Origin of the sequence: Streptomyces sp. ADI95-16, from assembly GCF_003721495.1 — a bacterium.
Classification (GTDB): Bacteria; Actinomycetota; Actinomycetes; order Streptomycetales; family Streptomycetaceae; genus Streptomyces; species Streptomyces goshikiensis.
In genome coordinates, this window is record NZ_CP033581.1 from 4571414 (window position 1) to 4684837 (window position 113424).

Below are 113424 nucleotides of genomic sequence, written 5' to 3' on the forward strand. Positions count from 1 at the left end.
ACGCCGGGTTCTTCATCGCCCTGGAGGGCGGTGACGGGGCCGGCAAGTCCACGCAGGTCCAGGCGCTCGCCGACTGGATCCGGGGCAAGGGCCACGAGGTCGTCGTGACGCGCGAGCCGGGGGCGACCCCGGTCGGCAAGCGGCTCCGCTCGATCCTGCTCGACGTGTCCTCTGCCGGGCTGTCCAACCGCGCCGAGGCGCTGCTGTACGCCGCCGACCGCGCGGAGCACGTGGACACGGTGGTCCGGCCCGCGCTGGAGCGCGGCGCCGTCGTCATCACCGACCGGTACATCGACTCCTCGGTCGCCTACCAGGGCGCCGGGCGCGACCTGTCCCCGACCGAGATCGCCCGTATTTCGCGCTGGGCCACCGGCGGGCTCGTCCCGAACCTGACGGTGCTGCTCGACGTGTCGCCCGAGGCGGCGCGGGAGCGGTTCACCGAGGCCCCGGACCGGCTGGAGTCGGAGCCGGCGGAGTTCCACCAGCGGGTGCGGGCCGGATTCCTGACGCTGGCCGCCGCCGACCCCGGGCGCTACCTGGTGGTCGACGCGGGCCAGGACCCCGAGTCGGTGTCCACGGTCGTGCGCCACCGCCTGGACCGGATGCTTCCGCTCTCGGAGGCCGAGGTGGCCGCGCAGATCGAGGCCCGCCGGCTCGCCGTGGAAGAGGCGAAGCGCAAGGCTGAGGAGGAGGCCGCCCGGAAGGCGGAGGAGGAGCGGCTGCGCGCCGAGGAGGAGGCCCGCAAGGCCCGCGAGGCGGAGGAAGCCCGGGTCAAGGCCGAGGAGGAGGCCGCCCGCAAGGCGGAGGAGGAGCGGCTGCGCGCCAAGGAGGAGGCCCGGGCCAGGGCCGAGGCCGAGCGGCTGCGCGCGGAGGCCGAGGAGAGGGCCCGCGCGGCGGAGGCCGAGCGGCTGCGCAGGCAGGCCGAGGAAGAGGCCCGGCTGCGCGCCGAGGCCGAGGAGCGCCGGCTGGAGAAGCAGCGCCGGGCCGAGGAGGCTCTGGTGCGGGCCGAGGAGGCGCGCAGGCTGGCGGAGGCCGCGGCGGCAGCGGCTGCCGCGAAGGCCGCCGCCGATGCTGCGGCCGCCGCCGCGGCCGCAGCTCCGGCGCCCGCTCCGGCGGCTCCGGCTCCCGCTCCGGCTCCGGCTCCCAAGGTGCCGATGCGGAAGGATCCGCTTCCGGACGACTCCGTGACCGTCGAGACCCGGATGGTCAAGCGGGTCGTACAGCCGGACGACGAGACCCAGACCGTCCCGGTGCCGAAGGTCGACCCGGCGTCCGTCGAGGAGACCGCGGTGCTGCCGCCCGTACGTCCGGCCGGCGCGGCGGACGAGACGGCGGTGCTGCCGCCCGTACGTCCGGAGCGCGGGGACGCCGCGGCGCCCGAGGCCGGCGCCGGGGCGGCGGGGCGGCGGGCCTCGGCCGAGCGGCCGACCGGCCGGCGCCCGGACGACGACCCCGCCGGCCGGGTGCCGCCGGGCATCTTCCGGGACTCCGGCAACGACGCCACCCGCGAGCTCCCGGTCGTCGCCGAGGACGGTCGTCCGAGGCGGGGCCGCCCGGCGTGGGCCGAGGAGACCCCGATGGACGACCTCCCGTCCCTGGCGGACGAGCTGCTCGGTCCGCAGCGGGGCGACGAGGACGGCGAAGGCCGGTCCCGCCGCCGCTGACGGGGATTGTCAGTGGCGCGCGCCACACTGTGAGCAGACGGTCGCCGTCGGTTCCGTCCGCGGACGGGACCGGCGGCGGCGCATCGGTACCGGACGGAACGGCGAAAGGCGGTGGGCGGGATGCCCGTATGGGACGACCTGGTGGGTCAGGAGCGGGTGCGGACGCAGCTGGCCGCCGCCGCCCGTGACGCCGACGCCCTCGTCACGGCCGTCACGGACGGGACCGCGCCGCCCGCCGCCTCCAAGATGACCCACGCCTGGCTGTTCACCGGGCCGCCCGGCTCCGGGCGGTCCACCGCCGCCCGTGCCTTCGCGGCCGCCCTCCAGTGCACCAGCCCGGACCGCGCGCTGGGCGGCGAGCCGGGGTGCGGGTTCTGCGACGGCTGCCACACCACCCTGATCGGTACGCATGCGGATGTGGAGATCGTCCGCACCGACCTGCTGTCCATCGGTGTGAAGGAGACCCGGAACCTGGTGCGCCGGGCCCAGCTGTCGCCGGCCGTGGGGCGCTGGCAGGTCATCGTCCTGGAGGACGCCGACCGGCTCACCGAGGGCGCCGGCAACGTCCTGCTCAAGGCCGTGGAGGAGCCCGCTCCGCGCACGGTGTGGCTGCTGTGCGCGCCCTCGCTGGAGGACGTGCTGCCCACGATCCGCTCCCGCTGCCGGCATCTGACCCTGCGCACCCCGCCCGTCTCCGCCGTCGCCGATGTGCTGGTCCGGCGCGATGGCATCGACCCCGCCGTCGCCGCGGCCGCCGCCCGCGCGACCCAGGGGCATATCGGCCGAGCCCGCCGGCTCGCCACCGACGAGGCGGCGCGGGCCCGGCGGGCCGCCGTGCTGAAGCTCCCGCTCCGCGTCGACGACGTGGGCGGCTGCCTCAAGGCCGCGCAGGAGCTGATCGACGCCGCCGCGGAGGACGCCAAGCAGGTCGCGGAGGAGGTCGACACCAAGGAGACCGAGGAGCTGCGGGCCGCGCTCGGCGCCGCCGCCGGGACCGGTGGCCGGATGCCCCGGGGTACGGCGGGCGTGATGAAGGAGCTGGAGGACCGGCAGAAGCGCCGCCGGACGAGGACCCAGCGCGACACCCTCGACCTGGCGCTGACCGACCTGACCGGGTTCTACCGGGACGTGCTGGCTCTCCAGCTCGGCTCGGCCGTGGCCATCGCCAATGAGGAGATACGCCACGACCTCGACCGGATCGCCCGCGCGTCGGGTCCCGAGCGCACGCTGCGGCGCATCGAGGCGATCATCGCGTGCCGCAACGCCCTCGACCGGAACGTGGCCCCGCTCCTCGCCGTCGAGGCCATGACGATGTCGCTCCGGGCGGGCTGAGCGGGCCGGGTCGGTGTGGCCCAAGGCGCCCGGTTGACGGGCCCACCCGTCCGAGTGATCAGGCGGCCCGCCCGTGAGGGCGCCGGTCCGCGCGCGGCGGCGGGCCCGTCCCGGTCGCCGGCCGGCCGGGCGGGTTCGACGTCACCCGGCGGGCGGCGCGGGCAGGCCGTAGGCTCCCGGGCATGGACACCAGTCGCCTGCTGCGTACCACCGGGACCGTGATCGCAGCCGCCGGGCTGCTGCTCTCCGGGTGTACCTCGGGCGGTTCGGGAGCACCCCGGGCCGCCGCGTCGTCCTCCGGCTCCGGTGCGGGCTCCGCCGCGCCCGGCGAGATCCCGGCGGCGCTGCGCCCGTACTACGACCAGAAGCTGAGCTGGCGCGACTGCGGTGTCCCCGGGTTCCAGTGCGCCACGATGAAGGCCCCGCTGGACTACGCGAAGCCCGGATCCGGGCAGGACATCGACATCGCGGTGGCCCGCCGCCAGGCCTCCGGCCCCGGCAAGCGGCTCGGCTCCCTCGTGGTCAACCCGGGCGGACCGGGCGGCTCCGGCATCGGGTACCTCCAGGCGTACGCGGGCATCGGTTACCCGGCGGCCGTCCGCGCCCAGTACGACATGGTCTCCTTCGACCCGCGCGGGGTGGACCGCAGCAGCCCCGTCGAATGCCTGACCGGCCCGGAGATGGACGAGTTCACGCAGGTGGACCAGACCCCGGACGACGCGGCGGAGCGAGCGAAGCTGGTGGAGGCGTTCAAGAAGTTCGCGGCGGGCTGCGAGGAGCACTCGCGGAGGATCCTGCCGCACGTCTCCACCGTGGACGCCGCCCGCGACATGGACATCCTGCGGTCGGCGCTGGGCGACAAGAAGCTGTCGTACGTCGGCGCCTCCTACGGCACCTTCCTCGGCGCTACGTACGCCGAGCTCTTCCCGGGCCGTGTCGGCAGGCTGGTCCTCGACGGGGCGATGGACCCCTCCCGTCCGGCGCTCGAACTCAACCGGGACCAGACGGCGGGCTTCGAGACCGCCTTCACCTCCTTCGCCAAGGACTGCGCCAAGCAGCCCGACTGCCCGCTCGGCAAGGGCAGCCCGCAGGAGGTGGCGCAGCGCCTGAAGGAGTTCTTCCGCAAGGTCGACGCCCAGCCCGTGCCCTCCGGTGACCCGGCCCGCCCGCTGGGCGAGTCCCTCGCGACCACCGGGGTGATCGCGGCGCTGTACGACGAGAGCGCCTGGCCGCAGCTGCGCGAGGCGCTGACCGGGGCGATGAACGGCGACGGATCCTCGCTGCTGGGCCTCGCCGACAGCTACTACGAGCGGGACGCGGACGGCAAGTACGCGAACCTGATGTTCGCGAACGCCGCGGTCAACTGCATTGACCAGCCCGCTGCCTTCAGCGGCCCGGAGGCGGTGGACAAGGCCCTGCCGTCGTTCGAGAAGGCCTCCCCGGTGTTCGGAGCGGGGCTCGCCTGGGCCTCGCTGAACTGCGGCTACTGGCCGGTGAAGGCCACGGGCGAGGCGCGTGCGCTGGCGGCGAAGGGCGCTCCGCCGATCGTGGTGGTGGGCACCCTGCGCGACCCGGCGACCCCGTACAAGTGGGCGCAGGCGCTGGCGGACCAGCTGGAGTCGGGCACCCTCCTCACGTACGACGGCGACGGCCACACGGCGTACGGACGCGGCAGCGACTGCGTCGACACCGCGATCAACCGCTACCTCCTGGAGGGCAAGCCCCCGGCCCCCGGCAAGAAGTGCTGAGCCCGGCCGCGCCCGGCGCGGTGACCCCAGCGGGGCGTTGACGCCGCCCCGCCTCCACCCGCTCCTCCGGAAATAGCAAAAGCCCCAGGTCACGGCGAGTGAGTCCTGGGGCTTCTACAGAGCCGCCTTCGGGATTCGAACCCGAGACCTACGCATTACGAGTGCGTTGCTCTGGCCAACTGAGCTAAGGCGGCGCCGCTGCGGAGACACGTCTTCCGGGTGAGGAAGGCGCTCATCAGCAGCGGCGCCAAGTCTACAGGGTGAATCGGGGTGCCCTGAACAGGGTTCTGGGGTGGGGGATGGAAGGGGCGCATCTGGACGTTTCGGGCCAGTTTCTGGGATGGGGTCCACCTCCGCGCGAGTGGGGGTGGGTTCGATGTCGGGACTGGATGGGGGAGGGAGGTGCGTACCTTGATCAGCACCGCCCCGTACGCGGGCCAGGCGCTTTCGAGCGGCGGTCTGATGGGCCGTTACCACCTGCCCGGCTTTCAGTTGCTGCTCGGCGTGGGCGAGCGGATGCTGAGGCTCGTCGAGCGTGAGGCGTACGCGAGCGGCCCGCCGTCGGGGCGGGCGTCCTGTCTGGTGCGCGGCGGCACCGCTCGACCGTGTCGGCCAAGGCCGTGTCTGGCCGGGTTCGGGGCCCGTCCGCGTCGGTGTGGGACGCGGCCCCGGAGGCTAGGGGGCGGTGGTCGCCGTCGGCTGCGAGATGGACTAGCCGTTGATCGGCCGGGTGGCGTAGCCGCCCAGGGCGGGCTCCAGTACGGCGAAGGCGTTCCGGGCCAGTTCGGCGAGCCGCTCCACGAGCGCGTCCTCGGGGGTGTCCTGTCGGATCAGGGCGCGGGCGGTGCGGTGCAGCACGCGGTGCACGGAGGCCAGTTGCGCCGCGCTCAAGTCGGGCGCGGGATCGTCCGCGGCGGCCCGCGTCGCCTCGGTGAGCGCCGCGGCGAGGGCGGCCTCGCGCTGTTCGTCGATCTCCCGCTCGCGGGCGCGCAGTCGAGGGCTGTCGTGGACGAGCCGGGCGAACCCGGTCGTGCAGCGGCCGTTCAGCGGGTGCTGTTCGCCCAGGGTGGCGAGGTAGGCGCGGCGCAGTGCGTGCAGGGCCGATTCGCCGGGGGCCCGTTCGCGGACCGTGCGGGCGAGGCTGTCCAGCACGCTCTGGCCGGCGTCGAAGACCAGGTCTTCCTTGAGGGGGAAGTAGTTGCTGACGGTCATCTTCGAGACGTGGGCGGCCTCGGCGATCTCCGCGATGGTGACCTGCTCGAACCCGCGCTCGATGAAGAGCAGGGTCGCGACATGGGCCAGCCGGTCACGCGTCTCGCGCTTCTTGCGGTCGCGCAGGCCCCGCTCGGCGGCCTCGGCGGGCTCGGGCCGGGACTCGGCGGATGCCGCGGGTGTCGTGGTCATGCGCACCATCCTAGTCAATCCTTGGGCCCGTCATAAATTTTTGTTTGACATAAATTAATGACCGACATAAATTTTGGTCGTCCCCATCGACCGCCGGAGGCCCCGTGAGCACGTCGACCGCGCAGGAGCGGGACCGCCTCGATCGCCATGGCCGGCGGCCTCGGCACCACCGTGACCACCGTGCAGTGGGTCAGCACCGGATACCTGCTCACCGTCGCCTTCGCCGCCCCGCTGTCCGGTCGGCTACGCAAGCGCTACGGCGGCAAGCGGGTCTGGCTCGGCTCCGTCGCCCTGTTCGTCGCGGCCTCCGCGCTGTGCGGCCCGGCCTGGTCGGGGCCCTCGCTGATCGCCTTCCGGCTGCTCCAGGGCATCGGCGGCGGGCTCATGCAGCCCGTCGGCCAGGCGCTGGCCGCGCGGATCGTACCGGCGGACCGGGCCGAACGGGACGCCGCCGTACGGGCGGTGGCGCTGGCTGCCGGGTTCGCCTTCCTGGCCGGCTACGTGGCGCACGCGCTGCGCACCACCCGGACACCCCTGCTCGACCTGCGGCGCTTCGCGGGGCGACCCTGGTGCCCGCCGCCCTCTGCCCGCGCCGCGCACCCGGCCGGTCCTGACTCCCCGTCCCCTGCCGCCGATCGGAGAACCCCGTGTCCAAGACCACCCCCGCAGGCGGGCCCGCCTCCGGACTCCGCCGCGGACTGCGCATGATGGCCGTGCACGCCCACCCGGACGACGAGTCCAGCAAGGGCGCGGCGACCATGGCCCGTTACGTGGCCGAGGGCGCCGAGGTGCTGGTGTGCACCATGACCGGGGGAGAGCGCGGCGACGTGCTCAACCCGGCCATGGACCGCCCCGAGGTGTGGGCCGACCTGCCCCGGCTGCGCCGGCTGGAGATGGACCGGGCCCGCGAGATCCTCGGCGTACGGCAGGAGTTCATGGGCTTCGTCGACTCCGGACTGCCCGCCGCCGGCGAGGAGCTGCCCGACGGCTGCTTCGCCCTGGAGTCGCTGGAGACGGCCGCCCGCCCGCTGGTCGGGGCGATCCGCGCGTTCCGGCCGCACGTGGTGGTCACGTACGACGAGAACGGCGGCTACCCGCACCCGGACCACATCAAGACCCACCAGGTCAGCGCCGAGGCCTTCGCCGCCGCGGGCGATCCGGAGCGCTACCCGGGCACCGGCGGGCCGTGGCAGCCGCTCAAGCTCTACTACACCCTCGCCTTCAGCAAGGCGTACTTCCGCGCGATCTACGAGGCCATGACGGCCGCCGGCCTGGACTCCCCGCACGGCGAGGTGCTCAAGGAGCTCGCGGACTTCGAGGAGCCCTGGGCGATCACCAGCCAGGTCGAGTGCGCCGCGTGGTTCCCGGCCAGGCTGCGGGCCCTGCTCGCGCACGAGACGCAGATCAACCCCGACGGGCCGGAGCGGTCCTGCCCCCTCGGCATCGAGCAGGCGGCCTGGCCCACCGAGGACTACCACCTGGCGCGCTCGCACGTGGCGACGACGCTGCCCGAGGACGACCTGTTCGCCGGGGTCGCGGCCACCGCGACCGCCGCCGGCTGACGGGTCCCACCCACCGGTCGCCGGGGGGTGGGGGCGGGGCTACGTTGGAGGGGCAGGGGGGCCTGGGCGTCGTGCGGCAGGAGGCCGGGCATGGTGACACGGTGGCGCTGTGCCGCGGTGGGAGCGGCCGTGGTGGGGCTGGTGGTGGTGCCCCTGGGAGCGGGAGCGGGAGCTGGAGCGGGAGCGGTCCACGCGGGGAACGCGGGGCAGGCCGTGACGCGCGCGACCTCGGCGTCGACCTCGACCTCGGTCTCCCCGGCCCCGCAGCCGCGGTCCGACGCGTTTCCCCGGCTGACGCCCGAGGTGGCCCGGCAACTGGACCAGGTCGTGCGTCAGGTGATGGCCGAGACCAAGGTGCCCGGGGTGATGGTCTCCCTGTCGGCCCCGGGCAAGGGCGAGTACGTCCGCACCTTCGGGATCTCCGACAAGGCGACGCGCGCGCCGATAACCACCGACATGTACATGCGTATCGGCAGTGAGACCAAGACCTTCACGGTGACGGCCCTGCTCCAGCTGGTCGACGAGGGCAAGGTCGGGCTGGACGACCCCATCGGGAAGTACGTCGCGGGCGTGCCGAACGGGAACCGGATCACCCTGCGCGAACTGGCCGGGATGCGCAGCGGCCTCTACAACTACTCCGAGGACCCGGACTTCTTCAAGGCCCTGACGAGCGATCCGCGGCGCCCCTTCACCCCGCAGGAGCTGCTCGGCTACTCCTTCAAGCACCCGGTGCTGTTCGCGCCCGGCGCGAAGTTCGACTACTGCAACACCAACCTGATCCTGCTGGGGTTGGTGGTGGAGAAGATGACCGGGCAGAAACTCGCCGACTACATCAACGAGAAGGTCGTCAAACCCGCCGGGCTGACCCACACGCTCTTCCCCAAGGGCGCGGAGTTCCCCCGGCCGCACTCCCAGGGCTACACGGACCAGACCGCCACCGGCAAGGTCGAGGACTCCGCCGACTGGAACCCCTCCTGGGGCTGGGCGGCCGGAGCGATGATCTCCCAGCTCGGCGACCTGAAGCAGTGGGCGAAGGTGCTGGCCACCGGCGAGCTGCTCACGCCCGCCACCCAGGCCCAGCGGCTGAAGGTCACCCGGGCCGGGGACCGGCCGGACGCCGGCTACGGCCTGGGCATCTTCAACGTGGGCGGCTGGATCGGGCACAACGGCTCGCTGCCCGGCTACCAGTCCCTGACCCTGTACCTCCCCGGGGCGAAGGCGACGCTGGTGGTGCTGCTCAACACGGACATCTCCTACCAGGGCCGCGAACCCAGCTCCCTGTTCGGCGAGGCCATCACCGAGACGGTGACCCCGGACCACGTCTACAGCCTCAGCGCCCAACCGGTCCCCGGAACGCACTGAACCCCCGCCCCCGCGCACAATGGCCCCGGCCCCGGCGTGCGCCGGGGGCGAGGGAGAAGACGTACATGAGCGGTCAGGCACAAGCGCCGCAGGGCGACCCCACGGTCGTGCTGCGCGCCGCGGGCGAGGAAGACATCGAGACGGCGGCCGGGCTGTTCCGCGGCTACCTGGACTTCTACGGCGTCGCCGTGGAGGACCCGGACCGCCCCCGCGCCTTCCTCGCCGAGCGGATCCGGGCCGGCGAGTCCCTGGTCCTGCTCGCCGACCTGCCCGGGGTCGGCACGGTCGGGTTCGCGCAGGTCTACCGGACGTTCTCGTCGCTCGCGATGCGGCCGGTGTGGATCCTGTACGACCTGTACGTGGCCCCCTCCGGGCGGCGCGGCGGCGCGGGCCGGGCGCTGCTGCGGGAGGTGCTGCGGCGCGCCGGAGAAGCCGGGGTGGCGGGCGTGCAGTTGGAGACGGCGTACGACAACGACGCCGCGCAGGCGCTGTACGAGTCGGAGGGCTTCGTACGCGAGGAGTTCCACGTCTACTTCCACGAGCTGGACTGAAACATTCCCGTGCCGTCACCGCGTCAGTGGGGTGAGACGGACGCGAGGGGGAGTTCATGCGGCAGGGGCGCCGGGACAGATCAGGGTTCCGCGAGTTCGCGGCTGGCCGGTCGGGGCACCTGTACCGGTCCGCCTGTCTGCTGACGAGCGGGGACACCCACCTCGCGGAGGACCTCGTACAGGAGACCCTGGGGCGCATGTACCTGCTCTGGGGGCGGGTCTCGCGGATCGACAACCCCGCGGCCTACGCGCAGACGGTGCTGGTGCGGGCGTTCCTGACGCACCGGCGGCGCCGCTCGGCGGGGGAGCGCCCGGTCGGGGAGTTCCCCGACGCGGAGGGAGCGGCCGGCGGCGCCGATCCGGCGCTGCGGCTGACGCTGCTGGACGCCCTGGGGCGGCTGGCGCCGAAGGACCGGGCGGTGCTGGTGCTGCGGTACTGGGAGGACCGCAGCGTCGAGGAGACCGCCGACGCGATGAACGCCAGCTCGGCGGCCGTACGCACCCGCAGCACGCGGGCGCTCGCCCGGCTGCGGGAGCAACTGGGCGGCAGTCTGGCCGAGTTCGCCCGAAACTGAACGAGCGGACCCCCGCCCGCCCCTGCCCCGTAACCCCATGAAGTGGAAAGGTCTGGTTCCGCATGCCCTTCGAAGATGAGCTCGGCAACGCCCTCCGGCGGGCCGGGGACGATTTCACCACCGACGGGCACGCCCTCGTCGAGGCCGGCGAGCGGCGCGGCCGACGCCTCGTGGCGCGCCGCCGGGCGGCCGTGTTCGGCGTGTCGGTGCTCGCCCTGGGCGCGATCGCCACCGGCGGCGCCTACACCGGCGGCCTGTTCGACGGCGCGGGCGGCAGCGGCGGCGGCCACAGCCAGGTCAACGTCGCCGCGCCGCCGGAGCTCCCGGCCAGGGCGGACGCGCGCGCCGTCCTGGAGTCGCTCGTCCCGAAGAACGGGATCACGGTCGCCTCCAAGGGCGGCGAGGGCGACTACGCGTACCTCGTGCTCGACGACGGCAGGGGCGCGTCGCTCGTGCAGGTCAACGTGCAGGAGAGCATGGGCGAGGCGCTCGGCGGCCGGATGGGCGGCGCTGCCACCCTGCCCGACGGCACCAAGGTGCTGGAGACCAAGCAGCCCGGCGAGAAGGGCGGCGCGGGCGTGCTCTGGTGGACGGTCGACACGCTGCGCCCCGACGGCCGCCGGGTGGTGGTCTCCGCCTTCAACACCGGCAACCAGGCCAAGCCGGCGACGCGGAAGGAGCCCGCCCTGACGATGGAGCAGCTCAGGACGATCGCGCTCGACCCGAAGTGGTTCGGCTGACACCTCACTTGGCGTCGGCGTAGCACTCCACGATCGCGGTGGTGAAGGGGAACCGGACCGGGGTGTCGCCGAACGCGATGCGGCCGGCCCGGTCCCCGGCCGCGCGGATGGCCTCGGCGACGGCCTCGGCCTCCTCGGCGGGGCAGTGCACGATCACCTCGTCGTGCTGGAAGAACACCAGCTCGGCGCGCATGCCGGCGGCGGCGATGGCCTGGCGGAGCGCCGCGAGCAGGAGCAGCGCCCAGTCGGCGGCGCTGCCCTGGACGACGAAGTTACGGGTGAACCTGCCGCGGGCGCGGCTGTGGGAGGAGGCGTAGGCCGGGGTCCGGCCGTCCTCGCGGTCCGGGGCGGAGGACTGCGGGGCGTCCTGGGGGATCCCGGCCTCGCCGTCGGTGTCGCCGTGCTCGGAGGCGGCCGGGGGCGGGCAGGTGCGGCCCAGCCAGGTCCGTACGAGGCGGCCCTCCTCGCCGGCCTTGGCGGCCTCGTCCACATAGGCCACGGCCCGCGGGAAGCGGCGGCGCAGCGCGGCCAGGTTCTTCAGGCCGTCGCCGGAGGTCTGACCGTAGACGGCGCCGAGGACGGCGAGCTTGGCCATGTCCCGGTCACCGGCGAAGCCTTGGCGGGAGATGGCGGTGTAGAGGTCCTCCGGCCGGCCGGCGACCTCCATGAAGGCGGGATCGCGGGAGATCGCGGCCAGCACGCGGGGCTCCATCTGGTCGGCGTCGGCGACGACGAGTCGCCAGCCCGGGTCGGCGACGACCGCCCGCCGGATCACCTTCGGGATCTGCAGGGCCCCGCCGCCGTTGGTGACCCAGCGGCCGGTGAAGGTGCCGCCGGGGATGAACTCGGGGCGGAACCGACCGTCGTGGACCCAGTCGGCCAGCCAGGACCAGCCGTGCGCGGTGTAGATCCGGTACAGCTTCTTGAACTCGACGAGGGGCTCCACGGCCGGGTGGTCGATCTCCTGGATCTCCCAGCGGCGGGTGGACTTGAGCTTGATGCCGGCCTCGGCGAAGGCCTTGATGACGTCGGCGGGCAGATCGGGGCGGACGCGGCGGCCGAACGCGTCGGAGATCCGGTCCGCGAGCTCGGCGAGGCGGCGGGGCTGGCCGCCGCCGGCGTAGCGCTCGCCGAGCAGCTCGGTGAGCAGGGCGCGGTGGGTGTCGGCCCGCCAGGGCAGACCGGCGCGGTGCATCTCGGCGGCGACGAGGAAGGCGGCCGACTCGGAGGCGGTCAGCAGGCGCATCCGGTCGGGATGGGCGGTACGGGCGTGCCGGGCGCTCTGGTCCGCGTGGACGGCGAGCAGGGCGTCGAGGGGGAGCGGGGCCGGCCGGGGGTCGAAGAGGGAGTCCTGGGTGCCGGGCTCGGCGGCGCGCTGCGGGGGGTCGGGCGGGACGGGGCCGCCGGTGAGGCGGGCCCAGGCGGCGGCGGCCGAGCGGGGTTCGCCGTAGCGGCCCTCGTGGCGGAGCAGGAGCAGCTCGGAGTTCTCGATGTCGTAGCAGCGGTCGACCGTCACGCCGGAGGCGAGGAGGCGGGGGTAGACGGCGGAGGTGGAGCGCCAGATCCACCGGGTGCCGGCCGGCGCCGCGGCGACCGCGGCGGCGGGGTCGGCATACCGGCCCGCCGGACCGGCGGCGCCGGGCGCGGGCGCCGGGCCGGGATACGGGCCCGCCGGACCGCCACCGCCGACCGGGGCGGCGTGCCACCACCCGTCGCCGTCCTCGGCGAGGGCCCAGTGGGGGGTGGGGTCGCTCATGGGTGCGAGTGTCCCACCCCGGTCTGACACCGCCCGCCCACCGCCCCGCACGCCGCCCCCTCCCGCCCCCTCCCGCCCCGGATCGGCGGCGTCCGGCCAGGGCGGGGGCGGTGGGGCGGGCGTGCCAAGCTGGGTGGTGTGAAAGACACCGTCGACCGCGCCTTCGCCGCCGCCCTCTACGCCCAGGACGACACCGGGCTCGACACCGGCGCCTCGCTGCTCGCCGCCGATCCCGGCCGGTGGGGCGAGGCCGGGCGGGAGCTGCTGGCGCGCGGCGAGGCGTATCTGCGGCAGGCCTGGGAGCGGGGCTGGCAGCCGGCCGACGTCCTGCGGCTGGTGCGGCGGGACCTCGAAGAGCGGCACATACGGATCACCGGCGACCTGATCGCCGGCGAGGCTCGGCGCTACGCCCGGCTGCCCGAGGGGTGGACCGACGCCGAGGTCTGGTGGACGGACGGCGCGGACGACACCGCGTACGGGGAGCGGCTCGCGCGGCGCGAGAAGGCGGACCGGTTCAGCCTGGCGACCGCGCTGCTGGAGGTGCTGCGGCTGCTGGTCCGGCTGCCCTCCATCGAACCGGTGGGCCCCGTCCCGGGCGACCCGGCGGCCGACGCTCTGGAACACGCGCACATCGAGCCGCGCATGCTGGGACGGATCCGCGCCCTGCTCGCGAAGGCCGAGGCGACCACCTTCCCGGAGGAGGCGGAGGCGCTCAGCGCCAAGGCGCAGGAGCTGATGGCCCGGCACACCGTGGACGAGGCGCTGCTCGCGGCGAGCGGCAAGGGCCCGGCCCAGGTGCCCGGCGCCCGCCGGATCGGGGTCGAGCCGCCGTACGAGGAGGCCAAGGCGGTGCTGCTGGACGCGGTGGCCACCGCCAACCGCTGCCGGGCGGTGTGGAACAGCGCATTCGAGTTCTCCACGGTGGTGGGGTTCGAGAGCGATCTGGAGGCCGTCGAGCTGCTCCACACCTCGCTGCTCGTGCAGGGGAACGCCGCCATGACCCGGGCCGAGGCGGCCCAGCGCTCCGGCGGCCGCAAGCGGACCAAGACCTTCCGGCAGTCCTTCCTGCTCGCCTACGCCAGCAGGCTCGGCCAGCGGCTCGCCGAGACCGCCGAGCACACCGCGAGCGAGGCCCCGGACAACCTGCCCGCCCTGGTCGCCCGCGATGTCGCGGTGACCTCCCGGGCCGACGAGATGTTCCCCCGGACCACCACGACCCGGCTGCGCGGAGCCACCGACCACGCGGGCTGGGAGGACGGCACGGCGGCCGCCGACCGGGCCCGGATGGGCGCCGGCCACACCCCCCTGCCGCGCTAGGCCCTGCCGTCAAAGCGGGGCCAGGCGCCACTTTGACGGCCTAGGCAGTCTCCTCCGCCCGGGCCGCCTCCTTCGGCGGAGGCTGTTCCTCCGTGCGCAGCGCCCGCGTCTCCGCCTTCAGGATGCGCAGCGACTTGCCGACCCCGCGGGCCATGTCGGGGAGCCTCTTCGAACCGAACACCAGCAGACAGACGATCAGCAGGATCGCCAGGTGCCAGGGCTCAAGGGCGTTCCGGAGCATGCGCGTACCCACCTTCCAAAGACCCGCCGGCCGGCGGCCCGCCCGACGGTAGCGGGAGACGGCTGAAGAAGTCCTGAAAGGTCACGAAGGCCCGCGAAGGCTCATGAAAGCCCGTGAAGGCCCACGAAGGCCCTGCGGACGGAGACGGAGGCGGGGGCGAAGGCGGTGCGCGAGCGCCGGGTGCGGGAGTGGGAGGGCGTCCGCACCCTCCTGACCAGCTGGAACGCCCCGGAGTCAGGGGTGCTGCGGGGAGCCGCCGAGCAGCTGCCGGAATCGCCGGAGGCGCTCTCCGGGGCGCTGCGCCCCTGAACTGTGATCAAGGGAGCACTGCGCGTGCACGTGCATCTGCCCATGCAGGCGCTTATGAACACAGCTATGATCCGGTGGAGTTGACATCTGCACTATCGGGGGCTTCCTGTGGACCACGCGTACAACGGGATGGCAGCTGCAGAACTCGGCGGCGTGACCTGGCAGAAGAGCCGACACAGCAACTCGCAGGGATCCTGCGTGGAGTTCGCCAAACTGCCGGGCGGCGGTGTCGCCATGCGCAATTCACGCTTTCCGGACGGCCCGGCACTCGTGTACACGCCGGCCGAGATAGAGGCGCTGCTGCTGGGCGTCAAGGACGGCGAGTTCGACCACCTGATCGCCTGACGGGCATTCGAGGGAACAGCGCCGTGATCGCGCCATGCACGTGCACTGGCCGGGACTGATCGAAATGATCAACCCCGGCCAGTTGTCGCTTGTCTGACGATTCGTCCCCCGGTCGGCACCCCGTCGCCCCCGGCCGGTCCTCAGCCGGTCTCCAGCCGGGCCCCCGGCCGGATCCCGTGCTCAGTCCTGGAGCATGAACAGCGCCCAGACCACCTTGCCGGTCAGCCGTCCCGCGAGCGGGTGCCAGCCCCAGGTGTCGCTGTACGAGTCCACCAGGAACAGCCCGCGCCCGGACTCCAGGTCGCAGTTCTCGTCCGTCCGCTCGGGTGTGAACGAGCCCCCCGGCCGGTCCTCGCTGGGGTCCCGTACCGCGCACACCAGGCGGGTGCTCCACCGCATCAGGTGCAGCCGTACCGGCGCCTCCGGCTCGCCCGTCGTACCGCGCGCGTCGTCCGGCAGGGCGTGGCGCAGCGCGTTGGTGACGAGTTCGGAGACGACGAGGGCCACGTCGTCGAAGCGCTCGTCCAGGCCCCACTGGGACAGCGTGGACCTGGTGAACGAACGGGCGCCCCGCACCGCCTCGTAGCGGGCGGGCAGAGCGCAGGAGGCGGACCCGGAGACAGCCGTGGGGTCGACCGGGGGAAGCCCCTGCCGTAACGGCTCGAGCATGGTCGATCCATTCGTCCCCATGCGAGGCACTCCCGGGATTCGCGGACTGAGCGGTGACTCTGTCCAAAAAGAACTGCGGGGTGGGTCCGGCGCCGGCGCGAAGAGCACGCAGGTGCGCGGGGACCATCGTTCCGAATGCGGAAGTCAGATGCAAGGGCAGATGCACGTGCACGCGCCGGACCTGTCCACTCCCGTGACGGTTCTTGCTCATTTCTTCCTACGCATCCTGACGGACTTCTTTTCCGGGACGCCGGATTCCGTTACAGAACGAGTACGGAGCGAAGCGTTTTGGTGGCAGACTGCGGCCCCTAGGGGTGCGGGGGCCCCGCGACGCACACGCAGCACGCACGCGTAGACCAACGCGCAACCATCGCGATGGGGAGGGCAGGACAAGTGACCGCAGAAGCCAGTGGTTCTGTGGTGCGCCGCATCCTCCTGGGCTCACAGCTCAGGCGACTCCGAGAATCCCGCGGCATCACACGTGAGGCGGCCGGCTACTCGATCCGCGCATCCGAATCGAAGATCAGCCGCTTGGAGTTGGGAAGGGTGAGCTTCAAGGCCAGGGACGTCGAGGACCTCCTCACGCTCTACGGGGTCACGGACGGCGCGGAGCGGGAGTCCCTCCTCGGGCTCGTCCGCGAGGCCAACGCCGCGGGCTGGTGGCACAGTTACGGCGACGTACTGCCGAACTGGTTCCAGACGTACATCGGGCTCGAAGGCGCCGCCTCCCTGATCCGCATCTACGAAGTCCAGTTCATCCACGGCCTGCTGCAGACCGAGGCCTACGCGCACGCCGTCGTCAAGCGCGGCATGCCCGGCGCCGCCGCGGCCGAGATCGACCGTCGCGTCGCGCTCCGCCTGGAGCGGCAGAAGGTCCTCGTCTCCGAGAACGCCCCGGTCTTCCACGCCGTCCTCGACGAGGCCGCACTGCGCCGCCCGTACGGCGACCGGGACGTCATGCGGGGTCAGCTGGAGCACCTCATCGAGGTCTCCCAGCGCCCCAACGTCCAGCTCCAGGTGATGCCCTTCTCCTTCGGCGGTCACGCGGGCGAGAGCGGAGCCTTCACCCTGCTCCGTTTCCCCGAGTCGGACCTCCAGGACATCGTCTATCTGGAACAGCTCACCAGCGCCCTCTACCTGGACAAAGAAGAGGAAGTGGCGCAGTACGCAAGGGCGATGGAGCGGCTCCAGGCCGATTGCCCGGATCCCGAGCGGACCCGGGATCTGCTACGCGGTCTGCTCCAACTGTCTTGATTCGCACGTAGTATGACGTCTGATCAGTGCATGATGACCGATCGGTCTCCGGTGCAGCGCACGGGTGCGCGCTCGCAGTAAGGGATGGCATGTCCATATTCACCGACGTGGCCCACCAGTACATAGACGGCGAATGGCTGGCCGGAACCGGTTCGTGGGACATCATCGACGTCAATCCGTACAACGGTGAGAAGCTCGCGGCCATCACCGTCGCCACCGTCGAGCAGGTGGACCAGGCCTACCGCGCCTCCGAGCGGGCCCAGAGAGAATGGGCCGCCACCAGCCCGTACACCAGACGCGAGATCCTCGAACGCGCCCTGCGGATCACCGAGGAGCGCGAGAAGGAAATCGTCGAGGCGATGATCGACGAGCTCGGCGGGACCCGTCCCAAGGCCGAGTACGAGGTCTACCTCGCCAAGGAGTTCATCCGCGAGTCGATCCAGCTGGCCGTCCGCCCCGAGGGCCGGATCCTCTCCTCGCCCGTCGCGGGCAAGGAGAACCGGGTGCAGCGCCTCCCGGTCGGCGTGATCACCGTGATCAGCCCCTTCAACTTCCCGTTCCTGGTCACCTTGAAGTCGGTCGCCCCGGCACTGGCGCTGGGCAACGCGGTCGTGATCAAGCCGAACCAGAACGCCCCGGTGGTCGGCGGCGGGCTCATCGCCAAGATCTTCGAGGACGCCGGGCTGCCGGCCGGCCTGCTCAACGTGCTGGTCACCGACATCGCCGAGATCGGCGACGCGCTCCTGACGCACCCCGTCCCGAAGGTCATCTCCTTCGCCGGCTCCGACCGGGTCGGCCGGCACGTCGGCGAGGTCGCCGCCCGGCACTTCAAGCGGACGGTCCTGGAGCTCAGCGGCAACAGCGCGCTGGTCGTCCTGGACGACGCCGACCTCGACTACGCGGTGGACGCGGCCGTCTTCAGCCGGTTCGTCTACCAGGGCCAGGTCTGCATGGCCGCCAACCGGATCCTCGTGGACGCCTCGATCGCGGAGGAGTTCACCGAGAAGTTCATCGCGCGGGTGCGCGGCCTGAAGACCGGCGACCCGCACGAGGCGGACACCCAGATCGGCCCGCTGATCAACTCGTTCCAGGCCGACGCCCTGACCGCGCTGGTGGACCGCGCCGTCGAGGAAGGCGCGCGGGCGCTCGTACGGGGGTCTACGCGCGGCAACCTGGTGGAGCCGACCGTCCTGGCCGGCCTCCCCGAGGACTCCCCGCTGCTGGGGCAGGAGATCTTCGGCCCGGTGGCGCTGCTGGTGGTCTTCGACGGCGAGGAGGAGGCCGTACGGCTGACCAACGCGACCCCGTACGGGCTGAGCGGCGCCGTGCACTCGCGGGACGTGGAGCGCGGGGTCCGGTTCGCGCAGCGCATCGAGACGGGGATGATCCACGTCAACGACTCCACCATCGGGGACGAGCCGCTCGCCGCGTTCGGCGGGGAGAAGGCTTCGGGGCTGGGCCGGCTGAACGGCGACGCGACGGTGGAGGCCTTCACCACCCAGAAGTGGATCTCGGTCCAGCACGGGCGCAGCCACTTCCCCTTCTAGTCCGGGACGCGCGGGTTCCCGGTGCCTATTGAGGACAGGAACTGACCGCAACCCTCCGTAGCGTGGTTCTCGTCAGCAGGAGAAACCCACGAAGGCGGTTGGTCAGCATGGTCACTCACGTTCCCTCCGAGTCCTACGGCGACGAGCGCGGCGCGCTCCTGTCCTTCGTGGAGGCCCAGCGCGGGGGGCTGCGCCGCTCGGTGCTCGGCCTGAGCGAGGCGCAGGCGGCGAGCCGGCCGAGCGCGAGCGAGCTGTCCCTGTCGGGGCTGCTGAAGCACGTCGCGGAGTGCGAGCTCAACTGGCTGCGGCTGGCGCAGCAGCGGCCGAACGAGCTCCAGCGCACGGAGGAGACCTGGGGCGACAGCTTCCGGCTCGTCGGCGAGGAGACGGTCCCGCAGATCCTCGCCTTCTGGGACGACGTGGCCGCGCAGACGGCGGAGTTCGTGGCCGCACTGCCCGGTCTGGACGAGACCTTCCCGCTGCCTCCGGCGCCGTGGTTCCCGAAGGACGGCAAGGTCTCGATGCGGTGGATGCTGCTGCACCTGGTGGAGGAGATCGCCCGGCACGCGGGGCACGCGGACATCGTGCGGGAGTCCCTGGACGGCAAGACGGCCTTCGAGCTGGTGGCGCAGGCCGCGGCGGCTGACGCGGCTGACGAGGCTGACACGGCGGCCGGGACGGCGTAGGGGCCCCGGGCCGAGCCGGACAGCCCGGTGTCGGCGTCGCGGCTGCTCGGCGGCTTCCCGGGCTCCCCGGACTTGCACCTCACGTCACGTGAGGGACCACAGTGAAGGGCGTACCCCAACAGAGGAGCGGGAAGCGATGGGCTATTCGGTGGGCCAGGTCGCCGGATTCGCCGGAGTGACGGTGCGCACGCTGCACCACTACGACGAGATCGGGCTGCTCTCCCCGAGCGGCCGCAGCCATGCGGGTCACCGGCGGTACGACGACGCCGACCTCGACCGGCTGCGGCGGATCCTGTTCTACCGGGAGCTCGGCTTCCCGCTCGACGAGGTCGCGGTCCTGCTGAACGACCCGGACGCGGACGCGAGGGAGCACCTGCGCCGGCAGCACTCCCTCCTGTCCGGCCGGATCGCCCGGCTCCAGCAGATGGCCGAGGCCGTTGAGCACGCCATGGAGGCGCACAGAATGGGCATCAACCTCACGCCCGAGGAGAAGTTCGAGGTCTTCGGGGACTTCGACCCGGACCGGTACGCCGGGGAGGCGGAGCGGCGCTGGGGCGGCACTGACGCGTACCGGGAGTCCGCCCGGCGGGCGGCCACGTACACGAAGGACGACTGGCAGCGGATCCAGAGCGAGATGGAGGACCTGAACCGGCGGCTCGGCGAGCTGATGGCTTCGGGCGCGGCGGCGGACTCCGCCGGGGCCATGGACCTCGCCGAGGAGCACCGCGGCTGGCTGGGCCGCAACCACTACGCGTGCCCGTACGAGATGCACACCTGCCTCGGGGAGATGTACGTCGCGGACGAGCGGTTCACGGCCTTCTACGACGCCGTGCGGCCCGGTCTGGCGGTCTTCCTGCGGGACGCGATCCTCGCCAACGCGGTCCGGGGCGTTTAGCCGGATCTCCGCGTCACCGCCCCGTCGAGGCCCCCACCGGGTACCTGGAACCCGGTGGGGGCCGTGGGCGTTGCTAAATTGAGGACCACCGTCGCGTCCGCCTGCCTGCCCGTGCCCGCCCGCCCGTGCTTGCCTGTGGACTTCCCCCAGACGCCCGCAGACCCCCCCGATCCCCCCGATCCAGGAGAGCCCGGAACTCGTGTACACGCTTGCGCTCGGCCCTGAGTGGCTGTCCCCGGACTATCTGATCTCGCACTTCGGCCTGATCGGCATCCTGGTCATCGTCTTCGCCGAATCGGGACTGTTCGCCTTCCTTCCCGGCGACTCCCTGCTGTTCACGGCGGGCCTGCTGGTCGCCAACGGGGAGTACATCAAGCAGCCCCTGTGGCTGGTCTGCACGCTGATCGTGGCCGCCGCGATCATCGGTGACCAGGTCGGCTACATGATCGGAAAGTTCTTCGGCCCGAAGCTCTTCAACCGCCCGAAGTCCAAGGTCTTCAAGCGGGAGAACCTGGACAAGGCGCACGAGTTCATGGACAAGCACGGCCCGAAGGCCATCGTGCTCGCCCGGTTCGTGCCGATCATCCGCACCTTCGCGCCGATGGTCGCGGGCGCCGGTTCGATGAAGTACCGCACCTTCCTGACGTACAACGTCATCGGTGGCATCGGCTGGGGCGCGGGCATCACGATCGCGGGCTACTGGCTCGGCCAGATCGAGCTGATCAAGAACAACATCGAGACGATCCTGGTCCTGATCGTCCTCATCTCCCTGATCCCCGTGATCTTCGAGGTGATGAAGGCCCGCAAGGAGTCCAAGGCGGCCGGCGGCGGCGCCCAGGGCGGCGGTCCGGCCGAGCAGCCGCAGGCCCCGCGCGGCCGTCACGCCAAGCGCTGACGCGGCGGGCGGCGCCCGTACCGCCCCCGCCGGGCCCCGCCGGCCCGTCCGTACGCCCCGGAGACCCGCTGTGGTCCCCGGGGCGTACGCGTACCCGTACCGCCCTCAGAAGCCGCGGGTCCGCTTCGCCGCGCGGCGTTTGGCGGCGCTCGCGGCGCCCGGGATGCGCATGAACAGGCGGGAGGTCTCGGACCCGAGGTTCACCCCGATCGCGATGGCCAGGGCGATGGCGGCGGCGTTGGTGAGCGAGCCGATGCCCTCGTTCAGCTTGTTCTCGGCGATCAGCAGCAGCCCGTAGTACGTGGCCGAGCCGGGCAGCAGCGGGCCGATCGCGGCCGTCACGTACGGCAGCGCGGAGGCGAACCGGTAGCGCGAGAACAACTGCCCGAAGAGGCCGACGAGCCCGGCGGCGATGGCCGTGGAGGCGACCGGGGCGATCCCGCCCGCGTAGTGCAGGGCCCCGTACGTCACCCAGGCGACCCCGCCGTTCAGGGTCACGATCAGCACGGTGGAACGTTCCTGCTGGAGCATGATCGCGAAGGTGAAGACCAGCACCATCGACGCCGCGATCTGGATCAGCGGCCGCTCCGTGATCAGGAGGGCCTCCTCCGGATTGAGCGCGGCGCCCAGCTGGAGCCCCAGGTACAGCACCACCAGCACGCCCATGATGATGCCGATGAAGAGGTACATGACCTCCAGCAGCCGGGCGGAAGCGGTGATGTAGAAGCCCGTCAGACCGTCCTGGACGGCCGCGACCAGGGCCCGCCCGGGCAGCAGCGCGAACAGCCCGCCGGTGATCACCGCGGAGGCCCTGACGTCGATCTCGGCCAGCTTCAGCGCCACGCCGATCGCGGCGGGCGGCATCGCGGCCGCGACGAACTGGTAGAACTCCGGCAGCCCGCGCCCGGCACACAGCCACGCGAGCCGGTCGCCCAGGACCGCCCCGAGCGCGGCGGCGAGGAAGACGACGACGCCACCGCCGACGAGGGTGGAGGCGGCCCCGGCCAGCAGCCCGGCCGACGCGGTCAGCATCCAGCCGGGGTACGGGTGCCGGTTGCGGCGGATCTCGGCGAGACGGCGGTAGGCCTCTTCGAGGGAGGTGTCGGTCTCGGCGTGGCTGATGTCGTCCACCAGCCGGAAGACGGCCGCGAGCCGGTTGTAGTCGGTACCGCGGCGGCGCACCGTCCGGTTCGCCGAGACGGGGTCGTCGACGAGGGACGGGTGGTAGGTGATCGACAGCATCGTGAACGTGACCGTCGGCTCACAGCGGTCGAGCCCGTAGCTGCGCGCCACCGCGAACATCGCGGCCTCGACGTCCTCGGCGCCCTCGCCGCCCGCGAGCAGCAGCTCGCCGATGCGCAGGGTCAGGTCGAGCACGCGGCCCACGGCCGGCCCGCTCTCGCTGAGCCGCTGCGCGGGCTCGGGCACCGGACGGACGTCGACCGGCATCCGGAGCATGGTGCGCATGCGGTCCTGCCAGAGCGAGTCCGTCATGCGGGACACCGGCATGCCCGGGCCGGGGGTGAAGGCGGGCGGCGAGTGGTGGGCGCTGTAGGTGGCGGGCGTCGCGAACGCCGACCCCTCCGGCTCGGGCAGCTGCGCCGCGAGACCGTCGGGCACGGAGAACTCCGAGGTCGGCTGGTCCTCCTCGATCGCCTCCGGCACCATTCCGGCCGGGGTCGTGAAAGCGCTGCGCGCCTCATCGGACTTCGGCTTCCGGTCCTCGGTACCTCCGGAGCCATCGGCCTCCGTCACGCGTCCTCCCGTCCTGGTCAGCCCGGGTATCAGTATGCGGAACGTGTCCGTTTCCGGCGAAACCAAACGACAGCGGGCGGCACCCCCCGCGTGAGGGGGTACCGCCCGGGGTGTCACGGGGCGGGCGGAACGTCCCGCCTACCCGGCGTCCAGCGGAGCGCGACGGCTCAGTGGTGGCCGCCCTGCGCCTCCAGGCGCTTGTACGAGGCCTCGATCTCGGCCTCGGCCTCGGTGCGGCCGACCCAGTTCGCGCCCTCGACCGACTTGCCCGGCTCCAGGTCCTTGTAGACCTCGAAGAAGTGCTGGATCTCCAGGCGGTCGAACTCCGACACGTGGTGGATGTCGCGCAGGTGCTCGACACGCGGGTCCGAGGCCGGCACGCACAGCAGCTTGTCGTCGCCGCCCGCCTCGTCCGTCATGCGGAACATGCCGATCGCGCGGCACTTGATCAGGCAGCCCGGGAAGGTCGGCTCGTCCAGGATGACCAGCGCGTCCAGCGGGTCGCCGTCCTCACCGAGGGTGTTCTCGACGAAGCCGTAGTCGGCCGGGTAGCTGGTGGAGGTGAAGAGGCGACGGTCCAGACGGATCCGGCCGGTCTCGTGGTCCACCTCGTACTTGTTCCGCGAACCCTTGGGGATCTCGATGGTGACGTCGAACTCCACGTCCTGCTCCTCCATGATCAGCTTCATTGCTTCGAGACTGCGTTGGTTCACCTGCGTGCACGTCCGGCCCGGCCCTGCCGGGTGGGGTGCCATGCTCGCGGCAAGTCGCAGTGGTTAAGTGTCCCTCACGCATATCCGTGATCGCGAAAGGGGCTGGTCCGAGGTGCCCTTGGTCAAGACCTGGCAGCTCATCGCGGCATCGGCCGTCGCCGGCCTCGTCCTGTCGGCGGCGACGGTCTCCGTCACCGGCCCTTGGGACTCCGGCCAGCGTAAGGCCGAGCGGGACAGGGCCGCCTCCTGGAGCCGGATGGGTGGCGTAGATCACGGCTCCGGACGGCTCCCGGAGGCCGCACCCAGCGCGCCAGGGGTGCTTTCCGGCCTCCCGGCGGCCCTCCAGGCCGAAAAGCAGGCCGGGAACCCGCTGGGGGAGCAGGCCGGGCGGCAGCCGGGCACGGGCACCGGCACGGGCACCGGCGAGGGCACGGGCACCGGCTCCGGCTCCGACGACGCCCTCGCCGAGGCGCTGCGGCCGCTGCTCGCCGACCCCGCGCTCGGGACCCTGCGCACCGCCTCCGTCATCGACACCGCCACCGGGCGGGTGCTGTACGAGGCCAAGCCGCGCGAGCCGATGACCCCCGCCTCCACCGTCAAGATCGCCACCGCGACCGCGGTACTGGCCGCGCTCGGCCCCGAGCACCGCTTCCGCACCACCGTGACCCCGGGCGCCGCGCCCGGGCAGATCATCCTGGTCGGCGGCGGCGACCCCTCGCTCACCGCGCGCAAGAAGCCGCCGGCCGGCTCCGGCGGCAGCCTCGTCGCCCTCGCCGCCGACACCGCCCAGGCGCTCAAGGCGGCCGGCACCGACAGCGTGAGCCTCGGCTACGACGACTCCCTCTACTCCGGGCCCGCCCGCCACCCGATCGGCCTCAACCCCAACGTCGCGCCGCTGAGCGCCCTGACGGCCGACGAGGGCCGCCTGAACGACTCCCTCTCGGGCCCCGCCGACCGCTCCGAAGACCCGTCCGGGGACACCGCCCGCGCCTTCGCCGGCCTGCTGGCGGACCGCGGCATCAAGGTCACCGGCGCGCCCGCCAAGGCCAGGGCCGCCGCCGACGCCGAACCGCTGGCGACCACCCTGTCCACCCCGCTCGGCGGCCTCGTCGAGCGGATGCTGACCAACAGCGACAACGACATCGCCGAGGCCCTCGCCCGCCAGAGCGCCCTCGCCTCCGGACAGCCCGGCAGCTTCGAGGGCGCCGGGAAGGCCGTCGCCGCCAAGCTCGCCTCCCTCGGCATCGACACCACAGGCTCCCGGTTCGCCGACGGGAGCGGCCTGGACCGCAGCGACAAGGTCAGCGCCGGCCTGCTGACCGCGCTGCTCGCCAAGGCCGCCGACCCGCAGCGGCCGGAGCTGCGGCCCGTCCTCACCGGGCTGCCCGTCGCCGGCTTCAGCGGCACCCTGCGGGGCCGCAACAGCGGCGGCTCCCCGGCCGCCGGCCTGGTCCGGGCCAAGACCGGCACCCTCTCGGGCGTGAACTCCCTCGCGGGCACCGTCGTCGACCCCTCCGGGCGGCTCCTCGCCTTCGCCTTCCTGGCGGCGAACACCCCGGGGCCCGAAGGCGCCGAGAAGGCCCTCGACAAGCTGGCGGCCGCCGTCGCCGGCACGCGCTGAGGGGGTCCGCGGCGGCGCCGGTCCACGTACGGTTGACGCATGACGAGCATCGGTGGTGCGGAGATGGTCGACTGGAACCTCGCGGTGGCGACGGCGACCCGGCTGGTGCGGCCGGGTCCGGAGGTCAGCCGCCACGAGGCCCGGGCCGTGGTGGCGGAGCTGCGCAGGCACGCCAAGACCTCTGAACGGCACGTGCGCGAGTACACGCGGATGGTGCCCGAGAACGCGACGGTGCAGGACACGCCCGTCCTGGTCGTCGACAGGGCCGGCTGGGTCAAGGCCAATGTGGCCGGCTTCCGGGAACTCCTGGGCCCCCTGCTGGGCAAGATGCAGGAACGCCGCGGCAGCGCCCCCGGCGGCGCCGTGCTCGGCGCGGTCGGCGGCAAGGTCACCGGCGTCGAGCTGGGCATGCTGCTCAGCTTCCTGGCCTCCCGGGTGCTCGGCCAGTACGAGACCTTCGCGCCGGCCGCGCTCGACCTGCCGGGCCCGGCCACCGGCGGGCGCCTGCTGCTCGTCGCCCCGAACATCGTGCACGTGGAGCGCGAGCTGGGCGTCGACCCGCACGACTTCCGGCTGTGGGTGTGCCTGCACGAGGAGACCCACCGCACGCAGTTCACCGCCGTGCCCTGGCTCCGGGACCACCTGGAGGGCGAGATCCAGACGTTCCTCGGCGCCACCGAGATGGACCCGATGAACGTCCTGGAGCGGCTGCGCGAGGCCGCCCAGTCCTTCGCGGGCGCCCGCCCCGCCGACGAGCACGGCGAGGACGGCCGCTCGCTGGTGGAGCTCGTGCAGACGCCCGAGCAGCGCGAGGTGCTCGGGCGGCTCACCGCCGTCATGTCCCTGCTGGAGGGGCACGCCGACTTCGTGATGGACGGCGTCGGCCCCGGGGTGGTGCCCTCGGTCGCCGAGATCCGCGAGAAGTTCCAGCAGCGCCGGGCGAGCGGCGCGGGCCGCCTCGACGCCGCGCTGCGCAAGCTGCTCGGGCTCGACGCGAAGCTGCGGCAGTACCGGGACGGGGAGCGGTTCGTACGGGCCGTCGTCGGCGAGGTGGGGATGGACGGCTTCAACCGGGTGTGGACCTCCCCGAACACGCTGCCCACGAAGAGCGAGATCGCCAAGCCGTCGGACTGGGTGGCGCGCGTACACGGGAAGTGAGGCGACCGGGAGCGGCCCGCGAGGCGTAAACGTGTCCCTCTGGGGGAAGCAGCGTCACCCTTCCGAGGGACCGTGGGGCGTGGAAGGGCGTGCGATGCTCGGGGAACGGCTCGGCTCTGTCACCATCGACGCACTCTGAGTGACAACCCTCTCCCCGCGGGCGGCCCCCGCGGGGACGGCCGGGCGGGCAGCACGGCACCACGGCGGCCCGCCCGCCGAGCACGCACCACACACCGCACACCCCGAAGCCTCCGAGGCATCCGAACTCCACCGAAGGGCACCGGACATGGGTCCCCATCCTGCGGTCGCGGCGATACGCCTGGCGGTCCGCCGCGTACTCCACGACGTCCTGACCGACCTCACCGACAGCCGCACCCCCGGCGCCGCCGCGCCGCTCGTCCTCGTCGCCTGCTCCGGCGGCGCCGACTCCATGGCGCTCGCCTCCGCCCTCGCCTTCGAAGCCCCCAAGCTCGGCATCCGGGCCGGCGGCGTCACCGTCGACCACGGCCTCCAGCCCGGCTCGGACCTGCGCGCCGCCGAGGTCGTCACCCGCATGACCGCACTCCGCCTCGACCCGGTGGAGTCCGTCGCCGTGCGCGTCGGCCGTGAGGGCGGCCCCGAGGCCGCCGCGCGCGACGCCCGCTACGGCGCCCTCGACGAGGCCGCCGACCGGCTCGGAGCCGCCGCCGTACTGCTCGGCCACACCCGGGACGATCAAGCCGAAACCGTCCTGCTGGGCCTCGCCCGCGGCTCCGGCATCCGCTCGCTGTCCGGCATGCCCGAGGTCTCGGCGGGCCCCGGCGGCCCCGGCCGCACCAACCGCTACCGGCGCCCCTTCCTCCAGGTCGACCGGCAGACCGCCCGCAAGGCCTGCATGGTCCAGTCCCTCCCCGTCTGGGACGACCCGCACAACCTCGACCCCGCCTACACCCGCTCCCGGCTGCGCCACGAGGGGCTGCCCGCCCTGGAGAAGGCCCTGGGCAAGGGGGTGGTCGAGGCCCTCGCCCGGACCGCCCAGCTCTCCCGCGACGACGCCGACGCCCTGGACTCCTGGGCCGCCGACGCCGAGGCCGGCGTACGGGACGCGGACGGCCGGCTGGAGTGCGCCAAGCTGTACGCCCTGCCCCCCGCCGTGCGCCGCCGCGTGCTGCGCCGGGCCGTGGTCGCGGCGGGCTCCCCGGCGGGTTCCCTCTTCGCCCGCCACATCGAGGAAGTCGACCGCCTCATCACCGGATGGCGCGGTCAGGGCGCCATCAACCTGCCCGGCCGGGTGGAGGCCCAGCGGCAGGGTGGCAGACTTGTCATCCGGCAGGGCTGATTGGTGCTGAAACACGGCTGAGCCCTCCGGGGGCACCCCCCGGAGACCCGGCCGTCGACGAAAGTGATGCGGGTGGACGAGAAGGACATGGGCGACGACCTCCAGTCGGTGCTCATCACCAAGGAAGAGATCGACGCGAAGCTGGCCGAGCTGGCCGCGAAGATCGACGCGGAGTACGCGGGCAAGGACCTGCTCATCGTCGGCGTGCTCAAGGGCGCGGTGATGGTGATGGCGGACCTGGCGCGTGCCTTGTCCACCCCGCTCACCATGGACTGGATGGCGGTGTCCTCGTACGGCGCCGGGACCCAGTCCTCGGGCGTGGTCCGGATCCTCAAGGACCTGGACACCGACATCAAGGACAAGCACGTCCTGATCGTCGAGGACATCATCGACTCCGGTCTGACGCTGTCCTGGCTGCTGTCGAACCTGGGCTCCCGCCAGCCGGCCTCCCTGGAGGTCGTCACGCTGCTGCGCAAGCCCGACGCCGCGAAGGTCGCGATCGACGTGAAGTGGGTCGGCTTCGACATCCCCAACGAGTTCGTCGTGGGCTACGGCCTCGACTACGCGGAGAAGTACCGCAACCTGCCGTTCGTGGGCACGCTCGCCCCGCACGTGTACGGCGGCTGAAACGCACCCGCGCCCTCGGGTCCCGGACGGGGAACCTGAGGGCGTCGCCCGCCGTTGAAGCATGCGAAGGCGGGTTTGTCAGCCGTCCCACGAGGCCGCGGGTGACAATTCAGGGGTACATTCCGAAGAACAGTCTTTACTCACAGCAGCATTTACCTACGGGCAGGAGGGACGGGGTGCTCAGCGCCCCGTATGGATGGACGTGAAGCGATACTTCCGTGGGCCGGTCATGTGGATCGTGCTGGCCGTCCTCGCCGTGGTCGTGTTGATGAACGTCGTCGGCTCCGGCGGCGGCTACAAGTCGGTGGAGACCAGCGAGGTCATCAAGGCGATCAACAGTGGCCAGGTGGACAGCGCCAAGCTGACCACCGGTGACAGCCAGATGATCAAGATCGAGCTGAAGAAGGGCCAGAAGCTCGGCGACAACGACGGCACCAAGTTCCAGGCCAACTACATCGGGGACCAGGGCGTCCAGCTCGCCCAGAACCTCCAGACCAAGTACGAAGCGGGTCAGATCCCGGACGGGTACACCGTCTCGCCGGACAAGACCAGCCCGTTCCTCAGCGTGCTGCTCTCGCTCCTGCCCTTCGTCCTCATCGTCGTGGTCTTCCTGTTCCTGATGAACCAGATGCAGGGCGGCGGCTCCCGGGTCATGAACTTCGGGAAGTCCAAGGCCAAGCTCATCACCAAGGACACCCCGAAGACGACGTTCGCCGACGTCGCGGGCTCGGACGAGGCCGTCGAGGAACTCCACGAGATCAAGGAGTTCCTCCAGGAGCCGGCGAAGTTCCAGGCCGTCGGCGCCAAGATCCCCAAGGGCGTGCTGCTCTACGGCCCGCCCGGCACCGGAAAGACCCTGCTCGCGCGTGCCGTCGCGGGCGAGGCCGGTGTGCCCTTCTACTCGATCTCCGGTTCCGACTTCGTCGAGATGTTCGTCGGTGTCGGTGCCTCGCGTGTCCGTGACCTGTTCGAACAGGCCAAGGCCAACGCGCCGGCGATCGTCTTCGTCGACGAGATCGACGCCGTCGGCCGGCACCGCGGTGCGGGTCTCGGCGGCGGTCACGACGAGCGCGAGCAGACCCTCAACCAGCTGCTCGTCGAGATGGACGGCTTCGACGTGAAGGGCGGCGTCATCCTGATCGCCGCCACGAACCGGCCGGACATCCTCGACCCGGCGCTGCTGCGCCCGGGCCGTTTCGACCGGCAGATCGCGGTCGACCGTCCCGACATGCAGGGCCGTCTGGAGATCCTCAAGGTCCACCAGAAGGGCAAGCCGGTCGCGCCGGACGTCGACCTCTCGGCCGTCGCCCGCCGCACCCCCGGCTTCACGGGTGCCGATCTCTCCAACGTCCTGAACGAGGCCGCGCTGCTCACGGCCCGCTCGGACATGAAGCTGATCGACAACCACATGCTGGACGAGGCGATCGACCGCGTCGTGGCGGGCCCGCAGAAGCGGACCCGGATCATGTCGGACCGGGAAAAGAAGATCACCGCGTACCACGAGGGCGGTCACGCCCTGGTCGCGGCGGCCTCTCCGAACTCGGACCCGGTCCACAAGATCACGATCCTGTCCCGCGGCCGGGCCCTGGGTTACACCATGGTCCTGCCCGATGAGGACAAGTACTCGACCACGCGCAACGAGATGCTCGACCAGCTGGCGTACATGCTGGGCGGGCGCGCGGCCGAGGAGCTGGTCTTCCACGACCCGACCACGGGCGCGGCGAACGACATCGAGAAGGCCACGGCGACGGCCCGCGCGATGGTCACGCAGTACGGCATGACCGAGCGTCTCGGTGCGATCAAGTTCGGCGGCGACAACACCGAGCCGTTCCTGGGCCGCGAGATGTCGCACCCGCGGGACTACTCGGAAGAGGTCGCGGCGCTGGTCGACGAAGAGGTCAAGAAGCTCATCGAGACCGCGCACAACGAGGCCTGGGAGATCCTGGTCGAGAACCGCGACGTGCTCGACAACCTCGTCCTCGCGCTGCTGGAGAAGGAGACGCTGAACAAGGAGCAGATCGCCGAGGTCTTCTCGACGATCGTGAAGCGTCCGGCCCGCCCCGCGTGGACCGGCTCCTCCCGCCGCACCCCGTCGACCCGCCCGCCGGTGCTCTCTCCCAAGGAGCTCCAGCTGACGAACTCGGCGAACGGCACCTCGGCGACCCCGCCGGCCGTGTCGGTGGACAAGGCTCCGGAGCCCGCCCCTGAGGATCGCCCCGAGTAATCGGCGGTCGACCCCTCCGGAATGGATGCCGCGCCCCCCAGGTTCTAGCCTGGGGGGCGCGGCACTTTCGCGTGCCCGCGAGCGCGAGCGCACAGGCACACAGGAACGAGGATGAGATGACCGACCCAGTGACCCTGACCGGTGGCGAGGGCACGATCGGCGAGTTCGACGAGAAGCGCGCCGAGGCGGCAGTCCGAGAGCTCCTGATCGCGGTCGGTGAGGACCCGGACCGCGAGGGCCTCCTGGAGACCCCGGCGCGGGTCGCGCGCGCGTACAAGGAGATCCTGGCCGGGCTGCGGCAGCAGCCGGAGGACGTGCTGACGACGACGTTCGACCTCGGACACGACGAGATGGTCCTGGTGAAGGACATTGAGATCGTAAGTCTGTGCGAGCACCACCTGCTGCCGTTCCATGGTGTGGCCCACGTCGGCTACATCCCTGCCGAGTCCGGCAAGATCACCGGTCTGTCGAAGCTGGCCCGCCTGGTCGAGGTCTTCGCCCGCCGTCCGCAGGTGCAGGAACGACTCACCACGCAGATAGCCGACTCGCTGATGCGCATTCTCGAAGCCCGCGGTGCCATTGTCGTGATCGAGGCCGAGCACATGTGCATGTCTGTGCGGGGCATCCGCAAGCCGGGAGCGAAGACCACCACGTCGGCCGTCCGCGGTCAGCTGCGTGACCCCGCGACCCGGAGCGAGGCCATGAGCCTCATCATCGCCCGTTAGCCGGATTGTCAGACCCGCCCGCTAGCGTCCCCGCAAGGGGGTGACCGGGTTGATCGGGCTACCGAGCAAGCAGATCGTGAACGGGGCCGCGGGCCGCGCTCAGGCGCGGACGGTCGGCGCGGGCGACTGGCTCTGGACCCTGCACGAGGGGCGGACCGCCTTGACGGTCGTCACGGAGGTGACGACCGTCAAGGCGCGCGAGATCGTGGCGGTGGTGTCCGATCGGCAGCCCTTCCTCGCGGCGCCGGACCAACTGCTGGGCACATCCAGCGGGTGGGTACGTGCGGCCGAGGCCGCGGGCAGCGAACTGACCTGGACCCCGGCCCGCAAACTCTGCCGTACGCGCCTTGCCATCAGACCCGGCCATGACTTCGGCTACTGGGTGGGAGCCACCTGTGCCGACGGCACGGTCGGGCCGAACTACGTATCGCTGGTCGTGAACGACGAGGGCTTCGCCGGCCGGTACGCGGCGAGCCTCACGGCGTCCACCGGCCTCGCCGCCCGCTTGGAGCCGGTCACCCGGCCGTCAGGCTTCCTCCAGCGGGACCTTCCGGGTTTCCGGGTGCGCGTGGTCTCGTCCTATCTCGCCGATGTGATGCGTCAGTACGTCGGCGGGGACGCACACCACATGCGTCAGGGATTTCCCCGGGTCGTGCTGCGAGACCTCGACAGCTTCAACGGCTTCCTGGACGGCTACGCGGATGGCGACGGGTACAGGATCAAGCGGTGGCAGGCGCGGGCCATCGCCAGCGCGAACGTTCCGTTCCTCGCGGAGCTCGCCGTCGTGATCGGCGCCCGGTTCACACCGGTGACGAGCGGAAAGGTCTCGCACCTGGTCGTCTCCGACCGGTGGGAGCGGCGCGGCACCTTCGTGCCGGAGACGCACCCGGTCCACCTCATCGAGTCGCAGGCGACGACCGTGCGCGAGGTGCGGCCACGGACCGCCACCGGTGCCAAGCCGTTCACTCTCCACCGCTACCGGCTGGAGCCCCATCCGAGTTTCCTGGTGAGCGGCCACGTGGTGCGGGCCGCTGGGTAGGCGGGCGCTGCCGGCCCCCGGTGGGGGCCGGTCAGGCGTGGGACGGGGACTCGGTGGTGGTGTCGTCGTCCTCGGGGAGCTTCAGGACGTGTTCCAGGAAGAGGGCGGCGGCGATGACCGCGGCGCCCGCCAGGACCGAGGCGCCGGCGTACCAGGTCTGGTCGCGGCGGGCCGGGACGTCGAGGGCGTCGGTGAACAGGAACACGCCCACGCCGCCGTACATGCCCGCCACCAGGGCCGCGACCAGCGCGCTGGCCTGGCCGAAGACCACCGCGCGGGCCGCCATCAGCGGCTCGACGCCCTTGGCGCCCGGGCGCCGCTCGCGCTGCGCCTTGAGGCGGCCGCGCAGGGACAGCGCCGTGGCGAGCAGCACCACCGCGATGACGGCCAGGACGATCGGCGCGGCCAGTGGGACGCCCGGCAGCGTGCCGTAGGCGTTCCACAGGCGGGCGCCGGCCCAGGACAGGACCCCGGCGACCACGAAGATGCCCGCCAGGACCGCCGGCCTCAGTTGCTTCACGTGCCCGTTCCCCGCTTTCTGAGCCGATTCGTCAGCAGTGAACAGGCTAACGACTACTCGGGGAGGTGGAGTTCCAGGTCGGGGCGCGCGGTCACGCCCGTCAGGCCGACGTCGGCCAGCAGCTCGGCGACCGGGCCGTGGCCGGGGATCTGCGCCTCGGCGTCGATGTCGTGCCACGGGGCCAGGACGAAGGCCCGCTGGTGGGCCCTGGGGTGCGGCAGGGTGAGGGTGGGGTCGTCGGAGACCACCTCGGCGTACGAGACGATGTCGACGTCGATGGTGCGTGGGCCCCAGCGCTCCTCGCGGACGCGGTCGAAGGCCTCCTCGATCGCGTGCCCGCGCTCCAGCAGCGAGGACGGCGGCAGGGTCGTCTTCAGCGCGATGACCGCGTTGAGGTACGAGGGCTGCGAACCGGGCTCGATGCCCCAGGGCTCGGTCTCGTAGACCGGGGAGACGGCCTTGACCCGCAGGCCGGGCGTGTCACCGAGGGCGTCGATGGCGCCCTGGAGGGTCTCCAGCCGGTTGCCGAGGTTGGAGCCGAGCGCGATGACGGCCCACCTCGGGTTGGACAGGGTGACGTCCGCCGCGTCGACCGTCTCGACGACGGACGCCGGTACCGGCTGGACGGTGGGGTCGCTCTGGGCGTTCAGTCCGTGATTCACGCGCGGCTCCGGGTGATCGTGATGGTCACGTCGTCGAAGGGAACGGTGATGGGCGCGTCCGGCTTGTGGACGACGACCTCCACCTGTGCCACGGCGTCGTGCTTGAGGCACTGCTGGGCGATCCGCTCGGCAAGGGTCTCGATGAGGTCGACGGGCTCGCCTTGGACCACGTCGACGACTTCTTCGGCCACGACCCCGTAGTGCACGGTCTTGGCCAGGTCGTCCCCGGCCGCCGCGGGGCGGGTGTCGAGGTGCAGCACCAGGTCGACTATGAAGGTCTGGCCTTCCTCGCGTTCCCTGGGGAAGACGCCGTGGTGCCCGCGAGCCTTGAGGCCGCGCAGCGCGACACGATCCACGCGAATCACTCCTGTTTCGTAGGTTCTTCCGGTCCCGGGACTCCCGGGGCCATAGGCCTACGCCGAGTGCGGTCGGCGTCGTCCACCTTCGAATTTACCCGCGATATACCTCGCCTCCCGCGCGAGGGGTCAGTCCGTGTCCTCTTCGTCCTCTTCTTCGGAGTCCGTAAGCACCGGGGAACCGTGGTGGGACCAGAGCAGCCAGCCCTGCGGTGTGCGACGGAACACATTTGTCGCGACGACCAGCTGGCCGACCAGCGGGCCGAGTTCCCCGCCGTCCTCGGCGGGTCCCCCGCTGAGGATGTTCTCCGTACACGTGACGAGGGCGGTGTCGCCTATGACGGCCACCTTCGTGTCGGTGAGGAAGAACTGGATGTACTCCGTGTGGGACATGATCAGCGCGTAGGAGCGCAGCACCTCGCCGCGGCCCGAGAGCACCGGCCAGCCCGGGTGCACGCAGGAGATCTCGTCTTCGAGCCAGAGCGCCGACAGCGCTTCGAAGTCCCCCCGCTCCATGGCCTCGTAGAAGGCCGTATTGGCCTCTTCGACCGCTTCGATGTCGGTACGGCTCACCGTGCCCCTTTCCTGCCTGTACGGATGCTGCTGCGGGTCCCGGCCCGGACGCGTGTCCGGATCACAGAGCCCCTTCCACGGCGCGGGCCACCCGAACCGCGTCGGCGGTCGCCCGTACCTCGTGGACCCGTACGGCCCAGGCGCCCTGGTACGCGGCGAGGGCGGAGACGGCGGCCGTGGCGGCGTCCCGCTCGCGGGCGGGCGGCGGGGCGGCGTCGGCGGCGCCGGCCAGGACGCGGCCGAGGAAACGCTTCCGCGAGGCGGCGACCAGCAGCGGGAAGCCGAGCGCGCGCAGCTCGGCGAGGTGGGCGACGAGGGCCAGGTCGTGCTCGGCGTTCTTGGCGAAGCCGAGGCCGGGGTCGACGAGGAGCCGCTCGGGGGCGATGCCGCCGGATATGACGGCGTCGACGCGGGCGCGGAGTTCGGCGGTGACCTCGGCGAGGACGTCGTCGTAGACGGCGAGGCTGTTCATGTTGTCGCTGAAACCGCGCCAGTGCATGACCACGAAGGGCACCTCGGCGGCCGCGACGGCCGGGATCATGCCGGGGTCGGCGAGACCGCCGCTGACGTCGTTGACCAGGGCCGCGCCGGCGGCGACGGCCTGCGCGGCGACGGAGGCGCGCATGGTGTCGACGGAGACGACGACGCCCTCGGAGGCGAGGCCGCGCACGACGGGGACGACCCGGCGCAGCTCTTCCTCCTCGTCGACGCGGGGGGCGCCGGGGCGGGTGGACTCGCCGCCGACGTCGATGAGGTCGGCGCCCTCGGCGACGAGGTCGAGACCGCGCTTGACGGCCGCCGTGGTGTCGAACCAGCGGCCGCCGTCGGAGAAGGAGTCGGGGGTGACGTTGACGACCCCCATGACCCCGCAGCGGTCCCACTCCGGCAGACCTGTGACCCGGCCCCTGTCGGCGGCCGCGCGGTGCGTGTTCATGGTCCCAGGGTAGAGCCGGTGCCCGGCCCGGCCGGTACGCGAGCACCGGCCCGGCGCCCTGGCCAGGCGCGACGCGGGCGGGGCCCGGCGCGACGCGGGTGGGGCCCGGCCGCGCGGGCCCGGCCGTAGCCCGGCGTCCGGCCGTAGCCCCGCGTCCGGCCGCCGGACGTGGAGGAGGCCGGGGCTCGTGCGAGCCCCGGCCTCCTCCACGCCCCCGCGCCCCGGCGGGTCAGGCGGCGGCGACCTCGCGGTCCGCCTGGGACGGGACGGCGCTCACGTGCGTGTGGGCGCAGGTGCGGACCGGCTTGGGGCGGCGGCGGCTCGCGAACAGGCGCGGCAGCGCAAGCGTCACGAAGCCCTCGGCCTGCATGGCGGCGAAGCCGATGCGGGGCAGGTCACGGGTGGTGCGGAAGACCACGAAGCGGGGCTCCCAGCGGGGCTTGAACTTCGCGTTGAACTTGTACAGCGATTCGATCTGGAACCAGCGCGAGAGGAACACCAGCAGGCTGCGCCACATCCGCAGCACCGGGCCGGCGCCGATCTTCTCGCCGCGGGCGAGGGCCGAGCGGAACATCGCGAAGTTCAGCGAGACCTTCTCGATGCCCAGGGACGGCGACGCCTCCAGCGAGGCGACGATCAGCAGTTCGTTCATGCCGGGGTCGGCGGCGCGGTCGCGGCGCATCAGCTCCAGCGACATGCCGTCCTTGCCCCACGGGACGAAGTGCAGGACGGCCTTGAGGTCGCCGAACGGCGAGGTGTCGCCCTCCTCCACCCGGTGCGCGGTGGCGATGAAGCAGTCGCCGTCGCCCGGGTCGCCGACCCGGCCGAGCGCCATGGAGAACCCGCGCTCGGTGTCGGTGCCGCGCCACGCCGCGGCGGCGCCGCGCACCTGCTCCAGCTCGGTGTCGGTCAGCTCGCTGACCCGGCGGACCTTGGTGGTGTAGCCGTTGCGCTCGATGCGCTTCACCATTTGGCGGACATTGCGCATGGCGCGGCCCGAGAGGGAGAAGTCTTTGACATCGACAATCGCCTCGTCACCCAGCTCCAGGGCGTCCAGTCCCGTCTCGCGGGTCCAGACCTCGCCGCCGGTCTCGCTGCAGCCCATGACGGCCGGGGTCCAGGAGTGGGCCTTGGCCTCCTCCATGAACCGCTCGATGGCGCCGGGCCAGGCCTCGACGTCGCCGATCGGGTCGCCGGAGGCGAGCATCACGCCGGAGACGACGCGGTAGGTGACGGCCGCCTTGCCGCTGGGGGAGAAGACGACGGCCTTGTCGCGGCGGAGCGCGAAGTGGCCGAGGGAGTCGCGGCCGCCGTGCCGGGCCAGCAGCTCGCGCAGCTTGACCTCGTCCTCGGCGGTGAGCCGCGCGGCCGGGTGCTCGGGGCGGAACGCCAGGTAGATCGTGGTGAGCGCGGTCAGCATGCCGAGGGCGCCGAGCGAGTAGCCGACGATCCAGGAGACCCGGCCGGCGTAGTCGACGGGTCCCTCGAAGCCGAACAGCCCGTAGACGACGTGGCTGATCTGCTCGTAGATGCCGGGGTTGCCGACGACCTTGCCCGGGTGGGAGTTGACGATCACCAGGCCGAGGCCGATGGACCCGGCGCTCATCAGTACGAAGTTCGCGAGGGCCTTCCAGCGGCTGCGCGGGTCCGGCAGCGCCTTGAATTCACCCTGGTGGCGCAGGAGCAGCGCGAGCAGCACCGCCGCGATGACCACGCCGATGACCGAGTGCCGGTACGTGAACTGCGCCACGGCGCCGGCGGGCAGCAGCACCACGGCCGCGCGCCAGGCACGCCTCTTGCGGCGCTTGAGGCCGTGCGCGAGCAGCAGCAGCAGGACGCCCGCGCTCAGCGCGAGGGCCGCCGCGAAGGGGCCGAGGGATCCGGGCAGCACCTCGGTGACCGCGTGGATCCTGCTGTGCCTGAATCGCGGGAACACCCCTGCCGCGATGTCCAGGAGACCGACGACCGTAACGGCCATCCCCACCAGGCCGGGCACCGTCTCCGGTCGTGGTCCGCGCAAGATTCGCCCGGTCCGACTCGGAACCTGTCCGGACTTATCGCCATCTATCCTGCTAGACATCGCTTCCCGTTGCTCCGCGAGAGATCATGTGGCCGAAGGCCGCGACAGCCTCCGGAGTGTGGTGCGTCCCTTAGGACGACATCGGAGGGGAGCGGGTTCACTCTTCCGCCGAGAAAAACTCGTCCTGCCATCAGAAAGACGACTGACTGCTCATGGGTCTCACCAGTAATACGGTTCTGGCGCTGGCCATCGTCGCCGGTGTGCTGCTGTTCGCGGCCACGGTCTGGTTCTGGCCAAAGCTTTCCGGCCGCACCTGGCGTGCCCTCGTCGGCCGGATCGGCCTCCTGCTGGTGACCCAGCTGGCGCTCTTCTCGGCCGTCGGTCTCGCGGCTAACAAGTCGTTCCTCTTCTATGGATCCTGGGCCGACCTGTTCGGTCAGGAGACGTCGATGGGCAAGGTCGTCGACCACTCGATGAGCAGCGAGGACATCAAGGTCGTCGACAAGCAGAAGCTGGACGTGCCCGGTGGCGGCAAGCCGCAGGTCGGCGGACAGATCCTGAAGATTGCCATAACCGGGCAGAAGTCGAAGATAACGAGCCCCGGCTACGTGTGGCTGCCGCCGGAGTACTTCCAGCCCCAGCACAAGGACAAGAACTTCCCCGCGGCCATCGTCCTGACGGGCTACCCGGGCACCGCCGAGAACCTGATCAAAGGGCTGAACTACCCGATGACGGCCTTCAAGCAGGCCAAGGCGGGCAAGATGAAGCCGATGATCCTGGTGATGCTGCGGCCGACCGTCGCGCCGCCGCGCGACACCGAGTGCGTGGACATACCCGATGGCCCGCAGACCGAGACGTTCTTCGGGCAGGACCTGCCGAAGGCCATCCAGAGCACCTTCCGGGTCGGTGACAAGCCGCAGAACATGGGCTTCATCGGCAACTCCACCGGCGGTTACTGCGCCCTGAAGATCGCCACGCACTACCCGCAGACCTTCGGCGCCGCCGCCGGCCTGTCCGCGTACTACGAGGCCCCGGACGACCCGACCACCGGAAATCTGTTCCACGGGGACGAGAAGCTGAAGAAGCGTGCCGACGTCCTGCACAGCGTCGCGAACAAGAAGCCGAGCGGTACGTCGTTCCTCGTCACCAGCAGCCAGAAGGGCGAGCCGAACCTGGGCGACACCAAGAAGTTCATCAAGAAGGTGCAGGGCCCGGACCGGGTCTCCTCGATCATCCTCGACAGCGGCGGCCACAACTTCAACACCTGGCGCCGTGAGATCGCCCCGATGCTGGTGTGGATGAGCGGCCGCATCCAGGCCTGACCGCCGGCGCCCGTCCCCGCCGTACCTACGCCTCCTGCAGCTGGGCCCGGCGCAGCGCCCGGTGCACCCCCTCCGGGGTGAGTACGCCGACCAGCGCGCCGGTGTCCGGATCCTTGACCCCGATCCGGCCGGAGTCCTCCCGCAGCAGCAGCGCGAGCGCCTCGCGCAGACTCGCCCCCAGCGCCACTTCGGCGGTGGGGGCCTTTCCGTCCGCCGCCTCCACATCGGCCGGTGCCACCGCGGTGACCGCGAGGTGCTTGAGCCCCCGGTCCGCGCCGACGAACCCCGCGACGTACTCGGTGGCCGGCGCGGCCAGCACCGCCGCCGGGCGGGCGAACTGCTCGATGGTGCCGTTCCCGTAGACGGCGATGCGGTCGCCGAGCCGGATGGCCTCCTCCAGGTCGTGCGTGACGAGCAGGATCGTCTTGCGCACCGTCTTCTGGAGGGTGAGGAACTCGTTCTGGAGGCGTTCGCGGACCACCGGGTCCACCGCCCCGAACGGCTCGTCCATCAGCAGCACCGGCGGGTCCGCGGCGAGCGCGCGGGCCACGCCGACGCGCTGGCGCTGCCCGCCGGACAGCTGCTCCGGGTACCGGCCCCCGTAGACGGCCGGGTCCAGGCCGACGAGTTCGAGCAGCTCGGCCGCCCGCGCGCGGGCCTTGGCCTTGGGGGTGCCGATCAGCTGCGGGACGGTCGCCGTGTTCTCCAGCACCGTCTTGTGGGGGAACAGCCCGACCTGCTGGATGACGTACCCGATGCGGCGGCGCAGCTCGACCGGATCGGCGGCGGCGATGTCCTCGCCGCCGAGCAGGATCCGCCCGGAGGTCGGCTCGATCAGCCGGTTGACCATCTTCATCGTGGTCGTCTTGCCGCAGCCGGACGGGCCCACGAGCGTGACCAGCTCACCCTCGGCGACCTCGAAGTCCAGGTCCTCGACGGCGGTCGTCCCATCGGGGTAGCGCTTGGTCACGTGCTCGAATCGGATCACAGCCCCACTCTTTCACCAGTTTTGTAAAGGCAGTGTTGCCCCCCTGCGAAGGATTCAGGCCAATGTGGGTGCCGGGGGTTAGGGTCGGGTTCGATCGCGAGTTTTTCGTGCAGACGTATGTTCGGTGACAGGGGGTGAGGGGCATGGCGGGGCAAAGCTGCCTGGTGGCGAACGACTGGATCTGCTGGGAGTACGTCACCTCCCGCTCTCAGGAACTCACCGACGCCACCGTCGAACATGTCTGGATCACGGGCATATCGGTGCTGATCGGCCTGATCGTGGCGGTCCCGCTCGCGCTGCTGGCCCGCCGCGGCCGCCGCTGGGCGGCCCCCGTGCTGGGCCTGACCACCCTGCTCTACACGATCCCCTCGCTCGCCATGTTCTCGCTGCTGCTGCCGCTGTTCGGCCTGTCGGCGTCGCTGGTGGTGACCGGCCTGGTGCTGTACTCGCTGACCATCCTGGTCCGCAACGTGCTGGCCGGCCTGGAGGCGGTCCCCGAGGACGTACGGGAGGCCGCGCGCGGCCTGGGGTACGGGCCCCGGCGGCTGCTGTGGCAGGTGGAAATGCCGCTGGCGCTGCCCTCGGTGCTCGCCGGGATCCGGATCGCCACCGTCTCCACGATCGCGCTGACCACCATCGGCTCCATCGTCGGCAAGGGCGGCCTGGGGAACCTGATCGCCCCGGCCGTGAGCAGTTCCTTCAAGGCCCAGGTGCTCACCGCCTCGGTGCTGTGCGTGCTGCTCGCCCTGGCCGCGGACCTGCTGCTGCTCGGCGTGGAGCGGCTGCTCACCCCGTGGACGCGGGCGACCCGCGCGCCGCGGCGCGCGGGCCGGGCGGCGGACCGGGCGGCGGATCGAGCCGCGGACCCGGCGCGGGCCGGCGTGTCGGTCGCATCCGGCGCGTCCGGCGAGGGGGCTTGAGGGCATGGACGTACTGAGCGGGGCCTGGGACTGGCTGGCCGACGGAGCCAACTGGGCCGGGGAGAACGGCGTCTGGCACCGGCTCGCCGAGCACGTCTACGTGAGCGGCGTGGCCCTGGCGGTCGCCTGCGCGCTCGCGCTGCCGATCGGTCTGTGGCTCGGGCACCTCGGCAAGGGCGGCGCCCTCGCGGTGAACATCTCCAACGTGGGCCGGGCGATCCCCGTCTTCGCGGTGCTGGCGCTGTTCATGGTCTCCCCGCTGCGCGGCTGGGGCAACGCGGCGACGATCGTCGCGCTGGTCCTGTTCGCCCTGCCGCCCCTGCTGACCAACGCGTACGTGGGCATGCGGGAGGTGGACCGCTCGGTGGTCGAGGCCGCCCGGGGCATGGGCATGTCGGGCGGCCAGCTGTTCCTGCGGGTGGAGCTGCCGCTCGCGCGCGCCCTGGTGATGACGGGCGTGCGCTCGGCGGCCGTCCAGGTCATCGCCACGGCCACGATCGCGGCGATGGTCGGCCAGGGCGGCCTCGGCCGGATCATCACCGCCGGGTTCAACACGTACAACACGGCGCAGGTCTTCGCGGGCGCGCTGCTGGTGGCGCTGCTGGCGCTGCTGGTGGAGGGCGCGCTGGTGGCGGCGGACCGGCTGCTGCCGCGGCGCCCGGCGCCGGCGGACCGCTGAGCTTTCTTCCCTTTCCGTCCCTTTTCCGTCCCTTGATTTTGGAGTGACCATGAGCAAGTCCACGCGTGTCCTCGGCGCGGCACTGGGTGCGGTGGCCCTGACGGCTTCGCTGACCGCGTGCGGCGGCGACAGTCTGGAGAAGTCCAAGGACGGCGGCTCGTCCTCCTCGTCCGCCGGGGCCTCCGGCGGCGCCAAGGGCAAGCTGGTGATCGGCGCGGCCGGCTTCACCGAGTCCAACGTGCTGGCGGAGCTCTACGCGCAGCTGCTCGGGGACGCCGGGTACGGCACCTCGATCACCACCGTCAGCAACCGGGAGCTGTACGAACCCTCGCTGGAGAAGGGCGAGATCGACGTCGTCCCGGAGTACGCGGCCACCCTCGCGGAATTCCTCAACGCCAAGGTGAACGGCCCGAAGGCCCCCGAGGAGAAGCCGGTCGCCTCCAGCGACCCGGCGGCGACGGCCCTGGCGCTGGAGAAGCTCGCCGCCCCGCTCGGCCTGAAGGCCCTGCCCGTGGGCGCGGCCGTCGACCAGAACGCCTTCGCGGTGAGCAAGGACTTCGCGGCGAAGAACAACCTGAAGACCCTGTCCGACCTCGGCAAGTCCGGCCTGAAGGTGAAGATCGCGGCGGGCGACGAGTGCGCCGTACGGCCCTTCTGCGCCCCCGGGTTGAAGAAGGCGTACGGGATCGACGTCTCCGGCATCGACCCCAAGGGCGTCGGCACCCCCCAGTCGAAGCAGGCGGTCAAGGACGGCGCGGACCAGCTGGTGCTGACCACGACCACGGACGCCACCCTCGACAGCTTCGGCCTGGTCCTGCTGGAGGACGACAAGTCGCTCCAGAACGCCGACAACGTCCTGCCGGTGGTCAACGCCAAGGACGCGGGCGCCCCCGAGGTCGCGGCCGCCCTGGACAAGCTGACCAAGGTGCTCACGACGGCCGATCTCGCCGACCTCAACCGCAAGGTCGACGCGGAGCGCGCGAAGCCCGCGGACGTCGCGAAGGCCTATCTGGCGTCCAAGGGACTCGTCAAGAAGTAGCGGTGGCGCGGTTGGTGCGGAAATGACGGGTAACTGCCCGGCAAGAGATTGCCGGGCGGCTACCCCACAGCCCGCCCACGCCCTGTAAATTTCAGGCCATGCCCCGTGGACGCCACCGCAATCCCGAACCCCTGCACCGGCTGCTCACGCCGACGACCGTCGCCGGTGTCTCCGTCGCCGGTGCCGCCGCGGCCTGGCTGCTGGCGGAACCCCTTCCGTTGCGCATCCTCGTGGCCCTCACGGCGGCCGCGGGCGTGGCCGGCGCCTTCGTCATGCGGTCCTGGGACCGCGCGGCCGGCCGCCGGGTGGCGGAGCTGGCCCGCGAGCGCGTCAAGGACGAGTGGAAGACCGAAGAGCGCGTGGCCGAGCTGGAGTCCGACCTCGAAGAGGCCCGGGTGCTGCGCGCCAGGCTCGACACCAAGCTGCGCGCCAAGCGGGTCGAGCTCGCCGCTCTGCGCGGGGAGCACGCCGCGCTGCTGCGCCGGTACGCGACCGCCGAGACCGAGCGGGCGAGCGCCCTGGAACGGCGCCGGCTGCTGGCCATCGAGGCCGCTGCGGCCCCGTCCGGGTCCGGTTCCGGGTCCGGGCCGAGGGAACTCGCGCCGGTCACCGAGGAGCGCACCTCGGCCGGCGCGCCGACCGCCGTCGGCTACGCCCGGGCCAACGTGGCCATGGCGGCGCTGGTCCGCAAGGCGGAGGTGACGCACTCCCGCCCGGCGGCCGCCGCCGTGCCGGCCCGCCGCCCGGCCGCGACGATGGCCCCGTACTCGCCCCCGCGCCGGACGGCCTCGCGCGTCGAGGGCGGCTTCGACTTCTTCGGCACCAAGAACGCGGAGCAGGCCCGCGCCGTGATCGAGGCCGTGCAGAACGAGGACCTGGCCGACGTGGTGGGCGCCGAGGTGCTCGCGGTCCACAAGGCCGAGTCCGCCCAGGGCGGTCCGGCCGAGCCGGAGTTCAAGCCGGCGACGCCGGAGCAGCGCGCGGTGGGCCAGGTCATCGACCTCACGGCCCACGACGAGACCGAGCCGATCGACGTGGTCCGGCTCCGCACCGCGATCTCGTAGCCGGGGCTCAGGGGTACGCGAGGACCAGGCCCGCCGCCATGGTCTCCAGCAGTATCTGAACGGCGAGCGCGGGCTTGGCCGCGACCTCCGGGGCGGCCAGCGCCACCACCATGGCCACCAGCGCGACGCCGAGCAGCGCCCAGAAAGCGACCGCCGGGAACGGCGTGCAGCCGCCGTACACCAGGCACCGCGAGCCCGTCTCCGTGCTCAGGACCGCGATCTTCGCGAGGATCAGGGCGGGCAGGAGCAGCACGGCGGAGACCACCGCGCAGATGAGGGTCCCCGACCGGGGTGCGCGGGGCTGTGGGGTGCAGTGGTTCCAGGACATGCGGCGATCCTCGCCCGCCCCCGGCCGTCCGGGCATCCGCGCGGCTACTCAGCCGCGCCCGCCCTCGTACTCACCGCGCGGCCCCGGCAAGGCCGGGCCTCAGAACAGCGGCAGCTGGCCCGGCAGGGCGGGCAGGACGAAGCCGTCCAGGGTCGGCGCGCTCGCGCCGAGGACCACGCGCGCCCGGGAGCCGGGGCAGGAGACCAGTTCGCCTCGGCCGCCCGGCGGGTCGTGGCGGGCGATCCGGCCGGCGGTCACGGCGCAGTCGCGGCCGCAGGAGGGACAGGCCCGTCGGGGGGAGTGGGACATGCCCCCAGTCTGCCCTGTCGCACCGACAGCGACAGCGGCCGAGGCCGAGGCACCGCCGGGCGGGCGCTACTTGTCGATGTCGCCGACGACGAAGAACAGCGAGCCCAGGATCGCCACCATGTCCGCGACCAGCTGCCCGGGCAACAGCACCGCCAGCGCCTGGATGTTGTTGAAGGAGGCCGAGCGCAGCTTCAGCCGGTACGGGGTCTTCTCGCCCTTGGAGACGAGGTAGTAGCCGTTGATGCCGAGGGGGTTCTCGGTCCACGCGTACGTGGCCCCCTCGGGCGCCTTCAGCACCTTCGGCAGGCGCTGGTTGACCGGCCCAGGCGGCAGGTCCGCCATCCGGTCCAGGCAGGCCACGGCCAGGTCCAGCGCGTTGTGCGTCTGGTCCAGCAGGCATTCGAAGCGGGCCAGGCAGTCGCCCTCGGTGCGGGTGACGACCTTCAGGACGTCCTGGAGCTCCCCGTAGGCCAGGTACGGCTCGTCGCGGCGCAGGTCGAAGTCGACGCCGGAGGCACGGGCGATCGGCCCGGAGACCCCGTACGCGTGCACCGCCTCGGCGGACAGCACGCCCACCCCGCGGGTACGGCCCCGGAAGATCTCGTTCCCGTGGACCAGCTTGTCGTACACGTCCATCCGGGTGCGGACGTCGGCGACGGCGGCGCGCGCCCGGCCGAGCCAGCCCGCCGGGAGGTCCTCCTTGAGGCCGCCGACCCGGTTGAACATGTAGTGCATCCGGCCGCCGGAGATCTCCTCCATGACGGCCTGGAGCTCCTCGCGCTCACGGAACGCGTGGAAGATCGGGGTGATCCCGCCCAGTTCGAGGGGGTACGAGCCGAGGAACATCAGGTGGTTCAGCACCCGGTTCAGCTCGGCCAGGAGCGTACGCATCCACACCGCGCGCTCGGGGACCTCCATCCCCAGCATCCGCTCGACGGCCATGACCACGCCCAGCTCGTTGGAGAACGCGGACAGCCAGTCGTGGCGGTTCGCGAGCATCACGATCTGGCGGTAGTCACGGGCCTCGAAGAGCTTCTCGGCGCCCCGGTGCATGTAGCCGACCACCGGCTCGGCGCTGACGATCCGCTCGCCGTCCAGGACGAGCCGCAGGCGCAGCACGCCGTGCGTGGAAGGGTGCTGGGGTCCGATGTTGAGCACCATGTCGGTGCTCTCCGCCGCACCGCCGATGCCGACCGTGGTCTCCGTCATGCGCGCATTGTCTCAGCCCTAGGCTGGGGGCATGGAAACGGGCACGAACGGTGAGACGGGCCGCGCCCAGTGGGTGGGTCTGCCCGGCGGGCTGCTCACGCTGCGGCGGCTGCTGCTGGTCATCTGGACGACGCTGCTCGCCCTCGGGACGGCGCTCGTCCTCGGGCTGACGGCCGGAGCGGGCTGGGCGGCGTTCGGGGCGCTCTGGCTCGCGGTCCTGGCCTGGGGCTGGGTGCTGCTCGGCCGCAACTGGCGCTCCTGGAAGTACGCCGAGCGCGCCGACGACCTGCTGATCAGCCGGGGTGTGCTGTGGCAGGAGCAGACCGTCGTCCCGTACGGGCGGATGCAGCTGGTCGAGGTGACGTCCGGCCCGCTGGAGCGGCGCTTCGGGCTGGCTTCCGTACAGCTGCACACGGCGGCCGCCGCCACCGACGCGAAGATCCCGGGGCTGGTGCCGGCCGAGGCGGAGCGGCTGCGGGACCGGCTGACGGAGCTCGGCGAGGCAAGGTCGGCCGGACTGTGAGCGTCGAGGAGCCGCCGGCCCCGCCGGCCCCGCCGGCCCCGCCGGCCACCCCGGCCATCCCGGCCCCGCCGGCCCCGCCGGCCACCCCGGCCATCCCGGCCCCGCCGGTCCCGTCGGCGGCTCTCGCGGGGGAGCGGCGGCTGCACGTCCTGACCCCGCTGCGCCGGGCGTGGGTGCCGATCGCCGCGACCGTCGGCGTCGTCGCCCAGCAGGGCGACAGGGTCGCCGAGTGGGCGAGCGGGCTGTCGCACCCCCTACAAGCGCTGGCCATGGCCGCCCTGGTCGTGGTGTTCGGCGCGTACGGGTTCCTGAGCTGGTGGTTCACCCACTACGCGGTCACCGACTCCGAGCTGCGGATCCGCACCGGGCTGCTGTTCCGCCGCACCGCGCACATCCGGCTCGACCGGATCCAGGCGGTGGACGTGACCCGCCCGCTGCTGGCCCGGCTGGCCGGGGTCGCGAAACTGCGGCTCGACGTGATCGGCACCGAGGACAAGGACGAGCTGGCCTTCCTCGACGAGCGGGACGCGGTGGCGCTGCGCGCCGAGCTGCTCGCCCGGGCGGCCGGCTTCGCCCCGGCCGAGGCCGTCGCGGTCGGCGAGGCCCCGGAGCGCGAGCTGCTCCGCGTCGGCCCCCGGGACCTGGCGCTCTCTCTGCTGCTCACCCTCTCGGTGTGGGCGGCGCTGGCCGGCGGCCTCGTCGCGCCGGTCGTGGCGTGGTGGGTCAGCGCGAACCCCTGGGCGGCCGCCGTCACGCTCCTCCCCATCCTGGGCGGGGTCTGGGCGGGCACGGCCGGGCGGTTCCTCGCCGAGTACGACTGGACCGTCGCGGAGTCCCCCGACGGGCTGCGGCTGGACCACGGACTGCTGGACCGGGCGCACGAGACGGTCCCGCCGGGCCGGGTCCAGAGCGTGAAGCTGGTGGAGCCGCTGCTGTGGCGCCGCCGGGGCCTGGTCCGGGTGGAACTCGCGGTGGCGGGCTCGAAGAACGAGGTCCTGGTCCCGGTTGCCTCGCGGGCCGCCGCCCAGGTCGTGATCACCCGGGTACTGCCGGGCGCGGACCTGGCGGCGCTGGAGTTCAGCCCCTCGCCCCGGGCCGGATCGCGCTGGGTGGTCCCGGTGTGGTGGAAGGGCTACGCCCTGGCCGTCTCGGACGAGGTGTTCGCGGCCCGGCACGGCCGGCTGTGCCGGCGCACGGAGATCGTTCCGCACGCCAAGGTGCAAAGCGTCCGGCTGACCCAGGGCCCCTGGCAGCGCGCCCGCGGCGTGGCCGACGTATCCGTCGACACGGGCGCGAACGGCACGGTCACGGCCCGCCTGCGCCCGACCCCCGAAGCCACCACCCTCCTCCACACCCAGTCCACCCGCTCCCGCACCTCCCGCGCCACCTCCCGCCCGGACCGCTGGATGACCTGACGCCACCCCACCCCGCCCCAACCGACCACGCCGTCCGGGCGAAACGTTCCGGCCAAGCAGCCCGACTCACCGTCACGACGGGCCGGTTGGGCGGTGGTGAATATCTCGAACAGAAGTCCCGATCACGCGAAACCATGTTTGTGTTCGCAACGTCTCTTGGGTAGACAGGGGCTTACAGGAGTGGCACGTGAGTTCTCCTCCGGTAGTGGAACACGACGTCAGGGGTGGGTGGATGAAGTTCGACATGGGCAGCACGACGCTGTCGGAGCTGGGCAAGGCCACGGATGGTTCCAGTAACGACCTCGGCACGCTGATCAAGCTGCTGATCGCGGCCGCGGACCCGCTGGAGGGCAAGTTCAACGGGCCCGGCAAGGTCGCCTTCGACTCGTTCAAGCGGCGTTCGGACGGGATCACGGCGGAGCTGAACGCCTCGCTCCAGGCGATCCTCGGGGGGCAGTCGGGCATGGACACCGCCTTCACCGCCGGTAACCACGAGCAGCACGACAACGCCCACCAGAACATGGGCTCCGCCAACTTCGACGCCGCTCGCTTCGGCGCGCGCTGAGACCCCGGGGGAATCGGGACATGGGACAGAGCCAGGACCGTACGTCGTACGACATCGGCGCCTCGGTGGAGGTGCAGGGCGGCCTCGACGGGATCATCGGCCAGCTGGAGCTGGTGCTCAACGACCGCGAGGCGGCCGTGAAGGCGGCGATGAACAACTTCACCGCCGACGGCGTTTCGGACGAATACCACGGCAAGGAGCTGCGCTGGCACCGCGCGGCGAACGAAGTGCGGGACATCATCCGCCTGGTGCGTTCGACGCTGCACCAGAACGACGGGACCGCGCAGGCGACGCTGGCCAAGGCCAAGGCGGCGGTGGACGGGATCGGCTGACGCCGACCGGGAGGGGAAACGGGGGTAGCCCATGGGCTGGGACATCAAGCCGTCCGGGGTACGGGGCGTCCTGATCAAGACGAGGACCGCGGCGGAGGGTTTCGAGAAGGCGGGCAACGTGCTGAAGACGGCGCTGCCCGACGCGGCGCAGCACGCGGGCACCATCTCCATGGGCGGCGGCGACGGTGGCGGTGGCGGCGGTGAGGGCGGCGGCGAGGGTGCCGGGACGGGACCCATCGGTGGCGCGCTGGCGGGGCTCATGGCCTCCCACGATCAGCGGCTGGCGTTCATCGGGGCCCGGACGGGCGCCTCGGTCAAGGGCGCGATGGACGCGACGACGGCGTACGTGGACGGCAACCTGGAGCAGGCCGCGACCGCGCAGCACAACGCCCTGCAGGCGCCGCAGGTCGATTTGGGGGCGGGGCAGAAGTGAGTGACGAGCAGCCGATCAACCCGTGCACGATCCCGCAGTTCACGGGTGACCTGGAGGCGCTGGAGAAGGACCGGGCATCGTTGACCTCGGCCGCGGGCACCTTCCGTGACGCGGGTGCCAACGTGGACTCCGAGTTCCAGGGGCTGTCCGCGTTCTATTCGGCGCCGGAGGCGGCCCAGCTGTTCGCGACGACCAACCCGGTCCGCACGGGCAGCGACTTCTTCGCGGACCAGCTGGACTCGGCGGCGAAGGCCCTCGGTGAGTACGTGACCGAGGCCCGGCCGATCGTGGCGCGTCTGAAGGACCTCCAGACGAAGGCGGCCACCTTCAGCAACAAGATCAGCGGGGACGAGCACTGGAAGGACGACACGGAGAAGATCGACGAGAACCGCGATCTGATCCATGACGTCAACGCCGCCGTCACCGCGTTCCAGGCAGCCGAGAGGACCTGCGCGAACAAGATCCGCGCCCTGTACTGCGCCCCGCCGCTCGGCTATGACGACGGCTCGCACGGCCCGAACATGTACGGCTTCAAGGTCGATGACCTGAACCATTCCAAGACCCTGCCCTGGGGGACCCAGTTCGAGGAGACCCACCGGGCGTGGGAGCTCGACTACTGGGCGAAGTCGTACGTCTGGGACGGCATCGTCATGGACGGCATCGTGGGCACCGTCAAGGGTCTGGGCACGTTCGTGGGCTTCCAGGGCCTGGACGCGGCGGGCAAGGCCTGGGTCGGCCTGGCGAAGCTGGCGACCGGTGTCGCGATCTCGACGTCACCGCTTCTCTACCCGTTCTGGCTGGCGGACGAGAAGGACCTGTCGCCGTGGCTGCGTGACTCCCGCAAGGCGATGAAGGAGACCGGCAAGGCCCTGGTCGCCTGGGACGAGTGGGGCAAGAACCCGGCGCGCGCGGCGGGCGCGGTGACCTTCAACGTGGTCACCACGGTGGCCACGGGTGGTGCCGGCTCGGCGACCAAGGCGGGCACGGTCGCCAAGGTCCTCTCGGCGACCGGCAAGGCGGGCCGTCTGATCGACCCGATCACGTACATCAGCAAGGCCGGCTCGTACGGCAAGTTCAAGGTCGGCGAACTCTTCACGCACTTCAACAAGGTCGACGGAGCCTTCCCGAAGATCGACGACGTGGTCTGGAAGGACCTCCCGAAGGCCGACGTCCCGGGCGTCAGGTTCCCGCATCCGCAGGACACGGTCCGCCTCCTCGACGACGCGCTGGGCCGCCCCCAGTACTACGACAAGACCAGCAACCAGCTCCTGGACCACACGGGCGCCCCGAAGCAGGACCTCACGACGGTCCCGAAGGGCTCGGACCACCCCCTGGCCGAGGTTCCGAAGCACGAGCAGGTCCCGGCCGGCGTCGGCGCCCACACGCCGCACAACAGCCACACGGATCCGGGCGGCGGCAGCACCGGCCACGGCGGCACGGACACCACCCCGACGGGCGGCCACGCCTCGGGCGACCACACCCCGCCGGCCGGCGCCCACGGCGACGGCCCGACGGGCGGCGCCCACGGCCCCTCCATGGGGGGCGACCACGTGCCGGGCGGTGGTGATCACGGGGGTTCGGACGGCAGTGGCGGCCGGCCGCCGACGGGTGGCCACGCGGACGACTCGTTGCCCCGTCCAGAGCCTCGGCCCTTCGAACGAGGGGGCGAGACTGAGCAGCGCATCCGGAACGCCCTGCACCCCGGCAAGCCGAAGCCGCCGGACCTGGAGGAGGCACTGAACAATCTGGCCGACAACCCCGTGGGTCAGGAAGTGGCTGATCTGATCGCCTCGGGCAAGTTCAAGGGTATGCAGAACTTCGAGCAGGTCGTGGGCAGCTTCAGCCAGAAGAACGCGATGGCGGGCGGGATCGAACAGCTCCGGCTGGCCGACCAGCTCTACGAGAGCGGTGTCAGGGACATCAGATTTGAGATCAAGGGCGGCGTCGAGATCAAGCCGGGAGTGACCACCGGCGCGGGTACCGACATGGACGTGATGGCCCGTGACGCCGACGGAAAGATTTACGGATATCAGTTCAAGGAGGTAGCAAACCCGAAGAAGGCCGTCGACAAGATGTGGAACAACATCGATCAGCTGGAGGAATGTGGTGCCGACGTCAAGGTCTTCGTCGTGGACACCAAGGGCAGCGTCGCGGACATGCTGGCGTCCGGTATCGAGGAGAAACTCGCCAGGCTCTACACCAAAAAAGAAGTGATCGTTGTAATTCGCGTCGAGGACGGGACGCTCATGTACCCGCCTGGCGCCAGCTTCATGCCAGGAGGACGACCTTGATTGCCACTACACCCGTCGCGCGGTGGTCGTGGGGGGAGCCCGGCCGGGAGACTGACCTGGTCCGGGAGGCGGTCTGCCGCTTCCTTCGAGCTCTCAGGGTTCTCGACCGGCACCGGCTGGCGACGCCGCAGGGCGGGCGCGTCGCCGTGGTGGTCTCCGAGGAGGGCGGCCGGGGCGCCCTGCTCCGTGCTGAATTCCCCGTCGGCGCGCCGGATGTAGACGCCGTGGAGGGGTCACCGTTCGCCGAGGCGCTGGTGGCACGGATCGAGGACGGTCTCGCGCCCGGCGAGGTGGACGGCGTGGATCTGTACGCCGTCTGCGATGGCGTCGTGGAGACGGGGACCGGTGGCGCCGAGGCGGTGGAGGGGCTCTTCGCGCTCACCACGATGGTGTCCGAGGAGTATTTCCACGTGGGGCTGACGACGTTCTGCGATGCCTGGATGCCGTTCGATCTGCGGGGACGTGCGCAGGAGGCCGTGTTCGCGGCGAACCGGCCCCGCTTGGCCACGGCTCTCGCGGAGATCGCCGAGGCGCTCGACGTGGAGATCGATCCCGAGGACGCCACCTGGTTCGGCTTTCCGACGGAATCGGGTGTCGAGAACCACTACAAGGACGACGGCTCCGCGTCCGATGTGTGGGGAAGCTTCGAGATTCCCTACCGGAACCGCATCTTCAGCCAGACCCCGAGGTTCACGGCCGGGTACGGGCGGCGGGCCTCCGGACCCGTGCGGTACGTCCCGGTGGTGGGATCCGCGGAGGTACTGGGATACCTGTGGGCGTCGGACGTCGAGGGCGCAGCGAGTTTCGAGCCGCGTGACGCGGCCGACCTCGACGGTTACCGAGCCGGCCTGGTCTGGCTCGACCGGCTACAGGAGGCGTACGACCGGGGCCTGTCTCCCACCGCCGCGCTCGTCGAGCTCGGTGGGAATCCCGGTGATCCCGTGGCCGGGCGGGCCGATGTGAACGGGACGGTCGAAGCGGAAGATTTCCGGAACCTGGCAGAGCTGGCGCTGGAATAGGGAAATTCTCCTCTCGCTTCCGGTGCGCGCTCCGAAGGAGAGCGGCCCGTGGCTGCCGACCGGAGGGTCACCCCCGCCGTGTACGCCCGCAACGCACCCCGCCTTGTTGCGGTGGAAGGAAGGGACGTTGCTCGTGATGTACGGATGCTTCACCGCGCGGAGGCCGGGGCCGGAAGGTATTGCTCGCGTGCTTGCCGCGGCGTTCGGTGTTCCTCTGCTGTCCGTGGACGTCTCCCTGGAAAGCGAGATGGAAAACCGCAATGGGGATGCGTCGGTCACATGCGACTACGAGTACTTGAGCGGTGACCTCGCCTGCAACCTGAGCGTGTACGGCGCCAAGGAAGTGGCCCCGCAACCGTCAGAGGAGGAACTGACGAGGGCTCTGGCGCGTGGGCTGGACACAGTGGTGCTCACTTCCTGGGGAACGATGCCCTCGATCCGCAAGGTGGTGACTCCGCAGGGCGGGACGACCTTCGCGCGGGTGGAATTCCTGGAGGGGGAGGGGGAGGGCTGCCTCGTGACGGCGACGGAGACCGCTCTTCCGGTGTTCCCCCGGGCGGTGGTGGAAAAGTTTCCCGAGGTCGTACGCGGTTCCCCCGTGGCCGCACCGCTGGCGGACGGACTGCTGGCCGGCGCCGATCGGAACAGTCCGGCCGGTGATGTCCGCGACCTGGTCTGGGCGTGGGAAGCGCTCATTTCGCGGATGGCCGCAGGCTGGCCGCCCTCCGACTGGTACGGAGCGGCGATGTACGGGGAGGACCTGGAGAACCGTGATCGGCTGGCCGCAGCCGTGGAGGCGCTGCCCGCCGACGAACGGGCGCAGGCGGAGGCTGTCGTGGAGTCCCTTGACGCCGCCTTCCGGGAAGGCACCGCGGACGACGGCGGCCGGGCGCTCGCGGCAGCGCTCGAAGGCGGATCCGAGGGCTTCGCATCCGCGCCCTGGTATTGGCGCCGACGTCCGGTCGCTCTGCCGTGGGAAACTGAGGAGTGATCACATCGGAGCCCGTGGGTGAATGGTTCTGGGAACCGACCCCCGTGTCCGGTGCCGCCGAGAGCCGCATTACGCGGGCTTTCGGTCTGCTGACCGACGTCAGGAACACTCTGGCCTCCCTCGGCCTGGCCACGGGTGCGGGAACGGGTTCGGTCGTACTCAGCGACCGGCGCGCGATGGCCAGGCCCCTGTTCGAACTCCATGACGTCCCGGTGGAAGCCGGTGACGGCTTCGGTCCGGGGGTCGCCGCCTTGCCGCTGTTGCCGGAGCGTCTCCTGACGCTGAGTCTGAAGCTGCCCGGCGAGTGGACGGAATCCGGCGCCGGGCGCCGGGCGGAGAAGCTGTTCACCGTACGGGTCGACGTATGGGGCGAGGGCGCCGTGCTGCTGGCGCTGTCCACCTACGCGGACGCCTGGCTGACGCTGGACCTCAGGGAGCGCCCGCAACCGGAGGTGGCCGCGGAGAACGCGCCGCGCCTGGCCACCGCCCTGAAGCGGATCTCCGAGCTGACGGGTTCGGAGACCGACCCGGGTGACCCGACCCGGCACGCCCTGCCCACCGCGGAGGGCTTCGGCGACCTGCTGGCGGAGGGGGCGGAGTACGACGACTCGTGGGGCACCTTCGAGGTTCCCGGCCGCTGGAAGCGACTCATGGCCCTGGTCCCGGGAGGCGCCGAGGGCCAGGACTACGAGAGCAGTACGGAACATCCCGTCCGCTACGCACGCGTACGGCGCGGAGAGCGCGTTCTGGGCTTCCTCTGGGCGTCCGTCGGTGATGCGGCAGCCGGGTACGAGCCCCGCAACGCGGCGGGTGACGCGGCCTTCGCGGCCGGTGTGCCGTGGTTGCTGAGGCTCCGTTCCCTGCGGGCGAGGGGCTTCGGGGCGCCGGAGGCGCTGGAAGAGCTGCTCGGTGACCGGGAGGACGGCCCGGAGGGTTCGGCCGTCGAAGCCACGGCCTATGAGGCGCCTTCGCTGGACGCGTTGGAGGAACTGTCGGGAAGGTTCTAAGGACGCCAAGGAGCAAGGAGGAGCCGTGTCGCTTCTGATGCGTGCGCCGAAGGAGAGCGGTTCGTGGTTCTGGGATCTCGACGACGCGACCGAGCCCGGGCTTGAGCCGGCGCTCAGGACGGCGGCGCGGATGTCCGACGTGCTGTCCGCGCACGGTCTCCTCGATCCGCAGGCCCTGGAGTGGAGCTGGTTCGAGGTCGGCAAGGGCGGGCTGGGCATCGACAGCGGGCTGAGCCTCCTGAGCAGGTCCCTGGGAGACGAGGAGCTGGCGGACGAGATCCGTGGCTGCCGGCCGGTGGGCCACCCCCGCGCGGAGATGACGGGGTTCGTGGTCGTCGGATCGGGGACGTGGTTCGACGCAGGAGGAACCGCTCGCAGCGAGGGACGCCTGGTCGAGCTCCTGGTGTCGCCGGACTCCATCGGGCCTTCGGCCGAGTTGTCGGTGCACCACGATGTCTGGGCCACCTGCGACTTCCGCGGCAACCCGCACCCCACCGTGTACGCCCGTAACGCACCCCGCCTCGCCGCGGCCCTGCGGGAACTCGACGCGGTGCTGGGGGTCGAGGCCGAGCCCGGGGAACCCACGTACTTCGGCATGCCGAAGGCCTACGGGCTTGAGGACGCGGAACTCCTCGACGGCCGCGGCCCCGATCTCACCGACCTGATGTGAGGAGGTGGCAGCCCGTCACGGACCTGCCTCAGGCTCTGAGGAGCTATTCATCGAGTATGGGCCAGCTCCCAAGACATACCAGGAAGCCAATGGGAAGGTGCGAGAGGTGACCAAGGTCAACGAGCCGGATCTCCAAGGGTGGATGGAGGAAGGCCGCCGAAACGTCGTTGATGTGGCGGACATGCTCGGTGTGCCGCCTGAGATGTACACACATGACCCCATGAGTCTCATTCCTGCTCTTCAAGAGTACGTCTCACGTGCTCCACTCAATGAATTCGAGCAGGCGGACTGGGTCACCCTGCACAGTGACCTGATGTCCTACGTCGCCGACTATCTGGTTCAGAAGCACGGCGCACGATGGACGGTCGCAGAGGACCCTGCGGTACCTCGGGGATACCGCTTCGTCATCGAAGCGACAGGTCGCGATGAACAGATCCGCAGGATCGATCCGATCGATGTGGTCATGAAAGAGTTCTCCAGTCTCCCGGTCGATATCACCCGCATGCTGGTGACTGTGGAACTCGCATTGCGCTTGGTGCCGCCGCTTGGCTAGGTGAATGCGAACTTCTCGAATGGCCGATACTGCGCGGCGGTCAGTTCATGCTGGAGGTAATGCCGTGATGACCCATACGCCAGTTGCTCGGTGGACGTGGGGGCGCGATACCGACACGGCCGATTTCCTCTTCGACTGTCTGGGCGATCTACTGTCCGCATATTCGGTCCTGGTCACCCACCGGCTTGCGGCGGGTGGTTCGAAGATCCGCTTGAGTGTTCCGGAGTCGGGAAAGCCGAACAGCCTTCTGTTCGAGGGTGAGTTCGTGTTGCCGGTGGGGCGGGGCTCCGCCGGATCGGCCGAACTGCTCGCTCGTGAAGTCAGGTCCGCACTCCGTCCTGGCGGCATCGGATCTGTGGATGCCTCGATCTCCTGCTCCGCCATGCGAGACGGTGAAGACGGCGAGGTTGTGGAGGAGGGGGTGTTTCTCCTTGGAGCTTCCGCATTCGATGGATTCGTTGCCGTCGACCTGGTGACGTTCTCGGATGCCTGGATGCGTCACGACCTGAGGGGGAACGCGCAGCCAGCCGTGTACGAGGCGAATGCGCCGCGGCTGGCCGCAGGCCTTCGCGATCTCGCGGAGGTGCTCGGCTCGGAGACGGAGCCGGAGGACGCGACGTACTTCGGCAGGCCGACCGAGACCGGGGTGGAGAACTTCTTCGGGCGTGACGGCAGCGCCTCCGATGTGTGGGCCAGTTTCGAAATCCCCTACAGGAATCGGGTGTTCTACCATGCGCCCGCGTTCCAGGAGGGATACCGCCGCTCGGCGGACGGCGAGGTGCGGTACATCCCAGTGCGCGGCGAGCGTGGGGTGCTCGGCTACTTGTGGGCCTCGGACGCGGAAGGTGCCGCAAGCTTCGAACCCCGGGACGACGCAGAGGAGGCAGGCTATAAGGCCGGACTTCTCGGGCTTGACCGTCTGCAGTCCGCTTACGCGCGTGGCCTTTCCCCCTCCCAGGCGCTTGACGAGGTGGCCGGCGTCGTGGGGGCCGAGAGGCCCGGTAGCTCGGATCTGGCCTCCCTGCGGGAACGTGCGAGCGAAGATCCGTCGGCTGCGCCACCGCCGCCGTCCTGACTCTGGCCTTCGGTGCGCCGGTGGCGCTCGTGAATCCGCCCGGCGCCGGCTTCGTACCAGGAGGACGGCCTGGCCCAGGAATAGGGGTGCCCGTGCCGGGCCCGCACGTCTCGCGTTGATCAGATCCGTTGCGGGTGCAACTGGGAGGCGGCGAGCCGCGTGTAGGTGTGAGGGCAGTCCGCGCGGTCCGCCGAGGGCGCCGTCGGTGTCGCCCGGGCGAACGGGCGTACTACGGTCATGGCGGACGGGAACGCAGACAGGAAGGGGGGCCGCCGTGGCGGCTGAGGACTACGACAGCCAGTTGCTGGAGTCGGTCGCGGTGCGGCGGCGCAGGCTGCGGGATGCCGTGTTGTTCGGGGCCCAGCGGGGGCGGCGGATGGCAGACGAGCGGATCGGCAAGGCCGTCGCCGGGTTGGTCATCGCCGCCGTGCTCTGCGCGGGATGCGTGGGGTGGTCTTTCGTTTCGCACCGGCTGATCGGCAAGACGGGGACGCCGGGGCAGGTCAGTACCCGGTGATAGGTTCGATCGAGTGGTGAGCATGGGGGCAATGGCAGGCACGGCACTGAGCCGCGTGACGCTCATCGGCGAACGTCGGCGGATGGATCTCGTCCTGCCGTCGCGGGAGCCAGTCGGGAGGTTGCTCCCCGATGTCATCCGGATGCTGGACGACCGGGTCGCCGCGCAGCCCACGCTGCGGCACCTGGTGACCGGCGACGGGACGGTCCTCGCGCACGAGTCGACCCTGGAAGAGGCCGGTGTCGCCGACGGCGCCGTGCTGCGCCTCATGCGGGTGCAGGACGTGCCGTCCGCGCCCGTCGTGCACGACGTCACCGACGAGGCGGCCGACGACCTCGACGTACGCGCCTGGCGCTGGCGTCCCTCCGCGCGGCGGGTCAGCGCGGGGGCGGGCCTGGTCGGATGGGCGCTGGTCGCCGGGTGGTTCGCTCGCCGGGAGTTCGAACCGGGCGCCGTGGCCGGGGCCCTGCTGGTGGTGGCCGCCCTCGCGGCCGGCGCGGGTGCGCTGGCCGGGCGGTTGAAGAGTTCCGGGCTGGCGGCCGCGCTGCTGACGACCGCCGGCGCCCTCGGCGTGCTCGGCGCGTGGACCCTGGCCGATGCCCAGCACTGGAACGGGATGGGGCGCCTCGCCGTCACCGCCGGGGCCGTCGCGGCGGCCTTCGCGCTGCTCGGGTGGTTCACGCCGCTGGGCCGGGGCGGGCTGATCGGGGCCGCGGCCGTCGTCGGGCTCGCCGGGGCCTGGGAGGCCGTGGCCCTGGCGCAGGGCGGTGCGGGGGCACGGACCGGGGCCGTACTCGCCGTCCTGTCCGTCATCCTGCTCGGGGTGCTGCCCCGGCTCGCGCTGGCCGCCGCGGGGCTGACGGGCCTCGACGACCAGCGGGCGCGCGGCACCTCCGTGAGCCGCTACAGGGTGGCCACCGCCTTGGGGGCCACCCACCGCGGGATGATGCTGGCGACGCTGGTCACCGCCGTCTCGGCGGGTGCGGCCGGAGTGCTCGCGCTGTCCGAGCCGACCGTCTGGACGGTGTCCCTGTCGGTGGCCGTGGCCGCCGTACTGTGGCTGCGCGCGAGGGCGTTCCCGCTCGTCGCGGAGGTCGTCGTCCTGATGCTGGCCGGGAGCGCCGTCACGGTGGCCGCGCTGCTGGTGTGGGCCGGGCGCGCCGGTGCGGCGGGGCCGCTGGCGGCCCTGCTGGCGCTGGCGCTGGCCGCGCTCGGGGTGCTGGCGGTGCAGCCGCCCGAGCACCTGCGGGTACGGCTGCGGCGGATCGGGGACACGGCCGAGTCGCTCGGCGTCATCGTGCTGTGCCCGCTGCTCATCGGGGTGTTCGGCGTGTACGGGCGGCTGCTCGGCACCTTCGCGTAAGGGTTGCGACCAGGCATGAACCAGCACGACGATCAAGATCAACAGGACTGGCAGTCCGGGGTGCTCGGGGAGCTGACCGGGGCCCGGCCCCGCGGCCCCGTCGCGGACTCCGTGTCCCGGCCCGCACCTGCGGAACCGGTGGTCCAGGAACCGGTGGTCCAGGAGCCGGTGGCGCAGGTGCCTGCGGCCGCCCCCACCACCAGGCCCGCCCCCGTACCGCGGCGCCCGTACGTCGCGCCCGAGACCGTTCCCGTGCCCGGGTCCGACGCTCCGGCCCGCCGGGCCCGCCACGGCGATCCGCTGCTCCGCCGTACCCTGCGGACCGTACGCGCCGCCCTCGGCTCCTCCGCCGCCCGCGCCGTCGCCGCCGAGACCGGCCTCGCCACCCGCGTGCAGCAGCCCGTCACGACCGGCCGCCACATCGTCGTCACCAGCATCCGCGGCGGCTCCGGCAAGACCACCGTCGCGGCGCTGCTCACCCGCACGTACAACCACCTTCGACACGACCCGGTGCTCACGCTGGAGGCGGACGCCGCCCTCGGTACCCTCCCCGTCCGGCTCGGAGTCCCGTCGCTGCGCTGGACCTGCGGCGACCTCGCCCAGATCGTCCGCCCCTCCATGCAGCTCACCGACATCACCGGCTACCTCGTACCGCTCGCCGAGGGCGGCTGGCTGCTGCCCGGCAGTCAGGGCCGGATCGGCGCCCAGGTGGACGTGGCCGCCTACCGGACCGTCATGGTCGCGCTGCGCCGCTACTTCGGGGTCACCGTCGTCGACTGCGAGACGCTCCCGGGCGAGGTGGCCCGTACGGCCCTCGACACCGCGCACGCCCGCGTGCTCACCGTCCCCGCCACCGCCGAGGGGATCACCTCCACCCGGGCCGTCCTCGACTGGCTCGGCTCGCTGCCCGTGCCCGCGCTGCCGGGCACCGTCGTCGTGCTCACCGCCCAGTCCCCGCACCTGGCCATCGACCTCGGCAAGGCCGCCGGGGAACTGCGCGCGACGGGCGCGGGAGTCGTCGTCCTGCCCTACGACCGCCACCTCGCATCCGGCGGAGCCGTCCGCACCGAACTGCTCGGTGCCGGAACCCGGCGGGCGGCCGTCGAGCTCGCCGCCGAGGTCCTCCAGCGGGCCGTGGACGCCCCGGTCGCCGGCGGTCCGCGGTGACCCAGCGGCTCGTCCACCGGCCCGCCCGGGGCATCCTGCACCCCATCGCGGCCACCGCCCGCACCATCGAGGCCCCGCCCAACCTCCCCGAGGGCAAGATCGGCAGTCCCGCCACCGCGCTGCTGCCGATGGCCGGCGTGATGGGCTCGGTCGTGATGATGACGGTCATCCGCAACAGCCAGTTCGCCGCGGTCGGCGCGATCGTCCTCGTCTTCGCGCTGTTCGGCGCCGTCGCCCTGTTCTGGTCCCAGCGCGGCAAGGCCCAGCGCACCCGCCGCAGCCAGCGCGAGCGCTACCTGGAGTACCTGGAGGAGGAGCGTCAGGAACTCTCCGCCCTGGAGAGGGGCCTGCGCGACGAGGCCCGCCGGCTCAACCCGCCGCCCGAGGCCCTGTACGACCTCGTACGCGACCCCGCGCGGCTGTGGGAGCGGCGCCGCACCGATCCCGACTTCCTGCAGCCGCGGCTCGGCACCGGCGAGGTCGCCGTCCAGCCGGTCGTCCTCGGCCCGAACCAGGGCGGCGTTCTCACCCCGCCCGACCGGTTCATGCTCAACGAGGCCGGCGCGCTGATGGCCCGCTTCGCGCGCGCCGGCGACTTCCCGCTGACCGTGCCGCTCGACCGCGCCGGGAACGTCAGCATCGTCGGCGACCGCGAGGGCGTCCTGCAGGTCGCCCGTACGCTGCTGGTCCATACCGCCGCGCTGCACGCCCCCGACGACGTCGCGATCGGCCTCGGCGTGCCCGGGGAGCGGCTCGGTGACTGGGAGTGGGCCAAGTGGCTGCCCCACGTGCTCGACGGGCAGGAGCACGACGGGCCCGTCGCCGCGCGCCGGATCGCACCGAGCCTGCCCCAGCTGGCCGCCGTCCTCGGACCGGACCTGCGCCGCAGGGCCTCGTACGCCGCGGAGGTGCGCCGCGGCCTGTCCGACCGCAACGCGCTGCGGCTCGCCGCCCGCCTGCTGGTCGTCAGCGACGAGTGGGGGGACAACGCGGTCGAACTGCCGCGCCCCGACACGGCGGTGGGCCTGACCGACATGAACACCACCGTGCTGCACCTGCTCGCCGAGCAGGTCCACGAGCCCGACGAGGTGGCGATACGGATCACCGTGGACGGCGACCGCGTCACCGTACGGGATCTGCGACCCCGCCCCGACGGCCGGGCCGCCGCCACCGCCGAGGGCCTGTGTGACGCTCTCGGCCCGGCCACCGCCGAGGGCCTGGCCCGGATGCTCGCCCCGCTGCGGCTGTCCGCCGAGTCGGTGGCCGAAGGCACCCCGGTCTCAGGGCCGGTCGACTTCATGGGGCTGCTCGGCATCGACGACCCCGCGGCCCTCGACGTCGAACGGCTCTGGGGGCCGCGCGGCGAGCGGGACTTCCTGCGCGTGCCGATCGGTGTCGACGACCGGCACGGTCCGGTCCTGCTCGACCTCAAGGAGTCCTCGCAGCTGGGCATGGGTCCGCACGGGCTGTGCGTCGGCGCGACCGGATCGGGCAAGAGCGAACTGCTCCGTACGCTCGTCCTCGCGCTCGTCGCCACCCATTCGCCCGAGGACCTGGCGATGGTCCTGGTCGACTACAAGGGTGGTGCGACCTTCGCCCCCTTCGAGCGGCTGCCGCACGTCGCCGGTGTCATCACCAACCTGGAGAACCAGAGCGGGCTCGTCGAACGTGTCCACACCAGCCTCGCGGGCGAGGTCAAACGCCGCCAGCAGGTCCTCAAGGACGCCGGGAACGTCGCGGACATCGGGCACTACGCCGTTCTGCGTGCCGAGAAGCCCGAACTGGAGCCGCTGCCACACCTGTTCGTGGTCATCGACGAGTTCGGCGAACTCCTCACCGCCAAGCCCGACTTCATCGACCTCTTCCTGTCCATCGGCCGGATCGGCCGCTCCATCGGCGTGCACCTGCTGCTGTCCAGTCAGCGCATCGAGAGCGGCAAGCTCAAGGGCCTGGAGACGTACCTCTCGTACCGGCTGGGCCTGCGCACCTTCTCCGCCGACGAGTCGCGCACCGTCCTCGACACCACCGACGCCTTCCTGCTTCCGCCGCTGCCCGGCTTCGGCTACCTCAAGGTGGACACCTCCACCTACTCCCGCTTCAAGGCCGGGTACGTCTCCGGGCGCCACCGGGGGCCGGCCGCGCACGGGGACGCGGAGGCCGAGGGGCCGCGCGCGCTCGCGTACCCCTCCTTCAACACGCTCCAGGACAGCGCCGGCTCCTCCGATGCCGAGGAGCGGCCCGCGGCGACCGCCCGCGAGACCGGGCCGACGGTCCTCTCCGTCATCGTCGACCAGCTCGCCGACGCCGCTCCGCCCGTACGCCGGATCTGGCTGCCGCCGCTGCCCGAAGCGGTCCCGCTCGACGCCGCCGCCGGACCGGTGTCCGTCACCGGCAGCGGGCTGCGGCTCGGCCACCCCCGGCAGGCCCCGCTGCGGGTGCCGCTCGGTGTTCTCGACGACCCCGCCCGGCAGTGGCGCGGCCCCTGGGAGCTTGATCTGACGGTGGCGGGCGGTCACACCGCCGTCAACGGCGGGCCGCAGTCCGGCAAGACCACCCTGCTCCGCAGCCTGGCGCTGTCGCTCGCGCTGACCCATACCCCGCAGGAGGTCGCGATCTACGGCCTCGACCTGGCCGGGGGCGGTCTCGCCGCGCTCGCGGGGCTGCCGCACGTCGGCGGTATCGCCGGGCGGGCCGACCGGGAGCGGGCCGCCCGTACCGTCGCCGAGGTGCGCGGCATGCTCGACGCCCGCGAGCGGCTGTTCCGCGAGTACGGCATCGACTCGGTCGAGCAGTTGCGGCGACTGCGCGCCGAGGGCCGCCCGGCGGAACTCGCCTCCACCGACATCGTGCTGCTGATCGACGGGTACGGGGCGCTGCGCGAGGAGTTCTCGGACCTCGACGACGCCGTCACCGACCTGCTCAAGCGGGGCGGCGGCTACGGCATCCACGTCGTCGCGGGCATGCTGCGCTGGAACGACGTGCGCATCGCGAACCAGTCGCTGTTCGGCAGCCGGGTGGAGCTGCGCCTCGGAGACCCCTCCGACTCCGCCATCGACCGCAAGCTGTCCGAGACCATCTCCCCGGACAATCCGGGCCGGGCCCTCACCGACGCCAAGCTGTTCGCCCAGGTGGCGCTGCCGCGCATCGACGGCGCGAACGGCACCACCGACCTGGCGGCCGCCCTGGAGGATGCCGCGGGAACCGTCCGGGCCACCTGGCACGGCGACATCGCGTCACCGGTACGGGTGCTGCCGTCGCGGCTGCCCGCCGCCAGGCTGCCCTCTGCGCACGAAGAGCCGTACCGGATCCCCATCGGCGTGGACCAGGACGTCCTCGCACCGGTCCTGCTGGACCTGTTCGAGCACGACCAGCACCTGCTGGTCCTCGGCGACAACGAGAGCGGGAAGACGAACCTGCTCGCGCTCATCGCCCGCCAGCTCATCGAGCGGTACGGGGACGACGAGCTGGTCTTCGCCGTCTACGACCCGCGGCGCGGGCTGCGCGGTGTGGTGCCCGAGCCGTACCGGGGCGGATACGCCCACAACGCGAAGGTCGCGGCCGCGCTGTCGGCCGGGATCGCCAAGGAACTGGACAAGCGACTTCCGGAGGACGGCATCGACCCGGACGAGCCGGGCGACGCCGCCACGTTCACCGGGCCGCGCATCGTGGTCCTCGTCGACGACTACGACATCCTGACCACCGCCGGGCAGCAGCCGCTCCAGGCTTTCGTGCCGTACCTGCCGTCCGCCCAGGACATCGGGCTGCACTTCGTCGTGGCCAGGCGGGTTGCCGGTTCCTCGCGCGCGCTGTACGAGCCGCTGCTGACCACCCTGCGGGAGTCGGGGACGGCGGCGCTGGTGATGAACGGCGAGCGCGCCGAGGGGCAGTTGTTCCCGAGGCTGTACGCGAGCGCGCAGCCGCCGGGCCGCGGCGTGCTGGTCCGGCGCGGTCACCCGCACCGGCTCATCCAGACGGCACTGACCACTCGCCCCGAGGGAGCCGTTTCCGCCGCTCCCTCCGACCTCCAGGACAAGCCGAACCCATGACCAAGGACGTCATCGCCCTCACCCCCCGGATGCCCGATCCCGCCGCTCTGCTGGTGGCACTGGCCGCGGGCGGCACGGAGCTCGATGTCGCCGTCACCGGGGAGGGAGCAGTGCTCCAGCTGGTGGGCGCCGGAGGCCGTCCGCTGGTCTCGGTCGAGGCGCCCGTACTGGTCCAGGTGCCCGGGGAGGTGGAACGGCTGCTCGGTACCCCGTCCGCGACCCCGGTGTGGTGGACGGAGACCCGCGCTTCCACCGCCGTCCCCGAGGCGGGCGAGCTGGCGGGGGCGGTCGCCGGGCGGCTGGCCGAGGTACTGGGCGGGTTTGTGTGGCCGCGGGGCGCGGGCCGGGTCGCGCCGGTCGCGGTGACCTCCGAGGTGTCCGCGGCTCCGGCGCCGGAGGGCGCCCTGCCGACGGTGGACGTGGTCACGGAGTCGACGGCGGTGGTGCTCGCCGACCGGCCGCTGGTGCCGCTGACGGCCTGGCTCTCGGATGTCCTGCGGACCACGGCGGGCTTCGGCGCGGCTCTGCAGATCGTCACCCCGGGGCACTGCCGGCTGAGCCTGCCGCTGCGCACGGCCCTGACCGGGGCGCCGAACCGGTGGGTCGTACGGGACCCCGAGTGCGGGTACTACGACGGTCTGTCGGGTGCGGTGCTGCGGTGGCAGGACGGCACGTTCACACCGGACCGGGACGGGGCCGGGCAGTCGCGGCCCGCCCAGGCCTTCCAGCAGGTGGACGACTCCGGGGAACGCCGCCTGACGGTGTCCTTCCGTACGAGCCGCCCCGCCGAGGAGGAACTGCTCCTGGGCGGGGCGCTGGAGACGGTGTGGCGGGCGCTGACGGGGGAGCCGCCGTCGGGCTGGGGCACGGCGGAGCCGGTGAACCTGCCGTGGTCGCCGAGGCAGTTGACGGACCTCGCGCGCAGCCGCGTGCCGGAGCCCACGCTGATCACGGTGGTCGGGGGCCCGGGGCGGCCCGGGCTGGCCACGGTAAGGGTCTCGCGGACCTCGGCGGGGGTGGAGGAGGACGTCGTCCTGTCGCTGGGGTACGGATCCTCGGAGCCGGTGCCGCTGGAGGCCGTGGCCGGGCTGGCCGAGACGCTGGCCGGCGGCCACGGGCTGATCAGCATGCTGGTCACGGTGGGGCCGGGGCGGAGGGACCTGAGCCTGGCGCCGCGGCTGGTGGCGCCGCCGCTGCCGGTGTCGTTCACGCTGGGCGGGGACGGGGTGGCGGAGGTCACCCTGACGCACGCGCGCCGGCCGCCGCTGGTGGTACGGCCGGTCCAGGTCGGCCCGTCGAAGCGCCCCGGGCTGCACTATCCGCTGGGGGACGGCACCGATCCGGGTGCCTGGGAGGCGCTGGAGAGCCTTCTGAGCCACCTCCGTGCCTCCGGACCGGCCGGATCCCACGGGCCGGGGCCGGATCCCAGGGGTCGGGGCTAGGCTCGGGAGGGAGTGGGCCGACGGGCGAGGAGGCAGCGTGACCGAGCGCAAACCGCCGGGGGTCGGCGTTGAGTCCTGGGTGGACCGGCAGATCCGGGAGGCCGCCGAGCGCGGGGAGTTCGAGGACCTGCCGGGCTGGGGGAAGCCGCTGGCCTCGCTCGACGCCCCGTACGACGAGATGTGGTGGGTCAAGGACAAGCTGCACCGCGAGGGGTTCGCGGTGCTGCCGCCCGCGCTCGCGCTCCGCAAGGAGGCCGAGGACGCGCTGGAGGCCGCCCGGGCGGCGCGCACCGAGCGCGCCGCGCGGGAGGTCCTGACCGCGGTCAACGAGAAGATCCGCGCGGCGCTGCGCATGCCGCCGCCCGGACCGCCGCTGGGCCTCACCGAGTACGACGTCGAGGCCCTGCTGGAGGAGTGGCGCGAGGGCCGGGGCGGCACGTAGCCGACCCGGGCCCACGCCGTACGGCGCCGTGCGTGGCCCGGCGGGGTCGGGGCCCCGAGGGGCGGGGCGGCACGTAGCCGACCCGGGGCCGACGCCGTACGGCGCCGCGCGCGGCGCGGCGGGGGTCAGCCCGCGCCGCCGCCGGCGCGGACCAGGCCCGTTTCGTAGGCCAGGACCACCACCTGGACGCGGTCGCGCAGGCCCAGCTTCGTCAGGATGCGGCCCACGTGGGTCTTGACCGTGGCTTCCGACAGGACCAGGCGGGCCGCGATCTCGCCGTTCGAGAGGCCCTGGGCGACGAGGAGCATGACCTCGCGCTCGCGCTCCGTCAGCCGCTCGATCTCCTTGTTCCGCGGCTCGGACGTGGTCGTCGGCAGCATCGGGGCGAAGCGGTCCAGCAGCCGCCGGGTCGTCGACGGGGCGACCACCGCGTCGCCGCTGTGCACCGAGCGGATCGCGGCCAGCAGCTCCGCCGGCGGGACGTCCTTCAGCATGAACCCGCTCGCGCCCGCCTTCAGGCCCGAGAACGCGTACTCGTCCAGGTCGAAGGTGGTCAGGATGATCACCTTGGGGTGCTCTTCGGGCTCGCAGATGCGCCGGGTCGCCTCGACTCCGTCCAGCTTGGGCATGCGGACGTCCATCAGCACCACGTCCACCTTGGTGGCCCGCAGCACCTCCAGCGCCTCCAGGCCGTCGCCGGCCTCGGCGACGACCTCCATGTCCGGCTGGGCGGCGAGCACCATCCGGAAGCCGGTGCGCAGGAGTACCTGGTCGTCGACCAGCATCACTCGGATGGACATCAGTTACCTCGTCCTCGTACTCGTCATCATCTTTTTTTGAGCGGGAGCAGTGCGCTGATGCGGAAGCCGCCGCCGGGCCGCGGGCCCGCGTCCAGGGTGCCGCCGACCATGCCGATGCGCTCCCGCATCCCGATCAGTCCGTGCCCGGCGCCGTCCGCGCCGCCGTCCTCGTACAGTTCGTGCGGCGAGCCGCGGCCGTCGTCCTCGACGAGCAGGCCGAGCCCGTCGTCGAAGTAGACCAGCCGGACGCTGGCCTTCGCCTCGGGCCCCCCGTGCTTGCGGGTGTTCGTCAGCGCCTCCTGCACGATGCGGTACGCCGTCAGCTCCACGCCGCTGGGCAGCCGCCGCGGGGCGCCCTCGACCTCGAAGTCCACGTCGAGCCCGGCCGCCCGGACCTGCTCGACCAGGACCTCGATCTGCTCGACATCGGGCTGCGGCACGTAGTCCTCGGACTCCTGGGGCTCTCCGGTGCGCAGGACGCCCAGCAGCCGCCGCATCTCGGCGAGCGCCTGGCGCCCGGTGCCGGAGATGGTCTGGAGGGCCTCCTTGGCCTGTTCCGGGGCCACGTCCATGACGTAGGCGGCGCCGTCGGCCTGGACCACCATCACCGAGACGTTGTGCGCGACGACGTCGTGCAGCTCGCGGGCGATCCGGGCGCGCTCGGCGGCGACGGCCACCTTGGCCTGGGCCTCGCGCTCCTTCTCCAGGCGCTGGTTCCGCTCGACGAGCTGCGCGTAGTAGGCGCGGCGGGTGCGCAGCGAGTCGCCCGTCACCCAGGCGAGGGCGAAGGGGACGCAGGCGAACAGCACGAACCCCACGTTGTCGGCGAGGCTGCCCTTGTCCACGGTGAAGCGCACCGCGTACAGCGGGGAGGCCGTCAGACCGATGGCGAGCGCCAGCCGGGACAGCCGCCGCGAGACCTCGGCGGAGGCCGCCACCGTGAACAGGATGACCAGCATGGCCAGGTTGGAGGTGTTCGCCTCGGTGTGGGTCGCGAGCTGGTAGACGCCGGCGCCGACGGCCAGCCAGAACATCTGCGGGGTCCACTTGCGGCGCAGGGCGACGACGACGCCCATCGCCACGACGGCGGGTACGGCGATCAACTGCGCGCGGGTGCCGCCGAAGCTGCTGTCGGCGACCTGCAGCAGCGCGATCCCGGACAGGAGGACAGCCCAGAAGCTGTCGACGCCCGTCGGGTGTCTGCGGAGGAAGTCGTAAAGGCGCTGCACGTAACCCAGAGTAGGCAAAGGAGATAGGTGCTGGAGTCAACCACAGGGGCGAACCTGCCCCCGGGGGAGTACTCCGCAAGGTGGAGGCCGAGCTTAGCCTTTGGTGGGTGAGCATCCAGGACGAAACCCGAGGTCCGCTCCGGTGGCGGGCGGCGATGGAGGCCGCGCTGTACGGCCCCGGCGGCTTCTACGTGCGCCCCGGCGGGCCCGGCCCGGCGGGGCACTTCCGCACCTCGGTGCACGCCTCGGCCCTGTACGCGGGGGCCGTGGCCCGGCTGCTGGGCTGGGTCGACGAGCGGCTCGGGCACCCGGACCGGCTGGACCTGGTCGACGTGGGGGCCGGGCGGGGCGAACTGCTGGCCGGGGTGCTGGCCGCGCTGGAGCCGGGGACGGCGGCCCGGGTGCGCCCGTACGCCGTGGAGCGCGCGGCGGCGCCGGAGGGGCTGGACCCGCGGATCCGGTGGGTCGCGGCGCCGCCCGGCGGGACGACGGGACTGCTGTTCGCGAACGAGTGGCTCGACAACGTACCGCTGGAGATCGCCGAGGACGGCCGTTACGTCCTGGTCGCGCCCGACGGTACGGAGAGCAGGGGCGGCGCCCTCGAAGGCGAGGACCTGGCCTGGCTGGAGCGGTGGTGGCCGGCCCCGGGCCGCGCGGAGATCGGCCGCCCGCGCGACGAGGCCTGGGCCTCGGCCGTGGCGGGCCTGGAGCGGGGGCTCGCCGTGGCCGTGGACTACGCCCACACCCGCGCGGCCCGGCCCCCGTTCGGCACGCTCACCGGTTTCCGGGCGGGCCGGGAGGTACCGCCGGTCCCGGACGGCAGCTGCGACGTCACCGCCCACGTGGCGCTGGACGCCTGCGCCGGGCCGGGCGCGGTGCTGCTGAGCCAGCGCGAGGCGCTCACCGCCCTCGGCGTCAGTGGCGGCCGGCCCCCGCTGGCCCTGGCCCGGGCCGACCCGGCGGCGTACGTCCGGGCCCTGGCGGGCGCCGGCGAGGCGGCCGAGCTCACGGCGCGGGGCGGGCTCGGCGACTTCGGCTGGCTGGTGCAGCCGGTCGGCATCCCGGCCTGGCGGCCGTAGCGGAGGCGGCGGCCGAGGCGGCGCCGGCCGGGGGTTACAGCCGCTTCGCGCTGCGCAGCGTCGTCGCGTAGTAGCCGTTGCCGTCGAGCCGCGAGGTGCCGCCCTTGTCGCCGATGGTCGGCCCGTTGGCCTCTTCCCGGCTGGAGATGAAGATCTTGTGGCCGTCGGTGTCGGTGCCGAGGTAGATGCCGGTGTGGTCCAGGCGGTCCTTGGTGCGGGCGTCGAGCTTGAAGAACAGCAGGTCGCCCGGCTGGATCAGGTCGATCGCGGTGGGCCGGTCCTCGGGGGTGACGCCCTTGAGCGCCAGCACGTCCGCGCCCAGGGCGGAGCGGGCCATCCCGTTCGCGGTGCGCGGCAGGCCGGCGCCGGGCTTGTCGTCGGGCAGCAGGGGGTAGCGCGCCCGGTACCCGAAGACGGTGCGGACGAAGCCCGAGCAGTCCATCGACCGGTAGCGGGCGCTCTGGGCCGCCTTCTTCGTGCCGTTGCGGAAGGTGTACGGGGTGCCGAGGTAGTCGTAGAAGTCCGACTGCTCCAGGCGCAGGTCGTTGCCCTCGGAGCCGCTGGGGTTGATGGGGCCGAAGGAGGCGTCACCCGCGTACGCGACGCCCTGGGCGTCCTTCTTCACCGGGGCCTGGTCGCCGTACTGGAAGGCCGTCGCGAAGATGTCGTCCTCCTGGCTCCCGAAGTACTTCTTGAACCACTCCTTGAACCACTGCTCTTTCTCCGCGCCCTCCTTCCACGCCTCGGGCATCAGCCGGACCCAGTTCTCGGTCACGACCCGGGTCTTGGTGTTGGCGGGCTCGGTGAAGGTGCGGCTCGGCCCGGTGAGGGTGGCCGTGCGGGCGCCGTCGGTGAAGGTGGCCAGCACCTGGCCGGTGCCGTCGCGCATCACCGACCGGTCGGGGCCCTTGAGGCGTTCCCACTTCTGGGCGCCCGCCTCGCCCGCCTTCAGGCCCGCCGCGATGTTCTTGTCGTCGACCATCTGGACGGCGGGCGCCTTGGCCTGCTCCTCCGTGCGCAGGGCGTACGTGAGGTACGCGCTGCCGCCCAGCAGGGAGAGCACGGTGACCGTGTTCAGCACGGGGCGGAGGCGGCTCTTCGACTTGGCGGTCATTCGGGATGCTCCGAGGCGGTGGAAGGGGGTACGGGGAGGGGCGCGGGCGCGGTCAGGCGGCCGGCATGACGCCGAGCAGGATGCCGGCGGTCAGGACGACGTAGGTCATGAGCGTGGCGCTGCCGGTGGCCATGAGGGTGGCGCCCTTGGGCTGGCGGACCAGCTGGTAGGCGATCAGGCCGGGCACGATGAAGCCGAGGGTCTGGTTCGTGTAGAGGAGCGGGAACTCCAGCTGGAGCACGATCACCACGGTGGCCTGGAGCAGCACGCCGAGCAGTACGACGGCGGCGAAGAGGCGCTTGCCGTAGAGGATCACGAACCGCTGGAGGAGCAGCGTCAGCACGTACGTCGTCACGGTCACGCCGACGACGAGGGCGGCGCGCTGGAGGTCCTCCAGCAGCGTCAGCGCCAGCCAGCCGGGGGTGATCATGCCGCCGGGGGAGAGGTTGGTCGTGAGGTAGCAGACGAGCGAGAACATCAGGCCCAGCGCGATGCCTATCGCGGCGATCTCGGGGGTGAGGACGGCGGGGATCAACGGGGTTCTCCTGGGTTCTGCCGGTGCTGGTGCCCCTGCCCGGGGAACGGACGGACCTGCGGTTGCGGTTGCGGCCAGGCCGGTACGGGCGTCGCGGCCTCGATCCCGACGGCCCCCTGCGGGTACGGGACCTGCGCGTAGGGATCCGCGTACGGACCGGCGGCGTACGGGTCACCGGCGCCCGGGCCCCCGCCCCCGCCCTCGTACGGGCCCCCGGCCTGCGGGGCGTTCCGGTACGGGGCGTTGTCGTACCGGTCGTCCGCGTGGGCGGCACCCGGGTACCCGCCGCCCTCGTACCCGCCGCCCTCGTGCGCCGCGTTCGCGTGCGCCGCGTTCTGGTACGGGTCGTTCTCGTACGGGGCGCCCGCGTACGGGTCCGGCGCGGCCGGCGCGGCGGCGGCGGGGTCGTCCGGCTCGTCCGTCTCGTCCGCCGGGAGTTCCGCGAGGTGCTCCAGCAGGACCTCGCCCTGCCCGTGGATGTTGCCGATGGCCACGAGCGAGCTGCTCGCGTCCAGGTGCCCGAGCAGCTCGTGCACGAACTCCTCGCCGTCGCGGTGGTCGCCGCCCAGGTCCACCGCGCGGTCGCGCCACTCGGCCGGGATCGCGTCGATGGCGCTGCGCGCCGGGTGCCCGATCACGAACACCCGGTCGGGCCGCAGCTCGGGGATGATCGAGCCCATCTGACCGTTGCGCTCGACGCGGTCGGGCCGGCAGTTGATCACCACGTTGAGCGGGCGGTCCACCGCCCCGAGGTCGAGCAGCTGGTTGATGTTCATCAGCGTCGACTCGGGGTCGTTCGCCGCGAAGACGTTCGCGAAGCGCAGCCGCTTCCCGCCCGGGGCCAGGTACCGCTCGACCGACAGCACGCCCGGGTCCGGCGGGGCGTCGTACATGCCCTGGAGGGCGGTCTCGCGGTCCACGCCGAGGAGTTCGGCGACGGTGAGCGCGATGGCCACGTTCTCCTTGAAGGTGAACCAGCTGAAGCCGCGCAGCTCCTCGTCGCTGACCGTGTCGGGATCGGCGTAGACGAGCCGGCAGTTCCGCGCGTCGGCCTCCTCCTGGAGGACGTCGAACCGTTCCTTCTCGGCGGTCACGCAGATGCCGTCGTGCGGCATCGAGCGCGACAGGGACCGCGCGATGTCGTCCAGGGTCGGGCCCATCTCGGCGACGTGGTCCTCACGGACGTTGCACAGCACGCCGATCGTCGACTGGATCAGCTTGGACTGGTTGATCTCCTGGAGCGCCGGCATGACCGCCATGCACTCCATGACCAGCGCGTGCGGCCGGTACGCGGCGGCGCGCCGCACGATGCCGATCTGCTCGACGACGTTGGCGATGCCGAACTTGCGGTAGACGGGTTCCTCGGTGGCGTCCGGGTGGATGAACCGGGCCGCCGTGCCCGTGGTCTTCGCGACCGTCGTCAGACCGCCGCCGCGCAGGGCGCCCGCGCACAGCCGGGTGATGGAGCTCTTGCCGCGGATGCCGTTGACCAGGACCCGGTGGGGTATGTGGTCGAGGTTGGCGAAGTGCCGCCGCTGTTCCAGGATGCCGGCGATCAGCATGACCAGGCAGCAGACGAGCAGGACGCAGTAGAGGAAGAGCACGGCGGATCAGTTCCTTCCGGCCGGGGCGGAGGACGGCTTCCCGCCCGCTCCGGCCTGCTTGCGCTGCTGCTGTCGCTGCTGGAGCTGCTGCCGGATGATCTCCAGGCTGCGGGTGACGGCGCCCACCTCGTCGTGGTTGCGCGGGTAGAGCACGGTGCGCCGGTCGCCGTCGGCGAGGGACTCGGCGCGCCGGGCGAGCTCGCGGAGCGGGCCGATCACGACGATCCAGAGCCAGCCGAGGCTGGCGGCGCCGACCGCGAGGCCGAGCAGTCCCGCGAGGACGGTGCGGTTCTGCAGGCTGTACTCGTGGATGGCCAGCCCCTTGACGGACTGCCAGCTGACGACCGTCCAGTCCATCTGCTTGGCGGCGCCGCCGCCGACGAACGGGGCCGCGGCCGCGATGACGTGGTCGCCGCCGCTGCGGTAGAGGACGCTGCCGGGCCGGGGGGACATGCCGACCTTCAGGGCGGAGCCCTCGACGAGGGCGTCGAGCCGGTCGTCGTCGAGCTTCTGGAAGGCCCGGTACCCGCTGTTGGAGGCGATGATCCGGTGCTTGGAGTCGACGACCCGGATCTCGCCGAGGCCGGGCCGGCGCAGCAGGGAGTTGAGGAAGTCGATGCGGAACTCGCCGACGACCGCGGTGCCGTCCCGGCCGGGTATCCCGGCGGTCCCGACGATGACGGGCTCCTTGCCGCCGGAGTGCATGGCGATCGGGTCCTCGCGGGGGCCCTTGCCCTCGATGGCCTGGGGGCCGCCGCCCGCCTGGGCGAGGACCTTCCCGGAGCCGTCGAGGACGTACAGGGACTGGTAGCGCAGGTGCTCCTGGAGCGTGCGGTCCAGGAGGGTGCGCATGTGCGCGGGGTCGGTGTCCTCGCCCATCAGGGAGGCCACGGACAGCAGGTCGGCGTGGCCCTCGTTGAGGGCGCGCCGGATCCGGTCGTTGAGGGTGTCGGTGCGCTCGCGCTGGTCGCTGACCAGCTGCTGGGGTACGACGACGTCGTCCCCGGCGCGGTTGACGAGCAGGCCCAGCGGGACGCACCACGCCAGCAGCAGCACGGCGCACACGGCGACGAGCGTACGGGCGCCCGTGCGCCGCAGCGGTCCGCCGCGGCGCCCGGAGCCGGCGGCGGCGGAGCCGGCTGCGTCGTCGTCCGCGCCGTCCGCTTCGTCCGCCCCCTCCAGGAGCTGGTGGCGCAGCCGTTCCAGCGCGTTCCCGATCCGGGCGGCCTCGCCGCCCCGGGGGACGGTGACGGGCCGGGCCAGGTCGCCGCGGGTGAGCCGGCGGCTGTCCAGGAACAGGGTGATCAGCGGGCGCTGCACGGTGCCGATCAGCACGGCGATGACGAGGGCGCCGACCAGCAGCAGGGCGCCGGCCAGGACCAGCCCGGCGAAGGCGTCCGAGGTGCGCCCGGCGCTCTGTACGACGTTGACCATCGCGACGACGGTCAGCTGCAGGCTGGTGGCCTCGGTGCCGACCCCCGCTTCGGGGCCGGCGAGGCGCGCGTAGCCGGCGGCGGCGCGGTCGCCGCCGAACTCGCCGCCCATCAGGCTGCCGCTGACGCCGAGGAAGCCGCCCGAGCCGGGCTCCTTAGCGGTCAGGGGGTTGGCCCTGGCCCGCTTGGCGGCGGTCTTGGCGAAGGACTTGAGCTGCTTGGTGTCGCGTTTGACGTCGTCGCGCTGGAGGTCGGTGAGCACCATCTCGGGCTCGGGGATGCCGTCGTTGCTGAGCACGTCGCCGTCCGGGCCGACCACGGCGATGGACCGGAAGTTGCCGAGGCTGATGCCGGGGAAGCGCAGGCTGCTGGAGGCGACCAGCAACTGCTGCGGCTGGTCCTTCCAGGACAGCAGGGAGAGGGTGAGCAGTCGGGTCTCGCCGTTGGCCAGCTTGACCATGCGCGGGGCCAGGCCGCCTTCGCCGGCCAGCTTGGTGCGGTCGACGGCGGTCAGCGGGAGGTTCTCGCCGCGGGCGGCGAGCAGCCGGCCCGAGGCGATCTCGACGACGGCCGTGCCGCGCCACTTCTGGTAGACGCTGCCGATGCGGTCGAGGACGGCGTCCGGGGCGACGGGCTTCCCGGCCGAGAACAGGGCGGCGGCCCGGTCGAGGTCGGTGACGCTCTCGTCGAGCGAGGCGCGCAGCGCGATCGCACCGTCCTCGGCGAAGTGCTGCTGCGAGGTGAGCACGGCCGCGGGCAGCTTGTCCTCGCGGACGCTGCCCAGGCTCAGGGCCGTGAACCCGGCGAGGGCCAGCAGCAGTACCGACAGCACGGTGATCGGCGGTCTGATCCCGCCGAGCAGTGACATGTCGGCCCTGCGGCGGGCCTTGCGCCGCCGCGACGTGCGCGATGCGGCCACAGCGGGGGCTCCTCTCCTGGAGGCGGGGGGTGGGCGGGAAGGTCGGGGCCGAGGGGCTGAGGGGCGGCGGGCGGCGGGGTGCGCTGCGGTGCGTAGGGGCGTACGGGCGGCGTACGGGCGGACGCGCCGCGATCGCCGGCGTCAGTCGGGCAGGTCCTGCAAGGGCCGCAGTCCGTCCTTCGCGGCGCCGCGGTTGAGCATGGTGCCCTGGGTGCGCTCGAAGGCCAGCCGGTAGCGGGCCTTCTGCTCGGGCAGCAGGTTCTTGTCGTCGCGCAGGGCCTCGGCGACGTTGACCAGGCGGTGGTCGCGTACCGGCTGGGAGCCCGTGCCGGGCGTCTCCGTGCCCGCGGCGCCGGCGGTGGCCTCGGGGTCCGGCGGGATGTCGGTGAAGGTGGGCACGAACCGGGCCCGGACGTCCCAGGTGCCGTTCTTCTCCGTGAAGTCGAACCAGCCGATGGCGCCTTCCTCGGTCAGACCGGTGGGCACGTCGTGGCGGGCGAGCTGGTTGCCGAGTCCGTACGCGACCCAGGTGCCGTCCACCTTCTCCATCGGCTGGACCACGTGCGCGTGGTGGCCGATGACCAGGTTGATCCCGGTCTCCTTGGCGATCCGGCGGGCCAGTTCCAGCTGCGGGTTGCTCGGGTTGGGCTGGTGTTCGCGGCCCCAGTGGATGGAGAGGATCACCACTTCGGCGCCGGCCGCGCGGGCCTTCTTCTCGGCGTCGGCGATGGCCCGGAAGCTGGTGAGGTTGGCCAGCCAGGGCTTGTCGGCGGGGACCTCGCGCCCGTTGAAGCCGAAGGCGAAGGAGATCTGGGCGACCTTCACGCCCTTCACGTCCAGGATCAGCGGCTTGTCGGCCTCGGCCTGGTTGCGGGCGGAGCCGGTGTGCTTCAGGCCTTCGCGGTCCAGGGTGTCCAGGGTGTTGCGGACACCGTCCTCGCCGTGGTCGAGGGTGTGGTTGGAGGCCGTCGAGCAGGTGTCGTAGCCGACGTTCTTGATCGTCTTGGCTATTTGCGGCGGCACCAGGAAGTTGGGGTAGGTCTGGAACGGGCCGTTCGGCTGGCCGAGTACGGGTTCCATGTGGCAGATGCCGAGGTCCGCCTTGCTGATGACCGGCTTGACCCCGGCCATGATCCGGTCGAAGTCGTAGCCCTTGTGCCCGGCCGCCTTGGCGTCCCGGGCGGCCTGGTCGGTCAGCTGGGGGTGGATGAGGATGTCGCCCGCCGCGGCCACGGTGAACGAGCGGCCCGCGCCGCCCGCCTTGCCCTCCGCGTCCGATGCCGCTTTCGGGTCGCCGAACGGGCCGCACGCCGCGAGCGCGAGGCTCAGCGGGAGGGCGAGCAGTGCGGCGAAGCGGGTGCGGGTGGACGCCGGGCGGGTGGGACTGGTCATCACTGGGCTATTTTCTGTCAACGATGAGGCCGAATTTCACAAGGACCGTAACGATTGCGGCTGCGATCGGTGCGGCGATCCTCGCAGCCGTGGCATACGTCACCCCGGGTTCCGGGGATTCGTCCGCAAAGACCCCAGAATCGGAATCTTCCATTCCGCCCGCTGCGGAGGAAGATGATCTTTTGCAGCGCGTGACCCGATTCACGTCGGAATTCGGAACGACGGGCGGCTACCGCCCACCCGGTCCGGCCGAGCGGGCGGCCCTGGTTGACGCAGTTTCACCCCTTTTCGACGGGAACGCCGAAGATGCGCGCACCCGCCTGGCCGAGCTGGACTACGCCCTCGACACCTTCACCGACAAGGCCAGCGGCCGCCGGTTCGCCGAGGTCTCCGACGCGGCGGCCCGGCGCGGCTCGGCCAACCGGGGCTGGGGGCGCGTCTACATGGAACTCGGTACGCCGCCCCGCTGGTCGGTGCAGGTCCCGCACCCCGTCGCCGACCGGGACACGGAGCGGCTCGGGGTCAAGGTGCTGCGCGGCGCCCCGGGCGGTGTCCTGGTGCTCGCGGGAGCCCACCGCAAGGCGGGCGAGGACTCGGTCGACGAGGGATCCGTCGATCCGGGCGCCGGCGACGAGGCCGACATGGCGCACCGCACCGACTCGGTGTTCCACTCCGTGATCGCCGAACTCACCCGCCGGGGCCTGCCCGGCATCCAGCTGCACGGCTTCGCCGACGACTCCATCCCCGGCACCGACTCGGTCCTCTCCACCGGCGTGGGCGACACGGCCGTCAAGGACGCCGGACTCCTCGCCGGGAAGCTGCGCGCCCAGAGCGTCAAGGTGTGCCGGGCGTGGACGAGCAGCTGCAAGCTGTCGGGTCAGACCAACCAGCAGGGCCGGCTGGCCGCCGAGCAGGAGACGCGCTTCCTGCACCTGGAGCTCAGCCGGTCCGTCCGGGCCAGCCCCCGCCGTATGACGGCGGCCGCCGAGGCCATCACGGTCGTCACGACGGGCTGGTCCAAGGCGCAGCCGTAGCCGTAGCCGTAGCCGTAGCCGCAGCCGGGCACGGGAAGGGGCCGGCGTCCCGTGACGGGACACCGGCCCCTTTCCCGTGCCAGGTGGCCTTCGGTTACTCGGCGGCCTCGTGGTCGTGGCCCTCGCGCAGACCGCCGCCGCTGCCCGCGGAACCGCCGGTCGGCACGGAAGTCACCGGCTGCGCCAGCGGGGCCAGGTCGTAGGCGTAGTGGCCGACCGCGTTCGCGATGACGTCGACGTTGATGTCGAGCGCCTTCTGGTCGATGTTGTTGATGTCGTCACCGGCGCCGTGGTAGTTCACGTCGTAGGCGATGCCCGCCGTGCCGCCGAACTTCGCGGCCTGCGCCGGCGTCTTGATGCCCTCGGCGCCCGTGTCCGTACCACCGGACGGGATGCCCGCCTCGATGAACGGGCCGTAGTCCGAGCGGCCGGTGAAGTCCGAGCCCTCGTGCGGGATCTTCTGCGCGTCGAGGAAGTCGGTGATGCCCTTCTCCAGCTGCGCCGAGCCCTCCGGGCCGGGGCCCGAGCCGACGTGGTCGGAGTCGTCGCCGTCGTAGACGAAGTACGCGGCGTTCGGCGAGGCGATCATGTCGAAGTTCAGGTAGAGCTTGATCTGCTTCTTCTGGGCGTCCGTCAGCCCGCCGACGTACGCCTCGGAGCCGAGCAGGCCGAACTCCTCCGCCGACCACCAGGCGAACTTGACCTTGTTCTTGATCTTCGTCTGGCTGCTCGCGAGGCGCTGCGCGACCTGGAGGATGCCGGCCGAGCCGGAGCCGTTGTCGTTGATGCCGGGGCCCGCCGCGACCGAGTCGAGGTGCGCGCCGAGGAAGACGGTGTTGTTCTCGTCGCCGCCCTTCGTCTCCGCGATGACGTTGAACGTCTTGCGGTTCTCCCGGAACTCGCGGATGTCGAGGGTGACCTCCACCGGGCCCGCCGCGGCCTCGGCGGCGAGCTTCTCGCCGTCGGCCTGGGAGACGCCGCCCGTCGGGACCTTGCCCGCGTCCGGGTCGCCCAGGGTGCCGTTCAGGGAGCCCGCCGTGTTGTTGTAGATGATCGCGCCGACCGCGCCCGCCGCCGCCGCGTTCTGCTGCTTCACCGCGAAGGTGCAGCCGCCGCGCTTGACCAGCGCGATCTTGCCCGTGAAGGTGCCGGCCGCGAAGTCGCCGGGCTCGCAGCCGTTCGTCCCGTCGGCGTCGACCGGGGCGACGGCCACCTGCGCCGTCACGCCCTGCTCCGGGCCGCTCTTGGTGTACGTCATCAGGTTGACCGGGACGTCCCGCCCGGCCGCGCCGTTCACCGTCAGCTTCTCGGCGACCGTCTCCACGTAGACGAAGTCGAACTCGTTCCGCGTGACCTTGTAGCCGGCCGCCTTCAGCACGGACTCGACGTACTGCGCGGACTGCACGTGGCCCTTCGAACCGGCCACGCGGGTGCCCTTGTTGTAGTCCGCGAGGGACTGGAAGACCTTCAGGTGGTTGTTGGCGCCCTTGCCGGTCGCCTCCTTGACCAGCTTCTTGGCGAGGGCGTCACCCAGGGCGGCGTCGCTCTGCGGGCCGGTGGCACCGGCGGGCCCGGCGAGCAGCAGCGGCGACGCGAGGGCCACGGCCGCCAGGGCGGCGGTGGCGGCGGCTATACGGCGAGAGGGCATGAAGGTCCTTTCACGGCAGGTGCGGGCGGACATGCAGACATGCGGACATGCGGAAGAGACGTGCGCACTGCGTGGGGGAGTGGTGGAGGCACGTTAAACAGCAACTCGCCACTCTGGCCAGAGCTTTCACTGTTTCCGGTTCGTGAATTCCGGATATCGGTGAATTCGGCCGTTCGGTTCAGGCCATGCCCCGGCTAGCGGAGGATGCCCTCTATGAAGTCGGAGCCGACCCGGGCGACCAAGGTCAGGTCCAACTGGTGATGGACGTACCGGCCTTGGCGCCAGGTGCGCAGCAGTCCGGCCCGCTTCAGCACGGCCAGGTGCCGCGACACCTCCGGCGGGGTTATCCCGTGCACGGTGGCCAGTTCACTGGTCGTGTACGGGGCCCGGGCCAGGCTCCGGCACAGCATCATCCGCATCGGATGGGCCAGTGCCTCCATCCGGCGGACCACGGCGTCCACGGAGGCGGGCTCGGCGGCCAGTTCGCGGGAGTTCAGCGGGTAGTGGACCACCGGCCGCCAGCCGGGGGCGTGCAGCACGAGCAGGTGCGGCCAGCCGAAATGGGTCGGTACGAAGACCAGCCCGGCCCCGATCCGGGGATCGGTGGCGGTCGCGGATCCGTTGACCATCTTGTCGACGGTGATCAGCGTTCCGGCCCCGTCCACGCTCAGCGCGGCGGAGACCTCCTTGAGGGCGGCGGGCAGCCCCTTGCGGCGCAGCACCTCCGCCTTGTGCCGGGCGTCGGCGGCCTGCTGGGGGCCGATCCGCTTCCAGGTCTCGCCGAAGAAGGCCTCCTCGCAGTCCTCCAGGAGCCGGCGCATCCACACGCGGACGGCGGCGGTGTCGTCCAGCAGCCGCAGCGAGAACGCCAGCTGGCGGGGGCCGCGGGCGGCGGCGGTCTCCAGCGCCTTGGCGCGGGCCGCCGGGTTCTTGAGGGGGGAGGGGCCGCCGCCCTCGTTGTAGAGCGCGAGCCAGCAGTGCTCCAGGGCGGCCATCACGAACCGCTCGTCGTCCATCCGGTCGAGTACGTCGAGCTCCTCGGCCAGCGTCGCGGCGGGCAGCCCGGGGCCGCCGGGGATGCCGGCGAAGGCCATGAAGATGTCGGAGAAGGAGCTCCGCCACATGAAGTCGCCCTCCAGCAGCCGGTCCGCGAGGCTCGGGTCCAGCCCGGCGGCGGTGGCGGAGGCCCAGGAGGCGAGGTGGGGGTGATGGGCGGGCTGCGAGAGCGCGTGCAGCGTCATGCAGAGCTCTGAGAGCGGGGACGGCGCGAAGCGGATCCGCTCGACGGGGAGCCCGGCGATGTCGATGGTGACGCTCATCGCCCCATTCTGCCGCTGCGCTGGCCGCGCGTCCTTCCCGCCCCCACCTGCGCCGTTTCAGCCTCGCCGGCGTTTGAGGCGCGGGTCCGGGCGGAGCCCGGTGCCCGGCGGAGCCGGGTTTCCCGGGGCTCCGCCCCAGACCCCGCGCCTCAAACGCCGGCGAGGCTGGAATTGCCCCGGCGGGGCTGGAACGTGCGGCGGCGGGGCCGGAAGGTGCGGCGGCGAGGCCGGAGGGCGCGGCGGCGGGGCGGGGGCCGCGCGGCGGGAAGGGGGCGGCTCCGTAGGAGGAATGTGGCTGGTCAGCGCGGGGGGAGGGGGTCGATTGACGGGGAACGTCAATTGTCGGGGCGGGGGAGGCCGACAGGGTGAGGGTGGACGCATGACAGCGATCGAGCAGCACCTCATCGACACCTACCGCGCGGCCCAGCACGCCTCCCCCATGCCCCCGCTCCCCGGCGAGCACGACATGGCGGCCCTCCGCGCGGCCCGCGCCCACGTCCAGTTCCAGGCCGTCCTCGACGGGCGCCCGGCCCGGCACCCCTGGACCGCCGCCCTGCGCAGGCTGTTCCGCCGCCCCCGCCCCCGCCCCGGAGCCTGCTGAGCGCCGCTCCAACCCATCGGCCGGACCCGGCCGCCCCGCCCGGGACCCCACTGAGCGCCGCCGTCGGCTGTAGACGGGCGGAGAGGGCCACAGCCGCCGTCGGGTGCAGACGGGCCGGAAGGGCACGCCGTCGGGCACAGGGGGCCGGAAGTACCGCCGGCGGCTACAGGCGGGCCAGGAAGGCCGTGGTTGCCTCCGTGATGTCCTGGGGGGTCCAGGACAGGCCCGGGCGGGTCACTTCCAGTTCCGTCATCGCCAGCCCCGCAGGGCCCTGCGGGTGCCAGCGCCGGAAGAGGACGGTCCCCGTCTCCTCCGCCTGCCGCAGCCCCGCCTCCGTCAGGCACTCCGCCTCGTACGGCAGCCACACCTGGAACTGGTGCGTGTGCGGCACCTCCGGGTTGATCCGGAACCACGGGACCCCGGCCGACACGAACGCCGAGCGCAGCGCTTCGGCGACGACCCCCGCCTGCGCCACGTACGACGGGAGCATCGGAAGTTCCCGCTCCAGCCCCGCCAGCCCCGACAGCGCCTGCGGGAACTGCCGGAAGACCTGCCCCCCGTACCGGTGCCGCCACACCCTCGCCTCCGCGATCAGCGACGCCGGCCCCGCCAGGCAGGCCCCGCTGATGCCGCCCAGCGACTTGTACAGCGACACGTACACCGAATCCGCCAGCCCCGCGATCTCCGGCAGCCCGCGCCCGAACCACTCCGTGGACTCCCACAGCCGCGCCCCGTCGAAGTGGATCACCGCGTCGCGGTCCCGGCCGGCCGCGACCAGTTCTTCCAGCTCCTCCCACGACGGCAGCAGGAACCCCGCGTCCCGCAGCGGCAGCTCCAGCATCAGCGTCCCGAACGGCTCCGCCAGCTCCCGGACCTCCGAGGCCGTCGGCTGCCGGGGCTCGTCCGTCACCGCCGCCGTCCGCAGCCCCGAGACCAGCGACACCGCGCCGCCCTCCCACCGCTCCGGGTGGCTCATCGGGTGCAGCGCCACCACCGGGTTGCCCGTCCGGCCCGCCCAGCACCGCAGCGCGACCTGCTGCGCCATCGTCCCCGAAGGGAAGAACGCCGCGTCCTCCATCCCCAGCAGCTCCGCGACCCGCCGCTCCAGCCGGGTCACCACCCCGTCCCCGTAGAGGTCGGCCGGCTCGTCCGGCCCCTCGCCCGCGGCGGCCGTCAGCTCCGCCAGGAGTTCCCCGACGGTCGGCTCCAGCAGGCTCCGGGACAGCACCCGCTCGGCCCCCCGCCACGCCGCCACCAGCCGCTTCTTGCGCTCCAGGTCATCCGTCATGCCCGAAATCATCGCCGACCGGCCAACACGCCCAGGAGCTAGCATGGCGGCGTATCGTCCGGTACCCCCCGCGGACTGGAACGGAAGGCACTCCCCGCGTGAACTCATCCCAGCAACCGCGACCCGCCCGGCTCGCCGTCGGCGTCGTCGGGGCCGGACGGGTCGGCCCCGCGCTGGCCCGCGCCCTGCAGCAGGCCGGGCACCGGCCCGTCGCCGTGTCCGGCGTCTCCGACGCCTCCCGCCGGCGCGCCGCCGAGATGCTGCCCGACGTACCGCTCGTATCGCCCGCGCAGGTCCTGGAGCACGCGGACCTCGTCCTGCTCACCGTCCCCGACGACGCGCTGCCCGCGCTCGCCGAGGGCCTCGCCGAGACCGGCGCGATCCGGCCGGGGCAGCTCCTCGTCCACACCTCCGGGCGCTACGGGACCGCCGTGCTCGACCCCGCCCGCCGCGCGGGCGCGCTCCCGCTGGCCCTGCACCCCGCGATGACCTTCACCGGGACCATGGTCGACGTCCAGCGCCTGGCCGGCTGCTCCTTCGGCGTGACCGCCCCCGACGAGCTGCGGCTCGCCGCCGAGGCCCTGGTCATCGAGATGGGCGGGGAACCCGAGTGGATCGCGGAGGAGAACCGTCCGCTCTACCACGCGGCCCTCGCCCTCGGCGCGAACCACCTGGTCACCCTGGTCGCCCAGTCGATGGAGCTGCTCCACAAGGCCGGCGTCGCACGCCCCGACCGGATGCTCGGCCCGCTGCTCGGCGCGGCCCTCGACAACGCGCTGCGCTCCGGCGACGCCGCCCTGACCGGCCCGGTGGCCCGCGGCGACGCCGGCACCGTCGCCGCCCACGTCTCGGAACTGCGCAAGCACGCCCCCGCCGCCGTCGCCGGATACCTCGCCATGGCCCGCACCACCGCCGACCGCGCCCTCGCCCACGGCCTGCTCAAGCCCGAACTCGCCGAGGACCTGCTCGGCGTACTCGCGGACGGCGGGGCCGACGGCCCGACCGGCCCGACCGGCCCGGGCGACGCGGACGGAGCGAACGGCGCCGAAGGGAGCACCGACCGATGACCGCCGAGCTGCCGCTCCACACCGCCGAGGAGCTCCGCGCGCTCCCGCGCACCGGCCGCCGCGCCGTCGTCATGACCATGGGCGCCCTCCACGAGGGCCACGCGAGCCTGGTCCGAGCCGCCCGCGAGCTGGCCGGCCCCGAGGGCCAGGTCGTCGTCACCGTCTTCGTCAACCCCCTCCAGTTCGGGGCGAACGAGGACCTCGACCGCTACCCCCGCACCCTCGACGCCGACCTCCGCCTCGCCGCGGCGGCCGGCGCCGACGCCGTGTTCGCCCCGTCCGTCGACGAGGTCTACCCGGGCGGCGACCCCCAGGTCCGGCTCGCCGCCGGCCCCATGGGCGGCCTCCTCGAAGGCGCCACCCGCCCCGGCCACTTCGACGGCATGCTGACCGTCGTCGCCAAGCTGCTCCACCTCACCGCCCCCGACCTGGCCCTCTTCGGCCAGAAGGACGCGCAGCAACTCGCGCTGATCCGGCGGATGGTGACCGACCTGAACTTCCCCGTCGAGGTGGTCGGCGTACCGACCGTCCGCGAGGAGGACGGCCTCGCGCTGTCCTCCCGCAACCGCTACCTCTCCGCCACGGAGCGCCGCACCGCCCTCGCCCTGTCCCGCGCCCTCTTCGCGGGCCGGGACCGCCTCGCCGCCCAGGCCGCGCTCGTCGCCCGCGCCGAGGCCGCCCCGGCCAGCGACGAGCGGGCCACCGCCCTGGCCCGGCTCGGCGAGATCCGCGCCTCCGCCGACGCGCACGCCGTGTCGGCCGCGGGCGCCGGACTGCCCGGCTGTGGCCTGCCGGACGCCGTACGGGCCGCCGCGCGGCACGTCCTGGAGGAGGCGGGCCGCTACGAGCCGCCCCTGGTACTGGACTACCTCGCGCTGGTCGACCCCCAGGACTTCACCGACGCCGGCCCCGGTTTCACCGGGCAGGCAGTGCTGGCCGTCGCCGCCAAGGTCGGCGCGACCCGGCTGATCGACAACATCCCATTGGAGTTCGGAGCACACACGTGAGCACCCCAGGCACCGGCACAGGCGCCCCCGGCACCGGCATACGGCTGCACGCCCCCGCCCCCGGATGGGCCGTCGACGCCGACGTCGTGGTCATCGGCTCGGGCGTCGCGGGCCTGACCGCCGCCCTGCGCTGCGCCGCCGCGGGCCGTCGTACCGTCGTGGTCACCAAGGCCCGGCTCGACGACGGCTCCACCCGCTGGGCCCAGGGCGGCATCGCCGCCGCCCTCGGCGACGGCGACACCCCCGAGCAGCACCAGGCCGACACCCTCGTCGCGGGCGTCGGCCTGTGCGACGAGGAAGCCGTGCGCCTCCTCGTCACCGAGGGCCCGGACGCGGTGCGCCGCCTCATGGCGACCGGCGCGGTCTTCGACACCTCCGCCGAGACCGGCGAGATAGAGCTGACCCGCGAGGGCGGCCACCACCGCCGCCGGATCGCGCACGCCGGCGGCGACGCCACCGGCGCGGAGATCTCCCGGGCCCTCGTCGAGGCCGTCCACGCGGCCGGCATCGAGACCGTCGAGAACGCCCTCGTCCTGGACCTGCTCCAGGACGCCGAGGGCCGTACGGCCGGCGTCACCCTGCACGTCATGGGCGAGGGCCAGCCGGGCGGCGTCGGCGCCGTCCACGCGCCCGCCGTGATCCTCGCGACCGGCGGCATGGGCCAGGTGTTCTCCGCGACCACCAACCCGTCCGTCTCCACGGGCGACGGCGTCGCCCTCGCGCTGCGCGCCGGCGCCGAGGTCTCCGACCTCGAATTCGTCCAGTTCCACCCGACCGTGCTGTTCCTCGGCCCCGACGCCGAAGGGCAGCAGCCCCTGGTGTCGGAGGCGGTCCGCGGCGAGGGCGCGTACCTCGTCGACGCGGACGGCGTCCGCTTCATGCTGGGGCAGCACGAGCTCGCCGAGCTCGCCCCCCGCGACATCGTCGCCAAGGGCATCACCCGCCGCATGCAGGAGCAGGGCGCGCGGCACATGTACCTGGACGCCCGGCACTTCGGCGCCCGGATGTGGGAGCAGCGCTTCCCGACCATCCTGGCCGCCTGCCGCTCCCACGGCATCGACCCGGTCACCGAGCCCATCCCGGTCGCGCCCGCCGCGCACTACGCCTCCGGCGGCGTACGCACCGACCTGCACGGCCGCACCACCGTGCCCGGCCTGTACGCGTGCGGCGAGGTCGCCTGCACCGGTGTGCACGGCGCGAACCGGCTCGCCTCCAACTCCCTGCTGGAGGGCCTGGTCTTCGCCGAGCGGATCGCCGAGGACATCGCCTCGGGCGCGCCCGCCGGCAGCGGCCCGGGCATCCCGGTGCCCGCCACCGGCCCGCTCCAGCCCGCCGAGGCGCGGTACGAGATCCAGCGCATCATGACGGACGGCGCGGGCGTCCTGCGCTCCGCCGCGTCCCTGCGCACGGCGGCCGAGGCCCTCGAAGGCCTCTACGCGAAGGCCCTGACCGAACTGGAGACCCAGGGCAAGACCGCGGTGCCCGGCACCGAGACCTGGGAGGCCACGAACCTGCTGTGCGTGGCCCGGGTCCTGGTCGCCGCCGCCCAGCGGCGCGCGGAGACCCGCGGCTGCCACTGGCGCGAGGACCATCCCGACCGGGACGACGCGCACTGGCGCCGCCACCTCGTCGTCAGGCTGTCCGCCACCGAGAAGCGGGCCCTGGTCGTCACCCCCACCGACACCTCGGACTTTCCGTCCGTACGGCACCCCCTGAGCCAGGAGCAGTCATCGTGAGCACCCCCGAATCGCACGAGCACGCCGAGCTTCCCCTCCTCGACGAGTCCACAGGCGGCTGCGGCGACGACTGCGCCTGCGGCGAGGGCGAGGAGAGCGGCCTCGACCCGGCGCTGGCCCAGCTCCTCGCGGACGCGGGCCTGGACCCGGTGGAGGTCGAGGACATCGCCCACATGGCGATCTCCGAGGACCTGGACGGCGGGGTGGACGTGACCACCGTCGCCACCGTCCCCGAGGACGCCGTCGCCACCGCCGACTTCACGGCGCGCGAGGCGGGCACGGTCGCCGGCCTGCGGGTCGCCGAGGCCGTCCTGTCGGTCGTCTTCACCGACACGTTCGAGGTCGAGCGGCACGTCGAGGACGGCGCCCGCGTCGAGGCCGGCCAGGTGCTGCTCTCGGTCCGGGCCCGCACCCGGGACCTGCTGACCGGCGAGCGCAGCGCGCTGAACCTGCTGTGCCTGATGTCGGGCATCGCGACGGCGACGCGCAAGTGGGCCGACGAGCTGGAGGGCACCAAGGCGAAGGTCCGCGACACCCGCAAGACCACGCCCGGCCTGCGCTGCCTGGAGAAGTACGCGGTGCGCTGCGGCGGCGGCGTCAACCACCGGATGTCGCTCTCGGACGCGGCGCTGGTCAAGGACAACCACGTGATCGCCGCGGGCGGCGTCCGCGAGGCGTTCAAGGCCGTCCGCGAGCAGTTCCCCGACCTGCCCGTCGAGGTCGAGGTGGACACCCTCCAGCAGGTCCGCGAGGCCCTGGAAGCGGGCGCCGACCTGATCCTGCTCGACAACTTCACGCCGATCGAGACCGAGGAGGCCGTCGCCCTGGTCCGCGGCCGCGCGGTGCTGGAGTCCTCGGGCCGCCTGACCGTGGCCAACGCCCGCGCCTACGCGGAGACGGGCGTCGACTACCTCGCGGTGGGCGGGCTCACCCACTCCTCCCCGATCCTGGACATCGGCCTCGATCTGCGCGAGGCGGTGTAACCCGTGCTCCTCACCATCGACGTGGGCAACACCCACACGGTCCTGGGCCTGTTCGACGGTGACGAGATCGTCGAGCACTGGCGCGTCTCCACCGACCCGCGCCGGACGGCCGACGAGATGGCCGTCCTGATGCAGGGCCTGATGGGCATGCACCCGATGCTCGGCAACGAGCTGGGCGACGGCATCCACGGCATCGCGATCTGCGCGACGGTGCCGTCGGTCCTGCACGAGCTGCGCGAGGTCACCCGCCGCTACTACGGCGACGTTCCCTCGGTGCTCGTGGAGCCGGGCATCAAGACGGGCGTCCCGATCCTCATGGACAACCCGAAGGAGGTCGGCGCGGACCGCATCATCAACGCGGTAGCGGCCGTCGAGCTCTACGGCGGCCCCGCGATCGTCGTCGACTTCGGCACGGCGACCACCTTCGACGCGGTCTCCGCCAAGGGCGAGTACGTGGGCGGGGTGATCTCCCCGGGCATCGAGATCTCCATGGAGGCCCTCGGCGTACGGGGCGCCCAGCTGCGCAAGATCGAGCTGGCCCGGCCGCGCAACGTGATCGGCAAGTCCACGGTCGAGGCGATGCAGGCGGGCGTGGTCTACGGGTTCGCCGGCCAGGTCGACGGGATCGTGACCCGGATGGCGAAGGAGCTGGCGGGCGCGCAGGGCGACCCGGACGACGTCCGCGTCATCGCCACGGGCGGCCTCGCGCCGATCGTGCTCGGCGAGGCCTCGGTCATCGACGACCACGAGCCCTGGCTGACGCTGATCGGGCTGCGGCTGGTCTACGAGCGCAACGTGCCCAACTTCGAGTGACCGACGGCCCCGTCTCCCGGCCCCGGCCCCCGCGGGGGCCGGGGCCGGTCCGTCATACGGGCGGCCTGCCCGGGGTGGGCGTCGGCGCGGGACTGGGCAGCGGCGGGCCGGGGTTGGGCGGCTGCTCCGGGTAACCCGGGTTGCGGTGCTTGTCCATGGTCACCTTGTCCCAGGTGAGCCCGTAGACGCCCAGCGGCGGGAACAGCTCGACGCGCACCGGGTAGCCCTGCTCCGCGCAGGAGGCGCACAGCAGGTCGCGCCGGGCGCCGCGGAACGCCGTGCGGGCGGCCTGTACCGGCTCCCGCCAACAGGCCTCGCAGGTCACGACGTCCGTCACGGTGGTCTCGAACTCGGCTGTGATCACTCGCTCGACCTCACTTCGACCGGGGTGCTCGGGGGGTACGGGGTGCTCGGGGGGTGCGGGGCGTGCGGGGTGTCCGGGGTGAATCCGGTTGCCGGGGGCCGTCCTTGTCGATCTCGACGTCGATCTCGACCCAGACCGTCTCGGCGCCGCCGCTGACGCGCTCGTGGCCGTACCGGGCCCCCGCGGCCAGCGCGCTGAGCAGCGCCGCGTGCGCGGCCGCGGCCAGCTCGCCGGGCAGGTCCGCCTCGATCCGGATGCGGTCGCACGTCGCCTCGGTACGGGTCTCGGCGCCGCCGAGCGCCGCGCTGAGCAGGGCGGCGAGGGCCGCTGCTTGTGTCTCGGCGGAACACACGAGTCCCCCTCAGGGCGAGCTCAGGGCGAGCGGTCGGTCACCCGTCGTAATGCTGAGCAATCAGCTTTAACCTGATGGGTTAGCTTTGTCAACGTCGGCCAACGCAGGACGGACGTGTACAGGACGGCCCAAATGCCCCGTGAAACCCCGTACTTGCAGGTGTTCGAGTCGATCCGGGCCCGCGTCGAAGCGGGGGAGTGGGCGGTCGGCGACAAACTTCCGTCCCGGGCGCGCTTCGCCCGCGAGTACGCCGTCGGACAGAGCGTCACCCAGCGCGCGATGGAGCGGCTGATCATCGAGGGCTTCCTCGAAGGGCGCGCCGGTTCCGGCACCTACGTCCGCACCCCGCGCCGCCGGATGCGGATGCTCCGCACCCGCCGCAGCGATCCGCGCGCCGGCAGTCCCTTCCGTACCGAGAGCGCCGTGCACGGCCTGGCCGGAACCTGGGACTCCAAGACCGACGCCCGGGTTCCCGCGCCCGAGCGGATCGCCGAACGCCTCGCGATCGAGCCCGGCGACCCCTGCGTCCTGACGCGCTACGAGTTCATGGCCGACGGCAGCCCCGTCGAACTCTCCGAGTCCTGGGAGCCGCTGGCCATCACCGAGGGCACCGCGATCGTCCTCCCCGAGGTCGGCGAACTGCGCGGCGCCGGCGTCGTCGCGCGCATGCGGTCCATCGGCGTCACCGTGACCAACGTGCTGGAGGTCCCCCGCCCGTCCCGCGCCACCCAGGTTCAGGCCAACCTGCTCGGCATCAGCGTCGGTGACCTGATCACGGAGATCGAGCGCACCTACTTCGACGCCGACGGCCGCCCCGTGGAGACCGCCGACCTCGTGGTCCCCGACGCCCGCTACGAGATCGCGTACACGTTCCCCGTCTAGCAGCGCGGGGCGGGAAGCGTGTGATTTTCCGCGGAAATGACCTGATCGGGTCCGTCCGGGGGTTACCGTCGCCCACGGAACCACCGCGACCCCGCGCGCGCCCGCGACCGGAGGAGAACACCATGACCGCTGCGACCGACTGGCAGAAGTCCTCGTTCTGTGGCGAGGGGGAGGCCTGTGTGTACGTCTCCTCCTCGCCCGGCTCCCTCGTAAGGGTCGCCGACCGGGTCGACCCGGCGCACCTCGTGATGGCCACCACCCAGGCCGCCTGGACCGACTTCCTGCGGGCGGTCAAGGAAGCCGGCTGACAGAACGGCCGGAGGTCCGGCGCGCGGCGGCCCGCGGGCCGGGCCCGGCGGCCGACTGGGCGTACCGCCGCGCCGCGCGCAGCCCACTTCGGGGGATTTTGTCCGATTAGCGCGTATCTTCGGCCCATGCCCACGCCCTACGGATCCCGCGGCGGCATGGCGTTCGGCGCCGCTGAGCTGCACGTGCTCAGGCGTTCGCTCGCCCACGCCCTTCAGTCCTCCACGGCCCCCCTGTCGGCCGCCGAGGTTTCGGACTGCCTGCGCCTCGCGCAGACGGTGGACGAGGCGGTCCGGGAGGCGGGGCGGCTCAGAGAGTTCCTCCTCGCGGACCTGGCCCGCTACCGGGGCGCGCTGCCCGGCAGCCTCTCCGGCTACCTGGAGCTCCTCCAGGACGCCCTGGCCGCCGGCTACGAGCCCGTGCCCGACGATCTCGCCGCCCTGCGCGCGCTCCGCGCCAACGCGGTCGCCGCCGCGCTGCTGGAGCGCGCCCAGATCGTCGCGGAGCGCTCCGTGCGCCGCAGGCTCTCGACCACCCCGTCGCCCCGGACCAGGCTGCTGGCCCTGGCGGGCGGCAAGGAGGAGAACCCGGCCGAGGAGCCCAAGCCCGAACCGAAGCCCGCGCCGCGTCCCGCGCCGCAGCCGGCGCACCCAGAGCGACCCATTCCGACCCCCGGCGAGGTGTTCCCGCCGCGCCGCAAGCCCACCCCGCCCCAGAAGGCCGGGCGCGCCGCCGGGTAGCTAGGCTGGGGGCATGGACTACGTCTCCGCGCTCGTGCCCCCCGTCGTGATGGCCGTGTTCTTCATCGCCCTCGTGGTGACGATCGTGAAGAGCCAGGGCGGCGCCAACAAGGCCAAGGAAGACGCGGCGGTCGACGCCGTGCTCGCGAGCGCCGAGGCCGCCCGCCAGCCGCAGAAGTAGCCGCAGGAGCAGCCGCGGCGGGAAGCCGCCGGGGCAGCCGCGGCAACAGCCGGGGCCGCACGCCCTCCGACCTCGTCGGGGGCGGCGCCCCCGGTTTTTGTTGCGCCTTGCCGCGCGAATGGCCGGGCAATTCCGTACAACTCGCACTATCGTGCTGTTGTGCCTCGCCCCTTGGGAGAACTCGAAGACGCGGTCATGACGCGGGTGTGGCAGTGGAACCGCCCGGTCACTGTTCGTGAAGTCCTGGAAGACCTCCAGCAGGAACGGTCCATCGCGTACACCACGGTCATGACCGTTATGGACAATCTCCATCAGAAGGGCTGGGTCCGACGGGAAGCCGAAGGCCGCGCCTATCGATATACGGCGGTCTCCACCCGCGCCGCCTACTCGGCCGCACTGATGAACGAAGCGTGGTCGACGAGCGACAACCCCGCGGCCGCTCTCGTCGCCTTCTTCGGCATGATGTCGGCGGAACAGCGCGAAGCCCTCCGGGACGCCATCCGTATCGTCGGGCATGACGGCGAAGCCGCCCCGCCGGCCGCCGACGCGGACTCCGCCGAGCACGGGCCCGAGCCGGGGCGATAGCGTCCGGGCATGGGTGAGATTTCCGCGCCAGACGCAAAATCAGTGACGATCCGCCGCGCGCGCACCGGTGATGTTCCCGCGCTGCGCCGCCTGCTCGACCAGTACGTACAGCAGCGGATCCTGCTCGACAAAGCCCCCGTCGTCCTTTACGAGGACATCCAGGAGTTCTGGGTCGCGGAACGCGACTCGGACGGGCAAGTGGTCGGCTGCGGCGCTCTCCACGTGATGTGGGAAGACCTCGCCGAAGTCCGCACTCTCGCGGTCGACCGCGAGAGCAAGGGCGCCGGCGTGGGCCACCAGGTGCTGGCGCAGTTGTTGGAGACGGCCCGCCTCGTCGGGGTCAGCCGGGTTTTCTGCCTGACCTTCGAAGTGGACTTCTTCACCAAGCACGGCTTCGTCGAGATCGGCGAGACCCCGGTCGAGACCGATGTCTACATGGAGCTCCTGCGTTCCTATGACGAGGGCGTCGCCGAGTTCCTCGGTCTCGAACGAGTGAAGCCGAACACCTTGGGCAACAGCCGGATGCTTCTGCACCTGTGATCGATGGCACGGGCTTTTCCGGAGCTCCGCGCACCTGTGACCTATGTCCGAATCGCGCACGTTTCCCGCCCTGTTGTGATCCTGAACCTCTCGCCGGGGGTTTGTGTTTTCCAGGCAAAAGCGGTTTCCTTTCCGCGTACTGCATTTTCGATGAAAGGAAATCCGGTGGCACAGAAGGTTCAGGTCCTTCTTGTCGACGACCTCGACGGCGGCGAGGCGGACGAGACCGTGACGTTCGCTCTGGACGGCAAGACCTACGAGATCGACCTCACCACCGCCAACGCTGAAAAGCTCCGCGGTCTGCTCGACCCGTACACCAAGGGCGGCCGCCGCACCGGTGGGCGCGCTTCCACCGGCCGTGCCAAGGGCCGGGCCGCCGCGGCGTCCGGTAACCCGGACACCGCCGAGATCCGCGCCTGGGCGAAGTCCCAGGGCATGAGCGTCAACGACCGCGGGCGCGTCCCGCAGGAGATCCGCGAGGCCTACGAGAACCGGGTCTGACCCGGCAGGGCCTGACCCGGCCGGCCCGTGAAGGGCCCGGCCGCGGCGCTCCGCGGGGGCGTCCGGCGCCTCAGCCGCGCCCGGTGGCATTCCGTCGCCGCCGCGGCGACCAGGCGGACGAGATCGGCTCCGGTGCTTCCGTGCCCGGGACCGGCCAGGGCGGGCAGCAGTGCCTCGCACCCCTGCTCGGGGGGCCGCAGCCACACGGCGGCTCCCCGGGGACTCCCCTGCGCCCCGGGGCTTCCCGGCGGCACCGGGGCGGTGATCCGGCCTCCCGCCCCCAGGGCGGCGAGATCCAGGGCGACCCCGCCCCACTCCAGCCAGTCGAGCAGCCCGTCCAGTTCCTCCGCGCTCCCCGGAGCCACCAGGAACCGCATCCGGCGGCCCATGACCGCCACCGGGCCCGTGGCGACCGGCCGGCGCAGCACCTGTGCCCCGGCGTCGGACGGCAGCTCCAGCACGTCGAACCGCGTCCCGGTCACCAGCTGTCCGGGCGGCCCTCCCACGAGGCTCCAGCCGAGCTCCCGCCCGTACCAGCGGGCGTAGGCCCCGTCCGGCGCCCCGGCCGCTCCGCGAGGGCCTCCGGGAGCGCTCCGCGGCGGCGGGACGGTGGCGGCGGGAACGGGAGCGAGGGGCGGCACGTTGACAGCCATGTCCGGAGCAACTCCCGAAACGCCACAGGGTTACGCACCGCACCGTCGTCGATACGGAACGTAAACATCCGCGAGCCGGGTGTCCCACATTCGAGACGGAAGCGTGTTCGCCCTTAGCGGAGGGAACCGGGGCTGAGAGCATGGAGTGTCAGTGCTTACGGGTAAGACATTCCTAGTGGTACGGGGCGACACGCTGATTTGAGCGCCTTCCGTTCGCCATCGGCGTACACCTGTGACGGGTATCTGCCTGGCCTGCGGGAACATCGTCTCGCACCATCGGGTTGGAGCAGTTGTCGGCTCTTCAAGCCGGTTTTCCCTACCGATGTCGGGGTGAGCCGCGAGCGGATGTCGGCAGTTGGAATGAGCTGTCCCGCCCCGCGGGACTAGCATGCGGAAGGACAGGGCGGGGACCGACCCCGAACTGCCCGACCGCTCTGAGGAGCGATAAACGATGTTCGAGAGGTTCACCGACCGCGCGCGGCGGGTTGTCGTCCTGGCTCAGGAAGAAGCCCGGATGCTCAACCACAACTACATCGGCACCGAGCACATCCTCCTGGGCTTGATCCACGAGGGTGAGGGTGTCGCCGCTAAGGCCCTGGAGAGCCTCGGGATTTCGCTCGAGGCTGTTCGCCAGCAGGTTGAGGAGATCATCGGTCAGGGGCAGCAGGCCCCGTCCGGCCACATCCCCTTCACCCCGCGGGCGAAGAAGGTCCTGGAGCTTTCGCTCCGAGAGGCCCTCCAGCTCGGCCACAACTACATCGGCACCGAGCACATCCTGCTCGGCCTGATCCGCGAGGGCGAGGGCGTCGCCGCCCAGGTCCTCGTGAAGCTGGGCGCCGATCTCAACCGAGTCAGGCAGCAGGTCATCCAGCTGCTCTCCGGGTACTCCGGAGGCGGCAAGGAGTCGGCCACCGCCGGCGGCCCGGCCGAGGGAACCCCCTCGACCTCGCTCGTCCTGGACCAGTTCGGCCGCAACCTCACGCAGGCCGCTCGCGAATCCAAGCTCGACCCGGTCATCGGGCGCGAGAAGGAGATCGAGCGGGTCATGCAGGTGCTCTCCCGCCGGACCAAGAACAACCCGGTCCTCATCGGCGAGCCCGGCGTCGGCAAGACCGCCGTCGTCGAGGGCCTGGCCCAGGCGATCGTCAAGGGCGAGGTCCCCGAGACCCTCAAGGACAAGCACCTCTACACGCTTGACCTCGGTGCCCTGGTCGCCGGTTCCCGATACCGCGGTGACTTCGAAGAGCGCCTCAAGAAGGTGCTGAAGGAGATCCGCACCCGCGGCGACATCATCCTGTTCATCGACGAGCTCCACACCCTCGTGGGTGCGGGCGCCGCCGAGGGCGCGATCGACGCCGCGAGCATTCTGAAGCCCATGCTGGCCCGTGGTGAGCTCCAGACCATCGGTGCCACGACGCTCGACGAGTACCGCAAGCACCTTGAGAAGGACGCGGCCCTTGAGCGCCGCTTCCAGCCGATCCAGGTGGCGGAGCCTTCCCTCCCCCACACGATCGAGATCCTCAAGGGCCTGCGCGACCGCTACGAGGCCCACCACCGCGTCTCCATCACGGACGAGGCCCTCGTGCAGGCGGCCACCCTGGCCGACCGGTACATCTCGGACCGCTTCCTCCCGGACAAGGCGATCGACCTGATCGACGAGGCCGGATCCAGGATGCGCATCCGCCGGATGACCGCGCCGCCGGACCTCCGCGAGTTCGACGAGAAGATCGCGAACGTGCGTCGCGACAAGGAGTCGGCCATCGACTCCCAGGACTTCGAGAAGGCGGCTTCCCTCCGTGATTCGGAGAAGCAGCTGCTGGCGGGGAAGGCCAAGCGCGAGAAGGAATGGAAGGCCGGCGACATGGACGTCGTCGCCGAGGTCGACGGCGAGCTCATCGCCGAGGTCCTCGCGACCGCGACCGGCATTCCCGTCTTCAAGCTCACGGAGGAGGAGTCCTCCCGCCTCCTGCGCATGGAGGACGAGCTCCACCGTCGCGTCATCGGCCAGAAGGACGCCATCAAGGCGCTCTCCCAGGCCATCCGCCGTACCCGTGCGGGTCTGAAGGACCCGAAGCGTCCCGGTGGTTCGTTCATCTTCGCCGGTCCGTCCGGTGTCGGTAAGACCGAGCTCTCCAAGACGCTCGCCGAATTCCTCTTCGGCGACGAGGACGCGCTGATCTCCCTCGACATGTCGGAGTTCAGCGAGAAGCACACGGTTTCCCGCCTCTTCGGATCGCCCCCCGGTTACGTGGGCTACGAAGAGGGCGGCCAGCTGACCGAGAAGGTCCGCCGGAAGCCGTTCTCCGTCGTCCTCTTCGACGAGGTCGAGAAGGCGCACCCGGATATCTTCAATTCCCTTCTCCAGATCCTGGAGGACGGTCGCCTGACCGACTCCCAGGGCCGGGTCGTGGACTTCAAGAACACGGTCATCATCATGACGACCAACCTGGGTACGCGGGACATCTCGAAGGGCTTCAACCTGGGCTTCGCGGCCCAGGGCGACACCAAGACCGGATACGACCGGATGAAGGCGAAGGTCAACGAAGAGCTCAAGCAGCACTTCCGGCCCGAGTTCCTCAACCGTGTCGACGACACGGTCGTCTTCCACCAGCTCACGCAGGAAGACATCATCCAGATCGTCGACCTGATGATCGCCAAGGTGGACGAGCGCCTCAAGGACCGCGACATGGGCATCGAGCTCAGCGGTGAGGCGAAGCAGCTCCTGGCCAAGCGCGGCTACGACCCGATCATGGGTGCGCGCCCGCTGCGCCGGACCATCCAGCGCGAGATCGAGGACATGCTGTCGGAGAAGATCCTCTTCGGCGAGCTGCGCCCCGGTCACATCGTGGTCGTCGGTGTGGAGGGTGAGGGCGAGGCCGCCAAGTTCACCTTCCGCGGCGAGGAGAAGTCGGCTCTGCCGGACCTCCCCCCGATCGAGGCGACGGGCTCCGGCCCGGACCTCTCCAAGGGCGCCTGAGCGCGCGCTGAGCGCTAGCCGCTCCTAGCGGTACGAACGAAGGGGCGGCCCCGGAACCGAAAGGCTCCGGGGCCGCCCCTTTTCGCGTGCCTCGGGGCTGCCGCAGGGGCTGCCGCAGGGGCTTCCGCCGGTGACAAGCCGCACAGGACAAATCGGACCTACGAGGGCGTTTCGTAGATCAAGTGTCCGTTTTGCGGCACCCCTGGACCCAGTCGGGGCAAGGGTCAACAGGGTGGACGTCCCTTCACCGGCTACGAGCTCCCGTAGTAATCGGGACGTTTGGGGAAGTCCGGGGACACGGGTTACCAAGGTTGGGCAAGCCCGGCATCCGCATCGGCGGAGCGCCGGGTCGCTTGTTGCCCCACACGTCCTTGTCCCCGGCCCCGGAGGTCACCACATGTTCGCGAAGCGCGTCAGCACCCGTCGTACCCGTACCGCCCTCGTCGCCACCGGTCTCGGTGTCACGCTGGCCCTCGGGGCGGGGACGACCGCCGCCTTCGCAGCCGAGGCTCCCGCTGCGGCCACCGCGAAGAAGGCCGAGAAGGCCAAGAAGTCGGCCCTGTGGGCCAAGCCGGTCGCCCGCTACACGCTCTCCGCCACCTTCGGCAAGGGCGGCACCATGTGGTCCCACAAGCACTCCGGCCAGGACTTCGCCGTCCCGGTCGGCACCCCGGTCCACGCCGCCAGCTCCGGTGTGATCGTCAAGGCCGGCCCCAACGGCGGCGGCGACGGCCCGGCGTACGGCAACGCCATCGTGATCAAGCACGCCAACAACACGTACTCCCAGTACGCGCACCTCTCGAAGATCAAGGTCAACATCGGCCAGAAGGTCGCGAAGAACCAGCTGATCGCCCTGTCCGGCAACACCGGCAACTCCAGCGGTCCGCACCTGCACTTCGAGATCCGCACCACGGCCAACTACGGCTCGGCCGTCAACCCGGTCTCCTTCCTGCGGGGCGTCGGCCTCTCCGTCTGATCGGCCGGTCAGCTGACCAGCCACGAGTGACTCGGCTTGACCGCCGAGTCCAGCTTTCCCTCCTGGTACGCGGCCACCTGCTCGTCCGACAGGGCGGCGTCGAAGACCCGCACCCGGTCCATGGACCCGGACCAGGAGCCGCTCCAGAGCCCGTGGTGGCGGGCCCGCCCCAGCTGGAACGGGCCGGGGCCCTGCCAGATCGCGGGAACCTGCTCGGCCTTGCCGGCCGGCTTCCCGTCCACGTAGAGCGCGATCGTCTTCTTCTCGGCGTCGTAGGTCGCCGTCAGCGTGGTCCGGTCCTTCTTCGGCGCCGGCCCGGCGGCGACGGTCACCGCGGTGGCCGCGGCCCCCTTGTCGCCCGTCTGTACGCGGAACATCCAGGTCAGCTTGCCGTTCACCTGGTCCCCGCCCAGCTCGAAGGTGAAGGACTCCCCGTCGCCCTGACTGACGGCGATACGGGAGGTCTTCTCGGCGAGGTTGTACAGGCGGGCCGTGACCGTGAAGCTCTTGGTCGTGTCCACGACCCGCTCCGCGGCCTGGGCGTACGACTTCGAGTTCCCCCGCATCTTCACCTCGTGCCGCCCGCCCAGCGGCACCACCGAGGCGTCCTCGCCCATCCGCAGGCCGATGCTGCCGCTCAGGTCGCGGATCACCGTCGGATCGCCCGCCACCAGCGCGGAGTTCTCCTCCGTCCCCGACGTGCCCGGCTTCGGCGAGCCCGAGGCGGACGTGTCCGGCTTGTCGTCCTCCCCCTTCGTGCCGTATCCGGAGACCAGCAGGAACGCGCCGCCGCCGGCCAGCAGCGCCAGTACGGTCACCGCGCCGCCCCACGCCCACATCCGCTTCCGGCGGCGTTCCTTCGCCGCGCGCTCGCTGAGGGCCTCCCAGTCCGGCTCCGTGGACGAGGGGCCGGACAGGGGGAAGGCCTCGGGGAAGGGCTCGGGGAAGGCCTCGGGAGCCGCTGCCGCGGCCGGCGGGTCCTGGTACGGGTTGGGTGCGCCCTGCCGGGGCGGGTCCTGGTACGGGTTCGGCCCGGCCGCCTGCGGGTAGCCGTACCCGCCGGCGCCCACGGGAGGCCCGGGCGGGTACCCGTAGCCGGGTACCGGCGGGCCGGACGGGTAGCCGTAGCCGCCGCTGCCGCCCTCGGGGGCGGGTTCGGGCTGCTCGTTGCTCGGGGGAGGAGTACCAAAGGACATGCCCGGATGCTAAAACACGCGGGAAGCCGAGCTTCCGGCAGCCACTGCCGCGCGGCCGCCACGGCGGCCGCCGGGACGGCCGCCGGCGCCGCAGCCCGTCATCCCGGCAGCTTGATGACGGGGAAGCTCCCCGTCGCCGTCGGCGCGTGCTCCGGCAGCCACAGCACCGCCACCGCCCCCGCCGCCTGGCCCTGGGACTCCCGGCCGCCGGGCGCCGCCACGTTGCGGAACGTCAGCCGGGCGCCCAGCACCCGCGCCTGCCCCTCCGCGATGGTCAGCCCGAGGCCGTGACCCACGCCCGCGCGGTCCGTCGACCCGGTGCGGAACCGGCTCGGCCCCTCGCGCAGCAGCGCCTCCGGGAAGCCCGGCCCGTGGTCCCGGACGCGGACGACCCGGCCCTCGATGTCGACCTGGACCGGCGCCTGCCCGTACCGGGCGGCGTTGGCCAGCAGGTTCCCGAGGATCCGCTCCAGCCGGCGCGGGTCGGTGCTGACGATCTCGTCCGCGACCACCCGTACCGTCGCCTCCGGCATCAGCGCGCTCACCCGGCGGGTCACGAACTCGCCGAGCGCCACCTCCTGGAGCTCCGCGCGCTCGGACGCGCTGTCCAGCCGGGCCACTTCCAGGACGTCCTCGACCAGCGCCCGCATCGCCTGCGCGCGGTCGCGCACCAGCTCGGTCGGCCGCCCCGGAGGCAGCAGTTCCGCCGCCGTGAGCAGCCCCGTCACCGGGGTCCGCAGCTCGTGCGCGATGTCCGCCGTCACCCGCCGCTCCGCCTCCAGGCGCTGCTGGAGGGCGTCGGCCATGGCGTCCACGGCCCGCGCGAGGTCGTCGGTCTCGTCCCGTACGACACCGCCGACCGCGTCCCGCACCCGGACGTCGGGATCCCCGTGGGCCACCCGCTGCGCGGCGGTCGCGGCCTTGCGCAGCCGACGCGAGATCTGCCCGCCGATGAGCACGCCGAGCGCCGAGCCGCCGATGATGACGGCGAGCGAGCCGATCACCAGGGCCCGGTCGAGGTCGCGCATCACCTTCGCGTTCTCGACGAACTTCGAGTGCAGCGTCAGGATCTGCCCGTTGCCGAGCGGGACGGCGGCCCACACCTCGGGCAGCCCCTTCGGGTTGTCCTGGACGAAAGTGCCGCGGCGCCCGGATTCGGCCGTCCTGCGCAGCTGGCCGGGGACCTTGGGGTCGTTGATCCCGGCGGTCGAGGGCAGCTGGCGGCCGGCCTCGGCGTAGCGGGAGAGGAACTGCACGCGTTCGAGCTGGGAGTCACGGGCGCTCTCCAGCATCGACACCCGGGCAGCGCTGTGCACCACCAGGCTCAGCGCGACCGCGATGAGGGCACCCACGGCGGCGATGGCGAGCGTGATCTTCCAGCGGATCCCGGTACGGAAGGTGACGCTCCTCATGCCTTCAGCTTGTATCCGAAGCCTCGGACCGTTTCGATCCGGTCCTGTCCGATCTTGGTGCGCAGCCGCTGGACGTGGACGTCCACGACACGGGTGTCGCCGCCCCAGTCGTAGTCCCAGACCCGCTCCAGCAGGCGGTCGCGCGACAGGACGGTGCCGGGCGCGGAGGAGAACTCCAGCAGCAGCCGCATCTCCGTGGGCGTCAGCGCGACCGGGGCACCGGCCTTGCGCACCTCCATGCCCTCGGTGTCGACCTCCAGCTCGCCGAAGGTGAGCACCCCGCGCTCCCCGTCCGCGTCGTCGTCGGCCCCGCCCCCGCCGTTCGGGCCGCCCGCGTGCCCGAAGCGGCGCAGCACGGCGCGGATCCGGGCGACGAGCACGGAGCCGTCGAAGGGCTTGGTGACGTAGTCGTCGGCGCCGGCCTCCAGGCCGAGCACGACGTCGATGGAGTCGGCGCGCGCCGACAGCATGATCACCGGGACGGTGGACTCGTCGCGGATCCGGCGGCACAGGCTGACGCCGTCCATGCCGGGGACCATCACGTCGAGCAGCGCGATGTCGGGCCGGTCGGCGCGGAAGGACTCCAGTCCGGACAGCCCGTCGGGCATGGCGGTGACGACGAACCCGTCGCGCTCCAGCGCCAGGGTCGTGGCTTCGCGGATGACGTCGTCGTCCTCCACAAACAGCACGTGGGTCTCGGCCATGCCCAGCCTCGCCTCGGTTCCTCGTCGGTTCTGTGTCGGTCAGTTCTTGAGCGTGACGGCCGGCGCGGGCTGGCCCCCGCCGTCCACGTTGCTGTACTCCGTGTATACGCGGTCCTGCTCGGTGAAGCGCTCCCCGCTCCAGCGGTACGTGATCACGTCCTCGCCGGAGGGATAGGCGACCGCGTCGGTCTTCGCGTAGACGGGCTTGGTGAGGACCAGGTCGCCCCGGTCGATCTCCGCGTAGACGGGTGGCTGCTCGTCCGAGAAGACATTCTCGTACCTGCCGCCCTCCGACCTGTACACGTACGAGCCGCGGCCGAGGGCGTCGGCGCAGGACAGCACATTGACGACGATGTCGACGGCCTCGCTCCCGGTGACCTTCCCGTAGCTGACGTCGACCGGATACTCCTTGCCCGTGCAGGGCTTGAGTTCCCGCTTGATGTCGGCGCTGACCTTGGGGTCCGCCTTGAGCAGCGCGATCGCGTCGACCTTCGTCGCCGGCCGCCCCGAGGGCGTCGCCGCCCGCGCGGACTGGCCGGAGGAGGCGTGGGGCTCGGGGGCGGGCGGCGAGCCCGTCCTGGACACGGAGTCGGTGTGGGCGGGCCCCTCGTCCTTCAGTCCCGTCCCGCCGCTGGAACAGCCGGCCGCGAACAGCACTGTGCCGACGAGGACGACCGTCCCCGCCGACATCAGCACCAGCGAACTTCTGCCGCTCAGACTTTGGCCAGTCAGGCCGCGCACCGCTCCCGCCCCTCGTAACGGCTGGTGTGGTCACCGCGTTCGAGCGCGCGCATGTCCAGGTCCCGGCTCTCCAGCTCCTGCCGGAGACGGGCCAGTGCGCGGTGCAGGGTGCTCTTCACGGTTCCCGCCGACATGCCGAGCGCCGCGGCCGTCTCCTCGGTGCTCATCTGCTCCCAGTGTCGCAGCACCACCACACTGCGCTGCTTGGGCGCGAGCACCTTGAGGATGTCCATCAGCAGGGCGCGGTCGGCGCGCTGGTCGGAGCCGTCCTCGACGGAGGCGTCCGGGAGCTGCTCGGTGGGGACCTCTTCGAGCTTGCGGGCGCGCCACCACTCGGTACGGGTGTTGATCATGACCCGGCGCAGGTAGGCGTCGGCGAGGGACTTGTCGGCGATGCCGTCCCAGCGTCCGTAGGTGCGCACCAGGGCCGTCTGCAGGAGGTCCTGGGCGTCGGTGGGGTCCGGGACGAGGCGCCGCGCGCTGCGCAGCAGCGCATCCTGCCGAGTGCGTACGTAGTCCTCGAATTCGAGTACCTCGCCGTGCGCCATCTCAGACCGCCTCCGTTCCGTCCAACCGCTCATCCGCTGTCTTGCGGACTTGAAGTTACGGAGGCGTTGTCACGGAGCTGTGCGGGTGAGCCTTCGGAGGACGCACGGACAGCCATAGGTTGTGTAACAGTGCCGTGAGCTGGGGTTTCACCCACACAACCGGAATGGTTGAGTCATGAACGTATCAGCTCTGCGGAAGCCGGTACATACCCTGCGCGAGCGGCTCCACCAGCCCGTCCGAGACCAGCCCGTCCAGCGCCCGGGCCCGCTGGACGGGCTCGTCCCAGACGGTGTCGAGCACCGCCTGCGGAACCGGCCCGACCGCTTCCCGCAACACGGCGAGCAGCTTCCCGCGCACCTGCCGGTCCGTCCCCGCGTACGTCTGACCGCGCCGCGGCGGCCCGTCGTGAGCCGGCTTGCCCGCCAGCCGCCACGCGCACAGCCCGGCCACCGGGCAGCGCGCGCAGTCCGGGGACTTGGCCGTGCACACCAGGGCGCCCAGCTCCATGGAGGCCGCCGCCCAGCGCGCCGCGGTCTCCTCGTCCTCGGGCAGCAGCGCCCGGGCCAGGCGCCGTTCGGCGGCCGTGGTGGCGTTCGGCGGGTACTCGACTCCGGTGGCGGTACGGGCGAACACCCGCCGGACGTTGGTGTCGAGCACCGCGTGCCGCTGCCCGTAGGCGAAGGAGGCCACGGCGGCGGCCGTGTACTCGCCGATGCCGGGCAGGGAGAGCAACTGGGCGTGGTCCCGGGGGACGTCGCCGCCGTGCCGTTCCGTTATCGCGACGGCCGCCCCGTGCAGGCGCAGCGCCCGGCGAGGGTAGCCGAGCCGCCCCCAGGCCCGTACGGCCTCGCCGGGGGCCTCGGCGGCCAGGTCGGCGGGCCGGGGCCACCGGGCGAGCCACTGCTCGTACACCGGGAGCACCCGGCTGACCGGGGTCTGCTGGAGCATGAACTCGCTGACCATGACCCCCCAGGGGCCGGCCTCGGGGCGGCGCCAGGGCAGGTCGCGGGCGTGCTCGTCGAACCACGCGATCACGGGGGAGTGCAGCGCGTGGGAGACGTCGGGGGTGACCGTCGTGACGGGGACGGTGGCGTGGGCGGTGGCGGGGGGTACGGGGGTCGCAGTCATGGCAGACGGCATCCTGACATGTTTTGGGGCCGCGCCGCCGGTCCCGGACCGGTGAACCAGACGGCGGCGCGGCCGCCGCCCGCCCGCGCGGCGGCGGTGATCGTACTGATCGGACCGGCGAGCCCGAGGACGAACACCGCGGCCAGCGCCCCGCCCAGCAGCAGGCCGAGCGTCACGTCGTGCGGGTAGTGCACCCCGACGAACACGCGGGAGAAGGCCATCAGCAGCGCGAGCGGCACCGTCAGCAGCGCGAGCCGGCGGACGGCCAGGGCCAGCGCGACGGCGGCGGCGCCGGCGATCGCGGAGTGGTTGCTGGGGAACGACCAGTCCCCGAAGGCGGGGCACGGCACCAGCGGGACGGCCGCCCCGGCGACGGCCCGGCAGGGGCGCTCCTCGTCCACCACGGACTTCAGGGCCTCGGAGGCGACGTACGCGACGGCGGTGGCCAGCGGCGCGAGGACGGCGAGTGCGACGGCGCGGGGGCTCTCCTGCCGGCGGGAGCGCCACCACACGGCTATGAAGAGGAGACCGAAGGCGAACAGCCCGAAGGTCGTCCACGCCTCGAACAGCGACTGCACCCATCCGGGTGTGGAGTGCGCGAAGTCGGTGATGTCGAGATAAAGGCGGGAACTGTCCATGGTCACCGAGCGTACTGATGTCCGATGAGGTGCCGCATGCGGCTCTTGGCCGATTCCTGGCGGTCCGGTGTCCTCCCGCAGGATGATCATCGGCAAAACAAGCCGGATGTGCGGCATGGGGGGCGCGGATCGTGCCCCGGACTCTCGTAAGGTTCCGTTCGTGGGATCTCTGCGCAATCCGGTCGGGCCGCTCCCCTCCTCCATCTACTGGCGACGGAGGGCTGTGCTGGCTTCCGTCGTCGCGCTGCTCGCGCTCCTCGCCGTATGGACCGTCAGTTCCGGCGGGGGCAGGTCGAGTACGAACGGCAAGGGCGGCTCCGGCCGCGACCCGGTCAAGTCCATCACCCCGGGGCCGTCCGGTACGGGCCCGGCGATCAGCCAGGCCCCGGGCGGGCGCGGCGAGCCGAGCCCGGGCGCGGGCACCGGCGCGGGGACCGGAGCGGGCACCGGAGCGGGCACCGGCAAGAACGGCGAACCGGGCGGCGGTTCGACCACCGACCCGGGCACGGGCGGCGACGGCGCCGCCGATTCCGGGGACGCCTCGTCACCGGGCCGCCAGCTCCCGGCCGACTCCCCCCTGCCGACGTGCGCGCCGGCCTCCCTGCAGTGGGAGGTCAAGAGCGTGAAGAACGAGTACGAGGCGAACGAGAAGCCCCGGCTGGAACTGATCGCCCGCAACACCTCGGTCACGACCTGCAAGGTCGACCTCGGCCCGAAGCAGGCGGTCCTGACGATCCTCCAGGCGACGGGCAGCAAGGCCGTCTGGTCCTCGTCGGACTGCCCGACGGGCGCGGGGAACGTCTTCTTCCGGGTACCGGGGCAGGGCGAGACGAAGCACTCCCTGGAATGGGACCGCAAGCCGAGCGCGGCCTCCCAGTGCCAGTCGCCTCCGGCGGACGCGGTGACCCCCGACACGTACGTGGTCGAGGTCAAGTCCCCCGGCATGCCGGTGGCCCGCACCTCGTTCGTCCTCAAGCAGGACTGACCCGGGGGCCGGCCCCCGGGTTACCCCTCCCGCCCCGCAGGACTAGACGTAGCGTTCCAGGATCGAGGATTCCGCCAGGCGGGACAGGCCCTCGCGGACGCTGCGCGCACGGGCCTCGCCGACGCCGTCGACGGTCTGCAGGTCGTCCACCGACGCCGCCAGCAGCTTCTGCAGGCCCCCGAAGTGCTCCACCAGCCGCTCGATGATGGCCCCCGGCAGCCTCGGCACCTTCGCCAGCAGCCGGTAGCCCCGCGGGGACACCGCCGAGTCCAGGGTCTCCGGCGAACCCGTGTACCCCAGCGCCTTCGCGACGATGCCCAGTTCCAGCAGTTCCGGATGCGTCAGCGCGTCCAGAGCCGGCAGCGCCTCGTCCACCGTCCGCGACCGCTTCGCCGTCGGCTCCGGCACGTAGTCCCGGATGACCAGCTCGCGTTCCTGCTCGATGCCCACCGTCAGCTCGTCCAGCTGGAGGGAGAGCAGCCGCCCGTCCGTGCCCAGCTCGACCACGTACTCCGCGATCTCCGTCGCGATCCGGCGAACCATTTCCAGCCGCTGCGCGACCGCCGTCACGTCGCGCACCGTGACCAGGTCCTCGATCTCCAGCGCGGACAGCGTCCCCGCGACCTCGTCGAGCCGCAGCTTGTACCGTTCCAGCGTCGCGAGCGCCTGGTTGGCCCGGGACAGGATCGCCCCCGACTCCTCCAGCACGCGCCGCTCCCCGTCCACGTACAGCGCGATCAGCCGCATCGACTGGGAGACCGAGACGACGGGGAACCCGCACTGCTTCGAGACCCGGTCGGCGGTCCGGTGCCGCGTGCCCGTCTCCTCCGTCGGGATCGACGCGTCGGGGACGAGCTGCACCCCCGCCCGCAGGATCTTGGTGATGTCCTTGTCCAGGATCAGCGCGCCGTCGAGCTTGCACAGCTCGCGCAGCCGGGTCGCGGTGAACTCCACGTCCAGCACGAAACCGCCGGTGCACATCGCCTCGACGGACTTGTCCATCCCGAGGACGATCAGCCCGCCGGTGTTGCCGCGAACGATCCGTTCCAGGCCGTCACGCAGCGGCTGACCAGGTGCGACCGCGCTCAGCGAGGCACGCATCATGGCCTCCTGCTTGGAGCTCGCTCCCGACTTGCCGGATGCTGCTGCCCCGTCCTTGGCTGCCACTGCACTCCTCCGGTCGCGGGTTGCGCCGCCTGCGTACGGCCGGGCGGACCAGCACAAAGTCTACCGGCGCGCGCTGCGGCCCCGCCGTTGCTTGGGCGGCAAGGCCCCGGCGGGACCCCGTAGGGACCCTCTGACCAGCGACTGCGCCCTCAGTTCGGGTCCCGCTCGGGGGCCTTGGCACGCGAACGCCCGCGCGGCAGCGCCCGTAGCGCGTCACCCATGTCAGCGACCTCGGTCACCTTCATCCCCGCCGGCACCTTGCCCGGATCCACCGGCACCAGCGCGTGCGTGAACCCCAGCCGGTGCGCCTCCGCGAGCCGCCGCTGTACGCCCGTCACCCGCCGCACCTCGCCCGCCAGGCCGACCTCCCCGATCGCGACCAGGTTCTTCGGCAGCGGGACGTCGCTCGCGGCCGAGGCCAGCGCGAGCGCGATCGCCAGGTCGGCCGCCGGCTCGGTCAGCTTCACCCCGCCCACGGTCGCGCTGTAGATGTCCCGCTTGCCGAGCGCGGTGATCCGGCCGCGCTGCTCCAGCACCGCCAGCATCATCGAGACCCGCGAGGTCTCCAGCCCGGAGGTGGTCCGCCGGGGCGAGGGGATCTGCGAATCCACCGTCAGCGCCTGCACCTCCGCGACCAGCGGACGCTTCCCCTCCAGCGTCACCGTCAGACAGGTGCCCGGCACCGCCTCGGCGCGCCGGGTCAGGAACAGCCCGCTCGGGTCGGCGAGCCCGGTGATCCCCTCGTCGTGGAGCTCGAAGCAGCCGACCTCGTCCGTCGCGCCGTACCGGTTCTTCACGCCGCGCACCAGGCGCAGCCGCGCGTGCCGGTCGCCCTCGAAGCTCAGCACGACATCCACCAGGTGCTCCAGCAGCCGGGGACCGGCGATCGCCCCGTCCTTGGTGACGTGGCCGACCAGGAGCGTGGCCATCCCGCGTTCCTTGGAGGCCCGGATCAGCGCCCCGGCGACCTCCCGCACCTGGGCCATGCCGCCCGGCGCCCCGTCGATCTCGGGGGAGGCCACCGTCTGTACGGAGTCCAGGACCAGCAGCGAGGGCTTCACCGCGTCGAGGTGTCCCAGCACCGCCGACAGGTCGGTCTCGGCGGCGAGGTAGAGGTGATCGCTCAGCGCGTTGATCCGGTCGGCCCGCAGCCGCACCTGGCTCGCCGACTCCTCACCCGTCACGTACAGGGTGCGGTGCGCGTCGCTGGCCGCCTTCGCCGCCACGTCCAGCAGCAGCGTCGACTTGCCGACGCCGGGCTCGCCCGCGAGCAGCACGACGGCCCCGGGCACGAGCCCGCCGCCGAGCACCCGGTCCAGCTCGTCCACACCGGTGCTGCGCGCGGTCGCGGTCCGGCCGTCGACCTGCGCGATCGGGAGCGCGGGCGCGGACACCCGCCCGGCCGCGGTGGTCCGTACGGCGGGCGCGCCGCCCATCTCCTCCACCGTCCCCCAGGCCTGGCACTCGGGGCAGCGCCCGAGCCACTTGGCGGTGGTGTACCCGCACTCGGTACAGCGGTAGGACGGCCGGTCCTTGGCGGATGAACGAGATGTACGGGCAGCCATGCGCCCCACCGTAGCCGCCCCCACCGACAGCCCGGCCGGGGCCGTGACCCCGGCGGGGGGCGGGGCGTCAGGGCGGGCGTCAGCGGGGGCCCGATCTGTTCACCCGTAAGGGCTAAAAGTGCTGAAGGCTTCCGGGCCGTCAGGCGCGTGCGCCCTACGGTCACCCACGTGAGCAGCAGCAACCAGCAACACCCCGCCCCGCGCACCGGCGCACACCGGGCGCACGGGCGCACCTCCTCCGGGGCGGCCGCGGAGGAGCGGCCCCCGCCGCCGTTCCGGCACGAGCCCTACCTGGACGGCCTGTTCACGTACTGCCTGTCGGTCCTGTGCGATCACGACACCGCCACGGACGTGCTCGGCGACGTCCTGGCCGTGGCCGAGCGGTACCCCGGCCGGTGTCCCGACGAGAGCGACCGGCGGGCCTGGCTGTACGCCCTCGCGCGCTGGGCCTGCCTGCGCCGGCTCGCCGAACAGAGGCGCACCCGGCTGGGAGCGCATTCCGCCCGGCGCGCGCCGGAGCGCAAGGGGCGCGGGCGCACACCCGCCCAGCCGGCCCGGGCGGCGGGGCAGCATGCCACAACGGTCCCGCAGGACTCGCACGCCTCGTACTCCTCACACGCCACACAGGCCGCACATGCCCCGGCCGACGGCCCCGACGACCTCGACGGCCCCGACGCATACGCCTACCGCCGCACCGAACTCGCCCGCCTCGCCTGGCCCGAGGCCGCCGGAACCACCCCCGAGCAGCGCGAGGCCCTCGAACTCGCCGTCCGCCACCGCCTCGGCGTCCCCGAACTCGCCGCCGTCCTCGGCACCCCCCGGACCACCGCCCGCGAACTGCTGTCCGGCGCCGCCTGCGAGGTCGAGCGCACCCGCGCCGCCCTCGCCGTGGTCGAGACCGCCGGCTGCCCCACCGTGTCCCGGCTCACCGCCGAGGGCGGCGACGGACAGGTCCTGCTGTCCGCCACCCTGCGCGCCGAACTCGTCCGGCACGTCGACGACTGCCCGCGCTGCCGCCGCGTCGCCGAGCGCGTCGGGGCCGCCGCGCCGTGGCCCGGCTCCGGCGGCACCAACACCACCGCGCTCCCGCTGGTCCCCGCCCCGCGCACCGCCGTCCACGCGGCGATGCTGCGCTCCGGCCGGGGCCGCGGCCGGGGGCCGGGCCCCCGCTTCGACCGGACCGGCTTCCCGATGGACCCCAAGGACCGCGCGGCCCGCCGCGACCGGATCCGGGCCCGGGCCGTGACCACCACCGTCGTCGCCACCGTCGTCGCCGCGCCCGTCCTGGCGCTCTGGGCGGCCTACCGGGGCGTCCCCGCCACCGGGGAATCCGTCGGGGTCGACGCCGCGACGCGGATCTCCGCGAGCGACGCGCAGATCCCGCCGACCGCCCCCGGGCGGCCCTTCGCCGCGTACGAGAACGCCGGGAACACCGTCCGCACCCCCGGCCGGCCCGCCTTCGTCACGGGCAGCGCCGAACCGGACGTCTCCGTCGAGGTGATCAGCGCCGGCCCGCCGGCCACCCCCGAGAGCAGCGGCCCGGGCGCCCCCGGCCGGCTCACCGTCACCGCGTACTCGCGCGGCGCCGTCACCTGGCTCACCCTCATCGCGTCCGGCGGCGCCCCGGTGGACTGGCGGCTCTGGTCCGACGCCCCGTGGCTGCGCGCCAGCGCCACCGCGGGCACGCTGGCCCCAGGAGAATCGGTCACCCTGCGCATCACCGTCGACCCGGACGGCCAGCCCGACGGCGCCTGGAGCGCGCGCGTCGGTGTCGACCCCGGCGCCGCCGTGGTCTCCGTCAAGGGGCGCGGACGCCCGGCGCCGAAGCCCGATCCGACCCCCACGCCGACACCGACCCCCACGCCGGCCGACACGGGCGGCCCGGCGCCCACGCCGACACGGCCGCCCGACCCGACCCCGACGCCCACGCCCACCCCGACCCCGGACCCGCCAGGAGGAACGGTTTCCCCCGGGCCGGAGGGACCGACCGAAGCGCCGGCCCCGAGCGCGTAGCGCTCCCGAGGCCGGCAGGGTTCAGGGCCTGCCTTTCGGATCAGGCCGGATCAGGGGATCAGGGAGCGGGGCCTAGGCCACCGGCGGGTCGGCCGGGTGCGGGGCCATCGGCAGCAGGGAGGCCAGCCGCGCCTCGCACAGCTTCACCAGCGCCTCGTACCCCTCCTTGCCCATCAGCTCCGTCAGCTCGGGGCGGTACGTCACGTACACCGGGTCACCGGCGCCGTGCGCCGAGGTGGCCGACGTGCACCACCAGTGCAGGTCGTGGCCGCCCGGACCCCAGCCGCGCCGGTCGTACTCGCCGATCGACACCTGGAGCACCCGGGTGTCGTCGGGCCGGTCGATCCATTCGTACGTACGCCGGACCGGCAGCTGCCAGCAGACGTCCGGCTTGGTCTCCAGCGGCTCGCGGCCCTCGCGCAGCGCCAGGATGTGCAGCGAGCAGCCGGCCCCGGCGGGGAAACCGGGCCGGTTCTGGAAGATGCACGACCCCTCCCAGCGGCGGGTCTGCCGCTCGCCGTCGTCGTCCTTCTGCACCCAGCCCGAATCGGTGCCCACGTCGTGGAACTGCCACAGCTCGGGCGTCAGCCGCGCCACGTTTTCCGCGACGCGCTTCTCGTCGTCCTCGTCGGAGAAGTGCGCGCCGAGCGTGCAGCAGCCGTCATCCGCCCGGCCGGCCTGGATGCCCTGGCAGCCGCTGCCGAAGATGCACGTCCAGCGGGAGGTCAGCCAGGTGAGGTCGCAGCGGAAGACCTGCTCGTCGTCCGCGGGGTCGGGGAACTCCACCCAGGCCCTCGGGAAGTCGATCCCCTTCTCGTCGGCCATGATCTTGACCTTCTTCGGGCTCTTGGACTTGTTGGCCTTCTTCGTATGTGGCACAAACCCAAGCCTAAGCGCCCCTTACGCCACCCATACTCCCGGCGCACAGTAGCGTTTCCCCGTATGAGACTCGGTGTCCTTGATGTGGGTTCGAACACGGTCCACCTGCTGGTGGTGGACGCACACCCCGGCGCGCGCCCGCTGCCGGCGCACTCGCACAAGGTGGAGCTGCGGCTGGCGGAGCTGCTCGACGAGCACGGCGCGGTCAGCCCCGAGGGCATAGACCGTCTCGTCGCGGTCATCGCGGACGCGGCGCAGGCCGCGGAGGACAAGGGGTGCGAGGACGTCCTCCCCTTCGCGACCAGCGCCGTGCGCGAGGCCACCAACGCGGACGAGGTGCTGGCGCGGGTCAGGGCCGAGACCGGCATCGACCTGCCGATCCTGAGCGGCCCCGACGAGGCCCGCCTCACGTTCCTCGCGGTCCGCCGGTGGTTCGGGTGGTCGGCGGGGAAGCTGCTGGTCCTGGACATCGGCGGCGGCTCGCTGGAGATCGCGTACGGCATCGACGAGGAGCCGTACGCGGCCGCGTCGCTGCCGCTGGGCGCCGGGCGCCTCACCTCGGGCTGGCTGCCGGGCGACCCGCCGCAGGCCTCGGACGTACGGGCGCTGCGGCGGCACGTACGGGCGCAGATCGCGCGCACCGTCGGCGAGTTCAGCCGGTTCGGGGCGCCGGACCACGTGGTGGCGACGTCGAAGACGTTCAAGCAGCTGGCCCGGATCGCGGGCGCGGCCCGGTCGGCGGACGGCCTGTACGTCCAGCGGGACCTGACCCGCAAGTCCCTGGAGGAGTGGGTCCCGCGCCTGGCGGCGATGACGACCGCCGAGCGGGCGGCGCTGCCCGGCGTCTCGGAGGGCCGCGCGTCCCAGCTCCTGGCCGGGGCGCTCGTCGCGGAGGGCGCGATGGACCTGCTCGGCGTGGAAGAACTCGAAATCTGCCCCTGGGCGCTGCGCGAGGGCGTCATCCTGCGCCGCCTGGACCACCTCCCCACCTGACCGGACGGACCGCGGCCGCCGCTGCCCCGGTGTGCCGTGGCCGCCGCGTACGCCCGGCGCGGCCGCGGCCGCCGCGTACCGCCCGCGCCTGCGCCGCGTACCGCTCTGCGGCGCGTACCGCCCCGCCCCGCACCGCCGGCGGGCGCGTACCGCGGCCGCGGGCGGCGCGCACCCCGACGGCGGGCGCGTACCGCGGCCGCGGGCGGCGCGCACCCCGACGGGCCCGGCCGTCCCATCCCCCGGCGGGCGGTCGGCGCGGGTGGGTAACCTGTCCCCCGTGCCCCCGCCCCACCGCGCCCCGACCCCGAAAGTCGCCCTGTCCACCGCCTCCGTCTATCCGGAGTCCACGGCGACCGCCTTCGAGATCGCCGCGCGCCTCGGCTACGACGGCGTCGAGGTGATGGTCTGGACGGACCCCGTCAGTCAGGACATCGACGCCCTGCGCCGGCTGTCCGACGACCACCACGTCCCGATACTCGCGATCCACGCGCCCTGCCTCCTCATCACCCAGCGCGTCTGGTCCACCGACCCCTGGACCAAACTCCAGCGCGCCCAGGCGGCCGCCGAGAAGCTCGGCGCGAGCACCGTCGTCGTGCACCCCCCGTTCCGCTGGCAGCGCGCCTACTCCCGGGACTTCGTCTCCGGCATCTGGCGCATGGCCGACGAGACCGACGTCCGGTTCGCCGTCGAGAACATGTACCCCTGGCGCTACCGCGACCGCGAGATGCTCGCGTACGCGCCCGAGTGGGACGTCACCAAGGACGACTACCGCCACTTCACGGTCGACCTCTCCCACACCGCGACCGCCCGCACCGATGCCACCGCGATGATCGACCGCATGGGCGGGCGCCTGGCGCACATCCACCTCGCCGACGGGAACGGCTCCGCGAAGGACGAGCACCTCGTCCCCGGCCGCGGCAGCCAGCCCTGCGCCGAGCTCCTGCACGGCCTCGCCGGCTCCGCCTTCGACGGCCACATCGTCATCGAGGTCAACACCCGCCGGGCCATGTCCGCCGCGGAGCGCGAGGCCGACCTCGCCGAGGCCCTCGCCTTCACCCGCCTCCACCTGGCCGGCGGCCGATGACCACACCGCCGCCCCCGCCCCCGCCGCCGCCTTCGTCGCCGTCGCCCAAGCCGCGCCGCGGCCCCGGCCGACCCCGCGCCGACGAGGCCGAGCAGGGTCCCGGCGCCCAGGAGCGCATCCGCGGCGCCGCCCGCGCCGAGTTCGCCGCCCGCGGCTACGACAAGACCTCCGTACGCGGCATCGCGAAGGCCGCCGGCGTGGACCCGGCCCTGGTGCACCACTACTTCGGCAGCAAGGACGAGCTCTTCGCCGCCGCCATCGAGCTCAGCATGGAGCCCGCGCTCTTCGTCCCCGCGATCCTCGGCGCCGGCCCCGACGGCATCGGCGAGCGCCTGGCCCGCTACTTCCTGGGGATCTGGGAGAACCCGGTCAGCCGCGCCCCGCTGCTCGCCGTCATGCGCTCCGCCCTCACCCACGAGGCCGCGGCGAAGGTGCTGCGCGGCCTGATCCTGCGCCGGGTCCTGGAGCGCGTCGCGGCCGACCTCAACGTTCCGGACCCGACGTTCCGCGCCGAGCTCGCCGCCTCCCACATGATCGGCATCGCGATGCTGCGCTACGTCGTCCAGGTCGAGCCGCTGGCGTCCGCCGATCCGGAGGACATCGTGGCCCTGGTGGCCCCCACCCTCCAGCGGTACCTGACCGAGGAGTGAGCCTGCCGTCCCGACATCCGGACAGCTTGTCCACGTTCCGGTCGGTGGGCGTAGCCTCGTAACTGAGTCATATCTACCGTCGCGGCCGCGTCCGGCGTACCCCTCGTACGTCCGTGCGCCCCGTACTCATGGGGAGTGAACCCGATGCCCGAGCTGAGGTCCCGCACCGTCACCCACGGCCGCAACATGGCAGGCGCACGTGCGCTGATGCGCGCCTCGGGCGTAGCGAGCGAGGACATCGGCAAGCCGATCATCGCGGTCGCCAACTCGTTCACCGAGTTCGTCCCCGGCCACACCCACCTGGCCCCGGTCGGCCGGATCGTCTCCGACGCCATCCGGGCCGCGGGCGCCATCCCGCGCGAGTTCAACACCATCGCGGTCGACGACGGCATCGCCATGGGCCACGCCGGCATGCTGTACTCCCTGCCCTCCCGCGACCTGATCGCGGACAGCGTCGAGTACATGGTCGAAGCCCACTGCGCCGACGCCCTGATCTGCATCTCCAACTGCGACAAGATCACCCCCGGCATGCTGATGGCCGCCATGCGCCTCAACATCCCGGTCGTCTTCGTCTCCGGCGGCCCGATGGAAGCCGGCCAGGCCACCCTCGTCGACGGCACCGTCCGCAAGCTCGACCTGATCGACGCCATGGTCGACGCCTCCAACGAGAACGTCTCCGACGAGGACGTGCTCCGCATCGAGGAGAACGCCTGCCCCACCTGCGGCTCCTGTTCGGGCATGTTCACCGCCAACTCGATGAACTGCCTCGCCGAGGCCATCGGCCTGGCCCTGCCCGGCAACGGCTCCGTCCTCGCCACGCACACCGCCCGCCGCGCCCTGTACGAGGACGCCGGCCGCACGGTCGTCGAGATCACCAAGCGCTACTACGAGGGCGACGACGCGTCCGTCCTGCCCCGCAACATCGCCACCCGCCAGGCCTTCGAGAACGCCATGGCCCTCGACATCGCCATGGGCGGCTCCACGAACACGATCCTCCACCTCCTCGCCGCAGCCCAGGAAGCCGGCCTGGAGTACGACCTCACCGACATCGACGAGGTCTCGCGCCGCGTGCCGTGCCTGGCCAAGGTCGCCCCGAACGTGGCGCCCGGCGGCACGTACTACATGGAGGACATCCACCGCGCCGGCGGCATCCCCGCCATCCTGGGCGAGCTGCACCGCGGCGGCCTCCTCAACAAGGACGTCACGACGGTCCACTCGGAGAACCTGGAGGACTGGCTGGCCCAGTGGGACGCCCGCTCCGGCACGGCGAGCGACACGGCCATGGAGCTGTGGCACGCGGCCCCCGGCTGCAAGCGCTCCGCGACCGCCTTCTCGCAGTCCGAGCGCTGGGAGTCCCTCGACCTCGACGCCGAGGGCGGCTGCATCCGCTCCGTCCAGCACGCGTACTCCAAGGACGGCGGCCTGGCGGTGCTGCGCGGCAACATCGCGGAGGACGGCTGCGTCGTGAAGACGGCCGGCGTCGACGAGTCGATCTGGACCTTCGAGGGCCCGGCGGTCGTCTGCGAATCGCAGGACGAGGCGGTCGAGAAGATCCTGACCAAGCAGATCAAGGCGGGCGACGTCGTCGTCATCCGCTACGAGGGCCCGCGCGGCGGCCCCGGCATGCAGGAGATGCTCTACCCGACCTCCTTCCTCAAGGGCCGCGGCCTCGGCAAGGTCTGCGCGCTGGTGACGGACGGACGCTTCTCCGGCGGCACCTCGGGCCTCTCCATCGGCCACGCCTCCCCGGAGGCGGCCTCGGGCGGCACGATCGCCCTGGTCGAGGACGGCGACCGGATCCGCATCGACATCCCGAACCGCTCGATCGAGCTGCTGGTCGCGGACGAAACCCTCGCGGAGCGCCGGGCCGCGCTGGGCGGCGTCTACGCCCCGAAGGACCGCGAACGCAAGGTCTCCGCGGCGCTGCGCGCGTACGCGGCGATGGCCACGAGCGCCGACAAGGGCGCGGTCCGCGACGTCTCCCGCCTGAGCTGACCCCGCCGAACCCCGCCGGTCACCACCCGGCGGGGTTCGCCCCGGCCCCTTCCGGACGCGCGCCTTGCGCGGCTCGGCGCGGGCGCCTCGCCGGCGGCGGTGCGCTGCGCCGGACTCCGTCCGTCGGGGCGGGGCGGGCGCCGGTCACCACCCGGCGGGGTTCGCCCCGTCTCCTTTGGGACGCGCGCCTTGCGCGGCTCGGCGCGGGCGCCTCGCCGGCGGCGGTGCGCTGCGCCGGACTCCGTCCGTCGGGGCGGGGCG

109 protein-coding genes, 1 tRNA gene and 1 pseudogene (1 of these 111 running past the window's edge) are annotated in these 113424 nt (G+C 72.4%); 71 read left to right on the forward strand and 40 right to left on the reverse strand.

Annotation, left to right across the window (positions count from 1 at the left end; translation table 11 throughout):
- From tmk to EES41_RS20260, 3 genes are all read left to right on the forward strand, one after another.
- On the forward strand, window positions 1-1664 hold the 3' portion of the coding sequence (tmk, locus tag EES41_RS20250) for a dTMP kinase (protein ID WP_123079777.1). The gene continues 1543 nt to the left of window position 1, outside the view; the window shows 1664 of its 3207 coding nt (coding positions 1544-3207); the start codon falls outside the window, past its left edge; its stop codon occupies window positions 1662-1664.
- A 120-nt stretch (window positions 1665-1784) separates the two neighbouring features.
- Entirely contained in the window at window positions 1785-2996 is a 1212-nt protein-coding gene (locus tag EES41_RS20255) for a DNA polymerase III subunit delta' (RefSeq protein ID WP_123082587.1), read from the forward strand.
- 182 nt (window positions 2997-3178) lie between these two features.
- Window positions 3179-4744: an alpha/beta hydrolase gene (locus tag EES41_RS20260; RefSeq protein WP_123079778.1), complete on the forward strand. Its 1566-nt coding sequence runs from the start codon at window positions 3179-3181 to the stop codon at window positions 4742-4744.
- 120 nt (window positions 4745-4864) lie between these two features.
- Here the strand turns inward: EES41_RS20260 and EES41_RS20265 are convergent.
- A tRNA-Thr gene (locus EES41_RS20265) sits at window positions 4865-4938 on the reverse strand.
- Window positions 4939-5185: 247 nt separating this feature from the next.
- Here EES41_RS20265 and EES41_RS43095 point away from each other — a divergent pair.
- Window positions 5186-5299, forward strand: a pseudogene (locus EES41_RS43095) (deaminase); the annotation flags it as partial.
- 156 nt (window positions 5300-5455) lie between these two features.
- Here the strand turns inward: EES41_RS43095 and EES41_RS20270 are convergent.
- Entirely contained in the window at window positions 5456-6148 is a 693-nt protein-coding gene (locus tag EES41_RS20270; RefSeq protein ID WP_123082588.1) for a TetR/AcrR family transcriptional regulator, read from the reverse strand.
- A gap of 147 nt (window positions 6149-6295) precedes the next feature.
- Here EES41_RS20270 and EES41_RS20275 point away from each other — a divergent pair, with 147 nt between their 5' ends.
- The 6 genes from EES41_RS20275 to EES41_RS20300 all read left to right on the forward strand — a co-directional run bounded on the left by EES41_RS20275 (window position 6296) and on the right by EES41_RS20300 (window position 10938).
- Window positions 6296-6856 carry an MFS transporter gene (locus EES41_RS20275; RefSeq protein ID WP_123079779.1) on the forward strand — a complete coding sequence of 187 codons (561 nt, stop codon included), beginning with the start codon at window positions 6296-6298 and terminating at the stop codon, window positions 6854-6856.
- A complete protein-coding gene (mca, locus tag EES41_RS20280; RefSeq protein ID WP_123082589.1) occupies window positions 6856-7710 on the forward strand; it encodes a mycothiol conjugate amidase Mca in 855 nt (284 codons plus the stop codon). Before EES41_RS20275 ends, mca begins: the two co-directional genes overlap by 1 nt.
- A 90-nt stretch (window positions 7711-7800) precedes the next feature.
- Window positions 7801-9072: a serine hydrolase gene (locus EES41_RS20285; RefSeq protein WP_123079780.1), complete on the forward strand. Its 1272-nt coding sequence runs from the start codon at window positions 7801-7803 to the stop codon at window positions 9070-9072.
- 65 nt (window positions 9073-9137) lie between these two features.
- Window positions 9138-9623, forward strand: coding sequence for a GNAT family N-acetyltransferase (locus EES41_RS20290; RefSeq protein WP_123079781.1), 486 nt, complete (start codon window positions 9138-9140; stop codon window positions 9621-9623).
- Between the two features lie 56 nt (window positions 9624-9679).
- Entirely contained in the window at window positions 9680-10198 is a 519-nt protein-coding gene (locus tag EES41_RS20295) for a SigE family RNA polymerase sigma factor (RefSeq protein WP_123079782.1), read from the forward strand.
- 62 nt (window positions 10199-10260) lie between these two features.
- Window positions 10261-10938: a hypothetical protein gene (locus EES41_RS20300; RefSeq protein ID WP_123079783.1), complete on the forward strand. Its 678-nt coding sequence runs from the start codon at window positions 10261-10263 to the stop codon at window positions 10936-10938.
- Window positions 10939-10942: 4 nt separating this feature from the next.
- Here EES41_RS20300 and EES41_RS20305 read toward each other — a convergent pair whose 3' ends face one another.
- Window positions 10943-12694 carry a bifunctional 3'-5' exonuclease/DNA polymerase gene (locus EES41_RS20305; RefSeq protein ID WP_123079784.1) on the reverse strand — a complete coding sequence of 584 codons (1752 nt, stop codon included), beginning with the start codon at window positions 12692-12694 and terminating at the stop codon, window positions 10943-10945.
- A 138-nt stretch (window positions 12695-12832) separates the two neighbouring features.
- Here EES41_RS20305 and EES41_RS20310 point away from each other — a divergent pair, with 138 nt between their 5' ends.
- On the forward strand, window positions 12833-14011 hold the full coding sequence (locus EES41_RS20310) for a DUF2786 domain-containing protein (RefSeq protein ID WP_123079785.1): 1179 nt from the start codon (window positions 12833-12835) through the stop codon (window positions 14009-14011).
- 40 nt (window positions 14012-14051) lie between these two features.
- On the opposite strand, the gene tatA is transcribed toward EES41_RS20310, so the two are convergent.
- Window positions 14052-14252, reverse strand: a complete 201-nt coding sequence (gene tatA, locus EES41_RS20315) for a Sec-independent protein translocase subunit TatA (RefSeq protein WP_123079786.1) — start codon at window positions 14250-14252, stop codon at window positions 14052-14054.
- 165 nt (window positions 14253-14417) lie between these two features.
- Between tatA and EES41_RS41505 the strand changes: the two genes are divergently transcribed.
- Together EES41_RS41505 and EES41_RS20320 are read left to right on the forward strand one after the other, a co-directional pair.
- Complete coding sequence (locus tag EES41_RS41505; protein ID WP_164495892.1) at window positions 14418-14561, forward strand: hypothetical protein; 144 nt, start codon at window positions 14418-14420, stop codon at window positions 14559-14561.
- A gap of 108 nt (window positions 14562-14669) precedes the next feature.
- Complete coding sequence (locus EES41_RS20320; protein ID WP_008742531.1) at window positions 14670-14906, forward strand: DUF397 domain-containing protein; 237 nt, start codon at window positions 14670-14672, stop codon at window positions 14904-14906.
- Between the two features lie 180 nt (window positions 14907-15086).
- Here the strand turns inward: EES41_RS20320 and EES41_RS20325 are convergent, their stop codons facing one another.
- On the reverse strand, window positions 15087-15596 hold the full coding sequence (locus tag EES41_RS20325) for an ATP-binding protein (protein ID WP_037794166.1): 510 nt from the start codon (window positions 15594-15596) through the stop codon (window positions 15087-15089).
- 354 nt (window positions 15597-15950) lie between these two features.
- Here EES41_RS20325 and EES41_RS20330 point away from each other — a divergent pair, with 354 nt between their 5' ends.
- From EES41_RS20330 to EES41_RS20350, 5 genes are all read left to right on the forward strand, one after another.
- A complete protein-coding gene (locus EES41_RS20330; protein ID WP_047960644.1) occupies window positions 15951-16829 on the forward strand; it encodes a helix-turn-helix transcriptional regulator in 879 nt (292 codons plus the stop codon).
- 89 nt (window positions 16830-16918) lie between these two features.
- Window positions 16919-18376, forward strand: a complete 1458-nt coding sequence (locus EES41_RS20335; RefSeq protein WP_123079787.1) for an aldehyde dehydrogenase family protein — start codon at window positions 16919-16921, stop codon at window positions 18374-18376.
- 107 nt (window positions 18377-18483) lie between these two features.
- Window positions 18484-19062, forward strand: coding sequence for a DinB family protein (locus EES41_RS20340; protein ID WP_174261707.1), 579 nt, complete (start codon window positions 18484-18486; stop codon window positions 19060-19062).
- Between the two features lie 136 nt (window positions 19063-19198).
- Window positions 19199-19957 carry a MerR family transcriptional regulator gene (locus EES41_RS20345; RefSeq protein WP_123079789.1) on the forward strand — a complete coding sequence of 253 codons (759 nt, stop codon included), beginning with the start codon at window positions 19199-19201 and terminating at the stop codon, window positions 19955-19957.
- A gap of 199 nt (window positions 19958-20156) precedes the next feature.
- The gene (locus EES41_RS20350; RefSeq protein WP_123079790.1) at window positions 20157-20852 is read left to right on the forward strand and encodes a DedA family protein; all 696 of its coding nucleotides are present in this window, start codon (window positions 20157-20159) and stop codon (window positions 20850-20852) included.
- Between the two features lie 105 nt (window positions 20853-20957).
- On the opposite strand, the gene EES41_RS20355 is transcribed toward EES41_RS20350, so the two are convergent.
- Both EES41_RS20355 and EES41_RS20360 read right to left on the reverse strand, forming a co-directional pair.
- Window positions 20958-22607 carry a threonine/serine exporter ThrE family protein gene (locus tag EES41_RS20355; protein WP_123079791.1) on the reverse strand — a complete coding sequence of 550 codons (1650 nt, stop codon included), beginning with the start codon at window positions 22605-22607 and terminating at the stop codon, window positions 20958-20960.
- A gap of 167 nt (window positions 22608-22774) precedes the next feature.
- Window positions 22775-23269, reverse strand: a complete 495-nt coding sequence (locus EES41_RS20360) for an inorganic diphosphatase (protein ID WP_008742522.1) — start codon at window positions 23267-23269, stop codon at window positions 22775-22777.
- A 163-nt stretch (window positions 23270-23432) separates the two neighbouring features.
- Here EES41_RS20360 and dacB point away from each other — a divergent pair, with 163 nt between their 5' ends.
- The 7 genes from dacB to EES41_RS20395 all read left to right on the forward strand — a co-directional run bounded on the left by dacB (window position 23433) and on the right by EES41_RS20395 (window position 32032).
- Window positions 23433-24941 (forward strand): D-alanyl-D-alanine carboxypeptidase/D-alanyl-D-alanine-endopeptidase, encoded by a 1509-nt coding sequence (gene dacB, locus EES41_RS20365; RefSeq protein ID WP_164495893.1) that lies wholly within the window; start codon window positions 23433-23435, stop codon window positions 24939-24941.
- 39 nt (window positions 24942-24980) lie between these two features.
- The gene (locus EES41_RS20370) at window positions 24981-26099 is read left to right on the forward strand and encodes a zinc-dependent metalloprotease (RefSeq protein ID WP_008742520.1); all 1119 of its coding nucleotides are present in this window, start codon (window positions 24981-24983) and stop codon (window positions 26097-26099) included.
- A 286-nt stretch (window positions 26100-26385) separates the two neighbouring features.
- The gene (gene tilS / locus EES41_RS20375) at window positions 26386-27417 is read left to right on the forward strand and encodes a tRNA lysidine(34) synthetase TilS (protein WP_073774283.1); all 1032 of its coding nucleotides are present in this window, start codon (window positions 26386-26388) and stop codon (window positions 27415-27417) included.
- A gap of 66 nt (window positions 27418-27483) precedes the next feature.
- The gene (gene hpt, locus EES41_RS20380) at window positions 27484-28044 is read left to right on the forward strand and encodes a hypoxanthine phosphoribosyltransferase (RefSeq protein WP_037794157.1); all 561 of its coding nucleotides are present in this window, start codon (window positions 27484-27486) and stop codon (window positions 28042-28044) included.
- Between the two features lie 196 nt (window positions 28045-28240).
- Window positions 28241-30268, forward strand: coding sequence for an ATP-dependent zinc metalloprotease FtsH (ftsH, locus tag EES41_RS20385; RefSeq protein ID WP_123079792.1), 2028 nt, complete (start codon window positions 28241-28243; stop codon window positions 30266-30268).
- A gap of 116 nt (window positions 30269-30384) precedes the next feature.
- Window positions 30385-30993 (forward strand): GTP cyclohydrolase I FolE, encoded by a 609-nt coding sequence (gene folE / locus EES41_RS20390; RefSeq protein ID WP_073774285.1) that lies wholly within the window; start codon window positions 30385-30387, stop codon window positions 30991-30993.
- 40 nt (window positions 30994-31033) lie between these two features.
- Window positions 31034-32032 (forward strand): hypothetical protein, encoded by a 999-nt coding sequence (locus tag EES41_RS20395; RefSeq protein WP_123079793.1) that lies wholly within the window; start codon window positions 31034-31036, stop codon window positions 32030-32032.
- 31 nt (window positions 32033-32063) lie between these two features.
- Here the strand turns inward: EES41_RS20395 and EES41_RS20400 are convergent, their stop codons facing one another.
- The 6 genes from EES41_RS20400 to EES41_RS20425 all read right to left on the reverse strand — a co-directional run bounded on the left by EES41_RS20400 (window position 32064) and on the right by EES41_RS20425 (window position 37157).
- On the reverse strand, window positions 32064-32552 hold the full coding sequence (locus EES41_RS20400; protein WP_123079794.1) for a DUF3180 domain-containing protein: 489 nt from the start codon (window positions 32550-32552) through the stop codon (window positions 32064-32066).
- A gap of 53 nt (window positions 32553-32605) precedes the next feature.
- Window positions 32606-33214 carry a 2-amino-4-hydroxy-6-hydroxymethyldihydropteridine diphosphokinase gene (gene folK, locus EES41_RS20405; protein ID WP_174261708.1) on the reverse strand — a complete coding sequence of 203 codons (609 nt, stop codon included), beginning with the start codon at window positions 33212-33214 and terminating at the stop codon, window positions 32606-32608.
- The gene (gene folB / locus EES41_RS20410; RefSeq protein ID WP_037794153.1) at window positions 33211-33570 is read right to left on the reverse strand and encodes a dihydroneopterin aldolase; all 360 of its coding nucleotides are present in this window, start codon (window positions 33568-33570) and stop codon (window positions 33211-33213) included. The genes folK and folB overlap by 4 nt, the downstream gene beginning before the upstream one ends.
- Before the next feature lie 129 nt (window positions 33571-33699).
- On the reverse strand, window positions 33700-34143 hold the full coding sequence (locus EES41_RS20415) for a nuclear transport factor 2 family protein (protein WP_123079795.1): 444 nt from the start codon (window positions 34141-34143) through the stop codon (window positions 33700-33702).
- 61 nt (window positions 34144-34204) lie between these two features.
- On the reverse strand, window positions 34205-35077 hold the full coding sequence (gene folP / locus EES41_RS20420) for a dihydropteroate synthase (RefSeq protein WP_123079796.1): 873 nt from the start codon (window positions 35075-35077) through the stop codon (window positions 34205-34207).
- A gap of 229 nt (window positions 35078-35306) precedes the next feature.
- On the reverse strand, window positions 35307-37157 hold the full coding sequence (locus EES41_RS20425) for a phosphatidylglycerol lysyltransferase domain-containing protein (RefSeq protein WP_123079797.1): 1851 nt from the start codon (window positions 37155-37157) through the stop codon (window positions 35307-35309).
- Between the two features lie 152 nt (window positions 37158-37309).
- On the opposite strand from EES41_RS20425, the gene EES41_RS20430 reads away from it, so the two are divergent.
- A complete protein-coding gene (locus EES41_RS20430; RefSeq protein WP_123079798.1) occupies window positions 37310-38419 on the forward strand; it encodes an esterase family protein in 1110 nt (369 codons plus the stop codon).
- 25 nt (window positions 38420-38444) lie between these two features.
- On the opposite strand, the gene EES41_RS20435 is transcribed toward EES41_RS20430, so the two are convergent.
- Window positions 38445-39407, reverse strand: coding sequence for an ABC transporter ATP-binding protein (locus tag EES41_RS20435; RefSeq protein WP_008742507.1), 963 nt, complete (start codon window positions 39405-39407; stop codon window positions 38445-38447).
- 143 nt (window positions 39408-39550) lie between these two features.
- On the opposite strand from EES41_RS20435, the gene EES41_RS20440 reads away from it, so the two are divergent.
- The 4 genes from EES41_RS20440 (at window position 39551) to EES41_RS20455 (ending at window position 43109) form a co-directional block, all read left to right on the forward strand.
- Entirely contained in the window at window positions 39551-40327 is a 777-nt protein-coding gene (locus EES41_RS20440) for an ABC transporter permease (protein WP_123079799.1), read from the forward strand.
- 4 nt (window positions 40328-40331) lie between these two features.
- Window positions 40332-41006, forward strand: a complete 675-nt coding sequence (locus EES41_RS20445) for an ABC transporter permease (RefSeq protein WP_123079800.1) — start codon at window positions 40332-40334, stop codon at window positions 41004-41006.
- Between the two features lie 49 nt (window positions 41007-41055).
- The gene (locus EES41_RS20450; RefSeq protein ID WP_123082591.1) at window positions 41056-42045 is read left to right on the forward strand and encodes an ABC transporter substrate-binding protein; all 990 of its coding nucleotides are present in this window, start codon (window positions 41056-41058) and stop codon (window positions 42043-42045) included.
- Window positions 42046-42143: 98 nt separating this feature from the next.
- Entirely contained in the window at window positions 42144-43109 is a 966-nt protein-coding gene (locus tag EES41_RS20455; protein ID WP_123079801.1) for a hypothetical protein, read from the forward strand.
- A gap of 7 nt (window positions 43110-43116) precedes the next feature.
- Here the strand turns inward: EES41_RS20455 and EES41_RS20460 are convergent, their stop codons facing one another.
- The 3 genes from EES41_RS20460 to EES41_RS20470 all read right to left on the reverse strand — a co-directional run bounded on the left by EES41_RS20460 (window position 43117) and on the right by EES41_RS20470 (window position 44955).
- Entirely contained in the window at window positions 43117-43437 is a 321-nt protein-coding gene (locus tag EES41_RS20460) for a hypothetical protein (RefSeq protein ID WP_123079802.1), read from the reverse strand.
- Window positions 43438-43536: 99 nt separating this feature from the next.
- On the reverse strand, window positions 43537-43746 hold the full coding sequence (locus EES41_RS20465; protein WP_008742501.1) for a hypothetical protein: 210 nt from the start codon (window positions 43744-43746) through the stop codon (window positions 43537-43539).
- Between the two features lie 66 nt (window positions 43747-43812).
- Window positions 43813-44955: an NADH-quinone oxidoreductase subunit D gene (locus EES41_RS20470; RefSeq protein ID WP_123079803.1), complete on the reverse strand. Its 1143-nt coding sequence runs from the start codon at window positions 44953-44955 to the stop codon at window positions 43813-43815.
- Window positions 44956-44986: 31 nt separating this feature from the next.
- Here EES41_RS20470 and EES41_RS20475 point away from each other — a divergent pair, with 31 nt between their 5' ends.
- The 18 genes from EES41_RS20475 (at window position 44987) to EES41_RS20560 (ending at window position 64806) form a co-directional block, all read left to right on the forward strand.
- A complete protein-coding gene (locus EES41_RS20475) occupies window positions 44987-45478 on the forward strand; it encodes a PH domain-containing protein (RefSeq protein ID WP_123079804.1) in 492 nt (163 codons plus the stop codon).
- A 92-nt stretch (window positions 45479-45570) separates the two neighbouring features.
- Entirely contained in the window at window positions 45571-46893 is a 1323-nt protein-coding gene (locus EES41_RS20480) for a PH domain-containing protein (protein WP_254211775.1), read from the forward strand.
- A 232-nt stretch (window positions 46894-47125) separates the two neighbouring features.
- Complete coding sequence (locus EES41_RS20485; RefSeq protein WP_073774370.1) at window positions 47126-47458, forward strand: hypothetical protein; 333 nt, start codon at window positions 47126-47128, stop codon at window positions 47456-47458.
- Window positions 47459-47478: 20 nt separating this feature from the next.
- Complete coding sequence (locus EES41_RS20490) at window positions 47479-47790, forward strand: pore-forming ESAT-6 family protein (protein ID WP_073774298.1); 312 nt, start codon at window positions 47479-47481, stop codon at window positions 47788-47790.
- A gap of 31 nt (window positions 47791-47821) precedes the next feature.
- Window positions 47822-48223, forward strand: a complete 402-nt coding sequence (locus tag EES41_RS41510) for a DUF6507 family protein (protein ID WP_164495894.1) — start codon at window positions 47822-47824, stop codon at window positions 48221-48223.
- The gene (locus EES41_RS20500) at window positions 48220-50514 is read left to right on the forward strand and encodes a hypothetical protein (RefSeq protein WP_254211520.1); all 2295 of its coding nucleotides are present in this window, start codon (window positions 48220-48222) and stop codon (window positions 50512-50514) included. Before EES41_RS41510 ends, EES41_RS20500 begins: the two co-directional genes overlap by 4 nt.
- On the forward strand, window positions 50511-51533 hold the full coding sequence (locus tag EES41_RS20505; protein ID WP_123079805.1) for a hypothetical protein: 1023 nt from the start codon (window positions 50511-50513) through the stop codon (window positions 51531-51533). Before EES41_RS20500 ends, EES41_RS20505 begins: the two co-directional genes overlap by 4 nt.
- A 127-nt stretch (window positions 51534-51660) precedes the next feature.
- Window positions 51661-52524, forward strand: a complete 864-nt coding sequence (locus EES41_RS20510) for a hypothetical protein (protein ID WP_164495895.1) — start codon at window positions 51661-51663, stop codon at window positions 52522-52524.
- Between the two features lie 44 nt (window positions 52525-52568).
- A complete protein-coding gene (locus EES41_RS20515) occupies window positions 52569-53531 on the forward strand; it encodes a hypothetical protein (protein WP_254211521.1) in 963 nt (320 codons plus the stop codon).
- 37 nt (window positions 53532-53568) lie between these two features.
- Window positions 53569-54201: a hypothetical protein gene (locus EES41_RS20520; RefSeq protein ID WP_123082594.1), complete on the forward strand. Its 633-nt coding sequence runs from the start codon at window positions 53569-53571 to the stop codon at window positions 54199-54201.
- Between the two features lie 106 nt (window positions 54202-54307).
- Window positions 54308-54754 carry a hypothetical protein gene (locus EES41_RS20525; protein ID WP_254211522.1) on the forward strand — a complete coding sequence of 149 codons (447 nt, stop codon included), beginning with the start codon at window positions 54308-54310 and terminating at the stop codon, window positions 54752-54754.
- A 67-nt stretch (window positions 54755-54821) separates the two neighbouring features.
- On the forward strand, window positions 54822-55829 hold the full coding sequence (locus tag EES41_RS20530; RefSeq protein ID WP_250568593.1) for a hypothetical protein: 1008 nt from the start codon (window positions 54822-54824) through the stop codon (window positions 55827-55829).
- A 274-nt stretch (window positions 55830-56103) separates the two neighbouring features.
- Window positions 56104-56346, forward strand: coding sequence for a hypothetical protein (locus EES41_RS20535; protein ID WP_123079809.1), 243 nt, complete (start codon window positions 56104-56106; stop codon window positions 56344-56346).
- Between the two features lie 31 nt (window positions 56347-56377).
- Window positions 56378-57709 (forward strand): type VII secretion integral membrane protein EccD, encoded by a 1332-nt coding sequence (eccD, locus tag EES41_RS20540; protein WP_254211523.1) that lies wholly within the window; start codon window positions 56378-56380, stop codon window positions 57707-57709.
- Window positions 57710-57724: 15 nt separating this feature from the next.
- On the forward strand, window positions 57725-58876 hold the full coding sequence (locus EES41_RS20545) for a hypothetical protein (RefSeq protein ID WP_123079811.1): 1152 nt from the start codon (window positions 57725-57727) through the stop codon (window positions 58874-58876).
- Window positions 58873-62922 carry a type VII secretion protein EccCb gene (eccCb, locus tag EES41_RS20550; RefSeq protein ID WP_123079812.1) on the forward strand — a complete coding sequence of 1350 codons (4050 nt, stop codon included), beginning with the start codon at window positions 58873-58875 and terminating at the stop codon, window positions 62920-62922. The genes EES41_RS20545 and eccCb overlap by 4 nt, the downstream gene beginning before the upstream one ends.
- Window positions 62919-64364 (forward strand): DUF6177 family protein, encoded by a 1446-nt coding sequence (locus EES41_RS20555; RefSeq protein WP_123079813.1) that lies wholly within the window; start codon window positions 62919-62921, stop codon window positions 64362-64364. The genes eccCb and EES41_RS20555 overlap by 4 nt, the downstream gene beginning before the upstream one ends.
- A gap of 37 nt (window positions 64365-64401) precedes the next feature.
- Entirely contained in the window at window positions 64402-64806 is a 405-nt protein-coding gene (locus EES41_RS20560) for a DUF1992 domain-containing protein (protein WP_123079814.1), read from the forward strand.
- Between the two features lie 125 nt (window positions 64807-64931).
- On the opposite strand, the gene EES41_RS20565 is transcribed toward EES41_RS20560, so the two are convergent.
- Together EES41_RS20565 and EES41_RS20570 are read right to left on the reverse strand one after the other, a co-directional pair.
- Window positions 64932-65606: a response regulator transcription factor gene (locus EES41_RS20565; RefSeq protein ID WP_008742493.1), complete on the reverse strand. Its 675-nt coding sequence runs from the start codon at window positions 65604-65606 to the stop codon at window positions 64932-64934.
- A 26-nt stretch (window positions 65607-65632) separates the two neighbouring features.
- Window positions 65633-66835 (reverse strand): sensor histidine kinase, encoded by a 1203-nt coding sequence (locus tag EES41_RS20570; RefSeq protein WP_123079815.1) that lies wholly within the window; start codon window positions 66833-66835, stop codon window positions 65633-65635.
- 155 nt (window positions 66836-66990) lie between these two features.
- Between EES41_RS20570 and EES41_RS20575 the strand changes: the two genes are divergently transcribed.
- On the forward strand, window positions 66991-67914 hold the full coding sequence (locus EES41_RS20575; RefSeq protein WP_123079816.1) for an SAM-dependent methyltransferase: 924 nt from the start codon (window positions 66991-66993) through the stop codon (window positions 67912-67914).
- A 34-nt stretch (window positions 67915-67948) separates the two neighbouring features.
- On the opposite strand, the gene EES41_RS20580 is transcribed toward EES41_RS20575, so the two are convergent.
- The 5 genes from EES41_RS20580 to EES41_RS20600 all read right to left on the reverse strand — a co-directional run bounded on the left by EES41_RS20580 (window position 67949) and on the right by EES41_RS20600 (window position 74848).
- Window positions 67949-69028 (reverse strand): NlpC/P60 family protein, encoded by a 1080-nt coding sequence (locus EES41_RS20580; RefSeq protein ID WP_123079817.1) that lies wholly within the window; start codon window positions 69026-69028, stop codon window positions 67949-67951.
- 52 nt (window positions 69029-69080) lie between these two features.
- Window positions 69081-69563, reverse strand: coding sequence for a poly-gamma-glutamate biosynthesis protein PgsC/CapC (locus EES41_RS20585; RefSeq protein ID WP_123079818.1), 483 nt, complete (start codon window positions 69561-69563; stop codon window positions 69081-69083).
- Window positions 69560-71167 carry a poly-gamma-glutamate synthase PgsB gene (gene pgsB, locus EES41_RS20590; RefSeq protein ID WP_254211524.1) on the reverse strand — a complete coding sequence of 536 codons (1608 nt, stop codon included), beginning with the start codon at window positions 71165-71167 and terminating at the stop codon, window positions 69560-69562. The genes EES41_RS20585 and pgsB overlap by 4 nt, the downstream gene beginning before the upstream one ends.
- Window positions 71168-71173: 6 nt before the next feature.
- Window positions 71174-73468 (reverse strand): cache and HAMP domain-containing protein, encoded by a 2295-nt coding sequence (locus tag EES41_RS20595; protein WP_164496119.1) that lies wholly within the window; start codon window positions 73466-73468, stop codon window positions 71174-71176.
- Between the two features lie 192 nt (window positions 73469-73660).
- A complete protein-coding gene (locus EES41_RS20600; protein WP_123082597.1) occupies window positions 73661-74848 on the reverse strand; it encodes a CapA family protein in 1188 nt (395 codons plus the stop codon).
- Between the two features lie 254 nt (window positions 74849-75102).
- Here EES41_RS20600 and EES41_RS20605 point away from each other — a divergent pair, with 254 nt between their 5' ends.
- Window positions 75103-75945 (forward strand): hypothetical protein, encoded by an 843-nt coding sequence (locus tag EES41_RS20605; RefSeq protein ID WP_164495896.1) that lies wholly within the window; start codon window positions 75103-75105, stop codon window positions 75943-75945.
- Window positions 75946-76039: 94 nt separating this feature from the next.
- Here EES41_RS20605 and EES41_RS20610 read toward each other — a convergent pair whose 3' ends face one another.
- Together EES41_RS20610 and EES41_RS20615 are read right to left on the reverse strand one after the other, a co-directional pair.
- Window positions 76040-77593: a M28 family metallopeptidase gene (locus tag EES41_RS20610; protein ID WP_123079821.1), complete on the reverse strand. Its 1554-nt coding sequence runs from the start codon at window positions 77591-77593 to the stop codon at window positions 76040-76042.
- A gap of 194 nt (window positions 77594-77787) precedes the next feature.
- Window positions 77788-78912 carry a DUF5937 family protein gene (locus tag EES41_RS20615; protein WP_123079822.1) on the reverse strand — a complete coding sequence of 375 codons (1125 nt, stop codon included), beginning with the start codon at window positions 78910-78912 and terminating at the stop codon, window positions 77788-77790.
- 379 nt (window positions 78913-79291) lie between these two features.
- Between EES41_RS20615 and EES41_RS20625 the strand changes: the two genes are divergently transcribed.
- Window positions 79292-79513: a hypothetical protein gene (locus EES41_RS20625; RefSeq protein ID WP_123082598.1), complete on the forward strand. Its 222-nt coding sequence runs from the start codon at window positions 79292-79294 to the stop codon at window positions 79511-79513.
- Between the two features lie 163 nt (window positions 79514-79676).
- Here the strand turns inward: EES41_RS20625 and EES41_RS20630 are convergent, their stop codons facing one another.
- Window positions 79677-80801: a low specificity L-threonine aldolase gene (locus EES41_RS20630; RefSeq protein WP_123079823.1), complete on the reverse strand. Its 1125-nt coding sequence runs from the start codon at window positions 80799-80801 to the stop codon at window positions 79677-79679.
- Between the two features lie 98 nt (window positions 80802-80899).
- Here EES41_RS20630 and EES41_RS20635 point away from each other — a divergent pair, with 98 nt between their 5' ends.
- The 5 genes from EES41_RS20635 to EES41_RS20655 are packed head-to-tail and all read left to right on the forward strand — an operon-like array spanning window position 80900 to window position 86407.
- The gene (locus EES41_RS20635) at window positions 80900-81868 is read left to right on the forward strand and encodes a Rossmann-like and DUF2520 domain-containing protein (protein ID WP_123079824.1); all 969 of its coding nucleotides are present in this window, start codon (window positions 80900-80902) and stop codon (window positions 81866-81868) included.
- Window positions 81865-82875 carry a pantoate--beta-alanine ligase gene (panC, locus tag EES41_RS20640; RefSeq protein ID WP_123079825.1) on the forward strand — a complete coding sequence of 337 codons (1011 nt, stop codon included), beginning with the start codon at window positions 81865-81867 and terminating at the stop codon, window positions 82873-82875. The genes EES41_RS20635 and panC overlap by 4 nt, the downstream gene beginning before the upstream one ends.
- Window positions 82872-84611, forward strand: coding sequence for an L-aspartate oxidase (locus EES41_RS20645; RefSeq protein WP_123079826.1), 1740 nt, complete (start codon window positions 82872-82874; stop codon window positions 84609-84611). Before panC ends, EES41_RS20645 begins: the two co-directional genes overlap by 4 nt.
- Window positions 84608-85594 (forward strand): carboxylating nicotinate-nucleotide diphosphorylase, encoded by a 987-nt coding sequence (gene nadC, locus EES41_RS20650; RefSeq protein WP_123079827.1) that lies wholly within the window; start codon window positions 84608-84610, stop codon window positions 85592-85594. The genes EES41_RS20645 and nadC overlap by 4 nt, the downstream gene beginning before the upstream one ends.
- Window positions 85595-85597: 3 nt before the next feature.
- Window positions 85598-86407, forward strand: coding sequence for a type III pantothenate kinase (locus EES41_RS20655; protein WP_123079828.1), 810 nt, complete (start codon window positions 85598-85600; stop codon window positions 86405-86407).
- A gap of 52 nt (window positions 86408-86459) precedes the next feature.
- On the opposite strand, the gene EES41_RS20660 is transcribed toward EES41_RS20655, so the two are convergent.
- Together EES41_RS20660 and EES41_RS20665 are read right to left on the reverse strand one after the other, a co-directional pair.
- Window positions 86460-86771 carry a hypothetical protein gene (locus EES41_RS20660; protein ID WP_123079829.1) on the reverse strand — a complete coding sequence of 104 codons (312 nt, stop codon included), beginning with the start codon at window positions 86769-86771 and terminating at the stop codon, window positions 86460-86462.
- A 10-nt stretch (window positions 86772-86781) separates the two neighbouring features.
- Entirely contained in the window at window positions 86782-87123 is a 342-nt protein-coding gene (locus EES41_RS20665; protein ID WP_123079830.1) for a hypothetical protein, read from the reverse strand.
- Window positions 87124-87255: 132 nt separating this feature from the next.
- Between EES41_RS20665 and EES41_RS20670 the strand changes: the two genes are divergently transcribed.
- From EES41_RS20670 to EES41_RS20695, 7 genes are all read left to right on the forward strand, one after another.
- Window positions 87256-88005 carry a GntR family transcriptional regulator gene (locus tag EES41_RS20670; protein WP_123079831.1) on the forward strand — a complete coding sequence of 250 codons (750 nt, stop codon included), beginning with the start codon at window positions 87256-87258 and terminating at the stop codon, window positions 88003-88005.
- A 122-nt stretch (window positions 88006-88127) separates the two neighbouring features.
- Window positions 88128-88313, forward strand: a complete 186-nt coding sequence (locus EES41_RS20675; protein ID WP_073774324.1) for a DUF397 domain-containing protein — start codon at window positions 88128-88130, stop codon at window positions 88311-88313.
- A gap of 126 nt (window positions 88314-88439) precedes the next feature.
- Window positions 88440-89051 (forward strand): hypothetical protein, encoded by a 612-nt coding sequence (locus EES41_RS20680; RefSeq protein WP_123079832.1) that lies wholly within the window; start codon window positions 88440-88442, stop codon window positions 89049-89051.
- Window positions 89052-89064: 13 nt separating this feature from the next.
- Window positions 89065-89232 (forward strand): hypothetical protein, encoded by a 168-nt coding sequence (locus EES41_RS41515; RefSeq protein WP_164495897.1) that lies wholly within the window; start codon window positions 89065-89067, stop codon window positions 89230-89232.
- A 159-nt stretch (window positions 89233-89391) separates the two neighbouring features.
- Window positions 89392-89817, forward strand: a complete 426-nt coding sequence (locus EES41_RS20685; protein ID WP_123079833.1) for a BlaI/MecI/CopY family transcriptional regulator — start codon at window positions 89392-89394, stop codon at window positions 89815-89817.
- 9 nt (window positions 89818-89826) lie between these two features.
- Window positions 89827-90357 (forward strand): amino-acid N-acetyltransferase, encoded by a 531-nt coding sequence (locus tag EES41_RS20690; protein WP_008743298.1) that lies wholly within the window; start codon window positions 89827-89829, stop codon window positions 90355-90357.
- A 165-nt stretch (window positions 90358-90522) separates the two neighbouring features.
- Entirely contained in the window at window positions 90523-90858 is a 336-nt protein-coding gene (locus EES41_RS20695) for an Lsr2 family protein (protein ID WP_123079834.1), read from the forward strand.
- Here EES41_RS20695 and EES41_RS20700 read toward each other — a convergent pair.
- A complete protein-coding gene (locus EES41_RS20700) occupies window positions 90840-91511 on the reverse strand; it encodes an SCO3374 family protein (protein ID WP_123079835.1) in 672 nt (223 codons plus the stop codon). The two genes, EES41_RS20695 and EES41_RS20700, sit on opposite strands and share 19 nt — an antisense overlap.
- Before the next feature lie 451 nt (window positions 91512-91962).
- Between EES41_RS20700 and EES41_RS20710 the strand changes: the two genes are divergently transcribed.
- Complete coding sequence (locus EES41_RS20710) at window positions 91963-94488, forward strand: ATP-dependent Clp protease ATP-binding subunit (protein ID WP_123079836.1); 2526 nt, start codon at window positions 91963-91965, stop codon at window positions 94486-94488.
- 397 nt (window positions 94489-94885) lie between these two features.
- The gene (locus EES41_RS20715; protein WP_123079837.1) at window positions 94886-95464 is read left to right on the forward strand and encodes a M23 family metallopeptidase; all 579 of its coding nucleotides are present in this window, start codon (window positions 94886-94888) and stop codon (window positions 95462-95464) included.
- An 8-nt stretch (window positions 95465-95472) separates the two neighbouring features.
- Here the strand turns inward: EES41_RS20715 and EES41_RS20720 are convergent, their stop codons facing one another.
- The 7 genes from EES41_RS20720 to EES41_RS20750 form a co-directional block, all read right to left on the reverse strand.
- Window positions 95473-96660 (reverse strand): LamG domain-containing protein, encoded by a 1188-nt coding sequence (locus tag EES41_RS20720; RefSeq protein WP_123079838.1) that lies wholly within the window; start codon window positions 96658-96660, stop codon window positions 95473-95475.
- 98 nt (window positions 96661-96758) lie between these two features.
- Window positions 96759-98072 carry a two-component system sensor histidine kinase CseC gene (gene cseC / locus EES41_RS20725; RefSeq protein ID WP_123079839.1) on the reverse strand — a complete coding sequence of 438 codons (1314 nt, stop codon included), beginning with the start codon at window positions 98070-98072 and terminating at the stop codon, window positions 96759-96761.
- A complete protein-coding gene (gene cseB / locus EES41_RS20730; protein WP_008743305.1) occupies window positions 98069-98776 on the reverse strand; it encodes a two-component system response regulator CseB in 708 nt (235 codons plus the stop codon). Before cseB ends, cseC begins: the two co-directional genes overlap by 4 nt.
- 39 nt (window positions 98777-98815) lie before the next feature.
- Window positions 98816-99466, reverse strand: a complete 651-nt coding sequence (locus EES41_RS20735) for a hypothetical protein (RefSeq protein ID WP_123082599.1) — start codon at window positions 99464-99466, stop codon at window positions 98816-98818.
- A 38-nt stretch (window positions 99467-99504) separates the two neighbouring features.
- The gene (locus EES41_RS20740; RefSeq protein WP_037794920.1) at window positions 99505-100065 is read right to left on the reverse strand and encodes a SigE family RNA polymerase sigma factor; all 561 of its coding nucleotides are present in this window, start codon (window positions 100063-100065) and stop codon (window positions 99505-99507) included.
- A 184-nt stretch (window positions 100066-100249) separates the two neighbouring features.
- Window positions 100250-101194: an A/G-specific adenine glycosylase gene (locus EES41_RS20745; protein WP_123079840.1), complete on the reverse strand. Its 945-nt coding sequence runs from the start codon at window positions 101192-101194 to the stop codon at window positions 100250-100252.
- Window positions 101191-101832: a phosphatase PAP2 family protein gene (locus EES41_RS20750; RefSeq protein ID WP_250569330.1), complete on the reverse strand. Its 642-nt coding sequence runs from the start codon at window positions 101830-101832 to the stop codon at window positions 101191-101193. Before EES41_RS20750 ends, EES41_RS20745 begins: the two co-directional genes overlap by 4 nt.
- A 223-nt stretch (window positions 101833-102055) precedes the next feature.
- On the opposite strand from EES41_RS20750, the gene EES41_RS20755 reads away from it, so the two are divergent.
- Window positions 102056-102817, forward strand: coding sequence for a hypothetical protein (locus tag EES41_RS20755; protein WP_367995779.1), 762 nt, complete (start codon window positions 102056-102058; stop codon window positions 102815-102817).
- 42 nt (window positions 102818-102859) lie between these two features.
- Here EES41_RS20755 and disA read toward each other — a convergent pair whose 3' ends face one another.
- Together disA and radA are read right to left on the reverse strand one after the other, a co-directional pair.
- A complete protein-coding gene (gene disA, locus EES41_RS20760) occupies window positions 102860-103984 on the reverse strand; it encodes a DNA integrity scanning diadenylate cyclase DisA (RefSeq protein WP_123079843.1) in 1125 nt (374 codons plus the stop codon).
- A 149-nt stretch (window positions 103985-104133) separates the two neighbouring features.
- Window positions 104134-105549: a DNA repair protein RadA gene (gene radA / locus EES41_RS20765; RefSeq protein WP_008743312.1), complete on the reverse strand. Its 1416-nt coding sequence runs from the start codon at window positions 105547-105549 to the stop codon at window positions 104134-104136.
- A gap of 168 nt (window positions 105550-105717) precedes the next feature.
- On the opposite strand from radA, the gene EES41_RS20770 reads away from it, so the two are divergent.
- Window positions 105718-107562, forward strand: coding sequence for a sigma-70 family RNA polymerase sigma factor (locus tag EES41_RS20770; protein WP_123079844.1), 1845 nt, complete (start codon window positions 105718-105720; stop codon window positions 107560-107562).
- A gap of 72 nt (window positions 107563-107634) precedes the next feature.
- Here EES41_RS20770 and EES41_RS20775 read toward each other — a convergent pair whose 3' ends face one another.
- Window positions 107635-108441, reverse strand: coding sequence for a hypothetical protein (locus EES41_RS20775; protein ID WP_008743314.1), 807 nt, complete (start codon window positions 108439-108441; stop codon window positions 107635-107637).
- Between the two features lie 63 nt (window positions 108442-108504).
- Between EES41_RS20775 and EES41_RS20780 the strand changes: the two genes are divergently transcribed.
- The 4 genes from EES41_RS20780 to ilvD all read left to right on the forward strand — a co-directional run bounded on the left by EES41_RS20780 (window position 108505) and on the right by ilvD (window position 113163).
- Complete coding sequence (locus EES41_RS20780; RefSeq protein ID WP_123079845.1) at window positions 108505-109434, forward strand: Ppx/GppA phosphatase family protein; 930 nt, start codon at window positions 108505-108507, stop codon at window positions 109432-109434.
- A 277-nt stretch (window positions 109435-109711) separates the two neighbouring features.
- Window positions 109712-110518, forward strand: a complete 807-nt coding sequence (locus tag EES41_RS20785) for a sugar phosphate isomerase/epimerase (protein WP_123082600.1) — start codon at window positions 109712-109714, stop codon at window positions 110516-110518.
- The gene (locus EES41_RS20790; RefSeq protein WP_123079846.1) at window positions 110515-111168 is read left to right on the forward strand and encodes a TetR/AcrR family transcriptional regulator; all 654 of its coding nucleotides are present in this window, start codon (window positions 110515-110517) and stop codon (window positions 111166-111168) included. The genes EES41_RS20785 and EES41_RS20790 overlap by 4 nt, the downstream gene beginning before the upstream one ends.
- A 144-nt stretch (window positions 111169-111312) precedes the next feature.
- Window positions 111313-113163 carry a dihydroxy-acid dehydratase gene (gene ilvD, locus EES41_RS20795; protein WP_008743318.1) on the forward strand — a complete coding sequence of 617 codons (1851 nt, stop codon included), beginning with the start codon at window positions 111313-111315 and terminating at the stop codon, window positions 113161-113163.
- The last annotated feature ends 261 nt before the right edge of the window (window positions 113164-113424 follow it).

Coding starts and splice junctions, on each gene's coding strand:
- EES41_RS20255 (WP_123082587.1), top strand. CDS start 1,785: ATGCCCGTATGGGACGACCTGGTGGGTCAGGAGCGGGTGCGGACGCAG.
- EES41_RS20260 (WP_123079778.1), top strand. CDS start 3,179: ATGGACACCAGTCGCCTGCTGCGTACCACCGGGACCGTGATCGCAGCC.
- EES41_RS20270 (WP_123082588.1), bottom strand. CDS start 6,148: ATGACCACGACACCCGCGGCATCCGCCGAGTCCCGGCCCGAGCCCGCC.
- EES41_RS20275 (WP_123079779.1), top strand. CDS start 6,296: ATGGCCGGCGGCCTCGGCACCACCGTGACCACCGTGCAGTGGGTCAGC.
- mca (WP_123082589.1), top strand. CDS start 6,856: ATGGCCGTGCACGCCCACCCGGACGACGAGTCCAGCAAGGGCGCGGCG.
- EES41_RS20285 (WP_123079780.1), top strand. CDS start 7,801: ATGGTGACACGGTGGCGCTGTGCCGCGGTGGGAGCGGCCGTGGTGGGG.
- EES41_RS20290 (WP_123079781.1), top strand. CDS start 9,138: ATGAGCGGTCAGGCACAAGCGCCGCAGGGCGACCCCACGGTCGTGCTG.
- EES41_RS20295 (WP_123079782.1), top strand. CDS start 9,680: ATGCGGCAGGGGCGCCGGGACAGATCAGGGTTCCGCGAGTTCGCGGCT.
- EES41_RS20300 (WP_123079783.1), top strand. CDS start 10,261: ATGCCCTTCGAAGATGAGCTCGGCAACGCCCTCCGGCGGGCCGGGGAC.
- EES41_RS20305 (WP_123079784.1), bottom strand. CDS start 12,694: ATGAGCGACCCCACCCCCCACTGGGCCCTCGCCGAGGACGGCGACGGG.
- tatA (WP_123079786.1), bottom strand. CDS start 14,252: ATGCTCCGGAACGCCCTTGAGCCCTGGCACCTGGCGATCCTGCTGATC.
- EES41_RS20325 (WP_037794166.1), bottom strand. CDS start 15,596: ATGGGGACGAATGGATCGACCATGCTCGAGCCGTTACGGCAGGGGCTT.
- EES41_RS20330 (WP_047960644.1), top strand. CDS start 15,951: ATGGGGAGGGCAGGACAAGTGACCGCAGAAGCCAGTGGTTCTGTGGTG.
- EES41_RS20335 (WP_123079787.1), top strand. CDS start 16,919: ATGTCCATATTCACCGACGTGGCCCACCAGTACATAGACGGCGAATGG.
- EES41_RS20340 (WP_174261707.1), top strand. CDS start 18,484: ATGGTCACTCACGTTCCCTCCGAGTCCTACGGCGACGAGCGCGGCGCG.
- EES41_RS20345 (WP_123079789.1), top strand. CDS start 19,199: ATGGGCTATTCGGTGGGCCAGGTCGCCGGATTCGCCGGAGTGACGGTG.
- EES41_RS20370 (WP_008742520.1), top strand. CDS start 24,981: ATGACGAGCATCGGTGGTGCGGAGATGGTCGACTGGAACCTCGCGGTG.
- tilS (WP_073774283.1), top strand. CDS start 26,386: ATGGGTCCCCATCCTGCGGTCGCGGCGATACGCCTGGCGGTCCGCCGC.
- hpt (WP_037794157.1), top strand. CDS start 27,484: ATGCGGGTGGACGAGAAGGACATGGGCGACGACCTCCAGTCGGTGCTC.
- ftsH (WP_123079792.1), top strand. CDS start 28,241: ATGGACGTGAAGCGATACTTCCGTGGGCCGGTCATGTGGATCGTGCTG.
- folE (WP_073774285.1), top strand. CDS start 30,385: ATGACCGACCCAGTGACCCTGACCGGTGGCGAGGGCACGATCGGCGAG.
- folP (WP_123079796.1), bottom strand. CDS start 35,077: ATGAACACGCACCGCGCGGCCGCCGACAGGGGCCGGGTCACAGGTCTG.
- EES41_RS20425 (WP_123079797.1), bottom strand. CDS start 37,157: ATGTCTAGCAGGATAGATGGCGATAAGTCCGGACAGGTTCCGAGTCGG.
- EES41_RS20430 (WP_123079798.1), top strand. CDS start 37,310: ATGGGTCTCACCAGTAATACGGTTCTGGCGCTGGCCATCGTCGCCGGT.
- EES41_RS20440 (WP_123079799.1), top strand. CDS start 39,551: ATGGCGGGGCAAAGCTGCCTGGTGGCGAACGACTGGATCTGCTGGGAG.
- EES41_RS20445 (WP_123079800.1), top strand. CDS start 40,332: ATGGACGTACTGAGCGGGGCCTGGGACTGGCTGGCCGACGGAGCCAAC.
- EES41_RS20450 (WP_123082591.1), top strand. CDS start 41,056: ATGAGCAAGTCCACGCGTGTCCTCGGCGCGGCACTGGGTGCGGTGGCC.
- EES41_RS20455 (WP_123079801.1), top strand. CDS start 42,144: ATGCCCCGTGGACGCCACCGCAATCCCGAACCCCTGCACCGGCTGCTC.
- EES41_RS20460 (WP_123079802.1), bottom strand. CDS start 43,437: ATGTCCTGGAACCACTGCACCCCACAGCCCCGCGCACCCCGGTCGGGG.
- EES41_RS20465 (WP_008742501.1), bottom strand. CDS start 43,746: ATGTCCCACTCCCCCCGACGGGCCTGTCCCTCCTGCGGCCGCGACTGC.
- EES41_RS20470 (WP_123079803.1), bottom strand. CDS start 44,955: ATGACGGAGACCACGGTCGGCATCGGCGGTGCGGCGGAGAGCACCGAC.
- EES41_RS20475 (WP_123079804.1), top strand. CDS start 44,987: ATGGAAACGGGCACGAACGGTGAGACGGGCCGCGCCCAGTGGGTGGGT.
- EES41_RS20485 (WP_073774370.1), top strand. CDS start 47,126: ATGAAGTTCGACATGGGCAGCACGACGCTGTCGGAGCTGGGCAAGGCC.
- EES41_RS20490 (WP_073774298.1), top strand. CDS start 47,479: ATGGGACAGAGCCAGGACCGTACGTCGTACGACATCGGCGCCTCGGTG.
- EES41_RS41510 (WP_164495894.1), top strand. CDS start 47,822: ATGGGCTGGGACATCAAGCCGTCCGGGGTACGGGGCGTCCTGATCAAG.
- EES41_RS20520 (WP_123082594.1), top strand. CDS start 53,569: ATGCGTGCGCCGAAGGAGAGCGGTTCGTGGTTCTGGGATCTCGACGAC.
- EES41_RS20530 (WP_250568593.1), top strand. CDS start 54,822: ATGACCCATACGCCAGTTGCTCGGTGGACGTGGGGGCGCGATACCGAC.
- eccD (WP_254211523.1), top strand. CDS start 56,378: ATGGCAGGCACGGCACTGAGCCGCGTGACGCTCATCGGCGAACGTCGG.
- EES41_RS20545 (WP_123079811.1), top strand. CDS start 57,725: ATGAACCAGCACGACGATCAAGATCAACAGGACTGGCAGTCCGGGGTG.
- EES41_RS20555 (WP_123079813.1), top strand. CDS start 62,919: ATGACCAAGGACGTCATCGCCCTCACCCCCCGGATGCCCGATCCCGCC.
- EES41_RS20565 (WP_008742493.1), bottom strand. CDS start 65,606: ATGTCCATCCGAGTGATGCTGGTCGACGACCAGGTACTCCTGCGCACC.
- EES41_RS20575 (WP_123079816.1), top strand. CDS start 66,991: ATGGAGGCCGCGCTGTACGGCCCCGGCGGCTTCTACGTGCGCCCCGGC.
- EES41_RS20580 (WP_123079817.1), bottom strand. CDS start 69,028: ATGACCGCCAAGTCGAAGAGCCGCCTCCGCCCCGTGCTGAACACGGTC.
- EES41_RS20595 (WP_164496119.1), bottom strand. CDS start 73,468: ATGTCACTGCTCGGCGGGATCAGACCGCCGATCACCGTGCTGTCGGTA.
- EES41_RS20610 (WP_123079821.1), bottom strand. CDS start 77,593: ATGCCCTCTCGCCGTATAGCCGCCGCCACCGCCGCCCTGGCGGCCGTG.
- EES41_RS20615 (WP_123079822.1), bottom strand. CDS start 78,912: ATGAGCGTCACCATCGACATCGCCGGGCTCCCCGTCGAGCGGATCCGC.
- EES41_RS20625 (WP_123082598.1), top strand. CDS start 79,292: ATGACAGCGATCGAGCAGCACCTCATCGACACCTACCGCGCGGCCCAG.
- EES41_RS20630 (WP_123079823.1), bottom strand. CDS start 80,801: ATGACGGATGACCTGGAGCGCAAGAAGCGGCTGGTGGCGGCGTGGCGG.
- panC (WP_123079825.1), top strand. CDS start 81,865: ATGACCGCCGAGCTGCCGCTCCACACCGCCGAGGAGCTCCGCGCGCTC.
- EES41_RS20670 (WP_123079831.1), top strand. CDS start 87,256: ATGCCCCGTGAAACCCCGTACTTGCAGGTGTTCGAGTCGATCCGGGCC.
- EES41_RS20675 (WP_073774324.1), top strand. CDS start 88,128: ATGACCGCTGCGACCGACTGGCAGAAGTCCTCGTTCTGTGGCGAGGGG.
- EES41_RS20680 (WP_123079832.1), top strand. CDS start 88,440: ATGCCCACGCCCTACGGATCCCGCGGCGGCATGGCGTTCGGCGCCGCT.
- EES41_RS41515 (WP_164495897.1), top strand. CDS start 89,065: ATGGACTACGTCTCCGCGCTCGTGCCCCCCGTCGTGATGGCCGTGTTC.
- EES41_RS20690 (WP_008743298.1), top strand. CDS start 89,827: ATGGGTGAGATTTCCGCGCCAGACGCAAAATCAGTGACGATCCGCCGC.
- EES41_RS20700 (WP_123079835.1), bottom strand. CDS start 91,511: ATGGCTGTCAACGTGCCGCCCCTCGCTCCCGTTCCCGCCGCCACCGTC.
- EES41_RS20710 (WP_123079836.1), top strand. CDS start 91,963: ATGTTCGAGAGGTTCACCGACCGCGCGCGGCGGGTTGTCGTCCTGGCT.
- EES41_RS20715 (WP_123079837.1), top strand. CDS start 94,886: ATGTTCGCGAAGCGCGTCAGCACCCGTCGTACCCGTACCGCCCTCGTC.
- EES41_RS20720 (WP_123079838.1), bottom strand. CDS start 96,660: ATGTCCTTTGGTACTCCTCCCCCGAGCAACGAGCAGCCCGAACCCGCC.
- cseC (WP_123079839.1), bottom strand. CDS start 98,072: ATGAGGAGCGTCACCTTCCGTACCGGGATCCGCTGGAAGATCACGCTC.
- cseB (WP_008743305.1), bottom strand. CDS start 98,776: ATGGCCGAGACCCACGTGCTGTTTGTGGAGGACGACGACGTCATCCGC.
- EES41_RS20735 (WP_123082599.1), bottom strand. CDS start 99,466: ATGTCGGCGGGGACGGTCGTCCTCGTCGGCACAGTGCTGTTCGCGGCC.
- EES41_RS20740 (WP_037794920.1), bottom strand. CDS start 100,065: ATGGCGCACGGCGAGGTACTCGAATTCGAGGACTACGTACGCACTCGG.
- EES41_RS20745 (WP_123079840.1), bottom strand. CDS start 101,194: ATGACTGCGACCCCCGTACCCCCCGCCACCGCCCACGCCACCGTCCCC.
- EES41_RS20750 (WP_250569330.1), bottom strand. CDS start 101,832: ATGGACAGTTCCCGCCTTTATCTCGACATCACCGACTTCGCGCACTCC.
- radA (WP_008743312.1), bottom strand. CDS start 105,549: ATGGCTGCCCGTACATCTCGTTCATCCGCCAAGGACCGGCCGTCCTAC.
- EES41_RS20780 (WP_123079845.1), top strand. CDS start 108,505: ATGAGACTCGGTGTCCTTGATGTGGGTTCGAACACGGTCCACCTGCTG.
- EES41_RS20790 (WP_123079846.1), top strand. CDS start 110,515: ATGACCACACCGCCGCCCCCGCCCCCGCCGCCGCCTTCGTCGCCGTCG.
- ilvD (WP_008743318.1), top strand. CDS start 111,313: ATGCCCGAGCTGAGGTCCCGCACCGTCACCCACGGCCGCAACATGGCA.